General features: G+C 69.3%; 82 protein-coding genes and 7 pseudogenes (1 of these 89 running past the window's edge). 44 read left to right on the top strand and 45 right to left on the bottom strand.

The genetic code is table 11. From position 1 onward, the window contains the following. A protein-coding gene (locus PV679_RS19405; RefSeq protein WP_319681570.1) for a non-ribosomal peptide synthetase crosses the window boundary here: on the bottom strand, positions 1 to 18,316 show its 5' portion. The gene continues 716 nt to the left of window position 1, outside the view; only the first 18,316 of its 19,032 coding nucleotides appear in the window; its start codon is at positions 18,314 to 18,316; the stop codon falls past the left edge of the window. Positions 18,317 to 18,489: 173 nt separating this feature from the next. Here PV679_RS19405 and PV679_RS19400 point away from each other — a divergent pair, with 173 nt between their 5' ends. The 3 genes from PV679_RS19400 to PV679_RS19390 are packed head-to-tail and all read left to right on the top strand — an operon-like array spanning position 18,490 to position 21,441. Further along, positions 18,490 to 19,515 (top strand): FecCD family ABC transporter permease, encoded by a 1,026-nt coding sequence (locus tag PV679_RS19400; RefSeq protein WP_319681569.1) that lies wholly within the window; start codon positions 18,490 to 18,492, stop codon positions 19,513 to 19,515. A 2-nt stretch (positions 19,516 to 19,517) separates the two neighbouring features. Then, complete coding sequence (locus tag PV679_RS19395; protein WP_319681568.1) at positions 19,518 to 20,585, top strand: FecCD family ABC transporter permease; 1,068 nt, start codon at positions 19,518 to 19,520, stop codon at positions 20,583 to 20,585. A gap of 4 nt (positions 20,586 to 20,589) precedes the next feature. Continuing rightward, positions 20,590 to 21,441, top strand: coding sequence for an ABC transporter ATP-binding protein (locus PV679_RS19390; protein ID WP_319681567.1), 852 nt, complete (start codon positions 20,590 to 20,592; stop codon positions 21,439 to 21,441). Between the two features lie 144 nt (positions 21,442 to 21,585). Here PV679_RS19390 and PV679_RS19385 read toward each other — a convergent pair whose 3' ends face one another. After that, the gene (locus PV679_RS19385; protein WP_319681566.1) at positions 21,586 to 22,533 is read right to left on the bottom strand and encodes a methionyl-tRNA formyltransferase; all 948 of its coding nucleotides are present in this window, start codon (positions 22,531 to 22,533) and stop codon (positions 21,586 to 21,588) included. A gap of 76 nt (positions 22,534 to 22,609) precedes the next feature. On the opposite strand from PV679_RS19385, the gene PV679_RS19380 reads away from it, so the two are divergent. Then, positions 22,610 to 23,953, top strand: a complete 1,344-nt coding sequence (locus PV679_RS19380) for a lysine N(6)-hydroxylase/L-ornithine N(5)-oxygenase family protein (RefSeq protein WP_319681565.1) — start codon at positions 22,610 to 22,612, stop codon at positions 23,951 to 23,953. A gap of 125 nt (positions 23,954 to 24,078) precedes the next feature. Here the strand turns inward: PV679_RS19380 and PV679_RS19375 are convergent, their stop codons facing one another. Further along, positions 24,079 to 26,418, bottom strand: a complete 2,340-nt coding sequence (locus tag PV679_RS19375) for a M4 family metallopeptidase (RefSeq protein ID WP_319681564.1) — start codon at positions 26,416 to 26,418, stop codon at positions 24,079 to 24,081. A gap of 407 nt (positions 26,419 to 26,825) precedes the next feature. Between PV679_RS19375 and PV679_RS19370 the strand changes: the two genes are divergently transcribed. Next, on the top strand, positions 26,826 to 28,478 hold the full coding sequence (locus tag PV679_RS19370) for an alkaline phosphatase D family protein (protein WP_416069750.1): 1,653 nt from the start codon (positions 26,826 to 26,828) through the stop codon (positions 28,476 to 28,478). Between the two features lie 10 nt (positions 28,479 to 28,488). Further along, the gene (locus PV679_RS19365) at positions 28,489 to 29,376 is read left to right on the top strand and encodes a discoidin domain-containing protein (RefSeq protein ID WP_319681562.1); all 888 of its coding nucleotides are present in this window, start codon (positions 28,489 to 28,491) and stop codon (positions 29,374 to 29,376) included. 42 nt (positions 29,377 to 29,418) lie between these two features. On the opposite strand, the gene trxA is transcribed toward PV679_RS19365, so the two are convergent. The 6 genes from trxA to dnaK are packed head-to-tail and all read right to left on the bottom strand — an operon-like array spanning position 29,419 to position 36,357. After that, entirely contained in the window at positions 29,419 to 29,901 is a 483-nt protein-coding gene (gene trxA, locus PV679_RS19360) for a thioredoxin (RefSeq protein WP_319681561.1), read from the bottom strand. Continuing rightward, on the bottom strand, positions 29,898 to 32,525 hold the full coding sequence (gene clpB / locus PV679_RS19355; RefSeq protein WP_319681560.1) for an ATP-dependent chaperone ClpB: 2,628 nt from the start codon (positions 32,523 to 32,525) through the stop codon (positions 29,898 to 29,900). The genes trxA and clpB overlap by 4 nt, the downstream gene beginning before the upstream one ends. Next, positions 32,516 to 32,902: a chaperone modulator CbpM gene (locus PV679_RS19350; RefSeq protein WP_319681559.1), complete on the bottom strand. Its 387-nt coding sequence runs from the start codon at positions 32,900 to 32,902 to the stop codon at positions 32,516 to 32,518. Before PV679_RS19350 ends, clpB begins: the two co-directional genes overlap by 10 nt. 34 nt (positions 32,903 to 32,936) lie before the next feature. Next, entirely contained in the window at positions 32,937 to 33,905 is a 969-nt protein-coding gene (locus tag PV679_RS19345) for a J domain-containing protein (protein WP_319681558.1), read from the bottom strand. Positions 33,906 to 33,912: 7 nt separating this feature from the next. Then, the gene (locus PV679_RS19340; RefSeq protein WP_319681557.1) at positions 33,913 to 34,443 is read right to left on the bottom strand and encodes a nucleotide exchange factor GrpE; all 531 of its coding nucleotides are present in this window, start codon (positions 34,441 to 34,443) and stop codon (positions 33,913 to 33,915) included. Positions 34,444 to 34,452: 9 nt separating this feature from the next. Continuing rightward, on the bottom strand, positions 34,453 to 36,357 hold the full coding sequence (gene dnaK, locus PV679_RS19335) for a molecular chaperone DnaK (RefSeq protein WP_319681556.1): 1,905 nt from the start codon (positions 36,355 to 36,357) through the stop codon (positions 34,453 to 34,455). A 235-nt stretch (positions 36,358 to 36,592) separates the two neighbouring features. On the opposite strand from dnaK, the gene PV679_RS19330 reads away from it, so the two are divergent. Next, positions 36,593 to 38,311, top strand: coding sequence for a PucR family transcriptional regulator (locus PV679_RS19330; protein WP_319681555.1), 1,719 nt, complete (start codon positions 36,593 to 36,595; stop codon positions 38,309 to 38,311). A gap of 93 nt (positions 38,312 to 38,404) precedes the next feature. On the opposite strand, the gene PV679_RS19325 is transcribed toward PV679_RS19330, so the two are convergent. Beyond that, positions 38,405 to 39,352 carry a M56 family metallopeptidase gene (locus tag PV679_RS19325; protein ID WP_319681554.1) on the bottom strand — a complete coding sequence of 316 codons (948 nt, stop codon included), beginning with the start codon at positions 39,350 to 39,352 and terminating at the stop codon, positions 38,405 to 38,407. Positions 39,353 to 40,208: 856 nt separating this feature from the next. On the opposite strand from PV679_RS19325, the gene PV679_RS19320 reads away from it, so the two are divergent. Continuing rightward, a complete protein-coding gene (locus tag PV679_RS19320; protein ID WP_319681553.1) occupies positions 40,209 to 42,218 on the top strand; it encodes an ABC transporter ATP-binding protein in 2,010 nt (669 codons plus the stop codon). Positions 42,219 to 42,263: 45 nt separating this feature from the next. Here PV679_RS19320 and PV679_RS19315 read toward each other — a convergent pair whose 3' ends face one another. Then, on the bottom strand, positions 42,264 to 42,602 hold the full coding sequence (locus PV679_RS19315; RefSeq protein WP_319681552.1) for a hypothetical protein: 339 nt from the start codon (positions 42,600 to 42,602) through the stop codon (positions 42,264 to 42,266). Here PV679_RS19315 and PV679_RS36205 point away from each other — a divergent pair. Both PV679_RS36205 and PV679_RS19310 read left to right on the top strand, forming a co-directional pair. Next, positions 42,597 to 42,653: pseudogene (locus PV679_RS36205) on the top strand (hypothetical protein); the annotation flags it as partial. The gene PV679_RS19315 and the pseudogene PV679_RS36205 sit on opposite strands and share 6 nt — an antisense overlap. 33 nt (positions 42,654 to 42,686) lie before the next feature. Then, on the top strand, positions 42,687 to 43,439 hold the full coding sequence (locus PV679_RS19310; protein ID WP_319681551.1) for a LysR substrate-binding domain-containing protein: 753 nt from the start codon (positions 42,687 to 42,689) through the stop codon (positions 43,437 to 43,439). Positions 43,440 to 43,463: 24 nt separating this feature from the next. Here PV679_RS19310 and PV679_RS19305 read toward each other — a convergent pair whose 3' ends face one another. Next, on the bottom strand, positions 43,464 to 44,372 hold the full coding sequence (locus PV679_RS19305; RefSeq protein WP_319681550.1) for an alpha/beta hydrolase: 909 nt from the start codon (positions 44,370 to 44,372) through the stop codon (positions 43,464 to 43,466). Positions 44,373 to 44,975: 603 nt separating this feature from the next. Here PV679_RS19305 and PV679_RS19300 point away from each other — a divergent pair. The 3 genes from PV679_RS19300 (at position 44,976) to PV679_RS19290 (ending at position 48,120) form a co-directional block, all read left to right on the top strand. Then, positions 44,976 to 46,637, top strand: a complete 1,662-nt coding sequence (locus tag PV679_RS19300) for an ATP-binding cassette domain-containing protein (RefSeq protein WP_319681549.1) — start codon at positions 44,976 to 44,978, stop codon at positions 46,635 to 46,637. Positions 46,638 to 46,774: 137 nt separating this feature from the next. Further along, positions 46,775 to 47,401 (top strand): hypothetical protein, encoded by a 627-nt coding sequence (locus PV679_RS19295; RefSeq protein WP_319681548.1) that lies wholly within the window; start codon positions 46,775 to 46,777, stop codon positions 47,399 to 47,401. A 29-nt stretch (positions 47,402 to 47,430) separates the two neighbouring features. Next, entirely contained in the window at positions 47,431 to 48,120 is a 690-nt protein-coding gene (locus PV679_RS19290) for an alpha/beta hydrolase (RefSeq protein WP_319681547.1), read from the top strand. A gap of 35 nt (positions 48,121 to 48,155) precedes the next feature. On the opposite strand, the gene PV679_RS19285 is transcribed toward PV679_RS19290, so the two are convergent. Then, entirely contained in the window at positions 48,156 to 48,746 is a 591-nt protein-coding gene (locus PV679_RS19285; RefSeq protein WP_319681546.1) for a TetR/AcrR family transcriptional regulator, read from the bottom strand. A gap of 292 nt (positions 48,747 to 49,038) precedes the next feature. Here PV679_RS19285 and PV679_RS19280 point away from each other — a divergent pair, with 292 nt between their 5' ends. Beyond that, the gene (locus tag PV679_RS19280) at positions 49,039 to 50,076 is read left to right on the top strand and encodes an aldo/keto reductase (protein ID WP_319681545.1); all 1,038 of its coding nucleotides are present in this window, start codon (positions 49,039 to 49,041) and stop codon (positions 50,074 to 50,076) included. 80 nt (positions 50,077 to 50,156) lie between these two features. Here PV679_RS19280 and PV679_RS19275 read toward each other — a convergent pair whose 3' ends face one another. From PV679_RS19275 to PV679_RS19250, 6 genes are all read right to left on the bottom strand, one after another. Beyond that, positions 50,157 to 52,067 carry a DUF305 domain-containing protein gene (locus tag PV679_RS19275; protein WP_319681544.1) on the bottom strand — a complete coding sequence of 637 codons (1,911 nt, stop codon included), beginning with the start codon at positions 52,065 to 52,067 and terminating at the stop codon, positions 50,157 to 50,159. 359 nt (positions 52,068 to 52,426) lie between these two features. Further along, on the bottom strand, positions 52,427 to 53,629 hold the full coding sequence (locus PV679_RS19270) for an MFS transporter (RefSeq protein WP_319681543.1): 1,203 nt from the start codon (positions 53,627 to 53,629) through the stop codon (positions 52,427 to 52,429). 149 nt (positions 53,630 to 53,778) lie between these two features. After that, positions 53,779 to 54,513 carry an SDR family oxidoreductase gene (locus PV679_RS19265; RefSeq protein ID WP_319681542.1) on the bottom strand — a complete coding sequence of 245 codons (735 nt, stop codon included), beginning with the start codon at positions 54,511 to 54,513 and terminating at the stop codon, positions 53,779 to 53,781. Positions 54,514 to 54,854: 341 nt separating this feature from the next. Then, positions 54,855 to 55,484 (bottom strand): TetR/AcrR family transcriptional regulator, encoded by a 630-nt coding sequence (locus PV679_RS19260; protein WP_319681541.1) that lies wholly within the window; start codon positions 55,482 to 55,484, stop codon positions 54,855 to 54,857. 402 nt (positions 55,485 to 55,886) lie between these two features. Then, a complete protein-coding gene (locus PV679_RS19255; RefSeq protein WP_319681540.1) occupies positions 55,887 to 56,168 on the bottom strand; it encodes a hypothetical protein in 282 nt (93 codons plus the stop codon). A gap of 665 nt (positions 56,169 to 56,833) precedes the next feature. Next, complete coding sequence (locus PV679_RS19250; protein WP_319681539.1) at positions 56,834 to 57,298, bottom strand: nuclear transport factor 2 family protein; 465 nt, start codon at positions 57,296 to 57,298, stop codon at positions 56,834 to 56,836. Positions 57,299 to 57,699: 401 nt separating this feature from the next. Between PV679_RS19250 and PV679_RS19245 the strand changes: the two genes are divergently transcribed. Together PV679_RS19245 and PV679_RS19240 are read left to right on the top strand one after the other, a co-directional pair. After that, positions 57,700 to 58,227 (top strand): HAD domain-containing protein, encoded by a 528-nt coding sequence (locus PV679_RS19245; protein ID WP_319681538.1) that lies wholly within the window; start codon positions 57,700 to 57,702, stop codon positions 58,225 to 58,227. A gap of 453 nt (positions 58,228 to 58,680) precedes the next feature. Continuing rightward, the gene (locus PV679_RS19240) at positions 58,681 to 61,938 is read left to right on the top strand and encodes a family 78 glycoside hydrolase catalytic domain (RefSeq protein WP_319681537.1); all 3,258 of its coding nucleotides are present in this window, start codon (positions 58,681 to 58,683) and stop codon (positions 61,936 to 61,938) included. Between the two features lie 25 nt (positions 61,939 to 61,963). Here PV679_RS19240 and PV679_RS19235 read toward each other — a convergent pair whose 3' ends face one another. Continuing rightward, a complete protein-coding gene (locus PV679_RS19235; RefSeq protein ID WP_319681536.1) occupies positions 61,964 to 63,175 on the bottom strand; it encodes an MFS transporter in 1,212 nt (403 codons plus the stop codon). A gap of 73 nt (positions 63,176 to 63,248) precedes the next feature. Here PV679_RS19235 and PV679_RS19230 point away from each other — a divergent pair, with 73 nt between their 5' ends. Further along, the gene (locus PV679_RS19230) at positions 63,249 to 64,007 is read left to right on the top strand and encodes a DeoR/GlpR family DNA-binding transcription regulator (RefSeq protein WP_319681535.1); all 759 of its coding nucleotides are present in this window, start codon (positions 63,249 to 63,251) and stop codon (positions 64,005 to 64,007) included. A gap of 248 nt (positions 64,008 to 64,255) precedes the next feature. Here PV679_RS19230 and PV679_RS19225 read toward each other — a convergent pair whose 3' ends face one another. The 4 genes from PV679_RS19225 to PV679_RS19210 all read right to left on the bottom strand — a co-directional run bounded on the left by PV679_RS19225 (position 64,256) and on the right by PV679_RS19210 (position 66,060). Continuing rightward, on the bottom strand, positions 64,256 to 64,513 hold the full coding sequence (locus tag PV679_RS19225; RefSeq protein ID WP_319681534.1) for a hypothetical protein: 258 nt from the start codon (positions 64,511 to 64,513) through the stop codon (positions 64,256 to 64,258). A gap of 198 nt (positions 64,514 to 64,711) precedes the next feature. Next, positions 64,712 to 64,849: a hypothetical protein gene (locus PV679_RS19220; RefSeq protein WP_319681533.1), complete on the bottom strand. Its 138-nt coding sequence runs from the start codon at positions 64,847 to 64,849 to the stop codon at positions 64,712 to 64,714. A 162-nt stretch (positions 64,850 to 65,011) separates the two neighbouring features. Next, positions 65,012 to 65,473 carry a J domain-containing protein gene (locus PV679_RS19215; protein WP_319681532.1) on the bottom strand — a complete coding sequence of 154 codons (462 nt, stop codon included), beginning with the start codon at positions 65,471 to 65,473 and terminating at the stop codon, positions 65,012 to 65,014. Between the two features lie 164 nt (positions 65,474 to 65,637). Beyond that, the gene (locus PV679_RS19210; RefSeq protein WP_319681531.1) at positions 65,638 to 66,060 is read right to left on the bottom strand and encodes an Hsp20/alpha crystallin family protein; all 423 of its coding nucleotides are present in this window, start codon (positions 66,058 to 66,060) and stop codon (positions 65,638 to 65,640) included. A gap of 418 nt (positions 66,061 to 66,478) precedes the next feature. Between PV679_RS19210 and rpmF the strand changes: the two genes are divergently transcribed. Next, positions 66,479 to 66,649 (top strand): 50S ribosomal protein L32, encoded by a 171-nt coding sequence (rpmF, locus tag PV679_RS19205; protein ID WP_319681530.1) that lies wholly within the window; start codon positions 66,479 to 66,481, stop codon positions 66,647 to 66,649. 704 nt (positions 66,650 to 67,353) lie between these two features. Here the strand turns inward: rpmF and PV679_RS19200 are convergent. The 5 genes from PV679_RS19200 to PV679_RS19180 all read right to left on the bottom strand — a co-directional run bounded on the left by PV679_RS19200 (position 67,354) and on the right by PV679_RS19180 (position 71,636). Continuing rightward, on the bottom strand, positions 67,354 to 67,620 hold the full coding sequence (locus tag PV679_RS19200) for a hypothetical protein (protein ID WP_319681529.1): 267 nt from the start codon (positions 67,618 to 67,620) through the stop codon (positions 67,354 to 67,356). Continuing rightward, on the bottom strand, positions 67,617 to 68,042 hold the full coding sequence (locus PV679_RS19195) for a hypothetical protein (protein ID WP_319681528.1): 426 nt from the start codon (positions 68,040 to 68,042) through the stop codon (positions 67,617 to 67,619). The genes PV679_RS19200 and PV679_RS19195 overlap by 4 nt, the downstream gene beginning before the upstream one ends. After that, on the bottom strand, positions 68,033 to 68,440 hold the full coding sequence (locus PV679_RS19190; RefSeq protein ID WP_319681527.1) for a hypothetical protein: 408 nt from the start codon (positions 68,438 to 68,440) through the stop codon (positions 68,033 to 68,035). Before PV679_RS19190 ends, PV679_RS19195 begins: the two co-directional genes overlap by 10 nt. A gap of 166 nt (positions 68,441 to 68,606) precedes the next feature. Beyond that, complete coding sequence (locus PV679_RS19185; RefSeq protein ID WP_319681526.1) at positions 68,607 to 69,110, bottom strand: hypothetical protein; 504 nt, start codon at positions 69,108 to 69,110, stop codon at positions 68,607 to 68,609. A gap of 180 nt (positions 69,111 to 69,290) precedes the next feature. Continuing rightward, positions 69,291 to 71,636: a tetratricopeptide repeat protein gene (locus tag PV679_RS19180; RefSeq protein ID WP_319681525.1), complete on the bottom strand. Its 2,346-nt coding sequence runs from the start codon at positions 71,634 to 71,636 to the stop codon at positions 69,291 to 69,293. Positions 71,637 to 72,161: 525 nt separating this feature from the next. On the opposite strand from PV679_RS19180, the gene PV679_RS19175 reads away from it, so the two are divergent. From PV679_RS19175 to PV679_RS19125, 11 genes are all read left to right on the top strand, one after another. Next, positions 72,162 to 72,476 carry an MSMEG_0570 family nitrogen starvation response protein gene (locus tag PV679_RS19175; RefSeq protein ID WP_319681524.1) on the top strand — a complete coding sequence of 105 codons (315 nt, stop codon included), beginning with the start codon at positions 72,162 to 72,164 and terminating at the stop codon, positions 72,474 to 72,476. Beyond that, the gene (locus tag PV679_RS19170) at positions 72,473 to 73,789 is read left to right on the top strand and encodes an MSMEG_0569 family flavin-dependent oxidoreductase (protein ID WP_319681523.1); all 1,317 of its coding nucleotides are present in this window, start codon (positions 72,473 to 72,475) and stop codon (positions 73,787 to 73,789) included. The genes PV679_RS19175 and PV679_RS19170 overlap by 4 nt, the downstream gene beginning before the upstream one ends. Before the next feature lie 12 nt (positions 73,790 to 73,801). Beyond that, positions 73,802 to 74,641 carry an amidohydrolase family protein gene (locus tag PV679_RS19165; RefSeq protein WP_319681522.1) on the top strand — a complete coding sequence of 280 codons (840 nt, stop codon included), beginning with the start codon at positions 73,802 to 73,804 and terminating at the stop codon, positions 74,639 to 74,641. A gap of 67 nt (positions 74,642 to 74,708) precedes the next feature. Continuing rightward, positions 74,709 to 75,242, top strand: coding sequence for an MSMEG_0572/Sll0783 family nitrogen starvation response protein (locus PV679_RS19160; RefSeq protein WP_319681521.1), 534 nt, complete (start codon positions 74,709 to 74,711; stop codon positions 75,240 to 75,242). A 10-nt stretch (positions 75,243 to 75,252) separates the two neighbouring features. Then, on the top strand, positions 75,253 to 76,359 hold the full coding sequence (locus PV679_RS19155) for an MSMEG_0568 family radical SAM protein (RefSeq protein WP_319681520.1): 1,107 nt from the start codon (positions 75,253 to 75,255) through the stop codon (positions 76,357 to 76,359). Further along, the gene (locus PV679_RS19150; protein ID WP_319681519.1) at positions 76,329 to 77,828 is read left to right on the top strand and encodes an MSMEG_0567/sll0787 family protein; all 1,500 of its coding nucleotides are present in this window, start codon (positions 76,329 to 76,331) and stop codon (positions 77,826 to 77,828) included. Before PV679_RS19155 ends, PV679_RS19150 begins: the two co-directional genes overlap by 31 nt. Beyond that, positions 77,825 to 78,676 carry a carbon-nitrogen hydrolase family protein gene (locus tag PV679_RS19145; protein WP_319681518.1) on the top strand — a complete coding sequence of 284 codons (852 nt, stop codon included), beginning with the start codon at positions 77,825 to 77,827 and terminating at the stop codon, positions 78,674 to 78,676. The genes PV679_RS19150 and PV679_RS19145 overlap by 4 nt, the downstream gene beginning before the upstream one ends. Then, complete coding sequence (locus PV679_RS19140; protein WP_319681517.1) at positions 78,673 to 79,509, top strand: carbon-nitrogen hydrolase family protein; 837 nt, start codon at positions 78,673 to 78,675, stop codon at positions 79,507 to 79,509. The genes PV679_RS19145 and PV679_RS19140 overlap by 4 nt, the downstream gene beginning before the upstream one ends. Next, a complete protein-coding gene (locus PV679_RS19135) occupies positions 79,506 to 80,582 on the top strand; it encodes an MSMEG_0565 family glycosyltransferase (RefSeq protein WP_319681516.1) in 1,077 nt (358 codons plus the stop codon). Before PV679_RS19140 ends, PV679_RS19135 begins: the two co-directional genes overlap by 4 nt. A gap of 199 nt (positions 80,583 to 80,781) precedes the next feature. Continuing rightward, positions 80,782 to 81,312 carry a GNAT family N-acetyltransferase gene (locus tag PV679_RS19130; protein WP_319681515.1) on the top strand — a complete coding sequence of 177 codons (531 nt, stop codon included), beginning with the start codon at positions 80,782 to 80,784 and terminating at the stop codon, positions 81,310 to 81,312. A gap of 341 nt (positions 81,313 to 81,653) precedes the next feature. Then, positions 81,654 to 83,354 carry a hypothetical protein gene (locus tag PV679_RS19125; RefSeq protein ID WP_319681514.1) on the top strand — a complete coding sequence of 567 codons (1,701 nt, stop codon included), beginning with the start codon at positions 81,654 to 81,656 and terminating at the stop codon, positions 83,352 to 83,354. Positions 83,355 to 83,394: 40 nt separating this feature from the next. On the opposite strand, the gene PV679_RS19120 is transcribed toward PV679_RS19125, so the two are convergent. Together PV679_RS19120 and PV679_RS19115 are read right to left on the bottom strand one after the other, a co-directional pair. Further along, entirely contained in the window at positions 83,395 to 85,557 is a 2,163-nt protein-coding gene (locus tag PV679_RS19120; RefSeq protein WP_319681513.1) for an NB-ARC domain-containing protein, read from the bottom strand. Next, positions 85,557 to 85,685, bottom strand: a complete 129-nt coding sequence (locus PV679_RS19115; RefSeq protein ID WP_319681512.1) for a hypothetical protein — start codon at positions 85,683 to 85,685, stop codon at positions 85,557 to 85,559. Before PV679_RS19115 ends, PV679_RS19120 begins: the two co-directional genes overlap by 1 nt. Positions 85,686 to 86,366: 681 nt before the next feature. Here PV679_RS19115 and PV679_RS19110 point away from each other — a divergent pair. Continuing rightward, positions 86,367 to 87,278 carry a cytochrome P450 gene (locus PV679_RS19110; protein WP_319681584.1) on the top strand — a complete coding sequence of 304 codons (912 nt, stop codon included), beginning with the start codon at positions 86,367 to 86,369 and terminating at the stop codon, positions 87,276 to 87,278. Here PV679_RS19110 and PV679_RS19105 read toward each other — a convergent pair. Together PV679_RS19105 and PV679_RS19100 are read right to left on the bottom strand one after the other, a co-directional pair. Continuing rightward, positions 87,205 to 87,858: an acyltransferase domain-containing protein gene (locus PV679_RS19105; protein WP_319681511.1), complete on the bottom strand. Its 654-nt coding sequence runs from the start codon at positions 87,856 to 87,858 to the stop codon at positions 87,205 to 87,207. The genes PV679_RS19110 and PV679_RS19105 overlap by 74 nt on opposite strands. Beyond that, on the bottom strand, positions 87,809 to 89,038 hold the full coding sequence (locus tag PV679_RS19100) for an acyltransferase domain-containing protein (protein WP_319681510.1): 1,230 nt from the start codon (positions 89,036 to 89,038) through the stop codon (positions 87,809 to 87,811). Before PV679_RS19100 ends, PV679_RS19105 begins: the two co-directional genes overlap by 50 nt. Before the next feature lie 67 nt (positions 89,039 to 89,105). On the opposite strand from PV679_RS19100, the gene PV679_RS19095 reads away from it, so the two are divergent. Beyond that, positions 89,106 to 89,330 (top strand): hypothetical protein, encoded by a 225-nt coding sequence (locus PV679_RS19095; protein WP_319681509.1) that lies wholly within the window; start codon positions 89,106 to 89,108, stop codon positions 89,328 to 89,330. A gap of 169 nt (positions 89,331 to 89,499) precedes the next feature. Beyond that, positions 89,500 to 89,829 carry a cytochrome P450 gene (locus PV679_RS19090; RefSeq protein WP_319681508.1) on the top strand — a complete coding sequence of 110 codons (330 nt, stop codon included), beginning with the start codon at positions 89,500 to 89,502 and terminating at the stop codon, positions 89,827 to 89,829. An 85-nt stretch (positions 89,830 to 89,914) separates the two neighbouring features. Here PV679_RS19090 and PV679_RS19085 read toward each other — a convergent pair. Then, positions 89,915 to 90,342, bottom strand: a pseudogene (locus PV679_RS19085) (thioesterase II family protein); the annotation flags it as partial. 742 nt (positions 90,343 to 91,084) lie between these two features. Here PV679_RS19085 and PV679_RS19080 point away from each other — a divergent pair. The 3 genes and pseudogenes from PV679_RS19080 to PV679_RS19070 all read left to right on the top strand — a co-directional run. Then, positions 91,085 to 92,002, top strand: coding sequence for a metallophosphoesterase (locus PV679_RS19080; RefSeq protein WP_319681507.1), 918 nt, complete (start codon positions 91,085 to 91,087; stop codon positions 92,000 to 92,002). Next, complete coding sequence (locus PV679_RS19075) at positions 91,999 to 92,739, top strand: 4'-phosphopantetheinyl transferase family protein (RefSeq protein ID WP_319681506.1); 741 nt, start codon at positions 91,999 to 92,001, stop codon at positions 92,737 to 92,739. Before PV679_RS19080 ends, PV679_RS19075 begins: the two co-directional genes overlap by 4 nt. A 154-nt stretch (positions 92,740 to 92,893) precedes the next feature. Next, positions 92,894 to 93,970 (top strand): annotated as a pseudogene (locus PV679_RS19070) (flavin monoamine oxidase family protein); the annotation flags it as partial. A gap of 1 nt (position 93,971) precedes the next feature. Here the strand turns inward: PV679_RS19070 and PV679_RS19065 are convergent. Next, positions 93,972 to 94,671 (bottom strand): annotated as a pseudogene (locus PV679_RS19065) (beta-ketoacyl reductase); the annotation flags it as partial. 31 nt (positions 94,672 to 94,702) lie between these two features. Between PV679_RS19065 and PV679_RS19060 the strand changes: the two are divergent. Further along, positions 94,703 to 94,963, top strand: a pseudogene (locus tag PV679_RS19060) (helix-turn-helix domain-containing protein); the annotation flags it as partial. Between the two features lie 42 nt (positions 94,964 to 95,005). Here PV679_RS19060 and PV679_RS19055 read toward each other — a convergent pair. Together PV679_RS19055 and PV679_RS19050 are read right to left on the bottom strand one after the other, a co-directional pair. Continuing rightward, positions 95,006 to 95,710, bottom strand: a complete 705-nt coding sequence (locus tag PV679_RS19055) for an MBL fold metallo-hydrolase (RefSeq protein ID WP_319681505.1) — start codon at positions 95,708 to 95,710, stop codon at positions 95,006 to 95,008. Between the two features lie 495 nt (positions 95,711 to 96,205). After that, positions 96,206 to 96,600, bottom strand: a pseudogene (locus PV679_RS19050) (FAD-dependent oxidoreductase); the annotation flags it as partial. 232 nt (positions 96,601 to 96,832) lie between these two features. On the opposite strand from PV679_RS19050, the gene PV679_RS19045 reads away from it, so the two are divergent. The 4 genes from PV679_RS19045 to PV679_RS19030 all read left to right on the top strand — a co-directional run bounded on the left by PV679_RS19045 (position 96,833) and on the right by PV679_RS19030 (position 102,647). After that, positions 96,833 to 97,816, top strand: a complete 984-nt coding sequence (locus PV679_RS19045; protein ID WP_319681504.1) for an ABC transporter permease — start codon at positions 96,833 to 96,835, stop codon at positions 97,814 to 97,816. Position 97,817: 1 nt separating this feature from the next. Beyond that, entirely contained in the window at positions 97,818 to 98,771 is a 954-nt protein-coding gene (locus PV679_RS19040) for an ABC transporter permease (RefSeq protein ID WP_319681503.1), read from the top strand. Further along, complete coding sequence (locus tag PV679_RS19035) at positions 98,768 to 100,852, top strand: ABC transporter ATP-binding protein (RefSeq protein ID WP_319681502.1); 2,085 nt, start codon at positions 98,768 to 98,770, stop codon at positions 100,850 to 100,852. The genes PV679_RS19040 and PV679_RS19035 overlap by 4 nt, the downstream gene beginning before the upstream one ends. 109 nt (positions 100,853 to 100,961) lie before the next feature. After that, complete coding sequence (locus tag PV679_RS19030; protein ID WP_319681501.1) at positions 100,962 to 102,647, top strand: ABC transporter family substrate-binding protein; 1,686 nt, start codon at positions 100,962 to 100,964, stop codon at positions 102,645 to 102,647. An 84-nt stretch (positions 102,648 to 102,731) separates the two neighbouring features. Here the strand turns inward: PV679_RS19030 and PV679_RS19025 are convergent, their stop codons facing one another. After that, positions 102,732 to 103,274: a YbhB/YbcL family Raf kinase inhibitor-like protein gene (locus PV679_RS19025; protein WP_319681500.1), complete on the bottom strand. Its 543-nt coding sequence runs from the start codon at positions 103,272 to 103,274 to the stop codon at positions 102,732 to 102,734. Between the two features lie 85 nt (positions 103,275 to 103,359). Here PV679_RS19025 and PV679_RS19020 point away from each other — a divergent pair, with 85 nt between their 5' ends. Then, positions 103,360 to 104,013, top strand: coding sequence for a GntR family transcriptional regulator (locus PV679_RS19020; RefSeq protein WP_319681499.1), 654 nt, complete (start codon positions 103,360 to 103,362; stop codon positions 104,011 to 104,013). 35 nt (positions 104,014 to 104,048) lie between these two features. Next, positions 104,049 to 104,903, top strand: a complete 855-nt coding sequence (locus tag PV679_RS19015) for an SCO6745 family protein (RefSeq protein WP_319681498.1) — start codon at positions 104,049 to 104,051, stop codon at positions 104,901 to 104,903. A gap of 121 nt (positions 104,904 to 105,024) precedes the next feature. Here PV679_RS19015 and PV679_RS19010 read toward each other — a convergent pair whose 3' ends face one another. Together PV679_RS19010 and PV679_RS19005 are read right to left on the bottom strand one after the other, a co-directional pair. Further along, entirely contained in the window at positions 105,025 to 105,774 is a 750-nt protein-coding gene (locus PV679_RS19010; protein ID WP_319681583.1) for an alpha/beta hydrolase, read from the bottom strand. A gap of 399 nt (positions 105,775 to 106,173) precedes the next feature. Then, on the bottom strand, positions 106,174 to 107,379 hold the full coding sequence (locus tag PV679_RS19005) for an NAD(P)/FAD-dependent oxidoreductase (protein WP_319681497.1): 1,206 nt from the start codon (positions 107,377 to 107,379) through the stop codon (positions 106,174 to 106,176). 270 nt (positions 107,380 to 107,649) lie between these two features. Here PV679_RS19005 and PV679_RS19000 point away from each other — a divergent pair, with 270 nt between their 5' ends. Continuing rightward, a complete protein-coding gene (locus PV679_RS19000; RefSeq protein ID WP_319681496.1) occupies positions 107,650 to 108,117 on the top strand; it encodes an Rrf2 family transcriptional regulator in 468 nt (155 codons plus the stop codon). Positions 108,118 to 109,337: 1,220 nt separating this feature from the next. Here the strand turns inward: PV679_RS19000 and PV679_RS18995 are convergent. The 5 genes from PV679_RS18995 to PV679_RS18975 all read right to left on the bottom strand — a co-directional run bounded on the left by PV679_RS18995 (position 109,338) and on the right by PV679_RS18975 (position 113,722). Then, positions 109,338 to 109,610, bottom strand: coding sequence for a hypothetical protein (locus PV679_RS18995; protein ID WP_319681495.1), 273 nt, complete (start codon positions 109,608 to 109,610; stop codon positions 109,338 to 109,340). A gap of 243 nt (positions 109,611 to 109,853) precedes the next feature. Then, complete coding sequence (locus tag PV679_RS18990) at positions 109,854 to 110,201, bottom strand: hypothetical protein (RefSeq protein ID WP_319681494.1); 348 nt, start codon at positions 110,199 to 110,201, stop codon at positions 109,854 to 109,856. Positions 110,202 to 110,342: 141 nt separating this feature from the next. Beyond that, a complete protein-coding gene (locus PV679_RS18985) occupies positions 110,343 to 112,379 on the bottom strand; it encodes an alpha/beta hydrolase family protein (protein WP_319681493.1) in 2,037 nt (678 codons plus the stop codon). 363 nt (positions 112,380 to 112,742) lie between these two features. Then, positions 112,743 to 112,931, bottom strand: coding sequence for a hypothetical protein (locus tag PV679_RS18980; protein ID WP_319681492.1), 189 nt, complete (start codon positions 112,929 to 112,931; stop codon positions 112,743 to 112,745). Positions 112,932 to 113,122: 191 nt separating this feature from the next. Further along, positions 113,123 to 113,722 carry a hypothetical protein gene (locus tag PV679_RS18975; RefSeq protein WP_319681491.1) on the bottom strand — a complete coding sequence of 200 codons (600 nt, stop codon included), beginning with the start codon at positions 113,720 to 113,722 and terminating at the stop codon, positions 113,123 to 113,125. A 1,514-nt stretch (positions 113,723 to 115,236) separates the two neighbouring features. On the opposite strand from PV679_RS18975, the pseudogene PV679_RS18970 reads away from it, so the two are divergent. Beyond that, positions 115,237 to 115,343: pseudogene (locus PV679_RS18970) on the top strand (ketol-acid reductoisomerase); the annotation flags it as partial.

Raw genomic sequence — 115,343 nt, 5'->3', positions numbered from 1 at the left:
CCGGCAGCCGCAGGGCCAGTTCCCGCATCGTGCCCGCCGTGTCACGCGCCGGGTCCAGAGGCCGGTCCAGCGGCAGCGGCGCGGCGCCTTCGAGCACCGAGGTCCAGAGGGACAGTTCCGCCTCCCGCGCCGGTTCTCGCGCCAGCTCGGTGAGCAGCCGGGACCAGCGGGCGAACGACGTCTCCACCGGAGCGAGAACAGCGGGCCGTCCGGCCGCCACGTCCTGCCAGGCGGCGGCCAGGTCCGGCAGCAGCACACGCCAGGAGACGCCGTCGGTGACCAGGTGATGGCCCATCAGCAGCAGTCGGCCCGGCAGGCCGCCGGCGTCGAACCACACCGCCCTGACCATGGCGCCGGTGTCCGGGTCCAGCTCGCTCCGGGCGGCGCGCGCCCGTGCCGCGATCGTCTCGCGCAGGGAGTCCTCGTCCAGTCCCGCGACATCGACCCGTTCGATCCAGGCGTCGGTGGCCACCGCACCGGCCGGCGGTACCTCCAGGGTCCAGTCGGCGGGATCCGTCCGGACGAGCCGGGCTCGCAGCATGTCGTGGCGGTCGGCCAGCGCCCGCAGCACGGCGGCCAGTCCGGACCGGTCGAGCGCGGCCGGTGTCTGGACGAGCGCCGCCTGGTGGTAGCCGCCGAACGGGCCGCCGAGTTCGCGCAGCCAGTGCATGACCGGCGTCAGCGGGACGGTGCCGGTGCCGTCGTCCGGTGTACGCGGCGTCACCGGGACGCCGGCCGTTTCCGCCGCGACGGCGCTCAGCCCCGCCACCGTACGGTGCCTGAAGACCATGCGAGGCGTGATCCGTACCTCCGCCGCCCGCGCCCGGCTGACCAGTTGCATCGCCACGATGCTGTCGCCGCCGAGCGTGAAGAAGTCGTCGTCGACGCCGACCCGCTCCAGGCCCAGCACATCGGCGAAGACACCGCAGAGGGTCTTCTCCAGTGGAGTCCGGGGCGCGCGGGCCGACGAGACCGCGGTGAAGTCGGGAGCGGGCAGAGCGTTGCGGTCGAGCTTGCCGTTGGCCAGCTCCGGCAGCCGCTCCAGCAGGACGACCGCCGCGGGCACCATGTAGTCCGGCAGATGCCGGGCCACATGGTCCCGCAGCCGCGCCGCGTCGGGCGAACGGCCGGGAGCCGGCACGACATAGCCCACAAGCTGCTTGCGGGAGCCGTCCTGACGGACCGTCACCACCGCCTGTCCGGCGTCCGGATGGGCGGCCAGTGCCGTCTCGATCTCGGCGAGTTCGATACGGAAGCCACGGATCTTGACCTGGTCGTCGGCCCGGCCCAGATAGTCCAGCCGGCCGTCGGCGGTCCAGCGCGCCAGGTCGCCGGTCCGGTACAGGCGCGAGCCGGGCGCTCCGAACGGGTCGGCGACAAACCGCTCCGCGGTCAGTGCCGGGTGGCCGAGATAGCCGCGGGCCAGTCCGCCGCCCGCCAGATACAGCTCGCCCGTCACCCCGGGCGGCACGGGCCGCAGCCGGTCGTCGAGGACATAGGCCCGGGTGCCCGCCACCGGACGGCCGACCAGCGGGCGTTCGCTGTCCCGTACTCGGGCCACCAGGGCGTCGACGGTCGACTCGGTCGGCCCGTACAGGTTGTACGCCTCGGTGCCGCGCAGCCGGCCGAGCCGCTCCCACAGCGCCTGCGGGACGGCCTCACCTCCGACTCCCACCACCGCCAGCGGGCTGCGGCCGTCCTGGACGAGCCCGGTCTCGGCCATCTGCGCGAAGAACGACGGAGTCACTTCGAGGAAGTCGAAGCCGTGCTCGACGACGGCCGCCGCCAGGAGTTCCGGATCGCGCCTGGTCTCCTCGGACACCACATGCACACAGTGTCCGTCCAGCAGCCACAACTGAGGCTGCCAGGAGGCGTCGAAGGAGAACGACCAGGCGTGTCCGGCGCGCAGATGGCGCCTGCCCGTGGCCGCGACAGCCGGTTCGTACAGCGTCTCGCGGTGGCTGTGGAAGAGATTGCCCACGGTCTCATGGGTGATCACCACACCCTTGGGCCTGCCGGTGGAACCGGAGGTGTAGATCACATAGGCGGGATGGCGCGGCGTCAGCGGGGCCGTCCGGTCGCTGTCGGTGAGGGCGCTCGCGTCCGTCCGGGCGAGCCGGTCCGCCGTCCGCGCGGTGTCCGTCAGCAGGACCGGCACCCCGGAGCCCGGCAGCAGCGGAGCGAGCTCCCGAGTGGTGAGGATCAGTACCGGCCGGGCGTCGTCGAGCATCTCGGTGGTACGCCCCGCCGGTCCCTCGGGATCGATCGGGAGATAGGCGGCGCCCGCCTTCTGCACCGCGAGGATGGCCAGCAGCGTCCGCGCGGTACGCGGCAGCGCGAGGGCGACGATGCGCTCGGGGCCCGCGCCGTGCTCCACCAGCAGCCGGGCCAGCCGGTTGGTCTCCGCGTCGAGTTCGGCGAACGTCAGCTCCAGGGAGTCGGAGGCCACGGCCGGCGCCTCCGGCGACAGCCGTGCCTGGTGCTCGAACAGCGCCGGCACGGTGGTCGGCGCGGCCGTCAGCGGCCGGGAGTTCCACTCGCGCAGGACACGGCGCCGCTCCTCCTCGCCGAGGATCTCGATCCGGCCGATGGGCAGATCCGGATCGGCGGCCACGGCGCGCAGCACTCGCCGCAGACGTCCGGCGATCGCCTCCGCCGTCGCCCGGTCGTACAGATCGGTGCTGTACTCCAGGACGCCGTGCACACCGCCGTTGTCCGGCTCCTCCACGAAGTCGAAGGACAGGTCGAACTTGGCCGTGTCCTGGCCGAGTTCCTCCTGACGAGCCGTCAGTCCGGTCAGTACCGGGCCCGCGGGACCGGCGGCGAGATAGACGACCATCACCTGGAACAGCGGATGCCTGGCGAGCGAGCGCGGTGGGTTCAGCACCTCCACAAGCCGCTCGAAGGGCACGTCCTGGTGATCGTAGGCGGCGAGATCGGTCTCCCTGACCCGGGCCAGCAGCTCGCGGAAGGAGGGATCGCCCGAGGTGTCGGTCCGCAGCACCAGCGTGTTGAGGAAGAAACCGACCATGTCCTCCAGCGCCTCGTCGCCGCGCCCGGCGATGGGACTGCCGATGGGGATGTCGGCGCCGCCGCCCAGCCGGGTCAGCAGCGCCGCCACGGCGGCTTGGACCAGCATGAACATGCTGACCTCACCGCTGCGCGCCAGCTCACGCAGGGACCGTGCCAGCTCCGGGTCCAGGGAGAGGTCGACGGTGCCGCCTCGGTAGCTGCTCTCCATCGGGCGCGGCCGGTCGGCCGGCAGCGCCAGTTCCTCCGGAAGGCCGGCCAGCGCCTGCCGCCAGAAGGCGATCTGCCGGGACACCAGGCTGTCCAGGTCCTTCTCGTCGCCCAGGACGGCCCGCTGCCACAGCGTGTAGTCGGCGTACTGCACCGGCAGCGGCGCCCAGTCCGGCGCGTGGCCCGCCACGCGCGCGGCGTAGGCGGTCGTCAGATCGCGCGTGAGAGGCAGGTCCGACCACTCGTCACCGGCGATGTGGTGCACCAGGACCATCAGTACGTGCTCGTCCTCGGCGAGCCGGAACACGCTGACCCGCAGCGGCGGTTCGCGGTCGAGGGCGAAGCCGTGGGCGGCGGCGCCGGCCAGCAGCCCGGCGAGGCTTTCCTCGTCGGCGGGCACGACCTCGACCGTGAGGTCGTACTCGGCCGGATCGAGCACCTTCTGGTACGCCCGGCCCTCCTCCTCGGGAAAGACCGTGCGCAGCGTCTCGTGCCGCTCCGCCAGATCACGCACGGCGGCGCGCAGCGCCTCCTGGTCGAGAGCGCCGGACAGCCGCCAGACGGACGGGATGTTGTACGTGGCGCTCGGGCCCTCCACCTGGTGGAGCACCCAGAGCCGCTGCTGGGCCGAGGAGAGCGGCAGCCGTCGCGGTCGCGGCCGCGACACCAGCGCGGGCCTCGCTTCTCCGGTCTCCTCCAGCCTGGTCACCAGCCGGGCCACGGTCGGCGCGTCGAACACCGCGCGCAGCGACACCTGCGCGCCGAGCGCGGAGCGGACCTTGGCGACCAGGCGCATGGCCAGCAGCGAGTGGCCGCCGAGCGCGAAGAAGTCGTCGTCGACGCCGACCCGCTCCACGCCGAGCACTTCGGCGAACTGCTCGCAGAGAATCTCCTCACGCGGCGTGCGTGGCCGCCTCCCGGACAGCGCGGCGGAGAAGTCCGGCGCCGGCAGAGCGGCCCGGTCCAGCTTGCCGCTGATGGTGCGCGGCAGCGACTCCACCGTCACAAAGGCCGCCGGGACCATGTGCTCCGGCAGCGCGGCCGCGGCGTGGGCCCGCAGCGCGGCCGGGTCCGGTGTGTGTCCGGGCGCCGGTACCACGTAGGCCACCAGCCGTGGGATTCCCGGTGTGTCCTCCCGTATGACGACGGCGGCGGCCGCCACCTCCGGACGCCCGGCCACCAGTGACTCGATCTCGCCCAGCTCGATACGGAAGCCGCGCAGCTTCACCTGATCGTCCGCCCGGCCCAGGAACCGGAGGGTCCCGTCGGCGTTGCGGCGGGCCAGGTCGCCGGTACGGTACATCCGGCTGCCCGGAGCACCGAACGGGTCCGCGGTGAACCGCTGCGCGGTCAGTCCCGGCCGGTTGAGATAGCCACGGGCGAGGCCCTCGCCCGCGAGGTACAGCTCACCGGCCACGCCCACCGGGACCGGCCGGAGCGAGCCGTCCAGCACATGGGCACGGATATTGCCGACCGGCGCAGCCCACTCGGGGTCACCGCCGTGCCAGCCGTAGGCGTCCACGGCGCACTCGGTCGGTCCGTACAGGTCGTGGACCACCGTGTCCGGCAGGGCGCACAGCCGCTCCCACAGCGGCGCGGGAGTGGCCTCGCCGCCCACGGTGAGTACACCGGGCCGGTGGTGGCCGGGATCCAGGAAGCCGTGGTGGATCAGTTCCCGCAGATAGGTCGGAGTGAGGTCGACGAAGTCGATCCGCTCCTCGCCGAGATAACCGAGCAGCGCCGCCGGGTCGGTCATGGTGGCCTCGTCGACCACATGCAGTTCATGGCCCGCGAGCAGCCACAGCAGCGGGTCCCAGGAGCCGTCGAAGCTGAACGACGCGGCGTGGACGGCGCGCAGTGCGGCGCCTCCCGCCGCCCGCTCGGCCGGTCCGATCAGGTCCTCGCGGTGCGAGGCGAACAGGTTGCTCAGGCCGCGGTGGGTGCCGACCACGCCCTTCGGCAGGCCCGTGGAGCCCGAGGTGAAGATGATGTAAGCGGCCGTGGCGGGACTCGCCGCGGCCGGCGCCACGCGGGCGTGGTCACCGGCCGGCTCCGCGAGGAGTGCCGGATCGTCCAGCAGCAGCGTCTCGTGACCGCCGCTCGGCAGTTTCGCCGCGAGGCCGGTGGTGGTGAGCACGCACAGCGGCGCCGCGTCGGCGAGCATGAACTCCAGCCGGTCCGCCGGGTATTCCGGGTCGAGCGGCAGATAGGCCGCTCCCGAGGCGAGGACGCCGAGGATGGCCGGAACCATCTCGTGGCGGGGCAGCGCCAGGCCGACCACCGTCTCCGGCGCGGCGCCGCGCCGGCGCAGCAGCCCGGCGATGGCGTCCGCGCGCGCCGACAGTTCGGCGAAGGTCAGCCGGGCGCCGCCGGTGACCAGGGCCACCTGGTCGGGCCGGGCACGCGCCGTGTCGGCGAACAGTTCGGGCACGGCGCGCGGTTCGACCGGCCGGTCGGTGTCGTTCCAGGTGGTCACGGCCGCTGTGGCCTCGGCGTCGGTGAGTACGCGCAGGGCTCCCACCGGCTGGTCCGGTGCGGCGGCCACCTGTTCGAGCAGCGCCACCAGACGCTCCGCGAGCAGTCCGGCCGTTTCCGGGTCGGCCAGGTCCCTGGCGTACTCCAGGACCAGGGCGATGGGCCGGCCGGCGCCGTGGTCGACAAAGGTGAAGTCGAGGTCGAACTTGGCCGTGCCGGTGTCCATGTCGAACCACTCGGTCTCCAGCCCCAGCAAGTCGGGATCGCCGTCCGGCCGGTAGTGGTAGCCGAGCATCACCTGGAAGAGCGGGTTGCGGTCCGCCACACGCGCGGGATTGACGGCTTCGACGACATGGTCGAAGGGCAGGTCCTGGTGCTCGAAGGCGGCCAGCGCGGCCTCCCGCACCCGGCCGAGCAGTTCACCGAAGGTCGGATCGCCCGACAGATCGGTGCGCAGCACCAGCGTGTTGACGAAGAAACCGACCAGGTCGTCCGCCGCCGCGTCGGTGCGTCCCGCGATGGGCGCGCCCAGCGGGATGTCGTCACCCGCGCCGAGCCGGTGCAGCAAAGTGGCGGTCGCGGCCTGGAACAGCATGAACATGCTGACGCCGCGCTCGCCGGACAGCTCGCGCAGGGCGCCGCCGGTCTCGGCCGGGAGTTCCACCCGTACCGTGCCGCCCTGGCCGGTGACCCGCGCCGGGCGCGGCCGGTCCAGCGGAAGTGCCAGGTCCTCGGGCAGTCCGGCGAGGGTCTCGGTCCAGTAGGCGGCCTGCCGCTCGCCGACGTCCGCCAGCAGCCTCTCCTGCCAGAGCGTGTAGTCCGCGTACTGCACCGGCAGCGGCGTCCAGTCCGGCGCCCGGCCCGCCGAGCGCGCCGCGTAGGCGGCGTCGAGATCGGCGAGGAAGGGCCGGTCGGACCATTCGTCGGTGGTGATGTGGTGCAGCGTCACGGCCACCACATGGTCGGCCGTGCCGAGCCGCAGCACCTCCGCACGCAGCGGGAGTTCGGCGCTGAGGTCGAACGGGCGGCGCTTGGCGGCCTCGATACGCTCCGGCAGCTCCTGTTCGGAGCAGTCCGCCACGGTGAACTCCGGATCGGCCTGGCCGGCCGGGACGATCCACTGGTACGGCTCGCCGTCGTGCTCCCGGAACCGGGTGCGCAGGGACTCGTGCCGTCCCGCCACATCGCGCAGCGCGGTCCGCAGGGCTTCCAGGTCCAGTTCGCCGCGCAGCCGGAAGACCAGCGGGAAGTTGTAGGCGGCTCCGCCGCCGCTGATCCGCTCGACCAGCCACAGCCGCCGCTGCGCCGCCGAGAGCGGAATCCGCTCGGGACGGACGGCCGCGGTCTCCAGCGCGGGCCGTGCGGTCCTGCCGCTGTCGGCCCTGAGCGCGAGCAGCGCCGGTGTCGGTGCCTCGAACAGATCCCGGATGGCCAGCTCGGCGCCCAGCTCGGTGCGGGCGCGGCTGATCAGCCTGGTGGCGAGCAGCGAGTGCCCGCCGAGGTCGAAGAAGCTGTCCTCGGCCCCGGCCCCGGGCAGCCCGAGCACCTCGGCGAAGAGCCGGCAGAGGGTCTCCTCCGTGGGCGTCTCGGGACCGCGTCCACTGGTGAGGGCGACGGCCGGTTCGGCTTCCGGGAGCGCGCGGACATCGAGCTTGCCGTTGTCGTTCATCGGCAGTCCCGGCAGCACGACGAAGGCGGCGGGCACCATGTAGTCGGGCAGTCGGCGGCCGAGGTCCTCGCGCAGGCGCTGGATCAGCGTCCCGGTGCCGCGTGTCGTCGCCGGCGTGTTGGCGTGGCGGACCGGAGCCGCGCCGGTGTCGCCGGGCAGGTGGAGGCCCGCCGTGACACGGAATCCGGAGCGCGGCGCGTCACCGATGAACACGGCGTCGTAGCGGCCGGGTTCGTCGGACCAGGTGGTGAGTACCCGGTAGCCGAGGCTCTCTCCCAGCTCGCGCAGCGTGTCGGGCTCCACTCCGGAGGGCGCCGCGCCGGGTGCGCGGCCGGTGTCCAGCGCGCGCATGGCGGCCAGTTCGTGCGCCGTACGGGCGTCGGGGACGCGCCGGAGCCGCAGCCGTTCCGTGCGCCGCTCGCGCAGGTGTGCGGCGGCGGTCTCGATCCCGGGCCAGTCGAGCACCGGCACGTCGGCGAGGCGCGGCGCGTCGGCCGGTTCGCGGTAGAGCACGGCGTCGTACCGGTAGCGGGTCAGTTCGTTCTGGTGGCGGCCGGTCTTGGTGCGGAGATCGACGCCGTAGCCGAGGGTGCTGAAGTAGTCCGGGTCGACGAGGAGTTCCTTCTCCAGGGCGAGGCCCCGGTCCACGGCCCGCCGGACGATCTCCGGGTCCGCGCCGTCTCCGGCCCTGGCGAGCTGGATGGCGGCCTGGAAGGGCCTGGCCAGGCGCAGGTTGCGGACGTCTCCGACGAACAGCGCGCCGCCGGGGACAAGCAGGTCCATCGCTCCGTTGATGACGTCGGTCAGATAGCCGGCGCTCGGGAAGTACTGGATGACGGAGTTGATGACGACGGTGTCGAAGAATCCTTCGGGAAGTCCGGCGAGGTCGTGGGCGGGCCGGGCACGCAGCTCGACCTTGGCCGCCAGCTCCGGAGCGCGCCGCAGATCCTCACCGATCTTGCGGATGACGGGCTCCGCGAAGTCGGTGGCCCAGTAGGCCTCGGCGTCCGGGGCCAGTTGGGAGAGCAGCAGGCCGGAGCCGACGCCGATCTCCAGGATGCGGCGCGGCCGCAGCTCGCGGATGCGTTCGACGGTCGCGGCCCGCCACTCGCGCATGTGCTCCAGCGGGATGGGCGTGCCGTCGTACGAGCTGTCCCAGCCCGCGAAGTCCTCGGTGAAGACGGCGGTGCTGATCTCGGTGTACTCGGCGGAGTAGATCTCCTGCCACTCGCCGATCTGGTCGCGCTCGGCCGCCGCCCGCGCGGCGTCGGTGAGTTCGGCCGGGACGACATAACCGATCAGGCGGCGGGTGCCGGGCGCCCTCGGGTCTTCCCGGGCCAGCACGGCGGCCTGGGAGATCTCCGGGTGCTGGACGAGCGCGTTCTCGATCTCGCCGAGTTCGACGCGGTATCCACGCACCTTGACCTGGTCGTCGGTACGGCCGAGGAAGTCGAGGTTGCCGTCCTCGCGCCGCCGTACGAGGTCGCCGGTGCGGTACATGCGCTCGCCGGGCTCTCCGAACGGGTCGGCGACGAACCGCTCGGCGGTGAGGCCGGGCCGGTCGAGATAGCCGCGTGCGAGGCCGGTGCCGGAGATGTAGAGCTCGCCGGGGACGCCGTCGGGGACGGGACGCAGCCACGCGTCCAGGATGTGTGCCCGGGTGGCGCGGATCGGGCGGCCCACGGTCGGTGTCGGGCTGTCGTCCGTGCCGCCGCCGAGGGTGTTGATGGTGTACTCGGTGGGCCCGTAGAGGTTGTAGCCGTAGGTGCCCTCGGTGTCACGCAGCCGGTTCCAGACGGTCTCGGTGACCGCTTCGCCGCCGAGCAGGACCAGTGGCGGACGGTGGCCTTCGAGCAGTCCTTCCTCGATGAGCAGATGGGCGTAGGTCGGCGTGACGTTGACGACGTCGATGCGGTGGTTCTCGCAGTACGCCACCAGCGCTTCGGCGTCCCGGCGCAACTCCTCGTCGCAGATGTGGACTTCATGGCCCTCGACGAGCCAGAGCAGCTCTTCCCAGGACATGTCGAAGGCGAAGGACACGGTGTGCGCGACGCGCAGCCGGCGGCCGCCGGCGGAGGCTATGGCGGGAGCGAAGATCTCCCTCTGGTGGTTGAGCCGCATATTGGTCAGACCGCGGTAGGGAGTGACGACTCCCTTGGGACGGCCGGTGGAACCGGAGGTGTAGATGACATACGCCGGGTGTTCCAGGCTGAACCGGACGTCGACCGGCTCGGCCGGCAGCCCGGCCAGTTCCGCGACGACCTCAGGGTCGTCCAGCAGGACGCGCGGGACCTCGCCGCGCAGAGTCGTCGACACCTCGGCCGTCGACACCAGCAGCAGCGGCCGGGCGTCCGCCAGCATCAGCGCGAGGCGGTCGGCCGGATAGTCCAGCTCCAGTGGCAGATAGGCGGCGCCGGTGCGCAGGACCGCGAAGAGCGCCACGACCATGTCGACGGAGCGCGGCAGCCCGAGCGCCACGACGCGCTCAGGACCCGCGCCGCGCGCCAGCAGCAGCCGGGCCAGACGGTCGCAGCGGGCGTCGAGCTCGGCGTAGGTGAGCGTCTGCGCGCCGAAGACGATCGCGGTCGCGTCCGGCGTACGGGAGGCCTGGGCCGCCAGCATGTCGGCGACGGTCTCGTCGGGCACGGGCTCGCGGCTCGCCGCGTACTCCTGTGCCAGAGCGCCGCGTTCGGCGGGCAGCATCGGATCGAGACCGCCGACGAGGGCGGCCGGGTCGTCGGTCAGCCGGTCCAGCAGCAGAGTGAAGCGGGCCAGCAGTCCTTCGGCGTATTCCCCGGTGATCAGATCGGGACGGTAGGCGAGAGTGACACGCACCTGGCGGCCGGGCGTGACGACCAGGTTGACCGGGTAGTGCGTGGCGTCGACGTTGGCGACGGCCGTGGCGCCGTGCCGGTCGCGCAGCTCGGCGAGCCGGTCCTCGGTGTCGGCGTTGCGCAGCACGAAGAGGGTGTCGAAGAGCCGGCGGTGGCCGGTCTCGGCCTGGAGGACTCCGAGCCCGAGGTATTCGTGCGGCATCAGTTCCAGACGTTCCGCCTGGATCCGGCGGAGCAGGGCCAGGACCGGCTCGGCCGGGTCGAAGTCGATGCGCGCGGGCACGGTGTTGAGGAACATGCCGATGACGTTCTCGACGTCGGGCACCTCGCTCGGCCGTCCTGCCACGGTGGTGCCGAAGACCACGTCGGTGCGGCCGGTCGCGCTCGCCAGGGCCAGCCCCCAGGCGGCGTTGAGCACCGTGTTGAGGGTCAGGCCGTGCCGGCGCGCGGTGTCGCGCAGCCGCTCGCTCGCCGCGGCCGGGAGTGCGATGTCGAGGCTTTCCGGGATGACGGGTTCGAGGCCCCGGTCGGCGGCCGTCGGCACGAGCAGCGTGGGCTCGTCGAGACCGCTGAGCGCGACCCGCCAGGCGCCGGTGGCCTGCTCGGTGTCCTGACGGTCCAGCCAGTCGAGGTAGCCGCGGTACGAGCCGGGACGCGGCAGTCCCGCCGGGTCTCCGCCGCTCTCGTACAGGCCGAAGAGCTGGTCGAGGAAGAGCCAGGCCGACCAGCCGTCCCAGAGGATGAGGTGGCGGCCGATGACCAGCCGGTCGCCCCGCTCCCGGCCGAGGCGGACCAGCAGCATCCGGAAGAGCAGCGGCCGGGCGAGATCGAACCGGCGGGTACGTTCGGCGTCCATCAGCGCCCGCAGCCGGTCGTCCTGTTCGTCGTCCGGCAGGCCGGACAGGTCGACCTCGTCGAGCGGGATCTCCGGGTCGCGGACGATGAACTGGACGGGCCGGTGCAGTCCTTCGCTGGTGAATCCGGCGCGCAGGCTGGGATTGCGGGCGAGCAGCGCCCGCGCGGCGGCGCGCAGCCGGCCGGCGTCGACGCGGGTGGCGAAGTCGAAGGACTCATGGACGGTGTAGACGTCCAGTGCGCTGTCGTCGTACGTGGAGTGGAAGAACAGGCCTTCCTGGAGCGGCGCGAGGGGCCAGATGTCCTCGACCTCGCCGGGGACGAGCCGTTCCACCCGGGCCGTCTCCTCGGCGGTGAGCCGGAAGGAGGAGGTCCCGGCGTCCCCCGGCTCGCGCTCCTGGTGCGTGGTCGCGACGGCGGCGAGCGCGGCGGGGCTGCGGTGCTCGAAGATGTCGCGTGGGCTCAGGCCGAGTCCGGCGCGGCGGGCGCGGCTGGAGACGCCGATGGAGCTGATGCTGTCGCCGCCGAGCAGGAAGAAGTCGTCGTCGACGGAGACGTCCGCCAGCTTCAGCACGGCCGCGAAGATCTCGGTCATCGTCTGTTCGCGTGCGTCGCGCGGGGCCCGGGCGGTGGCGCGTACGGCCTGCGGCGCGGGGAGCGCGTTCCGGTCCAGTTTGCCGCTGGGTGTGAGCGGCAGGGCGTCGAGGACGACATAGGCGGCGGGCACCATGGGCGCGGGCAGGCCCTCGTCGAGCGCGGCCCGGAGCGTGGCGGCGTCGGGCCGCGCGTCCTTCGCGGGCACGACATACGCCACCAGCGCGTTGTCCCGTACCGTGACGGCCGCCTGCGCGACGGACGGTTCACGCACCAGCGCGGCCTCGATCTCGCCGAGTTCGATCCGGTTGCCGCGCAGCTTGATCTGCCGGTCCGTACGGCCCAGGTACTCGATCACGCCGTCGGCGCGGCGCCGCACCAGATCGCCGGTGCGGTACATACGGCTGCCGGCCGGGCCGTACGGGTCGGCAGTGAACCGTTCCGCGGTCAGTGACGGGCGGGCGTGGTATCCACGGGCCAACTGGACGCCGGCCAGGTACAGCTCGCCGGGTGTCCCGGCGGGGACGGGCCGCAGGCAGCCGTCGAGCACGCGGAGTTCCGTGTTCCACACCGGCCGTCCGATGGGCACGGTGGCGCCGGACTCTCCGTCGTACGTGTGGTGCGTGACATCGACCGCGGCCTCGGTGGGACCGTACAGATTGTGCGGCGGCACACCGGTGAGCGCCTGCCAGCGGGCCGCCGCTGAGCCGGTCAGGGCCTCGCCGCTGCTGAAGACGTGGCGCAGGGTCGCGGCCCAGCCCGGATCGGCGGTGACCTCCTCGGCCGCCAGGAAGGCTTCGAGCATGGACGGCACGAAGTGCATGGTGGTGACGCGCTGTTCGCGGACGAGCGCGGCGAGATAGGACGGGTCCCGGTGCCCGTCGGGCTTGGCGAGGACGACGGCGGCGCCCTCGGTGAGCGGCCAGAAGAACTCCCAGACGGATACGTCGAAGCTGGCGGGTGTCTTCTGGAGCACGCGGTCGCCGGCCGTCAGGCCGTACTCGTCCTGCATCCATGCCAGCCTGTTGACGATGGCGCGGTGGGTGACGAGGACACCCTTGGGCAGGCCGGTGGAGCCTGAGGTGTAGATCAGATACGCCGGGTCGTCGGGGTGCGGTGCGCGGCGGGTCCGCGCCTCGGCCCGCTGCCCGGCGGCGGTTGTCTCCTCGGCTGTTTCCCCGGCGCCGAGGACCAGTGTGGTGAGGCCCGCCACGGCGGGCAGTCGCGGGACGGTCTCCGCGGTGGTGACCACGATGGCGGCGCCGGAGTCGGTGAGCATATGGGTCACCCGGTCGGCCGGATAGTCCATGTCGACCGGGAGGTAGGCGGCGCCGGACTTGAGGACGCCGAGCAGTGCGGTCATCAGCTCCGCCGAGCGCGGCACGGCGACCGCGACGATCCGCTCGGGGCCTGCTCCACGGTCGCGCAGCCGCGCGGCCAGGGACTCCGCGCGGGCGTCGAGCTCCGCGTAGGTGAGGCGCTCGTCGCCGAAGACCACGGCCGTGGCGTCCGGCGTACGGGCCACCCGGTCCTCGAACGCGGCGGCGAGCGTGGTCCCGGCGACCTCGCGCACGGAACCGGCGAGCCGGGCCTGCGCCAGCTCCGGCGGCGACAGCAGCTCGATCCGGGCGGCCGGCAGCGCGGGGTCGTCGGCCAGTGCTTCCAGGATCCGGGTGAGACGGTCGGCGACCGCGCGTACGGCCGTGCCGTCCAGCCGGTCGGCGTGGTGCTTCAGACGCAGGTCGAGCCGTCGGCCCGGCTTGACGATCAGGGCCAGCGGATAGTGGACCGCGTCGTGGAATTCATGTCCGGAGATCCGGACCGTGCCAGTGGCGTCGCGCAGGTCCGTGTCCGCCGGGTAGTTCTCGAACACGAGGAGTGTGTCGAAGAGTTCGCCGCTGCCCGCGAGTCCGGCGATCCGCTGGATCTCAGCCAGGCCGAGATGCTGGTGGCTGAGGAGCTGGGCCTGCTCGTCCTGGAGGCGGCCGAGCAGCGCCGAGAGCGGATCGGCCGGGGTCCAGCGGAAACGGGTCGGCAGGGTGTTGATGAACAGGCCGACCATGGACTCGATGCCGTCGACCTCGCTGTCACGCCCGGAGACCGTGGTACCGAACACCACGTCCTCGCGGCCGGTCAGCCGTCCGAGCAGCAGACCCCAGGCGGCCTGGACGACCGTGCCGAGGGTGACACCGTGCTCGCGCGCCCTGGCGCTGAGCCGGGCGGTGGTCCGCTCGGAGAGTTCGACACGGATCTGCTCGGGCACAGGCGCGCCCTCTGACGGCGGCCCGGCCAGCCGGGTCGGTTCGTCGAGACCGGCGAGCGCGGTCCGCCAGGCCGCGCGGGCGGCCTGGCGGTCCAGCCCGGACAGATGCCGCAGATGGGCGCGGTACGGAGCGACCTCCGGCAGCGGCGCGGTCTGTCCTCCGTACAGGGCCATCAGCTCGCGGTGCAGTACGGGCAACGACCAGCCGTCCGCGACGATGTGATGGAACGTCAGCACGAGGACGGCGCGCTCGGATCCGAGCCGTACGAACGCGCAGCGCAGCAGTGGCGGCCTGGCCAGGTCGAAGCGGCGGGCGCGCTCCTCGGCGGCGACGGCCTCGGCCATCGGGCCCCGTGCGGACTCGTCCCGCGCGGACAGGTCGACCTCGCGCCAGGGCAGTGCCGTCGGGCCGGTGATGATCTGCACGGGCCGTCCGTCCGGCCGCTGCCGGAAGGCCGCGCGCAGCGGGGCGTGCCGGTCGAGCAGGGCCTGCGCGGCGCGCCGCAGCGCTTCGCCGTCGACCGGTCCCGTCAGCTCGATGACCTGCTGGACCACATAGGCGTCGCCGTCCTGACCGCCGACGAGGGCATGGAAGAAGAAACCTTCCTGGAGCGGGCTGAGCGGCAGCAGTTCCTCGGCTGTCAGCGGGTCCGTGCCCTGGATCTCGGCGAGTTCGTCCGCCGTGACCTCGACGAGCGGAGTGTCGCCCGTCGTGGTGACGGCCTCGGCGCCGTCCACGGCGACGGACGCGAGCGCGGCGACCGTGCGGTGCCGGAAGACATCGCGCGGAGTGAGCCGGATCCCGGCCCTGCGGGCCCGGACCAGCAGTTGGATCGCGCTGATGCTGTCGCCGCCGAGGGCGAGGAAGTCGTCGTCGATGGTGACGGACCGCAGGCCGAGCACTCCGGCGTACAGGCCGCAGAGCAGTTCCTCACGCCGGTCACGCGGAGCCCGGCCGGAGCTGAGCGCTCCGTAGTCGGGTGCGGGAAGCGCCCTCTCGTCGAGCTTGCCGCTGGGCGTGACCGGCAGCCGGTCCACGGGCACGAAGGCCGACGGCACCATGTATTCCGGCAGCCACTCGTCGGCGTGTGCCCGGAGGGTCTTCATCAGCGTCGTGATGTCACGGAAGGGCGCGGGCCGGTTGGCGTACGGGAACACCCGGCCCGGCCGGTACGGTGCGGCGGCCGGTCCTTCGCCCGCGGAGAACACGACGTCGAGGGCGCCGTCGTCGGCGTGGCCGTTCCAGGTGACGGCGACGCGGTAGCCGTGTTCGGCGCCGAGGCGGTGGAAGTCCTCGGGGTCGACTCCGCCGAGGTCGGGGCTGCTGCTGTCCTCCAGGGCCCGCAGCGCGCCGAGGTCGTCGGTGAGACGGGCGTTGGGCACACCGGTGACCCGCAGCCGTGCGGGCCGTCCGGCGAGCTGGTCCGCCAGCTCGGTGAGTCCGCCGAGGCCGGACCAGCGTGCTTCGCGCTCGTCCGGAGCCGCCGGTGTGTCCCGGCGGCCCGGCGCCGTGGATCCGGCGCCGTCCCGCGGCGTCGGCGTGGTCTCGCGGAGCACCACGTCGTAGCGGTAGCGGCTGAGCTCGTTGTGGTACGTGGCGCGCTTGACGAGCACGTCGGCGTCGAAGTCTCCGAGCGCCGCGAAGAAGTCGGGATCGAGCAGCAGTTCGCCCTCCCAGCTCACGGACCGCTCGACGGCGGCGCGCAGCGCGCTCTTGTCGGCCCTCTCGTGGTCGAGGGCGGCCCGGCCGGTCTCCACGGCGGCGCGCAGACAGCGCAGCAGCCGCAGATTGCGCAGGTCGCCGACGAAGACGCTGCCGCCGGGAGCGAGCAGTCCTGAGACCTTGCGCAGCACATCGGCGAGGTAGTCGGCGCTCGGGAAGTACTGGGCGACGGAGTTGATGACGACGGTGTCGAAGAATCCTTCGGGCAGGCCGTCGATGTCGTGGGCGGGCTGGGCGCGCAGCTCGACACGGCCGGCCAGTCGCGGCACGGCGTCCACCTGCGCGCGCAGCGCCCGTACCGCCTCGTGCGAGACGTCCGTGCCCCAGTAGGCGTCGCTGTCGGGCGCGACCCGGGAGAGGATGAGTCCGCTGCCGACACCGATCTCCAGGACGCGCCGGCCGCCGAGGCCGCGGATGCGGTCGACCGTGGCGTCGCGCCACTCGCGCATCTCCTCGACGGGGATGGGCCGGCCGTCGTACATGCTGTTCCAGCCCGCGAAGTTCTCCTGGAAACCTTCGGATCCGGCGGCGCTGTAGAGCAGTTCGTGCAGGTCCTTCCACTCCTCGACCCGCTCGGTCTCGTCCTGGCCGGGCTCGGTGTCGAGCGAGGGAACGACATACGCGGCGAGCCTGCGGTCGCCGGGCCGGTCCTCGCGCGCGACCACCGCGACCTGCCCGACGGCGGGATGGCGGCGCAGTACGGACTCGATCTCGCCGGGTTCCACCCGGAAGCCGCGGATCTTGATCTGGGTGTCGGCGCGGCCGAGGAACTCCAGCCGCCCGTCGGCCTTCCAGCGCACCAGGTCGCCGGTGCGGTAGAGCCGCTCGCCCGGCGCGCCGAAGGGATCGGCGACAAACCGCTCGGCGGTGAGGCCGGGCCGGCCGAGGTAGCCACGGGCCAGGCCGTCGCCGCCGAGGTACAGCTCACCGGGCACACCGGCGGGCACCGGCTTCAGCCGTGCGTCGAGGACATGGGCGCGGGTGCCGGGGTCGGGAACACCGATGGGGACGATCGCGCCGGCCGGGGTCGCGGGATCGCACAGTCCCAGAGTGGAGTTGGTGGTCGCCTCCGTCGGGCCGTACGCGTTGAACATCATCCGGCCGCGCGCGTAGCGTCCCACCAGCTCGGGCGAGACACGCTCGGTTCCCGCCAGCAAGGTGGCGGTGGGCGGAAGCAGGACATCGTCGGGCATGGCCGCGAGCAGCGCCGGTGGCAGGATCATGAAGGTGATGCCATGGGCGTTGGCGTAGTCCGCGAGCGGCGCGCCGGGCACCCGCAGCTCGGCCGGGACGACGACCAGACGGCCACCGGAGAGCAGACCGAGGCAGAGGTCCCAGAAGGCCACGTCGAAACTGGGCGAGGCGAACTGCAGAACGCGGCTGTGCGGGCCGATACCGAAGCGCTCGCTCTGGGTGGCGACGAGCTTGGCGACGCCGGTGTGGGAGAGGACGACGCCCTTGGGCCGGCCGGTGGAGCCGGATGTGTAGATGACGTACGCGGCGTTCAGGACGGTGAGCGGCGCACCGCGGTCGGCGTCGGTGGGGTCGTGGGCGGGCCGGCCGGCCAGTTCGGCGGCGGTCTCCGGCAGGTCGAGCACGATCCGGGCCATGTCGTCCCGCGACGGAACGCCGTCCGTGGTGTCCGACGTGGTGACGAGGCAGACCGGATCGGCGTCGGCCAGCATGTACGCGATCCGGTCGGCCGGATAGTCGGGGTCGACCGGCAGATAGGCGGCGCCGGACTTCAGCACGGCGACCTCGGCGACGATCATCTCGGCGGAGCGGGGCAGCGCGAGGGCCACCACCCGCTCGGGGCCGGCGCCCCGGGCGATCAGGGTGTGGGCGAGGCGGTTGGCCCGCTCGTCCAGTTCGGCATAGGTGAGTCGCTCGTCTCCGAAGACGAGCGCGACCGCGTCGGGACGCTGTCCGACCCGCTCGGCGAACATGGCGGGCCAGGTGGCGAGCGGCACGGTGTGACCGGTCGCGTTCCATTCGACGAGCAACCGGTGGTTCTCTTCCGGGTCCGTCAGTTCCAGCGCGCCCACCGGCACGCCGGGACGGGCCAGTCCGTCCGCCAGCAGGGTCTCGTAGTGGCCGAGCAGCCGGTCGACGGTCGCTTCCTCGAAGAGGTCCGGGCAGTACGTCGCGCGTATGCCGTCGGACGCCACTTCCAGCGCCAGATCGAGGGAGCCGGTCTCCTGGCCGGCGGCGGAGTCCGGGGCCGTGCCACGGGCCGTGTTGAAGGCCGTGTTGAAGGCCGTGTTGAAGAACAGCCCGCCACCGCGCGTCGGGTCCGGGTTCAGTTCACCGGCCAGGACGGCCGGCGGCAACCGGTGCGCCCGCGCGCCGTCCAGGGCCTCGGTCACCCGCCGCACCAACTCGCCGAAGGACGGCTCGCCGCCGAGATCGACGCGTACCAGCAGCGTGTCACGGCCGACGGTGAGTACGGGTGCGTTGCCGTAGCGGTGCAGCAGCGCGAAGTAGGCGGCGGTCAGCTCCTGGTCCGTCGCGCCTCTGGTGTCCCTGACCGTACGACGGCTCCGGACGGGCCCGCGCCCGGACGGTGCCGGTGGATAGGGGTGGTCGGTCGGCAGCACCGCCTCCGGTGAGAGAGGTGCGAGCAAGTGCCGCCAGTAATCCACAACTTCTTCGATCCCGGACACGGTGGCCGCGCCTCCCCAGCAGTTCGGTCCCGGCTCTGTGGAGCCGGAGTCGCCGACATACTAAGGTAAGGGTTACCTAATCCAATAGAGGCCACCTGTTCGAGACCGCACGCCGGCCCTGGACTACATTTAAGGTCTGCCTAACCTAAGGATATTGACGTGGAGAAAGCTCGGTGACCCGGGCGAGAGCTCCCCGCGCGGTGCTCCTCGTGGTACTGCCCGGCGCCGTTCTTCTCGCTCTGTGCCTGCTGTCGATCGCGCTGGGCGCCGTGCGCATACCGCTCGGCCAGGTCGTCGAGACGCTGTTCGGCCACGCGCCGAACACCAGGATCGAGAACGTGATCTGGTCCGTACGCATACCGAGGACCGCGCTCGGTCTGGCGGCGGGCGCGGCCCTCGGGCTCTCCGGCTCGCTCATGCAGGCCCTGACCCGTAACCCGCTGGCCGATCCCGGCATGCTGGGAGTGAGCGCCGGCGCGGCCTTCGCCATCGCACTGTCCGTAGGAGTCTTCGGACTCGGTTCGCTCTACGGTTACATCTGGTTCGCCTTCGCCGGCGCCCTGGGCGCCAGCGTCCTGGCGTATGTGCTCGGCGGGCTCGGCCGGTCCGGTGTCACACCGGTCAAGCTCGCGCTGGCCGGAGTGGCCATCACCTCGATGCTGACCTCGCTGACCAGCGGTATCGCGCTGACAAACCCGGACGCGCTCAACCGCTACCGCTTCTGGGGCGCCGGATCGCTCTCCGGCCAGGGCCCTGACGCTCTGCTCCAGGTGCTGCCGTTCCTCGCCGTCGGCGCCGTGCTGGCGCTGGCCACCACGCCCGCGCTCAACAGCCTCGCGCTCGGTGACGACGTGGCGTCCTCGCTGGGGCTGCGGCTCGGGCTGATACGCGTCCAGGGCGTCGCGGCCGTGACGCTTCTCACCGGTGGCGCGGTGGCCGTCATCGGACCCGTGGTCTTCGTCGGGCTGGTGGTACCGCACATCGCGCGGATCCTCACCCAGGCCGCCGGTATCGGACCCGACCACCGGTGGCTGCTGCCCCTGTCCGCCGTGCTCGCTCCCGCTCTGCTGCTCATCGCCGATATCGCCGGGCGCCTCATCGCGCCGCCGATCGAGATCCAGGCCGGCGTTCTCGTCGCCTTCGTCGGCGGTCCGTTCTTCATCGCGATGGTCCGCCGCCGCCGACTCGCGGAGTTGTGAACATGACCAGTCCGCTCTCCGCCCGTACCTCCGGCCGGGTCACCTTCCGGCTCGGCGTCCCGCCCGTCTCCGGCGTGCTCAGGCCCCGGCTGCTCGCCATCTGCGTCACGCTGGCCGTCGCGACGCTCCTCGTCTTCTGCCTGGGGATCTCCGTCGGCGACATCCCATTGAGCATCACCGATGTGGTGCGGGCGCTGGCCGGCACCGGCGATCCGGGCACTCTGCTCATCGTCCAGGAACTGCGGCTGCCACGGGCGCTGGCCGGGCTGCTCGTCGGCATCGCCTTCGGCATCTCGGGCGCGCTCTTCCAGACCATGACGCTCAATCCGCTGGCCAGCCCGGACATGATCGGCATCACTCAGGGCGCCGGCGCGGCGGTCGTCGCCGGCATTGTCCTCGGCTGGGACGCCGGTCCCAGCACACAGTTGCTCGGGCTGTCCGGAGCGCTGCTCGCCGCGCTGCTGGTGTACGTGCTGGCGTGGAAACGCGGCACCACCGGCTACCGGATCGTGCTGGTCGGCATCGGCATCTCCTGGATCTGCACCAGCGCCACGGACTATCTCATGGCGCACGGCGGGCAGTTCGAGGCGCAGGCGGCGCTCGGCTGGCTCACCGGCAACCTCAACGGCCGCGGCTGGGGCCAGGTCGGTCCGCTGGCCACGGCGATGGCCGTACTCGTGCCCGCCGCGCTCCTGCTCGGCCGCTGGATCCGCACCTTGCAGCTCGGCGACGATGTCGCGACGAGTCTGGGAACGCCGGTGCAGCGGGTCCGGCTGGCCACTCTGCTCACCGGTGTCGGTCTGGTGGCCTTCGGCACCGCCGCGGCGGGGCCCGTCGCCTTTGTGGCGCTCGCCGCGCCGCAGATCGCCAAGCGGCTGGCCGGTACCGCCTGGCCGCCGCCGGTGGCCTCCGGGCTGACCGGGGCGCTCGCCGTGCTCTCCGCCGATCTGATCGCCCGGAAGCTGATCCCGGGCACGGAGCTTCCGGTGGGTGTCGTCACCGGAGTCCTCGGCGCTCCGGTCCTGCTCTGGCTGCTCGTCCGTGCCAACCGCGTCGGCTCAGGAGGCTGAACACATGTCATCGAACTCCGTGGACCCCGGCTACCCCGACCTGCGGGCCGAGGGCGTGCGGCTGGCGTACGACAACCGCGTCGTCGTCGAGGATCTCGATGTCGCCATCCCTCCGGGACGGATCACCGCGATCGTCGGTGCCAACGCCTGCGGGAAGTCCACACTGCTGCGGGCGCTCGCGCGGCTGCTGACTCCGCGCGCCGGTTCCGTACAGCTCGACGGCCGCTCGCTCCAGTCCGTACCGACCCGGGAACTGGCCCAGCGGCTCGGCATCCTGCCGCAGGCGCCGGTCGCGCCGGAGGGCCTGACCGTCATCGACCTGGTCGGCCGGGGCCGTTCGCCGCATCAGACGTGGTGGCGCCAGTGGTCCAGGAGTGACGAGGAGGCCGTGGAGGACGCGCTGCGCGCCACCTCGATGACGGAGCTGGCCCACCGGCCGGTGGACGAACTCTCCGGCGGCCAGCGACAGCGTGCCTGGATCGCGATGGCCGTGGCCCAGGGGACGCCTGTCCTGCTGCTCGACGAGCCGACGACCTACCTCGACATGGCCCATCAGATCGATGTCCTCGATCTGATCACGGACCTCAACCGGCACGAGAAACGCACCGTCGTCATGGTCCTGCACGATCTCAACCAGGCGTGCCGTTACGCCGATCACGTCATCGCCATGAAGGCCGGCGCGATCGCCGCGCAGGGCCCGCCCGGCGAGGTCATCACGGCCCCGACGGTGGAAGAGGTCTTCGGACTGCGCTGTCAGGTCGCCACCGACCCGGTCAGCGGCACGCCGATGATCATCCCGGTCAGCCGCCATCATCCCGCCGGCGATCCGGTCGCGGTCACCGGGACGGCGACCTGACCAGGGTCCTCCGCCGGTCCCGGTCCGGCCGGGAGGGCGGCCATGTCGCCGCGCTCCCGGCCGGACCGGGACCGGTGCGCCCAACTCCTCGGCCGGCCGCCGTCGTTGGCTACCGCGGCGTGTCCCTCCGGCGGAGGACCGCCTTCATGGACGGTCGGTCAGATAGCCGCCCATGGTGCGGAAGTAGTCCGTGGCGGCGTGCTCGACGCCGTCCTCCGTACGCAGCCGCCTGATCACCAGCCCCCGGCACCGGCCGGAGCGCGCCTCGGCGCCCGCGACGATGACCACACCGTCGTCCTCCCGGATGAAGATCCGTCCGGGAGTGCCGCCGTAACGCGCCTTGGAGACACCGGCGGAGACGATCCGTATGCGCTCGCCGCGGTGGTGGGTGAAGGCATTGGGATACGGGTCGCACTGGGCGCGTACCAGCCGCTCCAGGTCCTCCGCGGGCCAGTTCCAGTCGATCCTGCTGTCCTCGACAGACCGCTTGTGGAAGAAGCTCGCCCGGGAGCGGTCCTGCTTGGTCCACTCGGCCGTGCCCGACGCGATCTTCTCCAGCGCCTCCCGCACGATCGGGCCGATGAGATCGACCGTCTTGTGGAAGAGGTCGGTGGCGGTGTCGGCCGGTCCGACCGGCACGGAACGCTGGAGCACGATGTCACCCATGTCGAGGTCGCCGTCCATGCGGTGCGCGGTGACGCCGACCTCCCGCTCGCCGTTGATCAGCGCCCAGATGAGCGGTGAGAAGCCGGCGTAGGCGGGCAGCAGCGCGTCGTGCACATTGAGCGTGCCGTGCGGCGGGAAGTCGAAGATCTCCGGCGGCAGCCAGGTCCGCCAGTTGTTCGCGACGATGATGTCGGGTGCCGCCTCCCGCAGCGCCTGGAGCAGTTCCTCGTCGCCGGGACGGTTGCGTAGCAGCACCGGCACGCCGTGCTTCTCGGCCAGTTCGGCCACCGAGTCGTCCCAGATCTTCTCGTAGACGTGGTCACTCTTGGGGTGCGTCACCACCAAGACCACTTCGTGCTCGGAGTCCAGCAAAGCCTGCAGCGTGCGATGGCCCCAGGTCTGGTAGCCGAACATGACGACCCGCATGGTGAATCCTCCTCAGACATTGCAAGGTAAGCCTTACCTTATCTAATATGTGCCTGCCGAGGGAGGCGATGACGCGGTGAACACACTGCACAGTGAGCCGGACACCATTTACGACGTCCTGGGGATCGGCTTCGGGCCGTCAAACCTGGCGCTCGCGATAGCGATTCAGGAGCGGAACGAACAAGTACCGCCCGACGAACGGATACAAGCCGGATTCCTTGAGAAGCAACCGCGTTTCGGCTGGCACCGGGGCATGCTCATCGACGATGCCACGATGCAGGTGTCGTTCCTCAAGGACCTTGTCACGATGCGGGATCCGACGAGCGATTTCAGCTTCCTGTGCTACCTGCGGGAGCAGGGCAGGCTGGTGGACTTCCTCAACCAGAAGACGCTGTTCCCGCTGCGCATCGAGTTCCACGACTATTTCGAGTGGGCCGCGGCCCGAGTGGACACTCTCGTGGAGTACTCCGCGGAGGTCGTCTCGGTGGAACCGGTGACGGTGGAAGGCGAGGTGCGGTGGTTCGAGGTGGTCAGCCGCGACCCGGCGGACCGCGAGCGGCTGGTCGTACGCCGCGCTCACAATATCTGTGTGGCCACCGGCATGGAACCCCATCTGCCGCCGGGAACCGTCCTGTCCGACCGGGTCTGGCACAACAGCGAGCTGATTCCCAGAGTGGCGGAGCTGGCCGGCCGGAAGGCCGTGGTGCGCCGGGCCGTCGTACTCGGCGCCGGACAGAGCGCGGCGGAGGCGGTCGACTATCTGCACCGCAGTTTCCCGGACGCCGAGATCTGCTCCGTCTTCTCGAAGTACGGCTACACACCGGCCGACGACAGTCCCTTCGCCAACCGGATCTTCGATCCCGAGGCCGTGGACATCTACTACAACGCGCCGCGTGGCGTGAAGCAGTCGCTCTTCGACTATCACCGCTCCACCAACTACTCGGTGGTGGACATGGATCTGATCGAAGCCCTGTCCAGGACCATGTACCAGGAGAAGGTCCAGGGACAGCAGCGGCTGCGCATGCTGAATGTCTCCCGGATCCGCGAGGTCGAACCGCGCGAGGACGGACTGGACATCACGGTGGAGTTCCTGCCGACCGGCGAACGGGAGGCGCTCAGCGCCGATCTGCTGGTCCACGCGACGGGCTACCGTCCGCAGGACATCGGGGAGCGCCTCGGCGGAGTGGGCAAGCTCTGCCAGCGCGACGAGGAGGACGCGATACTCGTCGGACGCGACCACCGTGTGGTCACGGCTCCGCATGTGGTGTCCGGCATCTATCTGCAGGGCGGCACCGAGCACACCCACGGCATCACCTCGACACTGCTGTCCAATACCGCTGTGCGCGCCGGCGAGATCCATGAGTCGCTCGTCGCGGCACGCGCGGCGAACGCTCTGGCGACGGCGCCGAGCGCCGTGTGAATCCGAGGCCGCCCCCGCACGGGGGCGGCCACTGGGACGTGCCACTCGTCCGGATCGCGAACGGCGCCGCCGCGCCCGGAAGCCGGGCGCGGCGGGTGTTGGCCGGTGTGGTGGACGGAAAGCGATCAGAAGGTCAGTTTCCAACTGTCGATGTAGCCGGTGTCGTAGCTGTAGAGGTCCTGCACGCGAAGCGTCCAGGTGCCGTCGGCGGGGATGTCGGAGGCGTCGACGGTGTATGTCTCGTGCACATCGTCGGCGCTGTCGCTGTTGGAGCTCTTCAGCCGCCGGACGGTGCCGTCGGAGCCGACCAGGTCGATCTGCAGGTCACCGCGCCAGGTGTGCACGATGTCGACCGTGACCTGGAGGTCGCTCGGGGCATTGCCCTCGCGGCCGGTGACGACGAGCGGGGACTCGGCGGGTGCGCCGCCGCCGTCAGGGATCCGTACGTCGAAGGGATTGACGAAGAAGTCGCCTCCGGACGGGATGACGTTCCAGGCGAAGGTCGCCTTGGTCGAGTCACCTTGGGTCGTCTTCACGGTGACGGTCGCCGTGAAGTCGCCGGCCGCGGTCGGGCTGCCGGAGATCCGGCCGGTGGTGGCGTCGACCGACAGGCCGCTGGGCAGGCCGGTGGCGGAGTAGGTCAGGCCGCCAGGACGGCTGGTCGCCGCGTTGACCGTCAGGGCGGCCGGCTGGCCGACGGCACCTTCCTGGTCGGACAGCGAGCTCAGTGCGATGTGGTTGACGAAGCGGTCGCCGACGTTGACGGCGGCCCAGGTGTTGCCGACGGTCTCGTACGCCTCGCTGGACTTGCCGAACAGGTCGGCGGCGGCCTGGAGCGTGGCGGTGCGGGCGTCCGCGTAGTCGGTGTTGGTCGTCATGTAGAGGGTCAGCGCCCGGTACCAGACGTTGAAGGCGTTGTGCAGACCGAGTCCGGGAACCGGCTTGTCGTCGTAGGTGGGGCTGTCGTAGGCCACACCGTTGACGGTCTTCTGTCCGCTGCCCTGGGAGAGCAGGTAGAAGAAGTGGTTCGCCACACCGGAGGAGAAGTGCGGGTCGAGTCCCTCGGTCTCCGTGGACCAGTAGTCCTGGGAGATGCCGTCCTTGGAGGGCTCGTCCATGTAGCGCAGCGGGGTGCCGTCGCCGTTGATGTCGATCAGCTCGCCGACCTCGTAGTCGGGCACGTCGTTCGGGTTGTTGGCGAAGAACTCCACGGCGGCGGCCATGATGTCGCTGGTGGCCTCGTTCAGTCCGCCGGACTCACCGTTGTAGTAGTACAGGTCCGCGGTGGAGAAGGTGACGCCATGGGTCATCTCGTGAGCGGCGACATCGAGAGCGGTCAGCGGGTTGGCGTCGTTCTCGCCGTCACCGTAGGTCATGCAGAAGCACTCGTCGTCCCAGAAGGCGTTGACATATCCGCGGCCGTAGTGGACGCGGGAGTACGCGCCGACGCCGTCGTTGGCTATGCCGTTGCGGCCGAACTGGTCGTGGTAGAAGTCCCACGTCTTCTGCGCGCCGTAGGCGGCGTCCACGGCCGCCGTCTGGCGGTTGGCGTGCGTGCCGTCGCCCCAGACGTCATCGGCGTCGGTGAGGAGTGTTCCGGTGCCGGAACCACCTCCGTTGAGGTCGTACGTCTTGTGACCGCCGCGCTGCGTGTCGGTGAGTTCGTAGACGTCACCGTTGCGGACGGAGCCGAGCTGTACCTCGCCGTTGAACTGGCCCTGGCCGATGCCCGCGTGGGTACGGTCGAACTCCTGGAGCTTCTTGCCGTTCCTGGCGTCCGTGACCACATGCAGCTCGCTGGGAGTGCCGTCCTCGCGCACACCCTCGACGACGGACTCCCAGGCCAGCGTGGACGAGTCGTCGTTCGCCCAGATGACCAACTGCGGCGCGCCGTCCGGCGTGGCCTTGCCGGTCCCTTCCTTCGCGGCGACCGACAGGGCCGACTTCTTCGCGACGGCGGCCGTGACGGTGGCTTTGGTCGTCGGTACGGAGATCGCCGCGTCGGCGGCCTTGGTGACGGTACGGTCACCGGCGCGATCGTGGACCACCAGGTCGCCGCCGAGGACGGGAAGTCCGGCGAAGGTCCGCTCGTACCGGGTGTGCACGGTGCCGTCGGCGTCCTTGACGACGTCCTTCGGGACCAGCTTCTCCTTGTCGCCCAGCTTCAGAAAGCGGGCGGTGGCAGTCCCGGCGTCGGCCGCGGACTTGAGCATCTTCTGCCGTTGTGTGGAGGAGAGCTGGAGGGCCTCGGCACCGGGTCTGAGTGCCGCCACCACCGGCCGGAGCGTCCGATCCGGGTCGGCCGGGCGAGCGACGGCGGCCGAGGCGGGAAGGACCGAGACGAAGAGCGCGGCCACCGTGGCGGCCGCGGTCGCCACCACACGGCCGCGGCCGTTGACGGTGCGTCGGGAGGAATGGGAATCGTGAGGTGAAGTGCCCCTGTTGGTACGGGAAATACTCGTCACGCGTGTACTCCTTCTGTCCGGTCGTGGGTGACGGCCGGCTGGAACGGGGGACCGGAGGCTGGACATGTCCTCCGGCAAGGAGAGGTGCGATACGACGCCCGCGCGGTGTATAGATCGTTTCAGCGGAAGATCTCTTTGTCAGCAAAGTGAGAAGCGTTGTCCGAAACTCGGTCACCGGTTCGAGGTCGACCGGCTCTCCACACCTGAACCACATGGGCCTTTACACAGCGGCAACAAATAGACTTTTCAGTCACATTGGCCGCTTCCCTTACTCAACTCCCGGGGCTCGGCCACGGCACCCGCCTCTCCAGCCGGTCTCCACGAGGTCCCCCGCACAAGCGGTTGACGGGTTGGGTCCACGTGCTGGTCCGAACGCGGTCATTCGGCGGCCATCCAGCGGCCCGTTAATGATTCACGGCTGTGAATCGAGCCCGAGGCCCCTGGAAGGAGCCCTGTACGTGATCGACAACGAAGACCACAGACCGGCGGCGCGCCTGGCCCGGCGACGTTTTCTGACCGTGACAGGCGCCGCGACGGCGCTGGCGTTCGCGACCGGCCTGCCGGGAGGCGCGCACGCCGCTGCCGCCGTCGGCGGCCTCCCTGACGACCCGTTCACGCTCGGTGTCGCCTCGGGTGATCCGCTGCCGCACGCGGTGGTGATCTGGACCAGGCTGGCCCCGCGTCCGTACGAGCCGCTGGGCGGTATGCCGTACCAGACGGTGCCGGTGGAGTGGCAGGTGGCCGCCGACGAGCGGTTCCGGCACGTGGTGCGCTCCGGCAAGGCCGAGGCGCGGCCGGAGTACAGCTACAGCGTGCACGTCGACGTGCGCGGGCTGGAGCCGGGCCGGCACTACTGGTACCGCTTCAAGGCGGACAAGCACCTCAGCCCGGTCGGCCGCACCAGGACGGCGCCGGCGCCGGGCCGGCGGGTCGATCAGCTCACCTTCGCGGTCGCCTCCTGCCAGTCGTGGCCGGACGGCTACTACACGGCGCACTCCCATCTCGCCGACGAGAATGTCGACGCGGTGGTGTTCCTCGGCGACTACATCTACGAGTACGGCATCTCGACCGCCGGCGGACTGCGCGATCTGCCGGACCCGGTGCCCAGTCAATTCCGTACCGAGGCCGACACACTCGACCGTTACCGGCTGCAGTACGCGCTCTACAAGTCGGATCCCGATCTGCGGGCCGCGCACCAGAACGCTCCCTGGATACCGGTCTGGGACGACCACGAGGTCCAGGACAACTACGCGAACCTCATATCCAGGGACAACGCTCCGGCCGAGGACTTCCTGGTCCGGCGGGCGAGCGCCTACCGGGCGTACTGGGAGCACATGCCGCTGCGCTCACCGGCGCCGCAGGGCCCCAACTACATGCTGTACCGCCGGTTCACCTTCGGCCGTCTCGCCGAACTGAACGTGCTGGACACCCGCCAGTACCGGTCCGACCAGGCGTCCGGCGACGGATGGAAAACCGACTCCGAGGCGCGCCGCGATCCCGCGCGCGCCTTCGCGGGCGCCCAGCAGCAGCAGTGGCTGCTGAACGGGATCCGGCGCTCCGCCGCGACCTGGAATCTGCTCGCCAACCAGGTGGTACTGAGCCGGATGGACCAGGATCCGACCGCCGGAGCGCTCTACAACATGGATGCCTGGGACGGCTACGCGGCCGAGCAGAAGCAGACACTCGACGGGCTGGCCGCGCTGCGCGGGCGCAATCCCGTCGTACTCACCGGCGATGTGCACGCCGCGTACGCGATGGACATGAAGCGGGACTTCACCGACCCGGCCTCCGAGACCTTCGGGGTGGAACTGGTCACGACGTCGATCAGCAGCGGCGGGAACGGTACCGATGTCTCCGCCATCGGGCAGAAGTTCTATGACGCCAATCCGCATCTCAAGCTCGTCAACGAACGGCGCGGCTATCTGGTGGTCCGGCTGACCCCGCGCGAACTGCGCGCGGACTACCGGGCGGTGTCGTACGTCGACCGGACCGGAGCGCCGGTCTCCACCATCAAGTCGTTCACTGTCGAGGCCGGCGAACCCGGCCTGAACCCGGTATGAGGGGAACGCCATGCTGAGCACTCTCCGGAGCCGGTGGGCGGAGCCGGCCCGCCGTCGCTCCATCGCCGTCACCGTCGCGGCCGTCGTCCTGGTGGTACTCGGCGGTGCCGTACCGGCGATCGCCGCCAGGCCCGCCGCCTCCCCACTGACTCTCGCCACCGATGTCGGCCAGGTCACGGTGAACCCGGTGCCCTGCGCGAACCAGGGCTTCCAACTGCGATTCGGCAACGCGGGCCGCGAGGACGTCTACGCCGACGCCTTCATCTCGGCACCGGAGCCGCTGCGGCTGTCCCGGTCGCTGGTCTCCAGCTATCTGCCCGCCGGCTACACGCTCAAGGTGGCGATCGCGGTGAGCGCGCCGCGGGACACTCCGCCCGGCCGCTACACGATCACCGTCACCACCGGCGACCAGCGGCTGTCACTGCCGGTCGACGTCGAGCCGGCGCCGGTGGACGACACCGGCGATCTGGCCCGCTACGTGGAGGTCTCGGCGTCCTCGGAGAACCTGCCCAACTATCCGGCCTGCGGGGCCGTCGACGGCGACCGGGACTCCACTCACTGGGGATCGACGACCGGCTGGAACGACTCGACCAAGGGCAGCTTCCCGGACTGGCTGCGGGTGACGTTCGACAAGCCGGAGACGGTCGGCCGGGTGGACCTCTACACACTTGACTCCGCCAAGTACCCGGCGGACCGTTACGGCTTGCGGGACTGGGACGTACAGGCCCTGGTCGGCGACGACTGGAAGACCGTGGCGCGGGTGCGGGGCAATCTGGCGGGCAAGGTCAGCTCGGTCTTCTCACCGCTGACGGCGAGCGCCGTCCGCGTGGTCACTCAGTCCAGCAACGAGGGCGTGACGTACTCCCGGGTCGTGGAGCTGGAGGTCTACGCCTCCTGACTCGACGTGCCCGGCGACGAACGGTGCGGCGCCGAAGCGGCCTCACCGTTCGTCGCCGCGGCCCGCGTGGGCCGCTCGGTCGTCGGCCCGCCGCGCGCTGTCCGTCAGGGCCTTGTCCACCCACTGGCGCAGGGCGGGCGCGGGCGCCGCTCCGGCCTGGCGCGCGACGGTGGAACCGTGGTGCAGGACCACCAGCGTGGGCACGGCCTGGATCTCGAAGCGCTGGGCCAGTGCCGGTGATCTGTCGATGTCGACCTTGACCAGCTTGATCCGGCCGGCCAGTTCGGTGGCGACCTGTTCGAGCGCGGGGCTGACCATCCGGCAGGGACCGCACCAGGTGGCCCAGAAGTCGACCAGGACCGGGAGCCGGGCCTCCTCCGCGACGGTGGCGAAGTCGCTGTCGTCGGCTTCGGCGATCCAGGGCAGCGGAGCCCGGCAGTTACCGCAGGTGGGCCGGCCCTGCGCGGCGGCGGGCACGCGGTTGGCCTTGCCGCACTGGGCGCAGCGGACGGTGGTGGTACTCATATGGATCCCTCCGGTTCGTCCTGGAAGGTGACGACCAGCTCGCCGTCCCGGGCGTCGACCAGGATAGTCACGCCTTCGCGGACCTCGCCGCCGAGCAGCGCACGGCCGATCTTCGTCTCGACCTCGTGCGAGATGAAGCGGCGCAGTGGCCTGGCTCCGTAGACCGGGTCGTAGCCTTCGGCGGCGATCAGGCGGCGGGCCTCCTCGGTGAGCGCGAGGTGGACGCGCTGCTCGGCGAGGCGGCGGCGCAGCTCATCGAGGAGCAGATCGACAATGCGTTCGATCTGTGCGATGCCGAGCGGGTGGAAGAGGACGACGTCGTCGACACGGTTGAGGAACTCGGGCCGGAAGTGGCTGCTGAGTTCACTCATCACAAGGTCGCGCACCTCGGGTTTGATCTCGCCGGCGGCGGTGGCGTCCTGGAGCAGATACGGGGAGCCGAGGTTGGAGGTCATGATGACGACGGTGTTACGGAAGTCGACGGTGCGTCCCTGGGAGTCGGTGATCCGGCCGTCGTCCAGCACCTGCAGCAGTGTGTTGAAGACATCGGCGTGGGCCTTCTCGATCTCGTCGAAGAGGACGACGGAGTAGGGCTTGCGGCGCACGGCCTCGGTGAGCTGGCCGCCCTCCTCGTAGCCGACGTATCCGGGAGGCGCTCCCACCAGACGGCTGACGGTGTGCCTCTCCTGGTACTCGCTCATGTCGAGGCGGATCATGCTGCTCTCGCTGTCGAAGAGCGCGGCGGCGAGGGTTTTGGCGAGTTCTGTCTTTCCGACGCCGGTGGGGCCGAGGAAGATGAAGGAGCCGATCGGCCGACGCGGATCGCGCACTCCGGAACGGGCGCGGATCACCGCGTCGGCGACGAGCTGGACGGCCTCGTCCTGCCCGACGACCCGCTCGCGCAGGATCTCGTCCAGGCGCAGCAGCTTCTGCCGTTCGCCTTCCTGGAGCCGGGAGACGGGAATGCCGGTCCAGGCGGAGACGATCTCGGCGATCTCATCGGCCGTGACGACCTCGCGCAGCAGCCTCGTCTCGCCCTGTTTCCCGGCGAGTTGCTCCTCCTCGGCGGCGAGGCGGCGTTCCAGTTCGCTGATGGTGCCGTAGCGGAGCTGGGCGGCGCGGTTGAGGTCGTAGGCACGTTCGGCCTGCTCAGCCTCCTGCCGGGCGCGTTCCAGTTCCTGGCGCAGTTCCTGGACACGGCGGATGGCCTGGCGTTCGGCCTCCCACTGGGCGTGCTTGGCGTCCACCTCGGAGCGCAGATCGGCGAGTTCGCGGCGCAGGTCCTCCAGCCGGGCCTGGCTGGCCGGGTCCGTCTCCTGGCTGAGGGCCGCCTCCTCGATCTCCAACCGGGTGGCCCGGCGGGTGAGTTCGTCGAGCTCGGCGGGCATGGAGTCGATCTCGGTACGCAACCGTGCGCACGCCTCGTCCACCAGGTCGATGGCCTTGTCGGGAAGGAAACGGTCGCTGATGTAGCGATGGCTGAGGGTGGCGGCGGCGACCAGCGCGCCGTCCTGGATCTTGACGCCGTGGAAGACCTCCAGGCGCTCGCGTATACCCCGCAGGATGGAGATCGCGTCTTCGACGCTCGGCTCCTCCACCAGGACGGTCTGGAACCGGCGTTCGAGCGCGGCGTCGGACTCGATGCGCTTGCGGTACTCCGCCAGTGTGGTGGCACCGATCATGTGCAGCTCGCCACGGGCCAGCATCGGCTTGAGCATATTGCCGGCGTCCATGGCGCCCTCGGCGGCGCCGGCGCCGACGACGGTGTGCAGTTCGTCCACGAAGAGCAGGATCCGGCCCTCGGCTCCCTTGACGTCGGCCAGCACGGCCTTGAGCCGTTCCTCGAACTCGCCGCGGTACTTGGCTCCGGCGACCAGAGAGCCCAGGTCGAGGGAGAACACGGTCTTGTCCCGCAGTCCTTCCGGGACATCACCGCGCACGATCCGCTGGGCGAGACCTTCGACGATGGCGGTCTTGCCGACACCGGGCTCGCCGATCAGCACGGGGTTGTTCTTGGTCTTGCGGCTGAGGATCTGGATGACCCGGCGGATCTCGGAGTCTCTGCCGATCACCGGGTCGAGACGGCCGGTACGGGCCTCCACCACCAGGTCGCGGCCGTACTTCTCCAGCGCCTCGTAGGCGTCCTCCGGATTGGCGGAGGTGACCCGCTGGTTGCCGCGCACCTGGGTGAGCGCGGTCAGGAAGGTGTCCTTGGTGACGCCCTGCTCCGCCAGCCGGCGGCCGGCCGCGGTGGCCGGACCCTCGTCGACCAGCGCGAGTACGAGATGTTCGGTCGAGACGTATTCGTCCTTGAGCCGCTTGGCCTCCTGTTCGGCGGTGTCGAGCAGCCGGGCGAGGCGCTGGGTGACCATCACCTGGCCCGGCGCGGCGGCCGGACCCGTGGTGCGCGGGCCCTTGGCGAGGTCCGTCTCGACGGCGGCGCGCAACGCCGCCGGATCGGCTCCCGCCTGACCGAGCAGCCGGTTCGTCAGACCGTCCTGCTGGTCGAGCAGGGCCAGCAGCAGATGTTCGCCGTCGACCTCGTGCCGGCCCAGCCGTACCGCGACGCTCTGCGCTTCCCGGAGAGCTTCCTGCGATTTCTGAGTAAGGCGGTTCATGTCCATGTGGTGCACTCCTTGGCGGCCCGCTCGCTCTGGCGCAGCGCCTTCTCCAGCCGGTCGATACGGTCCAGCAGGTCGAGGACGAGGCCGATGGCGGCGTAGTTGAGGGGCAGTCCTGTCCGCAGCCGCTGCACGCGTGCGATGGCCGCCGGCGCGCCGGTGCGGAACCACAGCCGTCCGGCGGCGTCCCGCCGGGCGTCCACCAGCCCGAGCGCGACGAAGCGGCGGACCAGCTCCGGCTGGAGGCCGCTGCCGCGCGCGACGCTGTCCAGGGTCAGCGGATAGGGATCGGCCCGGTAGATCAGCGCGAGCGGATACCGGGCACGCGGCTTTTTCTGTCCGACGGCGTCCGCGGGCGGACGCTGATGGGGCGTGCTCATGTCCTGCCTCCTCGGATCGAAAGCCGATGGGCTCTCATGTCTGCTTCCTCGGGTCGAAGGCCGAGACGGCGGCCAGCTCCTCGAACAGCTCGCGTTCGCGCGGGCTGGGCGACGGGGGCACCATCACTCTGATCTCGGCGTAGAGGTCGCCGGGAGAACCTTTGGGATGAGGCATTCCCTCACCGCGCAGCCGCAGCCGGCGGCCGGTGGAGGTGCCCGGCGGCACCCGGACCGTGGCGGTCCCGCCGGGGCCGGTGACCGGGACGGTCGCACCGAGCACGGCCTCCCACGGAGCGACGGGCAGATCGACGTGGATGTCGCGGCCCGAGAGGCGGTAACGGTCGTGCGGCGCGATCCGGACGACCAGATAGAGATCGCCCGGGGCGCCACGGCCGCGGCCCTGGCCGCCCTGCCCGGCCAGCCGGATCCGCTGGCCGTCGATCACACCGGCCGGGATGTTCACGTCGTAGCCGCGTTCGCCGCCCGGTCCGCCGAAGGTGATCTTCCGCCGGCCGCCCCGGTACGCCTCCTCCACGGTGAGCGTGAGTTCCGCCTCCTGGTCGGCGCCGGGCACCGGCCCGCCGCTCCGGCCCGCCCGGCCGCCGAAGAGATCGCCGAAGAGATCCTCGAAGTCGACGCCGGAGGTGTCGAAGTCGCCTTCCGTCCGGACCCGCGGGCCTCCTCGGGCGGCGCTCCGGCGTCCTCGGAAGGGGCCTTCGCCGTACGCACCGCCGCCGCCGAAGCCCTGGTTGGCGGCGACCCGTTCGTCGTAATCCTCCGGGATCTGCCGGAAGTCGGCGCCGAAGCGGTCGTAGCGCTTGCGGGTATCGGGATCGGAGAGCACGCCGTACGCCTCGTTGATCTCCTTGAAGCGGTCCTCGGCGGCCGGGTCGCGGTTCACGTCCGGATGGTGGCGGCGGGCGAGGGTCCGGAATGCCTGCTGGATCTCGGCCGCGTCGGCGGTGCGCGGGACGCCGAGCACCTCGTAGTAGTCGCGTGCCATGGCGGTCTCATTCCTGCTTGCGGCTGACCGCTACGGCCGCCGGCCGTAGCTGGCGGCCGGGCTCGCCGTAGCCGGGACGCACCACCTCGACGACGGTGCCCGGGGCGGTGTCCGGGGCGTCGACCACGGAGATCACGTCATGCAGCGTCGGGTCGAACGGGACGCCGGTCTCCTCGTGCCGCGGGTAGCCGAGGTTTCTCAGTACCTCCACGGCCTGGTCGCGGACCGCCTGGACGCCCTGGACAATCGCGCCGGGATCGGCGCCGGCGTGGGCCAGCGCCAGTTCGAGGTTGTCGAGGACGGGAAGCCAGGCGGCGGCGGCTCTGGCCCGCTCGGCCTCCAGCTCGCGCGGACGGTCGCGGGCGTAGCGCTTGCGGAGGTTGTCCAGGTCCGCGAGGGCACGCCGCCACCGGTCCTCCAACTCCTCGATGTCCGCCGCCGACGCGGGCCGCTCGGTGGCCCGACCGGACGCCTCCTCTCCCGGTGGCTCCGGCAAAGGCGCCTCTTCCGGGGCGCGGGCCTGGTCGTGTTCCGACATGACGCCACCTCAGCCCCGGTCGAATTCGGCGTCGATGACATCGTCGTCGGCGCTCGGAGCCCCGCCCTGGGCACCGGCGCCGGACGCCGGACCCGGCTGCGCGCCGGGCTGCGCCGATTCGGTGGAGCGGGCCGCCAGCGAGGCGAAGACCTGCTGGAGTTCGGAGGTGAGACTACGGGCGCGGTCCACCGGCGCGTCGTCCTTGACGGCGGTGCGCGCCTCCTCGATCAGAAGCTGGGCACGGGCGCGCTCATGTTCTGGTGCGGCGTCGCCGAGCTCCTCAAGCCGGCGTTCGACCTGGTAGGCGACCGCGTCCAGTTCATTGCGGGCGTCGACCGCCTCGCGCAGTGCCTGGTCGGAGCCACGGTTGCGCTCGGCCTCGGCGATCATCCGCTCGACCTCGGCCGGGTCGAGGTTGGAGCCTTCGCTGATGGTGATCGACTGTTCGGCGCCGGTGTCCTTGTCCTTGGCGCCGACCTTGAGAATGCCGTTGGCGTCGATGTCGAAGGTGACCTCGATCCGGGTCTCGCCGCGGCGAGCGGGCCGGATGTTCTCCAGCCGGAAGCGGCCCAGCACCCGGTTGTCGGCGGCCAGTTCGCGTTCGCCCTGGAGCACCACGACGTCCACGGCGTCCTGGTTGTCCTCGGCGGTGGAGAAGATCTCGGAGCGGCGGGCCGGAATGGTGGTGTTCCGTTCGAGGATCTTGGTCATCACGCCACCCGCGGTCTCCACGCCCAGCGACAGCGGTGTGACATCGAGCAGCAGGACATCCTTGACCTCGCCCTTGAGCACTCCGGCCTGGACGGCGGCGCCCAGCGCCACCACCTCGTCCGGGTTGACGCTCATGTTCGGGGCCTTGCCGCCGGTCAGGCGCCGTACCAGCGCCTGCACCGCCGGGATACGGGTCGAGCCGCCGACGAGAATGACCTCGTCGATGTCGTTGTCGGTGATCTTCGCGTCGTCCATCGCCTGCTTCACCGGGTCCAGGCAGCGCTCCACGAGATCGGCTGTGATCTGCTCGAAGGTGGAGCGGCGGACAGTCTCGGTGAGGTGCTTGGGCCCCGAGGCGTCGGCGGTGACGAACGGCAGGCTCACCTGGGTCTGGGTGACCGAGCTCAGCTCGGTCTTGGCCTTCTCCGCCGCCTCGAACAGCCGCTGCAGGGCCTGCGGGTCCTTGCGGAGATCGATGCCCTCGGTCTTCTGGAAGTCGTCGGCGAGGTGGTCCACCAGCCGGCGGTCGAAGTCGTCGCCACCAAGATGGGAGTCGCCGGCCGTGGAGCGGACCTCCACGACGCCGTCGCCGACGTCCAGGATGCTGACGTCGAACGTACCGCCGCCGAGGTCGAAGACCAGGACGGTCTCATGGCCCTTCTTGTCCAGGCCATAGGCCAGAGCCGCCGCCGTCGGCTCGTTGATGATCCGCAGTACCTCAAGGCCGGCGATCTTTCCGGCGTCCTTGGTCGCCTGCCGCTGCGCGTCGTTGAAGTACGCGGGCACGGTGATGACCGCCTCGGTCACCCGCTCACCGAGCGACTTCCCGGCGTCCTCGGCGAGTTTGCGCAGCACCAGCGCGCTGATCTCCTCCGGCGCGTACTGCTTGCCGTGCACCTCGAAGCGGGCCACTCCGCCCGGTCCCTCCACCACGTCGAAGGAGACCGCCTTGGCCTCTTCGGACACTTCGTCGTAGCGACGGCCGATGAACCGCTTGGCCGAGGTGATCGTGCCCTTCGGGTTGAGAATCGACTGCCGCCGCGCGAGCTGCCCGACCAGCCGCTCACCGTTCTCCGAGAAGGCGACCACCGAGGGTGTGGTCCTGGCTCCTTCCGCGTTCGGGATCACGGCGGGCTCTCCGCCCTCCCAGACCGCGATCACCGAGTTGGTGGTGCCGAGGTCGATACCGACTGCCTTCGCCATGACAAGCTCCTCCGTCGCGACACGGACCGGACGGCGCGGCCCCGGCGGTGTCCGCCGGGGCTCGCACCCACACTTCTCCTCAGCCTCGCCCGCTGCCGCCCGCGGCACCTCGCCCTGACAAGACCAACCAGCGGCGGCTCACCGGTCCCCGAGGACGGGCGCCCGCCGGGCGGGCCGGGCCTGGCCGGGTAAAATGATGGTCGGGGCTGCGGTACCGAGCGCCGGAGGGACTCGCATGGATGTTGCTCCCTTCACCGCGCTCATGCCTTTTCCGCTGGCCCCGCCGCGTGACGCCGCTCCGTCCATTCTTCTCCGCCTCACCACGGCGATGCTCGACGGCGCTGATGAGTACGAGGTGCTGCGCGCCGCGACAGCCGCGATCTCCACGGTCGGCCCGTTCACCACCGAAGCGGCCTACTTCGTGGACGATGGCTCGGCGCAGCGCAGGCTCCCGCGGAACGCGGCCGCCTCAGGCGCGGCGCCGTCCGGCATCGCGGCGGCCGCCGACCGTCTGGAGCGGCGGATCAGTGCTCTGGACGGCCGCAGTGGACGCCTGAACGATCACGACGGTTCCTGGATGTGGGCCCTCGCTCTGCGTCATGGAGATCGCTGTCTCGGCTATCTCGTCGTCCGAGCCCGCACCACGCCCTCGGCCGAGGAGGCCGCACTCGCCGACCTGCTGGCCCGGCAGGCCGGTATCGCTCTGGCGAATCTCGCGGGCCGCCGGGCCGGACGCCGCCACACCGAGGAGTACGCGGGCCCGGAGGCCGACAAGGTCCCGGACGACTTCAGCGGTGCCGCCCTCGCCGTTCTGGAGCGCCAGAGCGCCTTCAGCCACGCGCTTTCCCGCGTCGCGGCCTCCGGCAGCGGCGTGGAGGGCATCCTCCGGATTCTGCACGAACATACGGGGCTGCCGGCTCTGACCGAGGACCTCTTCGGCAATCCCCGGGCCTGGGCCGGGCCCGTCCTTTCCGGACCGGTGGCCCGGCGCCGCGACGAGCCGCTTCCGAACGCATGTCGCCTGCCGGGCGTCCTGCGTGACGGGGAGCGGCTGATCGCACCTGTCGAGATGGCCGGCGACCTGCTCGGCCTGGTCGTACTGGTCGACCCGGACCGACGGGCGGCCCAGGCCGACATCTTCGCCCTCGAACAGGCCGGCCTGGTGCTGGCACCGGAGCTCTCCCACGAGCGTGTGCTCATCGAGCTGGAACCACAACTGCGTCATGACCTTGTCGAGAAGCTGATCTCGGGCAGGGCGACCGAGGACGTGTTCGCCCGCGCGGCCGCCTTCGGCCACGATCTGCGCCGGCCAAACCGTGTCGCCCTGCTCCAGTGGCCCGGGTCGGCCGAGCAGGCGACGGTGGGTGAGGCGGTCGGCCGGGCGGCCAGGCGTCTGCGACTGGACGTACTCGTCGGCAGCCAGCGGGAGAGGACGGTCGTCCTGGTGGCCGGGCTGGAGTCCGGCGACGCACTGTACCGAGCGGTCTCCGAGCACCTCGGCACTCCGGACGGAGCCGTCGGAGTCGGTGGCCGCTGCGACGGCCCGGCGGACCTGCCGCACTCCTACGAGGAGGCCGTCCGCGCGCTGACCGTACGGCGCGGCTCCCACGACCCGCGCGGCAGCACCGACTTCGAGGAGCTGGGCCTCTACCGCATGATGGGCACCGGCAACGGCGAGCGGGAAGCGGACCGCTTTGTCCGGGAATGGCTGGGCGCGCTGCTGGACTACGACTCGCGCCACCACACCAATCTGGTCACCACGCTCTCGCGCTATCTGGAGAGCGGCGGCAGCTACGACGCGGCCTCGGATCTCCTCTGCATTCACCGCAGCACACTGCGATACCGGCTCCAGCGGATCCGCGAGATCACCGGGCACGACCTGAGTGTGGTGGAAACCCGGCTCAATCTGCACGTGGCCACCCGCATCCGCAATGTCCTGGCGGAACCTCCGTGAGCGGTCGGGTCACGCCACGGTTCGCTCCACCGATCCTCACGCCGCTCCGGCGAGCACGCGAACCGGCCGGGACCGGCGGTGCCGGTGCGGCAGTCAGTCCCGGGGGCTCTCGCCCTGCGCGACCTCGATGCTCGCGTGCAGATCGCCGGCCGCTTCCAGGGCCGAGCCGGCCGACAGCGCCAGGCACAGCAGCAGACCGGTGGCGAGGACGCGGCTCATCGTGCGGCGTGCGGGCGTACCTCGCGCCTCACGGTCCAGCAGAGCGGCGACGCGACGTGGCACGGGGCCGGCCGTGGCCGCCAGCGCGAAACCGGGACGTCCCGCGCCGGGTGACTGGGCGGCCCTGGTGGCCAGCGCGGCCTTGCCGATCGCCCGGGCCGCGAGATGACGGTCGCCGACGGACTGTGCGGCGGCCTCGTCGGCGCTGCGTTCCAGCGCGTAACTGAGCGGCTCACGCAGGGCACGCAGGCCGGGATGGCACAGGCCGGCCAGTTCGGTCACGGCGAGAAAGAGATGGTGACGGTCCGTCAGATGAGCGCGTTCATGGGCGAAGAGGGCTTCGCGTTCGGCCGGAGAAAGAGCACGCAGCATGCCGGTGGTGGCCACGATCCTGCCGGGGCGGCCGGGCAGCGCGTAAGCGTCCGGGCTGTCGTCCCTCAGCACGATCAACTCGCCGTCCGCGCCCGCCGCCAGCCGCCTCGCCTGGCGCAACTGGGCCGCACGCCGGGTCAGTCGGCGCACCAGCAGCGCGGCGCACCACAGCAGAAGAGCGGAGGCCACCGTCGCCACAGCGACCACCGCGTCGGGTGAGCCGGTCGCGAGCGGTGTCAGCAGGTCGCCGAGCGCCGCGACGGCGTGCACGCGAGTGGCGCCGGGAACGACAAGGAGGGCCAGTGCGGCCGTGCTGCTGATGGCGAGACCCGCCGCCGTGACGGTCAGTACCCACACCGCTCGCCTCGGCGCGAGGTACGAGAGCAGCCGTCGGCCTACCGGGCCCGCGAGGAAGGGCACCAGGAGCGGCACCCAGACGAAATAGATCATGCGACTCTCCGGTGGCGGAGTGTGAACAGCGCCGTCGTGACAGCCGTACCCGCGAGCGAGACGCCCGGCGCGCCCCGTTCCCGTCCCCGGGTGAGCGGATCACCGGCGGTCAACCGAGCCGGCCCGGTGGCTTCCAGTGCTTCGGCCGCCCGCCGCTCCGTATGCGTGTCACTCATGATGCATGTCACTCATGGGGGACGCTCCTCCCACGCTCCTCGTCTCCAGTGAAGCAGACCGTCTACATCACCGTAGACAATCGTGTCGCTCGATCCCACTCACCATTATGGGAGCAGCCCACCCTGCCCGTATCCGTCCTCGCGGCAGCGCCGCGGGCCGTGAACTTCACCGCGGGCCTGCTTGCTCTGCGCGCCCGGCGCTCACGGCCCTGTGCGTCTCTCGCTTTCCCAGGTCCTCACCGCCGCGGCGATCGGGAGCCCTTCCGAGGCCGGTTCGCACTGAGGCCGCCCGCCATGGCCCGGCGGTCCGCACAACCCGCGCACGATGACCCGGCGGACACCGGCGGAGACCGCTGCCATCCGCCACCACCACCGCGCCCGGACGCGTCGTTGTGCGGCGCACCGGCGCGCGCTCGCCGACGACCAGCGCCGGGCGTGCTCCGTTCGCGCCGGGCGTGACGCCGTGAGCGCCCTGTCCTGCGGTATCGAGCACCGCCACATTGAGGCAGTCGAGAAGGCGCACGGCCCGTCGTCCCGTCGCCGGCCCGGTGAATCGAAGCCCGTGTGAACGCCGTCCATGACGGCACCGGGCCGCTGGAGCCGTACGTCACAGATCCTGGCCGCGACCGCCCGCTTGTTCGCCACCGCCTTCGCACCACTCAGCCCCTGACAGGAGTCCCATGGCAAAGCGAGAATCCCCCGCCGGTCAGTCCGAGGCGGGATCGTCCGCGTCCGAGGAGATGCTCTTCGGTGGTCCTCTGCGGTATGACCTGGGCTGGAGCACACATGAGGACGCGTTCCTCGATCTGACCCTGCGGTCCATGCTCACCAGGCTGCCGCGTCTGATCGGTACGACAGCACGGCTGGCCTGGGAGGCGGACAGACGTGCCCTGTGTCTGGTGACGTCCGCCGAGTTAGGCCGCGGCATCAGCCAGGCGGCCGGTCTGATCGCCGTCAACAAGGTCCTGGCCCAGCTTCTGGCCGAGGGAACCACCACCGAGCGGCTGACCGACGCAGGCCCCTCACTGGCCGTCGCCGGAGGAACCGCTCTGGTGGGGGCTGTGCTGCGGGCCCTGTCCACGGCGGGTACCGGCAGGCTGGAGCCGAAAGTCGAGCGTGTGGCCACCGAGCGGTATCTGTCGCACACCGCGAAGGTCGAGTTGGAGGCCGTGGAGGACGACGAGTTCCACAAGCTTCTCGACAGTGCCCAGTACGGTGCCGGCTCGGCCCGGCGCATGGTGAGTTACGGACAGAACGTCGTCAGCGCGCTGCTGTCGCTGATCGCCGCCGCCGGGGTCCTCGCCGTGCTGCATCCGGTGCTGCTGCCGCTGCTTGTCGCGATGACGCTGCCCAGCGCGTGGGCCGCGCTGACGGTGGCCCGCCGCCGGTATCTGTCCTTCCAGGCGTGGGTGCAGCATTCACGGGCCGGCCATCTCATCAGCCAGATGCTGATCTCCACCGATGCCGCCGCGGAGATCCGCGTCCACAACGTCGGGCCGTTCCTGCTGCACCATTTCCGGGCGATGTCGCAGTCGCAGGAGTCGGAGCAAGGAAGGCTGGCCGGGCTCGCGGCCCGCACCGGGCTGATCGCCGCCGGCTGGACCGGGCTCGCGACGGCCGCCGCGTACGCCGCACTCGGCGGGCTGCTGTGGACCGGGGCCATGGCTCTGTCCGTCGGTGGTACCGCCGTACTCGCCATCCGCAGCGGCTCGTCCAGCCTCGACAGCCTGGTTCTCCAGGTGAATCACATGCACGAGGAGGGGCTGTTCGTCGGAGATCTGAACCGGCTGTGCGAGGAGGCCGTCCACCGGGCGATCCCGGTCGGCGGCCTGCCACTGCCCCAGGCACCGACGGCGATCACTTTCGAGGACGTTGTCTTCACCTATCTGGGCAAGGAAGCCAAGCGGGCCCTGGACGGCGTCAGTCTGACCATCCCGACCGGCAAGATCGTCGCGCTCGTCGGTGAGAACGGAAGCGGCAAGAGCACCTTGATCAAGGTCTTGTGCGGGCTCTACCAGCCGGACTCCGGACGCGTCCTGTGGGATGACGTGGACGCCGCCACGGCGGATCGCCAGGATCTGGTCTCGCGCGTGGCGGTGGTGGGCCAGGACTTCTACCGGTGGCCGTTCACCGCGGCCGCGAACATCGGCATCGGCCGGCCTGACGTGCTGGTCAGCCAGGAGCGGCTCGACCAGGCGGTACGGTACGCGGGCGCCGAGGAGCTGATCGCGGAGCTGCCACGAGGCTGGAAGACACTCCTGGCCCGTGGCTACAAAGGTGGCCACCAGCTCTCCGGAGGCCAGTGGCAGCGGCTCGGACTCGGCCGGGCCCATTACCGGGGCGGCGAGATCCTCATCGTCGACGAGCCGACCTCCGCCCTCGACGCCAAAGCGGAACAGCAGCTCTTCGAACAGATCCGCCGCCTCGCCGACGCCGGGCAGACCGTCATCCTGATCACGCACAGGCTCGGAAGTGTGCGGGCGGCGGACCTGATTCACGTCCTCGACCAAGGACGTGTCGTGGAGAGCGGATCCTTCGCGGAGCTTCTGTCCGACGACACCGAAGGTCCGAAAGCCTTCCGCGACCTCTACCGGATCCAGGCAGCCCAGTACGCCGTCGAGGCTCCGGTGGTACCCGCTCAGAACGGCCGCCTGCCCGTATCCGACCACACTGCGGCCGGCCGGCCGTGAGGCGGGCCGATGTCGCCGAGGTGCTCGACGAGCCAGCCGTTTCGGTCAGCGGTTCCTGGTCACGGCGGCGCCGGCGAACGCCGCTCCGACCGACAACACGGCGGCGAATCCGATCATGGTGGTTTCCATGCTGAGCCGCGTGATGAGAACGCTGAAAAGGATGGACGGCAGGCCCATCCCGACATAGCCGACGACAAAGTACACGGCGAGTACGCCGGCCCGGGAGCCAGGCGCGGCGACCGAGGCCGCCCGCACGACGCCGCCCTTGAACAGCGTGCCCGCACCGGCGCCCGCGACGGCGACCGCCACCAGGTAGAGCCACAGGGCCGGGTGGTACAGCGAGAGCGAGACCAGGGCAGACCGACCGGGAAGAGGCGGCTGCATGTCGTTCAGTCCGGTGTTTCGGCCACCATCCGCGCACTGGAGAAGGACCTGCGAGCGCCGCTCTTCGAACGGTCCTCACAGCGTGTGCTGCTGACCGGTGCCGGCCTGGCCCTGCTGCCGAAGGCGTACGCCACCCTGGAGGCGGCCCGGGACGCGGTGCTCGCCAATGAGGGACGGCTCCACGGCACTCTCCACATCGGCGGTATGACCTCGGTCAGCGTCATCGACATCCCCGCGCTGCTGGGCCGCTACCACACGGAGCACCCCAGCGTGTCGCTGCGGCTGCACGCCTCTCCGCACGGGTCGGCGGGGCTGGCCCAGAGCCTGCTCGCGGGGGATCTGGATGTGGCGTTCGTGTCGCTGACCGGCAGGGTGCCGGCCGGGCTGACGACCCGTGGCCTGGCGGCGTTTCCCATGACACTGGTCGCACCTCGTGACCACCGGCTCGCTCGGCGCGGCGAACCGGTGGTCCTGCGGGATCTGGCCGACGAGCAGTTCATCGACTCGCCTGTCGGCTACGGCAATCGGGATCTCGTGGACCGGGCGTTCGCCGCAGCCGGCGTCAGCCGCCGGGTCGCACTGGAAGTCATGGAGATCGCGACGACGGCGGCCTATGTCCGGCAGGGACTGGGCCTCGCGTTCCTGCCGGAGTTCGTGCTGTCGGCCGATTCCCGAGGGCTCGGCGAACTGCCGGTCGACGGGCCGCCATTGATGTGGCTGCTGTCCGTCGCGGTCTCCTCCAAGCGGCAGCCGACCGCCCCGCTGCGGGCCCTGCTCGACTTGATCGACCGGTATCTGTCCGTGGAGTCCGGACCGGACGTCGCCAGGGACCTGTGACACGCCTGCGGCGAGGATGGTGTGCTACGCGCGCAGGAGAGTCCGGTCCAGGAATTCCCGCATCAGGCCGCCGATTTCGGCGCTCTTCTCCTCCAGTGCGAAGTGTCCGGTATTGAGCGCGTGAAACTCGGCGTTCGGCAGGTCGTTCAGAAAGAGCCTCATATTGGCCTCCGGGAACACACTGTCATTGGCGCCTGTCGCGATCAGCGCGGGCGGCTGATCCTTGCGAAGAAATTCCTTCGCCGCCGAGAAGACGGCCTCTTGCAAAGAGATGTCGTACAGAAAATCGAGCATGATCTCGTCCACGCCGGGACGGTCCAGCAGCGCCTGGTCGATCAGCCAGCAGTCCGGGTCGTTCAGTGACGGATCGCTCACTCCGTCGAGGTACTGGTCCCTGGTGCACTCCAGCGTCACATAGGAACGGGCGACATCCCGGTGCTCGGCGGATCCGTCCTCCCAGTAAGGAATGAGGTCCTTCCAGAAACCGTCTTCGCCGCGCTCCGGATACAGCGGCGCGTTCTGGAGGACAACGGCGCTGATGCGCTCCGGATGTCTGACCGCGAGCCGCCAGCCGATCGAACCTCCGAAGTCCATCATGTACACCGCGTAGCGCCGAACACCCAGGAGACCGAGCAGATCGTCGATGACTTCGGCGACATGGTCGAAGTTGTAGGTGAAGTCGGCCCGGTCCGGTGTGTCACTGTGCCCGAATCCCGGATAGTCGGGCGCGATGACGTGATAGGAGTCGGACAGGTGCGGAATCAGATCTCGATACATGCGCGAGGACGTGGGAAAACCGTGAAGCAGGACCACGACAGGCGCGTCTTTGGGACCGGCTTCGCGGTAGAAGACATTCAGACCGTCGACCTTCGCGGTCCGGAAATATGTGGCGGTGTCGGCTGTTCGCCCGCGAGCACCGGTTGCTGTGGACATACGCGTCTCCAATGAAATGGGCTCGGAGCCGGGGCGCGATTTCCCACTCCCGCCGGGCAGCGCCTCAGCGGCCTCGGCCTTCCGACAAGCGCCGTACGGAATTCTCGCGGCCTTGTGCGCTCGCGGACTCGAAGGGCCGTCCCGCTGCGCCGCCGCCGACAAGCTACAACGATATTGCGGAAACCATCGGCGTGCACCTCCGGTCGGGAGCGTCACCTCAATGTCCTCCGACGGGATTCTCAGTCGGGCGGCGCCGCGGTGAGGTCCATCTCAACAAGCTGTCCTGTGAAGCCCAGTTGAGCGATACCCAGCGGCGGCCGGCCGTCGGCGTGAGCCGTTGCGGTACAGTCTGAGGGTCCTGTTGTCTCCGATAGAGGTGGACGTTGCGCATCTGAGGTTCGCGATCATCGCGCGGTACGGCATTCGCCGTAGTCCGTCACGTCGTAAGCCGGCCTCTGGCCGCCCGTGACTCCGCGTGGATGCGACCTCGGTGCATGAGCCGTCCCTCGCTTCCGGAGGGCCGCACCTCTCTCTCGGTGGTCGCCGCGTGGTGCTCGCATACGAAGCCCCCAATCCGCCGCGCATGCGACTGCGAGAATCATCATGGCCCACCCCATCACGCCCAGCGTCTCTCTGACCTGCTCCGCCCTGTCATTCCAGTGGCCGGACGGCACACCGGTCTTCGACGGGCTCTCTCTCAGCATCGGCCGGGGCCGCACCGGCCTCGTCGGCGCCAACGGCACAGGCAAGTCCACCTTGCTGCGACTGCTGGCCGGCCTGCTGCGCCCCTCCCACGGGTCGGTGACCGTTGGCGGCAGCCTCGCCCACCTTCCGCAGAACATCACACTCGACACCACCCTCCGCGTCGACCAGGCTCTGGGCATCGCCGAGCGGCGTACCGCGCTGCGCGCCATCGAGGCCGGAGACGTGAGGGATGAGCACTTCGAGACGGTCGGCGACGACTGGGACGTCGAAGAGCGGGCCCTCGCGACCCTGGGCTCACTCGGACTCGGCGACGTAGAGTTGGATCGCACCGTGGGCCAGATGTCCGGCGGGGAGACCGTGCTGCTGCGCCTGGCCGCGCTGCTGCTGGAGCGTCCCGACATCCTGCTGCTCGACGAACCCACCAACAACCTCGACCTGTTCGCGCGCCGCCGGCTCTATGAGGCCGTCGACTCCTGGCGTTCCGGTGTGCTGGTCGTGGTCAGCCACGACCGTGACCTGCTGGAGCGTGTGGACCGCATCGCCGAGCTGCGATCCGGATCAGTGAGCTGGTACGGCGGTGGCTGGTCCGCCTACGAAGAAGCGCTGGCCACCCAGCAGGAGGCCGCCGGGCGGATGCTTCGGGCCGCCGAGGCGGATGTGCGGCGGCAGAAGCGCGAGCTGGAGGAGACCCAGATCAAACTGGCCCGCCGCCAGCGGCACAACAAGAAGATGGACGCCCAGCGGCGGGCGCCGAGAATCGTCGCGGGCGAACGCAAACGGTCCGCGCAGGAGTCGGCGGACAAGCTCCGCGGTCTGCACGAGGACCGTCTCCATGAGTCGCGCGAGCGGCGCGAGGAGGCCGCCGACGCGATCCACAACGACGCCGAGATCCGCGTGAGCCTCCCCCACACCGCCGTCCCGGCGGGCCGTACGGTCCTGAGCCTGCACGAGCTGCGTCCCCGGTTCGGCACGCTGCGCGAAGGAAATCTCCATGTGCGCGGGCCCGAACGCATCGCGCTGGTCGGGCGCAACGGCGCCGGTAAGACCACACTGCTGCGCACGCTCACCGGCGAGCTCGCACCGCTGTCCGGCGAGGCCAGGACATTCGTGCCGCTGCGGTTCCTGCCACAGCGCCTGGACGTACTGGACGACGAGCTGAGCGTCGCGGCGAACGTGGCCCGTACGGCTCCCGGCCTCACCGACAACCACATCCGCTCACAGCTCGCGCGGTTCCTGTTCAAGGGAGCACGTGCGGAGCAGCCGGCGGGCACTCTCTCCGGCGGAGAACGCTTCCGGGCCGCTCTCGCGGCGACGATGCTCGCCGCACCGGCCCCGCAGCTACTGATGCTGGACGAGCCGACCAACAACCTCGACATGGCCGGCGTCCGGCAGTTGACGAGCGCGCTCGACTCCTACGAAGGTGCGCTCCTGATCGCAGGCCATGACCTGCCTTTCCTCGAATCGGCAGGCATCACCCGCTGGCTGCTCCTCGCGGAGGAGCTCCAGGAGACCAGCGCCGAGGAGGTCCGCGACCTGCTCGAAGCGTCAGAAGCCGGCTGAGAGTCCGGCGGTCCCTCCGCTCTTCGAACGCCGCGCCGCGCGGGACAACGGCTCGTCGCGGATCTTGAGGGAACCGGACGACGGCAGCGCGACGTCCCATGCCGTGCTGTCGTCGTCCGCCGCTGGAGGTGCACCGTATGCTGACCGCTCTGGGCCTGCTCTTCGCCGCCGTACCGCTGATCGCCTGGGGCATGGTGGCGCGGACCCGGGTGATCGGCTCGGTATTCGGCGCCGTACTACTGGCCTGTGCCGGTCTGCTGATCGCCGTACAACACGGCTGGGTGCCGGCGCACAGGGTCGACGCGCACGCGCTCTACGCGCTCGGCACGGCGCTGCTTGTCGCTTTCGGCGGAAGCCTGGAGCGGCGGCTGGAGGGTCGCGCGCCCGCTGAGTGGGTTCACCGGCGGAACGGGGCCGTCGGCCTTCTGGGGACGCAGATCGCACTCACTCTCTGCGGCTGTCTGCTGTACGTGGCGGTCGCCGGCGCGTCGGTGCCGTCCGCCCGCGCCGTCCCGCCGCTGCCGCCCGGCCTCACGGTGCTCGCGCGGCACAGCGGCTGCGGCTCGGGCAACTGTTATCGCCTGCTGGAGATCGGCAGTACCAGCCGGCTCTCCCGGGAGGAGATCGTCCGGAAGCTCGACCGTCCGCACGAGACCTGCCGTCCCAACGGCTGGCTGCTGGACCGGCGGGACCTGTGTGTCGGAGTCGACGACTCCGGTGACCAGATCCGGCTCTATGTCACCCTCAGCGATCTGATGGACTGACCCGACCGGCGAGTGAAGGATTCCGTGCCATGGCGACGTACGTATTGATCCATGCGGCGGCGGTCGATTCCTGGTACTGGGGGCCGCTGTCCGCCGAGTTGCGCGGCCGGGGCCATGACGTGGTCGCACCGGATCTACCGTGTGACAACGCGTCGGCCGGGCTGGCGGAATACACCGACACCGTCGTCGAGGCGATCGGCGAGCACACCGATCTCGTCGTCGTCGCCCACTCGTTGGGCGGTTTCACCGGCCCGCTGGTGTGCGACCGAGTGCCGGCGGATCTGCTGGTGATGCTCCAGGCCCAGGTGCCGGCGCCGGGCGAGTCACCGGGTCAGTGGTGGGACAACTCCGGTTACGGCCCGGCGCGGCTGGAGGCCGACCGCCACAGGGGTGTCGCGGACGGCTCGGAGGAAGACACACTCTCCCTCGTCCTGCACGACACTCCGGCCGACCTGGCCGCCGAGTTCATGGCGGAACACCAGCGGCACCAGGCGCCGACACCATTCGGCGAGCCGTGGCCGCTGGACGCGTGGCCGGATGTACCGACCAAGTTCCTGCTGTCGTCCGGCGACCGCTTTCTCCCGCCCGAGTTCATGCGGAAGATGGTCGCCGAGCGCCTTGGTTTCCGGCCGGACGAGATGCCCGGCGATCACTGCCCCATGCTCGGCCGTCCGAAGGAACTGGCCGACCGCCTGGAGGCGTACCGCGCCGAACTGTGAGCGGGCCCGCACAGTTCGACCGACGAGGGCTCGACTCAACGAGCGTGCGAAGGTGCGGCCCCTGGCGCACCGGCGCGCAGACCGTCCATGACCAGGTCGAGCATCCGGCCGGCCCGTGCTTCCCAGTCGTCGCCGGAGTCGATCCGCCAGAGAAAGCCCATGACGAGCAGCACATCGTCGGGGTCGTGGCCAGGCCGGATACTGCCTGCCTTCTCACATGCCTGGAGGAGCAGGGTGACGGCGCCGATGACCGGTCCGTAGGTCTCACCGGCGAGACCGTCGCTCGTGGCGGCATGCAGCACATCCGCCAGGCCGTGCTTGATCCTGCCGTAGTACGCGAGCCGGTCGAACCACAGCCGCAACGCGTCCAGCGGAGGGTGTTCCTCAAGCAGCACCGGCGCGGAGTCCGCGAGTTGCTGGACGTCGTAACGGTAGACCGCGAGCACCAGCGCCTCGCGGTTGGGGAAGTGCCGGTAAAGAGTGCCGGGGCCCACACCGGCCTTCTTCGCGATCGAGTTCAGCGAGGCGTCGCTGGAGGCCGCGAGAGCGTCGCGCGCGACGTCGAGGATGCGGTCGCGGTTGTGCCGCGCGTCCGCACGCACGGGTTCGTGCTGTCGCCGGGTCATGACACCTCCGTCTTTCCATGGTGGCACGGCATTGCCAAACGGAGAGGTCTCCGGTAGCGTCCGCATCAACCGGAGAGATCTCCGGTTCAGTGGAGCACAGAGGGAGTGTGGCCGGCACCGGACGGCCATTCGCCCCGCACCGCACACCCTCCGGGCGCGAGCCAGCATACGGCCACGGGTCCAGAGCGGCCCGTGGCGAGCACCGACGACGGTGTTCGCCCTCCGTGTCCGCCCGCCGGAGAGCGGCCAGCCCACGCAGAACAACGCCGGACACCGCGACCAGGAGAGCATCATGCGCTACATCAAGCTCGGCAACACCGGCCTCGACGTGTCACCGATCGCCCTCGGATGCATGACCTACGGCGAGCCGGAGCGCGGCCATCCCACGTGGTCGCTGACCGAAGAAAAGAGCCGTCCTCTCATCAGGCGGGCCGTCGAGGCGGGTATCAACTTCTTCGACACCGCGAACATGTACTCGCAGGGTTCCAGCGAGGAGATCGTCGGCCGGGCGCTCAAGGACTTCGCCGACCGCGACGAGGTCGTCATAGCCACCAAGGTCCGGCATCCCATGCGGCCGGGCCCGAACGGTTCCGGGCTGTCACGCAAGGCGATCTTCACCGAGATCGACCACAGCCTGCGCCGGCTCGGCACCGACTACGTCGACCTCTACCAGATCCACCGCATGGACAACTCCACTCCGATCGAGGAAACGCTGGAGGCCCTGCACGACGTTGTGAAGGCCGGCAAGGTCCGGTACATCGGTGCCTCGTCCATGCACGCCTGGGAGTTCAGCAAGGCTCTGCGTCTTCAACGACAGCACGGCTGGACGCGGTTCGTCTCGATGCAGGACCACTACAACCTGCTCGCCCGTGAGGAGGAGCGGGAGATGCTGCCGCTGTGCGCCGACGAAGGCGTCGGCACCATCGTCTGGAGCCCGCTCGCCCGCGGCCGCCTCGCCCGTGAGAGCGAGGCGCCGACCGGCCGGTCGGGAAACGACCCTTTCGCCGACATGCTCTACACGCAGGAGTCGAGTGACCGCGCCATCATCGACGCCGTCGCGATGATCGCCCGAGCCCGCGGCGTCAGCCGGGCGCAGATCGCGCTGGCCTGGTTGCGGCACAACCCCGTCGTCGTCGCTCCACTCGTGGGCGCGAGCAAGCCCGCGCACCTGGACGACGCGGTGGCCTCGCTCGCCATCGAACTGACTGATGACGAGGTGGCCGCGCTCGAAGCGCCGTACACACCGCGCGCCGATTTCCAGGGCATCTCCGACGACACCGAACTGGCCCGCATCTCGGCCAGGCTCGGGATCACACCGGCTCGTTCCTGACCGCGGGAGCCATCACCGGTGGCGACTTCACCGCCGGACACCGGTGATGGCTCTCCGCGCCGGCCTTGGCCGACGGCATGTCACCGCGTTCCGGTGCCCGCCGCGGGTGCCGGTTCCGGCGACGGTCCCGGCGGGAGCGGCATGGGGCTGTAGCGCTCCTGGACGGCCACAGGGTCGTCGCTGTCCGCAGACGTGATGATCAGGAAGCGTTCGCGAGCGCGGGACTTCGCCGCCTCCGTCGGCGTCAGCACCTCGCGCAACAGGCCGATCGCCTGGCTGACCTGCGCGCCCGCCACATTCGTGGTGAACATGGTGAGCACCTCCTTGCGGCCGAACGGCGCTGCCCGGTTCTGTGTGAGCCAGAGCTTGTAGTTCTTGCCCGGTTCCAGTCCGGTCGCGGCGACTTGCAGCAGGTCCAGTGCACCGAGTGCGTTCACGGAGACGGTCGCGTGCGCCCGTCCGCCACTGCCCTTCGGCGCGCTCAGCGTGAGATGACCGGCATGACCCGCGACTCCGAGAGGCTGGAGGTTGGCCGTACCACTGCCGGACGGGACGGCGCGCGGGACGTAGAGCAGTTGCTGTGGCTGCTGGCCGACGGGAATGGTGGCGATCACCTGGTTCCTCAGTGTGTCGACGGCGATGACGGCGTCCTGGTTCTCCAGCCCGACATAGACCCGCGTGCCATCGCCGGACACCCAGATACCGTGTGGCAGATCGCCGGTCGGGATGGTGGCCATCAGGGTCGGCACCTTGCCGCGCCGGTAGACCTTCACCTTGTTCTCTCCGCCCACCGTCACATAACCGAACTTGCCCTTGGCGTTGTCGACGAGTGTGACGTGATTGGTGATCGGTCCGCTGTTGATCGTCGAGAGGATGCGGAACGGCGGGCGGGCGCTCATCACCTGCGTCTTGCCGGAGTCCTTCAGCGTGAACCAGACCTCGGTGCCGTCCCGGCTCACGGCCAGGTTGGGCGAGAAGGGACTGGCCTGGGGAACGCGGGCCACGACGCGGTACGTCCGGGTGTCCACCACATTCACTTCCGGAGTGAAGCTGGAAGGTATGAAGGCGTACCTGCCGTCCGGCCGGAACAGCACCATTCCCGGTCCGTTCGCCGTCTTCACCCGGCGCTTCTCCGTCATCTTCACGGGATCGATCACCGAGACGTATGCCTCGCCGCGTACGGTCGCCCAGAGTTCCTTGCCGTCGGGCGTGAAGAACGTCTCGTGCGGCGAGCGCCCTACGTACACGACGCCTTTGACCTTGTTCGTCGCCGTGTCGATCAGTGTGACCGAGTTGGACCCGATGGAGACGACGGCGAGGGTCTTGTGGTCCGGCGAGAAACCGCCTCCGTGGACGAGCAGTTGGTTCTTGTACAGCGGACTGAGCGCGCCCGGAACGGGGTCACCGAGGCGGATCGTACCGAGGAGCCGGTTGGCGGCGGGATCGATCACGGAGACGGTGTTCGACGTCTGGTCCGAGGTGTACACCCGGTCCTGGCCGGATATCGGAATCACCGCTTCCGAACCCGTCCCGGCCTTCCGGTCGGAGAATTCCTCGCGCGGCCGTATCGGCTCGCGCGGCGCGGGGTGCCGGACGTGTGACGGCTTCGCGGGCATCCGGCTCCTCAGCACGCCGATCTCCTGCTGCTGCGTGACGATGATCTCGTGAGCCAGCCGCCGCAGCACAGGGTCCTTGCCGTGCTCCAGGACCGCCTTGGCCATATCGACGGCTGCCTGGTGGTGCGGCATCATCATGGCCGCGAAGTCATGATCGGCGTTGCCGGTCATGGACTGCTTCGCCATGGCTTCCATCATGGCCTTCATGCTCTTGTCCATCTTGCGCGCGAATGCTCCGTGGGCGCTCGCGTGGGACGGGTGGTCATGCCTCGACGCCGCCGTCCGCTGCCCTTCGGACAGACACGCGACCAGGCTCAGAGCGAGGCATCCGGCTGTTCCTGTGACGCCCAGCCGACGAAGTGCACTGGCTTTCATCCGGTCTCTCTCTTCCCACCCGGCATGACCGGGTCGACATGGCTGACGTCCCCGGACCGTGGCTCCGCCTCGGCGGCTGCCCGTCACGGATGGCTCCCGGCATCGGATTCGTACGTGGTCCACGTCGGAGCACGACCGAATCCCCACTGGGTGGTGGGCCCCAGTCTTCTCAGCCGACGGACGGATGTCGTCTCCAGCCATGCAGTCGAGTGAATCGGCAAGTCCCGCTGAGCCAGGCCCTCTTCGCCTCGGCCTCGTCCCGCGAGCGACCATGGTGACGGTCGCTCGCGGGACGAGGCCGACGCCGGTGGGGTCGGACTGTGCCGTACGGGAAATCGCGCCGGGCGCGTGTCAGCCGTTCACCGGTGGGCGAGAGAGGTGCCGGCCGCCTCGCTCGGTTCAAGGACGATCCGGCTCTTGTCGCCGCGGTCGAGACAGCCCGCCACCAGCGCGACAACCAGGCCGACGACGGCAAGACCGGCGCCGATCACGGCACAGGACATCCATCCCCACCCGGAGGCGATCGCCGCGCCGCCGAGCCATACGCCACCGGCGTTGGCCAGGTTGAACGCCGAGTGGTTGGAGGCCGCGGAGAGCGTGGGCGCGTCGGAGGCGGAACGGATGACCATCATCTGCAGCGGTGCGGTCATCAGGAAGCCGACGGCGCCGAGCAGCACCACCATGATCAGGGCCAGCCAGACAATGTGGGCGGTGAAGTAGAACGCGACCAGGACGATGGCCAGTCCGCCCAGGCTCGCGTAGACGGTGGGCCGGGCCGCGCGGTCGGTCAGCGGACCGGCTGCCGCCACTCCGATCGTCATGCCGACACCGCACAGCGCCAGCACCCACATCACCGAGGACTCTCCCAGCCCCATCACATGGGTGGTGATGGAGGCCAGGTAGGCATAGGTGGCGAAGACTCCGGCGAAGCCGAAAATGGCGGTGGCCAGTCCCAGCAGGACCTGCCGGTTACGGAAGGCCCGCAGCTCGCGGCGCAGACTCTGCTGCGGCTGAACCGGCTCGTAGGGAATGAGCGCGGTCAGCGCGGCGACGGCCACCACACCGATGCCGGTGACCACCAGGAAGGTGGCGCGCCAGCCGAGATCCTGGCCGAGCAGGGTGGCGGCGGGGACACCGACGATGTTGGCGAAGGTCAGGCCGAGGAGAATGGTGGCGACCGCTCGTCCCTCACGGCCCTTTCGGACGAGACGCGTGGCGACGACCGATCCGGCACCGAAGAAGGCACCGTGGGGCAGTCCGGAAATGAAGCGTCCGGCCATCAGCCAGCCGAAGTCCGGGGCGAGCGCGGAGAGCAGGTTGCCCGCTACGAAAATGCCCATCAGCATCACCAGCAGCCATTTGCGCGGCATGCGGACGCCGATGACAGCCAGGAGCGGGGCCCCGATCACCACGCCGAGCGCATAGGAGGAGACCAGATTGCCGGCGGTGGGCACCGTGATGTGCAGATCCGCCGCGACGTTGGGCAACAGGCCCATGATGACGAACTCGGTGGTGCCGATCCCAAAAGCGCTGATGGCCAGTGCGAGGAGTGCCAGAGGCATGGAGAGAAGCCATTCGGTGAGCGTGACTGCGGCGGGAGGAAACGACGGTCGAGACCGGTAGCGGCTGCCTGCCCGGGACTGGTCGAGGGCGCGTCCGTCGGCGGCTCGGCGCTCCCTCTCCGGTCCGCGGCAGGCTCGGCCGGGGCGGGTCAGCCGATGCTGAGGCGTCCGCCGGCTACTTCCAGGACCACTCCGGTGATGTAGCTGGAGCGGCGGGATGCGAGGAAGACGACCGCCTCGGCCACCTCCTCGGGCTCGGCGATGCGGCGCATGGCCGTGGTCTCGGCGATTTTCCTGAGGGTGGCGGCGTCCATCTCATCGGTGCCCGGGGTCCGGGTGGGACCGGGCGCGACCGCGTTCACTCGTACGCCCTTGTCCGCGTACTCAGCGGCCCAGACCTCGGTGAGCTGTTCCAGCGCCGCCTTGGAGGCGGAGTACATGCCGGTGCCCGTGGTCGCGACCGCGGCGGCCAGGGTGCTGATGTTCACGACGGATCCGTGGCCGCGCTCGACCATGCCGGGAGCCAGGGAACGGACCAGCAGATAGGGAGCCTTGGTGTTGAGGTCCATGTGCAGGTCGAACAGTTCGTCCGTCATCCCGGAGGTGGGCAGGAACTTGTAGACGCCCGCGTTGTTGATCAGGATGTCGACCGCACCTGCCTCCTCGGCCAGGCGCAGTACGTCTTCGGTCTTGCTGAGATCGGCCTGGACGAAGCGAGCCGCGCCGCCAGTGGCTTCGATCTCGGCGACGACCTCCAGGCCTCGTTGGGCGTCGCGGCCATGCACCACGACCTCGGCTCCCTCCTGTGCGAGCTGTACGGCTACGGCTCGGCCGATGCCGGCCGTAGCTCCGGTGACAAGAGCGGTCAGTCCGGACAGTGCCATGTCGTTCCCATCGGGTAGTGAGCCGAGTGCGGCCCGGCTCAAACGTGGATCCTTCTCGGTCCAGCCGGAGGCGGCCGGGCTCGGGAGGCCAGTGAGCTCTGAGGAACTGGTCTCCCCGTCAGCCAGTCCGGCGACTACCTCGGTGAAGTAGCCGTCCTCAATGAATGGCCCTTCAATGAGCAAGGAGCCTGGCTAGACGATGGAAGGGTCGTTCTCCCGTCGCTGGAATGTCAATTCCAGCCGCTGAACAGCACTTACGCACTTCGGCCAAGCGGTCAGGGAGGGCCCTGGCCCGGCCAGGATGCGGCGGCTGCGCTCCAGACGTAAGGTGCGCCGGACCGTCAGACGGCGAAACTGCGGATGTGCTCAAGGACGGCGTCCAGAGCGGCGGCGAGCTGCTCGGGATCGCGGTGGATCTGCGTCAGCAGCACGCCGCCCTGCAGCGCCGCGAGCAACGCGGCGGACAGCTTGTCGGGATCGGCCTCCGCACGCATTTCACCGCGCTCACGCATCCTGTGCAGGCCGGAGCGAATGGGCTCCTGCCAGCGGGTGAAGGCAGCCGCCAGATAGGCGCGGGCCTCGGGGCTGGACTCGACCAGCTCGCTCGCCAGCGCGCCGAGTTCGCAGCCCCCGGCGCAGCCGTTCTCGATCTGCAGACTGACCCTCTGGTCACGCCATGCCTTCAGGTCGTCGAAGGAGTCAAGGTGGTCGAGGAAGGGCTGCTGACGCTCGAAAGCCGCGTCCGCCTGGAAGGCGACGACGGCACGGACCAGGCCGCCTTTGTCTCCGAAGTAGTGGTAGAGCTGGGAGGCGCTGACGCCGGCGGTCTCCAGCACGTCCTCGACGGTGGTGCGCGCGGCGCCGCGCTCCGCCATCAGGTCGGCGGCCGCCCGGACGATGCGGTCCTTGGTGGCCTGTCCCTGCGAGGTCAGACGAGGTGCCGACACCGGCTTGCGAGCAGTCCTGGACATGGTGCTCAGGCTACGCGCTGCCGAGCGCGGCCAGATCCTGTCCCGACAGCGACCGGACCGGCCCGTACGAGACCGGGCCGCCGCGTCGCACGAGACGGTCCGGTTCAGCCGTCCGGAGAGCGGCCCCGCTATTACCGCCATGCCGACCCGGATGACCAGCCGGCCGCGAGCGTCCGCGCGGCATGCCCGGAATCCGACAGCACCGCGCGGTCCGCCGGGCTCACACCCGTGGTCCTGTCGGCCGCTCTTCCGGACCGGAGAATGGGCCTACGCCATACGGGGCATTCGTACGAGGAATACGACGGCGGGTGGCACAGAATCTTTCTGTGCCACCCGACGCTTTTGCGCTGTGTGCTCGTCCTACGAATACGGCGTGGCCGTCAGAGTCACGGCCGCCGCCCGTCAGGTCTTCGCGAGCGAGCAGGCGTTCTGCGCGAGGGCAGGCGGGACGGACGAGACGTTGCTGAGCAGAAGACGACACAGCAGGGAGTCCAGCGGCAGACCGGTGCCGCCGACGGCGCAGGCCAGATTGGTGTCGGTGCTCGAATAGCCGAGATCGGCGAGGTAGGACGTGCAGTCACTGGGTGCCGCCTGCGCGGTCGGCGCGGCGAGCACCAGTCCGCCGAGAGCGGCCGCGACGGTGACCACCACAGCGACGACGCGGGAACGTACGGTACGGATCATGATTCCTCCTGAGGGTGAGCGCTCATTCCCTCTCCGCGGTCCGTGCGAAAAGGGATTCCAAGGCGCATTGCATTGAATTCCCTTCATTCCCGACCGGGCAATCAGTTCTTAACTGTTCTAAATCGCGATGCGAATTTAATGAGACACCGACATCCACTTATTCCAGTCATATCGGTTGTTTTCTTGAGGTCACTTGGGCCACAAAGACACCTTCAGCCTCAGAGGCCCCGCGGCCGGAAGTCCTTCCGATGAAAAGAGAAACCAAACGCATACGCGTCTGGCATATTCGGGCACCGGTTTACGCGAGGCGGTTGCGCAGAGATGGCCTGAAAGCGCCGTGGCATCAACGGACCAGACGAGGCGTTCAATCCGCCCAGCCGACTCGATCCTGGACCGGCAGCCGCGAGGAGGGCTCGCCAAACCGCCGCGCAGGACTGTCCCGTCACTCCGGCTGGATCAGCGCGCGGCGTCGGACGGGACAGCCCTGAGGTCGGCACCGCAGGCATGAGGTCGTTCTGGCCGAGGCCCATAGCAACGGCCACGGCGCCCCTCATCGGCGAACGCGCTGCCGATCCGGTGGCCGCCGACCGGCACGGGAGCCGGCACCGTCCGCGAGCGAGCCGTACGACGGCGCCTCGACGCTTCGATACCGGCCGACGTCGGCGTCAGAGACCCAGATCGCTCAGCCCCGGGTGGTCGTCGGGACGGCGACCCAGCGGCCAGTGGTATTTGCGTTCTGATTCCTTGATGGGCAGGTCGTTGATGCACGCGAAACGCGCCCGCATGAGTCCGTTCTCGTCGAACTCCCAGTTCTCGTTCCCGTAGGAGCGGAACCAGTTCCCGGAGTCGTCGTGACACTCATAGGCGAACCGAACCGCGATTCGATTTCCGTCGAACGCCCAGAGTTCCTTGATCAGCCGGTACTCCAGTTCCCGTTGCCACTTGCGTGTGAGAAACGCGATGATGTCCTCTCGCCCATTGATGAACTCGACACGGTTACGCCAGCGGGAGTCCGGCGAATAGGCCAGGGAAACCTGCTCGGGATTACGGCTGTTCCAGCCGTCTTCGGCGCCGCGAACCTTCTCAAGGGCGCTCTCGCGGGTGAACGGCGGGAGTGGCGGTTTGGTCATGTTCGTCTCCTGAATCGTGCCCGCCGGGAGCGAAAAAGGCTTCCCTGCTCAGCGTACGGAACGTGTTGATCACTTGACCCGGACGCATGCTATATCCGCTCCACGCCGTTTCAACGGTTCCCGACACGGGCCGGGTCGCCGGGCCGGACACGCACGCCGCGGCCCTGGGAGCCGAAGCTTGAGGAAGCGCCGCTGGGGCGTGTTTCGAAGTAGCGCCGTCCGCCCGGAGGGCGGGGCCCGCGGCGTCCGGTGCGTGCGATCGCAAGGCGGAGGAGCAGTCTCGTACGGGATGTACGTGGCTGACTCCGACAACGCCGCGAGCGTGCGTGCCGGACCCCGGGGGCCAGGCGGGATGTGTCAGACAGGGCCTAAGACCTGGCGGGAGCCGCTATCGTGCGGCCATGACCGGTCACGAGCAGCGTCCGCTGCTCTTTCTCGACGTCGACGGAACTCTCCTTCCTTACGGTGGAGCGCCGCTCCCGTCAACCGTCGAAGAATGGGACGGCTGGCAGGACCTCTCGAATCCGCAGCTCGCAAAGCTCAACCCCACGCACGGCCCGCGACTGTTGGCACTGCCCTGTGCTCTGATGTGGGCCACCGCGTGGATGGACGACGCCAACGAGGTGATAGCTCCCCTACTGGGCCTGCCCGAGCTCCCAGTGGCCGACCTGCCGGACACACCGGAGCAGGACGAAGACGACGTACTGCACTGGAAGACCCGGGCCCTCGTCGAAGCGGCCGCCGGACGCCCGTTCGTCTGGGTCGACGACGAGATCACCGAAGTCGATCGGGCCTGGGTAGCGACACATCATCGAGGACAAGCCCTCCTCCATCGTGTCCATTCCGAGAGGGGCCTCACCGACATGGACTTCGCCGTACTCGATGACTGGCTGGGCAACGTGACAAGCCCTGAGGCAGTGATCGACTAAGAGCTTTCCCGCAATCCCTGGTGGATCAGCGCGCGGCGTCAGACGCGATACACCGCAAGGCGGAGGATCAGCCTCATACCGAGACGTATTCAGGCGCTTGAACAACGCGGCGAGGCACTGTAGTGGCGAATACTGACCGCCGATCAGCGATCAGCGGCGCGAGCGTCTTCAGCCGTCCGGCGATCATGTGCGAGTCAGCCGAATATGAATCGATTCACCACGGATGGTCAGCGTCCCCACCATGAGGCGTCAAGGGTCCAAATCAGGCATTTTCAGGGGCCCTTGACATCCTGGTCGGACAAAAATTCAGATGCGCGGACCCATTGACGGCGCCTCGTCGGCCCGTCTAGCTTCCGGGCAACCGACTTGAAACCTTTCACAACGCCAGGGGCCATGATCCACGGACACTGAGGAGTACCCCATGGACAACTCCCGTACGGGCGGCGAGGAGTCATGAGCAAGGGCTGGAACCGCCGGGTCTTTCTGCGTACCGCCGTGGTGACGGCTGCCGCCGGAGCCCCGGCACTGGCCACCGGCAGCGCCACGGCCGCTCCCCACCGGCCGCCGGGCCCCGGGGCGGGCCGGCTGCGCGTGGAACGGACCACGGTGGAGTACGCGGAGAACCTCCTCGGCACCGACTCGGCCGCGCCGCACCTGAGTTGGGAGCTCGGCGCCGACGGCCACGGGGCGCGGCAGAGCGCGTACCGGATCAGAGTCGCCACCGGCCCGGAAGGCCTGAGCCGTCGGCCACTCTGGGACTCCGGTCGCGTCGTGTCCGACCGTACCGTCAACGTCCCCTACGCCGGACCGAAGCTGCGCGACCGCACCCGCTACCACTGGCAGGTCCGTGTCTGGGACGAGCGGGGCCGCGGCTCCTCGTGGAGTGCCGTGCGCTGGTGGGAGACCGCACTGCCCGCCGACGGCTGGCGGGCCCGCTGGATCGGCGCGGACGCGCCGCCCGCTCCGCCCGGCTTCGACGGCGCGTCCTGGATCTGGTCGCCCGGCGCGACCACATCGAGCGCTCCGGTCGGACCCCGCTGGTTCCGGGCTGTACTCGACCTGCCCGCCGGGGCCGACATCGTCGAAGCGACGGTGACAGCCACGGCCGACGACGACTTCACGCTCCACCTCGACGGACAGCGGGTGCTGCATCAGCCAGAGAGCACGGACAGTTGGCGCGTCGGACTGTCGGCCGATGTCACGGCGCAGGTCCGCGCGGCGGCCGGACGAATCGTGCTGGCCGTTGTCGCCACCAACCGTGGCAACGATGTCAACCCCGCCGGACTTCTCGCCCGGCTCGACGTGCGTACCGGCGACGGACACCACCAACTCGTCACCGGCGACGGTTGGCGGGTGACCGACACCGAACACGAAGGCTGGCAGCGGCCCGACCACGACGACAGCTCCTGGCCCGCGGCCACGGTCCTCGCCCCGTACGGCCAGGGTCCCTGGGGCAAGGGCGTCAGCCTTGACCTGCCGGAACTTCCCGCGCCGCTGCTGCGCCGGGAGTTCACCGTAGCCAAGCCGGTCGCGCGCGCTCGCCTCTATATCTCCGGACTCGCCTACTACGACGCGGAGATCAACGGCAAGCGCGTCGGCAGGCAGGTCCTCGACCCCGGCTTCACCGACTACGACGAGACCGTCCTCTACGCCGTCCACGATGTCACCGAACGGCTCAGGCGCGGGGCCAACGCCATCGGCGTCACGCTCGGTCGCGGATTCTTCGGCATGACCACTCCGAACGTCTGGAACTGGCACACTCCGCCCTGGCACGGCGAGCCCCGCCTTCTCGCGCAGTTGGAGATCGACCATCCCGACGGCACACGTACGACCGTCGCCACCGGCTCCGACTGGCGCATCACCGAAGGGCCCACCCTCACCAACTCGCTCTACGCCGGGGAGACCTACGACGCGCGCCGCGCGCCGCGCTCGTGGACCAAACCCGGTTTCAAGGACGGCGCCTGGCGGGCGGCGACCGAGCAGAGCGCTCCCCAAGGCGCGGTGCGTGCGCAGCCGCACGATCCCATTCAGATCATCGAGACGGTCAGGCCCACCGGTATCAGCGAGTTGAGCCCCGGCGTGTACGTCGTCGACATGGGCCGTACGTTCGCCGGCTGGAGCCGTCTCACCGTCACCGCCGAAGCCGGGACCACTGTTCGCCTGGTGCACGGCGAGAAGCTCAAGGACGACGGAAGCGTGCATGCCGCGACCGATCATGTGCCGGGCCGCTTCCAGACCGACGAGTATGTGTGCGGCGGGGACGGGGAGGAGATCTGGGAGCCCAAATTCTCGTACAAGGGCTTCCGTTACGTCCAGATCAGCGGACTGCCTCGGCGCCCCGCACCGGAGCATGTGCTCGGCCGCGTCGTACACACCAGGGTCGACGAGGTCAGTGAGTTCCGCTGCTCCGAGCCCTTCTACGAACGGCTCGACAAGGCGATGCGCCGCACCCTGCTCAACAATCTGCACGGCATCCCGACCGACACACCGATGTACGAGAAGAACGGCTGGACCGGTGACGCCCAGCTCGGCACGCCCGTCATGGCGTACGCGTTCGGAGTCCACCGCTTTCTCTCGAAGTGGCTGGGAGACCTCGCGGACAGCCAGCTCACCAACGGCCACCTGCCGGTCATCGTGCCCAGCGGCGGCTGGGGCTACAACGAACTGGGCCCGTCTCCCGAGTGGACGACCGTGTATCCCTTCCTGATACGGGAGATGTACCGCGTCTACGGTGACGACCGGGTCGCCCGTGACCACTGGCCCGCGCTCACCCGCTACCTGGACTGGGAGATCTCCCGACTGGAGAACGGTCTCGCCGTCACGGCTCTGGGCGACTATCTGTCGCCCGGCTACGGCGGCAACCCTCCCGAGGACACCCGGCTCACCGCTACCGCCTATCTGCACCGCGCGCTGGTACACACCGCGGAGATGGCCGAGATCCTCGGTGAGAACGCGACCGGCGACCGCTACCGCGGGACCGCCGAGCAACTCATGGCAGCCCTCAACACGGCCTTCCTCTCGGCCGAGGGGCACTACCGCACCGCCAAGGATCCGGGCTACCGGCAGACCAGCAACGCGATACCGCTCGCCTTCGGGCTCGTGCCCGCCGCCGCCCGCCCAACTGTCATCAAGAGTCTCCTCGACGACATCGCGGCGCGCGGCAACCACCTCAACACCGGTGCGCTGGGCACCAGTGTTCTGTTCGCCGCGCTGACCGCCGAGGGACATCCCGACATCGCCCATGCCATCGCCACCCAACGGACCTATCCGAGCTACGGCTACTGGTTCGACCAGGGAGCCGACACCATGTGGGAGATGTGGCCGCTCGACTCACGCTCGCGCGACCACTACTTCCAGGGAACGGTCGTGCAGTGGCTGTACGAGAACGTGGCCGGCCTGCGCCCCGGTGACGCCGGATACCGCACTTTCACCGTGCGGCCGGACGCGCGCACGGGTGTCGACTGGGCGCGCACCTCGATCCGTACGGTCCGGGGCCGGGCCTCCGTGGACTGGGCGCGCTCCGGGAATGGTCTGCGCCTCACGGTCGAGGTCCCGGTGGGCGCTGAAGCGGAGGTCCATGTGCCCGCGGCCCGCCGGTCCGACGTCGACGCGCCGAGCGGTGCGGGATTCGTACGGTCCGGGCCCGGCCATGTCATCTACCGTGCCCCGCACGGCAGTTGGGAGTTCACGGCGAAGGCCGTGGCCGGCTGAGCGAACTCGGGCCGCCTTCGGGTTTTCAGTGTCCGGCCGGCAGATCGAGGGGAGCGATCTCCACGGCCGCCCGCGGTTCGGGACGGATGATCCCGGCCGCGCAGGCGGCGACCACGCAGAAGGCGACCGGCAGGAAGAACGCGACGTTGAGCGGGACGAAGTGCGTGAGCGGTCCGATGACGCCGGGCCCGGCGAGCATGCCGAGGTAGCCGAGCCCGGCCACCCGGGAGACATTGGCTCCCGCGTTGTCCTGGTCCGCGTGGCCCGCGGCGCTGAAGAGCTGAGGGATACAGCCGGAGAGTCCGATGCCGAAGACGGTCCAGCCGATCAGTGCCAGCGGGATCCACGGAGCGAGCGCGACCGCCGTGAGGCCGAGCGCGGCCAGTGCGGCGCCATGGCGAACGACGGCCACCGGACCGAAGCGCGCGGTCAGACGGTCGGTGAGCAGCCGGCCGATCGTCATGGCGGTGGCGAAGGCACCGTAGGCGAGCGCCGCGGTGGCGGCCGAGGCGTCGAGAATGTCTCGCAGCCCGAGCACGCTCCAGTCGTTGGCGACCCCTTCGCAGAGCATCAGCATCAGGGCCAGCGCGGCCAGCGCCCAGATACGCGCCGGTGTCCTCCGCCGCGTCCCGCCGGACGGGACCGCTTCGGGCCCTTGGCTCGTCCCGCCGCCGGTGCGCTCCGGCCGCAGCAGTGCCGGAGCGGCGAGCGCGGTGACGGCGAGGCCGAGGACGCTCACCCCGGCGAGTGTCGCCGCCGGACTCCAGTCCCAGCTCAGCGTGCGCGCGGCGACCAGCGCCGCCAGCACTCCACCGACCGAGAACAGCGCGTGGAAGGCCGACATCACGGGTCGCGCGTACCCGCGCTCGACCTGCACGGCATGGGTGTTCATGCTGACGTCCAGACAGCCGTTGCCGAAGCCGAGCACCAGCAGAGCGGCGCCCAGCGTCACCGGGCCTCCCGCCAGACCCGGGAGCACCACCGCGGCGCTGCAGAGAACCGCGCTCGCGGGCACCACCTTGCGGGCGCCGTAGCGGTCGGCGAGCGGTCCGACCACCTGCATGCCGGCGAAGGCACCGGCGCCGAGCAGCAGGAGCAGCCAGCCGAGCACGGCGTGACCGATGCCCGCGCGCTGCTCCACGGCCGGGATGTGGACGATCCACATCCCCAGGACAAAGCCGTTGAGGGTGAAGAAGGCGAAGGTGGCCTGCCGTGCGGCCCGTAGGGGGTTCTTCATGACTTCGAACATATCAAACACAATTCATGTTCGATAGATTGCTTATTGCGCACCGTTCCTGTTCACTTCTGGTATGGCGAGCACAGACCGACTGAGGCAGATCACCGAATCCGTCCGCGAGCGCGGGCAGTTGAGCGTGGCGGAGCTGGCGGAGCGCACCGGCGCCTCCGAGATGACCATCCGACGCGACCTGGAGACGCTGTCCGACCAGGGCGTACTGGAGCGCTACCGGGGCGGCGCCCGGAGCCTGCTGCTGCGCGGCGAGGAGCCTCCGTTCGCACTCCGCGCGCGGGAAGGGCTCGACGCCAAGCGACGTATCGCCGCCGAAGTCGCCGAACTGATCAGCGACGGCGAGTCGGTCGTCCTCGACAGCGGCACCACCTGCCTTGAAGTGGCCCGCGCCCTCAAACACCGGCGCCTGACCGTCATGCCGCTGTCCCTGCACGCCGCCAACGCTCTCACCGGCGGAGAGCGGCTGAGACTGCTGCTGCCCGGCGGCGAGCCGCGTCCGGGCGAACTGGCCCTGACCGGTCCGCTGACCGAGGCGTCACTGGCCGCGCTGCGCTTCGACACCGCCGTGGTCGGCTGCTGCGGGCTGACCGCCGCGGACGGCCTGACCGCTTACGACCTGGCCGACGCGGCGATCAAGCGCGCCGCCATCGCCTCGGCCCGCCGTGTCATCGCCGTCGCGGAGACGGCCAAATTCTCCCGTACGGCGCTTGCCTTCGTCGCACCGGCCTCCGCCCTCGATGCCGTCGTGACCGAGGAAGACGCGCCGCGCGACGAGCTGGACGCGATGGCGGCGTCGGGCGTGGCCGTTCGGAGGGTGTGAGCGCCGCCGGCTTCCCCGCTCAGGCCCTGTCTGACACATCCCGCCTGGCCCACGACGCCCGGCACGCGTGTATTCGCGCTGCTCGGAAAGCGCCGGCACGGTCCGATCATGGCCGTCCTGCTCCAGCGCGAGCCTGTGCACTTCTCCATCCTGCGCCGGGCCATTCCCGGCATCACCAGGGATGACGGGACGGCCCTCAGGTGAATCCGTGACGACCGGCTGATCCGGACGAGAGCGCGTAGCCGTTGTCAGCCGTCTTCGGGTTCCAGCTCGAACGTGAAATAGATACTCAGTGTGTAAGGCCGGTCTTCGTCGTGCGCGAAATCCCAAGAGACATCCACCAGGAAGACTCTGTGTTCCCTCACCCACTCATAGGCTTTCCTGAAGGCTTCCGCGGCAGTTGTGGCGGGGAACAGCTTCCTGGCCATGGGATGCACCTGGTTCTCAGCATCCGCGTCGTCGAAACCCTCCGGGACGTCCAGGCAGAGGCCGGGGTCGAGCTCCATGGACCGCGCCCTTTCCAGTCGGTTACCGGTACGCGCCGGCAGAGGCTGATCCTCTGAACACGGCACCCGGTAGGACCGCCGCACGCCTGGAAGGGTTGCCTCGGGCGACCACGCGGCGAGATGTCGCGCACCTCGGAGATCGGCCCGGACACGTCCCGGGAGCCGGCCGCGGGCCGTCATCGGTCCGAGTGAGCTACCTCATTCGGATTCCAGGCTGTCCGTCTCGTACGTCCTGGTCCATGTCGCTCCGCACAGGCAGCGGGAATGCTCGACCAGCTCTCCCGCTTCGGACACACCCAAGCCGTGATTCAGGCGGACGTGTACGTGCTCACTCATGGGGACTACTTTCGACTCTCGGGCAGATCGTCACCGATCGTGACTCAATGCCCTTGATGGGCGCAATGACCCGGGTCACACCCGTAACGGCGGCGCGATGGATATCGGGTCGCTCGGCGCCACATCTCCGGCAGCGAGGCGCTCAGCCGGCCGTACGCCGCTTCATTGCCCAGCGGTCCACTTCCACACCAGAACCCATCCTCTGAGCAGTGGTGGCCGGGAATCGCATGACTCGTCGGCGGACGGTCCCATCCTGGTGGGACCTGCCCGCAGAAACGCGGCGCCACCGGAGGTGAGCGGACGTACCGTCATATCCGTCGCCCTCGACGGCCGCGCCTCTCCAACTCTGACCGGAACAGCGCGCGCTGGTCGCGTGGCCGGATCCCGCCCGGCTCGCTGGGCGTCGTAGGCGGCACGCAGGACAGGATCGCGCAACGTCTCGTAGGCGGCCGACGCAGCCGCGAACCGATCATCGGACTCGGACCGGTCCGGGCTGACGTCGGGATGGAATGCCCGCACCAGTCTGCGATAGGCGGAGGTGATCTCCGCGGCCGACGCGGTGGGCCGCACACCGAGCACCGCGTAGTGATCGCACCCACCGCCGGGATCCGGCCGCCTTGCCATCTCCGCTCACCTCACAGGTGATCGAACTCTCACATATGCAGTGATACATCTCAAACATACTCACGCCAAGGCTCGACAGTCATCGGCGAGCAGAACGCAGCCAAGCGAAAGGCTCGACAGGACCCGGCGCCTGATTTCTCGCGCCGGGTCCCGATACGCGGGCGTCAGCCGTGAATCTCCTTGGGAGCGTTCTCGCCACTGACAGAGATCTTGCGAGGCTTGGCCTGTTCGGCGATCGGAATGCGCAGCCTGAGGACGCCGGCATCGTAGGACGCCTCAATGCGCTCGGTGTCCAGGGTGTCACTGAGGAAGAGCTGGCGGCTGAACGATCCAACCGGCCGCTCCGCGATCAGGATCTCCGCGTTCTCGTTGGCGCTCGGAGTGCGCTCGGCCTTGACCGTCAGCACGTTCTGCTCGACACCGAGGTCGATGGATTCCGGGGTCACGCCGGGCAGGTCCAGTTCAACGACGAAGGTCTCGCCGTCCCGGAAGGCGTCCATGGGCATGGCCGTCGGCCTCGCGGCGGTGCCCAGGACCTGCTGCGTCAGCCGGTCCAGCTCGCGGAAGGGATCGGTTCGCATGAGCATCTTTGATCACTCCTTTTCCGGAATTTCCCTGGACATAAAACACATATTGCGCAAATCCATTATATGGCCCGACGCCGGAATCTTGACAATCGCGCATTCAACTTCCCTCTCGTACATGGAAGGCGCGGCGCACTGACGCGGCACCCGAAGCCGCGGACTCCCACTCTCACCAGCTCACCGCCGAACCACGCTCCGCGCCACCCGAGCGACCGCCGCGGACCGGCCGGCCTTCCGGCTCCGCGACCTCACTCACCGTCAGACGCGAGAGGACCAGGGCCTATCACCCTCCGGCGACCACGCCCGCACCGACCCGGCCGGACAATGAGTCGCCCAGCCGTCTCGCTCCAGTCCAATCATTCCGCTTGGTAACGACCATCATTTTCATATAGCGTTGCCGACGACGACCGAGGAGGTCCCCATGGCAGTCCCGAAGCGGAAGATGTCCCGCAGCAACACCCGTCACCGTCGCGCGCAGTGGAAGGCCACGACGCCCCAGCTCGTACCGGTCACGGTCGACGGCGCTGTCCACCAGGTGCCGCAGCGGCTGGTGAAGGCTTACGAGCGCGGTCTCCTGCGTCCCGAGGGCTGAGCGGCTTGTGACGCAGGCCTGCCGCCCGGCACCGTTCTCCACGGCGGTGTCGACCTGCTCCGCATCGACGAACGAGGCCGGGACCCACTCCACCCGCCTCGCCTCCACCCGGCCCCGGACCGAAGGGCCCGCCGAGGCCGGCCGAGTGAGTGTCTGGGAGTACGGAGCCGTCAATTCGGACTGACCCGGTGCGGGCGTCGTAGCGGAGTCCGTCGACAAGCAGGGCGATCGCCCGCCGAGTGGAGCCGTGGTCGTCTGGTGCGCCGATGTCGCTCGTGGCAGGCAGCAGGTCGTACGGGACGACGTCGGAGCGGATGTCGCCGGATGCGGCGGCGTCCAGCAGCGACGTCGACATCACCGGGAAGACCGTCGCGATCACCCTTGGGAACCTCGCCCGTCACGCTTCCGATGCCGCTTGGCGCCCTGGTCCGCGAGCTCATCGCGACCCGACGCGGCAAGGCCAAGATCGGCACTCGGACGACGCTTCCTGGCTCTTCCCCGGAGGACGACCAGGGCGTCCGCTCAGCGACAGTCAGGCCGGTCTGCGGCCGCACAAGATCGGCATTCGACCCCCAACAGGACCGCTCCACAGCGTTGTTCACCCTCGCCGCCGAACTACCCGCCGCCATCCTCGCGCGGATGCTCGGCGTCCATATCCAAGTGGCCGTTCATTGACAGAAGGCATCCGCCGGCGACTGGGCCGCCTACGCCGCCGATGTCAGCCGACGCGCATCCCCTTCTCGCAGGACGACTCTGAGGTTTGTTCCCGGTATGTCGTAGGTGGCGGTGCCCGACGAGCGCGCGGTGAGGACCTCCCACCCGTTCGCTGACCTGGACTCGTTCCACGAGGCGTCGGCGGCCTGGGCGGTGCCGGGAGCGAGCAGGCCCTCCCCCGTGGCGAGCAGTGTGGCTCCGGCGGCGACACCGGTGAATCCTCTGAGCAGGGTGCGGCGCGAGAAATCGGTGTTCATGAGATCACTCCAGAAGGGTTTCTGACTCGCTTGCGCAGGTATACGGAGGTGCCGGCCGAGACGAGGGCGGCACCCACCAATAGGCATACGAACACGGTGACCGACATCGAGACGTACTCCACGGTCGACCCGTCGGAATACACGCAGGCGTTCCGAAGGGGCCAGTACTGTTGCTTGATGGCCGCCAAGTCGGCGCCAGCGTCGTTCCGGCTCGTGCACAGTTCGGGAAAAGGGCCCCCCGTGCTGACGGAGAACCAGCCGTAGCAGTACACCGCCACCGCCGAGGAAGCCAGGATCAGGGCGACAAGCGCGTAGGTCCTGGGCACAGGCAGCGGCGGGTGGCTCAGCAGGATAAGAACCACCAGGATGCCCACCGCTGCAGTGGCCAGACTTGCAGCCAGCAACGCGCCCATCAGGAACATGCGGCACCTACCTCTTCTCTGCCTTTTGCGCGGCAAGGAACAAGGCCGATGTCCCGCATCATCGTGTCGATGCCTGCCCGAGTTGCCTCGGACATCTCCCCGTCGATGGCGCCCGCACTGTAGCCCTTGCAATACATCCCGCACTGGATGATTTTGACGATGTTCTTGTTGGACTCGCCGACCTTGATGGCACCCCTGGCCTGCAGCCTCGACAATGTCGTCGGGCCAAAAGCGTTGGAAAGTGCCGTGATACCGAGTTCGTGCTGTAGCGCGCGGGTCAGGGAATACATGGCGTTCCACCCGGTTTTGCCGTCTTCTGTGACTGGGTTGTAGCCGGAAACGTTCCTGTAGGTGGAGTTGACCCACTTCTGGGCCTGGAGCACCATTTCGTCAGCCATTACGGCAAGCAACCTTTCGCTGGTAAAAACGCCGATTGTTTTCTGGACGAGATCGACGCCACCCGACCTCACAAGAAGGGGCCACCTGGAGTATTAGGCGGTCACCGTCCGAGTTGAGTGCCGAAAATAAGTACCGCGAGTGAGGAATGCTCTCGGGCGGCGCACATCACTCGGTGCCGTACGCTCGTTTGTCGATCTTCACGACGGTGATGGCCGGCTTGGCAGGAACGGGCTTGCCAGGGTCGGTTGCGGTGAGTTCGGTGGGCCAAGTCGCATTGGGGTCGAGTCCGGCGCCCCTGATACGGATACGCAGAGCGGCGTCGAACCCGCCGGGCCCGGTGACCTCCAACGCAACGTCATAGAAGGCAGTTTCCTTGCCTCGGTTGCGAACGGTGACCGGGACGATCAGGCCCGAGTCGGTGGCCGTGGGGCGATAGACGGTCACGTCGCCCTTCGTCACGATCGGGTCCTGGAAGTCCTCGTCGGCCGGGTCGTACGGCTGGGGCGATGCCGGGTCTCCGCTCGCCGCGCCCGCCGCCCGCTCACGGATCGCCTCTTTCTGGGCGGCCTCGTTTTCGCCGCCCGGACCGACGGACGCCGTGGGGCCGGAGGGCGATTGTTGGGGCGGTGTCTGCTCTGCGGTACGGGCGACCTCGATGGCGGGAGTCAAGTCGGCGCTCGCCGAGTGGGGGCTGGTGCCAAAGCGGACACAAGACGTCGCGATGCCTCCCTCAACCCGAGCGAAACCATGCCTGACCAGCAGGAAACAAGGGATCACGTTCGGTTGGGATACGGCTTCTGACGGTCACGCGGCACGGCCCCGCACAATCGTTCCCGAGGAGCCGACGCACTATCTTTCAGGAGGATCGGTGAACGCCTCCAACTTGGCTCTCACCTGTTCCGCCTCCGGCCGTTCCACTTGCCCGAGCAGGTCGGCCGCGCGATGCCACGAGGCGCGGGCCGCGTTCTGGTCGCCGACGGCGGCGTACGCGTCACCGAGCCGTTCCCGGATCATTGCCTCGTTGTACACATCGCCTCCCTCCGGCAGCATGTCAAGAGCCCGGCGGGCGCAGCGGATCGCTGCCTCGAATTCGCCCAGCCCGTAGTGCGCGTTCGCGAGAGTGTCCCAGGCGACGGCCTCGTGAGCCGAGTCGCCGATCTCTCGGGTCAGGCAAACCGCCTCTTTGGCATGGGCGGCGGCCTCCTCGTAATTTCCGAGTCTGGTGTGCAGCCAGCCAAGGGTGTTCAGTTGCATGGCCTCGAAGGAACGGAGGCCGATGCTGCGGAAAAGGCGCAACGCTTCAGAGACGTGGTCCAGTGCTTCACCGTATCTCCCCTGTTGATGCAGGAGCCAGCTCATGATCGAATGCGTGTAAGCCTTTTCCGCGGGATCGCCGAGTTCGGCAGCTATCTCGAAAGCACGCCTGATGTGGCTGCCGGCCGCCTCGTACTGGTTCAGATCAGTCAGCGCCCGAGCCAGTTTACGGAGAGTGGTGATTTCTCCGAGCAGGTCTCCGTCCTGCCGTGCGGCATCCACACCAGTGCGCTGGGATGCCGCGATGTCCTGCCAGTGTCCCTGCCGGTCGAGGAAAATATGCATGCAGCAGGGAAGTTGCCATGCGTGAGTGAGGAACGTCGTCCTCTTGGCCTCGGTGACGGCTGCCATCAGCGCGCCCCGTTCCGCGGTGAACCAGGCCAGGGCCCCGCTGTGGGTGGTGAACGTTTCCGGAAGTGCGTCAGGCTGGGCCGGAGCGAGCCGCAGGGGATTCATGTTCGAGGTCAGCACTTGATCCGCGGCATACGCGCTGTGCAGATAGTGGTCGAACATCCTGTGCTGAGCGGCACGGCGTTCGGCCGGGGAGTCGTGGATCTCGGTGAGCTCGGTGGCGAAGAGGCGCAACAGGTCGTGCAGCCCGTAGCGGCCCGGTACGCGTTCCACGACAAGGTTCGCGTTGGCGAGTTCGCCCAGTGCCGTGCGCGCTGTCCGCATCGGGGAGGCGGCGAGAGCGGCGGCTGTCGACACCGCGATGTCGGGCCCCGGATGCAGCGACAGGAGCCGGAAGACCCGGGCGCCGTCGGGCGAGAGGAGCCGGTAGGAACAGGCGAAGGCGGCGCGGGCGTCGGTGGCTCCGCCGTCGCCGGAGAAGGCGTCCAGATTGTCCTGGGACGAGCGGAGTTCGGCGGCGACGGCCGACAGAGCGAAATCCCCGTTGTACTGGATACGGGCGGCCACAAGAGCCAGAGCCAGAGGAAGACGTCCGCACTGCTCGATGATGTCGTCGGCGGCCTCCGGTTCGGCGGACAGGCGCTCGGTGCCTGTCCGCCGGGCCAGCACCGCGTGGGCGTCCGTGCGGGTGGGCGGCTCCAGGCGCAGCGGGCGGGTCCCGGTGGCGATCAGGCCGGGCAGGGTGTTGCGGCTGGTGACCAGGGTCAGGGAGCCGGGTGAGGAGGGCATCAGCGGGCGTACCTGCTCGGTGGCGCCCGCATTCTCCAGGAGTACCAGGACCCGTCGGCCGACCAGCAGACTGCGGTACAGACCCACGAGTGCGTCCATGCCGGTCGGTATGCGGTGCGGTGGCAGTCCCCATGCCTCCAGCATGCCGCTGAGCGCCTCGGCGGGGTTCATGGCCGTCCTCGCGGTATCGAACCCGCGCAGGTCCACATAGAACTGGCCGTCCGGGAACCGGTCGGCCACCGTGTGGGCCCAGTGCACCGCCAGCGTGGTCTTTCCCACCCCCGCCATGCCACTGAGCAGCACAGTCGTGGAGGCTGCGGGCGTCGTGAAGGCTGCGGCCGTCGTGGAGGCTCCGGGCGTCGTGGACGTCACCTCGCCGGCGATGTCCCGCAGCCGGATGAGTTCGGCCTGCCTGCCGGCGAAGACCGCCAGACCGGCGGGCAGCTGGGCGGGCCGGACGAGGGTTTCCTGGACCTCCGGCGCTGTCTCCTGACGCTCCGGCGACGCGCCGCCGGTGCGGGAAGATCCCGCGTCCGGACGCGCGGCACGTGCGACCGCCAGCAGTTCGGCATGCGCCGCCTCGTCCAACCGCAGACCCTGCGCGAGCGCGGCGACCGTCCCACGATGCGGACGGAGACTACGCCCCCGCTCCATATCACCTATCGCGCGCCCCGACACACCCGACGCCTCGGCCAGCTCCTCAAGCGTCAGACCCCGACCCCGCCGCAACTCACGCAACATCCGCCCGAACCGCGTGCCGCTCCCGCCTTCCACCGCACTCCCCTATCCGCACAGCCCACCATATTAGTGGACATTCACGCCCCACTGAACACTCGCTCCGGCAGGACCACCGCCGGCAGGACCGGCCCGTCACACCGGGCCTCACCTTACGATCGCGTCCATGGCCGCCGCCCCTTGAGACAGCTACCGACGCCGCCTCACGCGGTGATCCTGAGCCCGTCGGGCAGGTGGTCAAGGGCGACGCCGGCCGCGCCGGGTCCACAGCGAACGACTCATCGCCGAAAGCAGGAACCCGACACCGCCAGCGGCAGAGCAAACCCCCCAGCGAATCAGCCGCGCACGAAATGCACCCATCCGGAATTTGCCTCTGAGGCAACCCAGCGCACACGGAATCTCACCTGCCGTGAGGATCCTGTAACTCCGCTTTATTCCGGATGACTCGGTTCGGTAATCGCGACTGACTGAAGTTGTCCTCATAAGCAGCGGCGAGGTGTCCCGGCCTCGGCGCCTCGCATGGAGGACTTCATGCCTGAGATCTATTTCCATGTGCGCTGGCCCGATGGTGCGACCCAGCGCTGCTACTCGCCGTCCACCGTAGTCGAGGACTACCTCGCGGTCGGTGTCGAGTACGAACTCTCCGACTTCGTGGAGCGTAGCCGCACGGCACTCGGTATCGCGGGTGAACGAGTGCGGGAGAAGTTCGGCTTCTTCTGCACCGGCGCGTCCGACCAGCTCGCGCACATCGAGCGGACCGCCGCCGCCTACGCTTCCGCCGACGGAGGCGTGGCCGCCAAGGTCACCGTCGAGTCCCTCGTCAACGCCGACGGGAGCAGGCGATGAGCCCGGCGGTACGCCTCGCCGGGGCCCACTACCCGGTGGCCGTGATCGGCGGCGGACAGGCCGGCCTGTCGGTCAGCTACCACCTGCGCCAACGCGGCATCGACCATGTCGTGGTCGAGGCGGAGCGGGTCGGTCACGAGTGGCGTGAGCGACGCTGGGACTCCTTCTGCCTGGTGACCCCGAACTGGCAGTGCAGGCTGCCCGGCTTCCCGTACCGGGGCGACGACCCGGACGGGTTCATGGTCCGTGACGAGATAGTCCAGTACCTGCTGGACTATGTGGCCTTCTTCCGGCCCCCGCTGGTGGAGGGCGTGCCGGTGACCGGGCTGCGACGCGCCATCGACGGCCGCTTCGAACTGACCACCACGGAAGGCACGTTCACCGCCGATCAGGTGGTGGTGGCCACCGGTCCGTACCACACTCCGTCCGTCCCACGGATGGCCGAGCGCCTGCCCGCAGGCGTCACACAGATCCACTCCTCCCGTTACCGCAACGCCGACCAGCTTCCCGACGGCGGTGTCCTGGTCGTCGGTACCGGCCAGTCCGGATGCCAGATCGCCGAGGACCTGCATCTCGCCGGACGGCAGGTGCATCTGGCCGTCGGCGGCGCGCCCCGGGTCGCCCGCTTCTACCGGGGCCGGGACTGTGTGGCCTGGCTGGACGACATGGGTCACTACGCGAAGGGCATCGACGCCTTCGACGATGCCGCCGCCGTCCGGATGCGGGTCAACCACTACGTCACCGGGCGCGACGGCGGCCGCGACATCGACCTGCGGGCCTTCGCCCGGGACGGCATGCGGCTGTACGGGCGGCTGACCGGCATCGACGGTACGGCGCTGGAGTTCGCCGACGATCTGAAGGTCAACCTGGACCGGGCGGACGCGGTGGCCGAGAGCATCAAGGACGCCATCGACGCCCATATCTCCGCACACGGCGTCCAGGCACCCCACGAGGCACGGTACACACCGGTGTGGGAGCCGTCCGGGCACGCGGCCGGACTCGATCTGGCGCAGGCCGGGATCACCTCCGTCGTCTGGTCCACCGGTTTCACCCGCGACCACCGGTGGATCGAGATACCCGCCTTCGACGGCCGTGGCTACCCGATGCACTGGCGCGGCGCCACCAGCACGCCCGGCCTGTACTTCCTGGGCCTGCCCTGGCAGTACTCGTGGGGCTCCGGACGTTTTGAAGCCGTCGGCCGGGACGCCGAGTTCCTCGCGGACCACATCGACGCCGGCCGCCGCCTCGCCGACGTGTGCGGCACGCTCACCGGCGCGCCGGACTTCGTCGCCTCCGCCCTTCCACTGGGCTGACAGGAGCCCCGCATGGTCTTCGACACACGCCGCCGGATGGTCTTCGACGCACACCGCCACATTGGCGTCCTGCCCGCGTATCCCTTCTACGGCGGCCCTCCGGTCAACCCGGACACCACCGCCCGGGCCACCGTCAAGCAGTTCCTCGCCGACCTCGACGCCGAAGGCACCGAACGCGCTCTGGTGATCCCCAACTACGGCGTTCCGGATCCCGCCGTCGCCTTCTCCTTCAACGAGTTGGCGATCGAGGCGGCCCAGAGCGACGACCGGGTCCGCGCCGGGCTGTGGGTCTCGCCGCGCCCGGAGGACAGCGACCGCACCGAGCGGGCCCTCGCCCTGGCGGGAGAGGACGGCGTACGAGCTCTCAAGCTCAGCTTCCTGCTCGGCGGCCGCCCCACCGACCCGGCCTGCCGCCCGCACCTGGACCGTATCTTCCGGACGGCGGAGCGGCACGGACTGGTCGTCCATGTGCACACCTCACCGGGCGCCGCCTCGGACATCGACGAAGTCGGCCACCTGGTGGACTGGTACGCCGGTCACGTCCCCGTCCATCTCGTGCACTTCGGCGGCGGGATGAGCGGCCACATCAAGCTCGTCGGCTCGCGGTTCTTCGACTGGATCGAGTCCGGCAAGCGCGTCTACACCGACCTCTCCTGGGCCATCGGCTTCACACCGCGCTGGCTGGCCCAGGAGATCGAGCGCCGAGGCATCGGCCACGACCGGGTGCTCTTCGCCAGCGACCAGCCGTGGGGCGACTTCACCGGCGAGTACGCCCGGCTCGCCGAAGCGACCGGCGGCGGCGAACTCGGCGAACTCGTCTTCCGCGACACCTTCGCCGCGCTCTACGACTGACCGCCGCCTCGTCACATCCCATACCGAACCCCGTACCGAAACTCCCGACTCACCCAGGAGACAGCCCATGTCCGACACCGCCACCACCACCACGGAACTCACCGAGGTCGAGCAGAAGTCCCTCGGCGAGATCGCCCACCCCTCGCTCCCGGAGGGCTCCAGCATCTACGGCTCCACCAAGGTCTTCCCCGACTACCAGGCCGAGGACGGCGAGACCTACTTCACCCTCGTCCATGGCATCGCCCATGAGTCCTCGGTGTCCTTCGTCGCCGTGCTCCAGGCCACCCGCGCGCTGCGCAAGGGCTTCGAGGCGGCCATCTACTTCTACGGCCCGGGATCGCTCAACTGCCTTGCCACGCGAGGCTTCCCGACCGTGGGCAACTCCGCCTTCCCCGGCGAGCACAACATCAACAACCAGCTCAAGACATTCATCGCAGAAGGCGGCAAGGTCTACTGCTGCCGCTTCGGCCTCTCGCTGCACGGCGCCCGCGAGGAGGACCTGATCGAAGGCGTCATCCCCACCCACCCGCTCGACGTCCAGGACGCGATCATCCACTACGCCCGCAAGGGCGCCATCATCAACTCCACCTACCAGCTCTAAGGGGTACGTCGTGAGCGTTGGCACCGATACGACGAGTACGGCGGTGGACGTGCGGATCATGACCCGCGCCGAGCTCGCTCTGCGCGGCATCCGTCAGGGCGTCGAGGTCGAACGGCCGGACGGCGCGGGCCCCAGCGACGACGGCCATGTCCTCGTCGACGGTGCCAACGCCGCGCTGCCCCGCAACCCCGACAGCCCCTACACGGTCCGCGACGGCAAGGTCTGGCTCGGCGACGAGACCGGGACTCTCACGGACACCGGGCTCTCCCTCACCGCCGTACGACGGCCCAAGTTCTACGACCTGACGACGGCCGACGGCATCCCGTACGAGGAGATAGCCCGTCTGCACGGCTCCGACGTACTCGCCACGACCGTCGTCCAGACCTGCGTCCGCTACGCCGAATCCGACCGCTGCCGGTTCTGCACCATCGAGGAATCCCTGCGCTCCGGTGCGACGGTCGCCGCCAAGACCCCGGCGCAGCTCGCCGAGGTCGCCGAGGCGGCGGTACGGCTGGACGGCGTCAAGCAGATGGTCATGACCACCGGCACCACCGCCGGTCCCGACCGTGGCGCCCGCAACCTGGCGCGGTCGGTCCGGGCGGTGCTGCGGGCGGTGCCGGGCCTGCCCGTCCAGGTGCAGTGCGAACCGCCCGGCGATCTCGCGTGGATCAGCGCGCTGCACGACGCCGGAGCGACGGCCATCGGCATTCACGTCGAGTCCCTCGACGACGAGGTGCGGCGCCGCTGGATGCCCGGCAAGTCGAGCGTGCCGATGGCCGAGTACGAGGCCGCGTGGGACGAGGCGGTGCGGGTCTTCGGGCCCAACCGAGTCTCCACCTATCTGCTCGTGGGCCTCGGCGAGGACCCGGACGAGCTGATCGCGGGCGCCGGAAGGCTGATCGGCCGAGGTGTCTATCCCTTTGTCGTCCCGTTCCGCCCGATGAGCGGCACACTCGCGGCCCGCGACGGAATCAGGGCCCCGAGCGCGGAGGTGCTGCGGTACGTCACCGAAGGCGTCGCGCTGAAGCTGCGCGCGGCCGGGATGAGCGGCGCCGATCAGAAGGCCGGCTGCGCGGCCTGCGGGGCGTGCAGCGTGCTGCGGACGGCGGGCGGGTGAGCTGCGTGTATCTCGACGGATCCGCCGCACAGCCGACGGCCGAGAGCCCGGCCGACATCCTGGCGCTGCTCGGCGACCGCAGCACCCTGGCGCGGCGGCCCGACTTCCGCGTCCAACAGGCCACCTCCACAGGCGAGTTGTCCGACTATCGCCGGCTGCGCCGGGACGCCTTCGTCCATGAGCAGGGACTCTTCGCCGGCCATGACCTGGACGACCGGGACGCCGACGCCCGTACCGTCGTCCTGGTCGCCAAGGACCGGGACGGCACCGTGGTCGGCGGCGTACGCCTCGGACCGGTCGACGACGGTCCCGACCTCGGCTGGTGGCAAGGTGGCCGGCTCGTCGTGGCCCGCCGGGCCGGCCGGCACGGTATCGGCGCGGCGCTGGTACGGGCGGCCTGCGCCCGTGCGGAGGCCGAAGGCGTCCTGCGGTTCGACGCGACCGTCCAGGTCCGTGGCGAGGTGCTCTTCACACGGCTCGGCTGGCGCTCCGTACGCGAGATCACGGTCGCGGACATGCCGCATGTGCTGATGCGATGGCCGATCGGGCGGATCGCGGCGCAGGTGGCGGCCACCAAGTCCGCGCTCGGGCCGCTCCTCGCGGCCTTCCACGGAGCGGCGGGCCTCGTCGACGGCCGGGCCGCGCTCGGCGGCGCCGGGTTCGTCGGCGACGACGGAGCGTCCGTCCCCGGCACGGATGTGATCGCCGCGTGCGACGCGATCGTGCCGTCCATGGTCGAACGCGACCCCGAGTGGGCGGGCTGGTGCTCGGTCCTCGTCAATGTCAATGACCTCGCGGCGATGGGAGCCTCGCCGATCGGTCTGCTCGACGCCGTGGGCGCGAAGGACGCGGCGCACATCCGGCGGATCCTCGCCGGACTCGGCCGGGCCTCGGAGGCATACGGCGTGCCGGTCCTCGGCGGGCACACCCAGCTCGGCGTACCGGCCGCCCTGTCCGTGACGGCGCTGGGCCGCACGGACCGTCCGGTGCCGGGCGGCGGCGGACGGCCCGGACATACGGTACGGCTCACCGCGGACCTCGGCGGCGGCTGGCGCACGGGCTACCGGGGCCGCCAGTGGGACTCGTCCAGCCACCGCCGTACGGACGAACTCCGCGCGATGACCGGAGCGGTGGCCGCCGTCCGGCCCGCCGCGGCGAAGGACGTGTCGATGGCCGGGATCGCCGGGACCCTGGGCATGCTCGCCGAGGCGAGCGGCTGCGGCGCCGTCCTCGACATGGCAGCCGTACCTCGCCCGCGCGGTACGGCGATGGGCGACTGGCTCACGTGCTTCCCCGGCTTCGCGATGCTCACCACGGACGGACCGGGCGCCGCACCGCTGCCCGCCGGGCCCGCCACGGATGCCGTGTGCGGAGAGCTGACCACAGGACAGGGCGTCGGGCTGCGCTGGCCCGACGGAGAGATCACAGAGGCGGTCGCCGGCCCGGTGACCGGAATGGGGACCGCATGAGCACGCTCCGTATGGCGGCCGTCGCGGCCGAGTTCGGCCGGGACCTCGAAGAGGACTTCGCCGTCGCCGAACGACTGATCAAGGAGGCCCGGGCCGAGGGCGTACGGCTGCTCGCCCTGCCGGAGGCCTGCCTGGGCGGCTATCTGCTCAGCCTCGACAACGACACCGAGCTGGACGAGGGCCCGCCGGCGCTCGCGCTCGACGGCCCCGAGGTGCGCCGGCTGGCCGCGCTGGCGGGCGAGTTGACCGTCGTCGCCGGTTACTGCGAGGCGGGCACGGACGGGCAGCGCTACAACAGCGTGGTCTGCGTCAGTGGAGACGGCGTGCTGGGCAATCATCGCAAGGTCCACCAGCCACTGGGCGAGGACGCCAGCTACGCGTCCGGCGACCGCTTCCACGCCTTCGACACTCCGGTCGGCCGGATCGGCATGATGATCTGCTACGACAAGGCATTCCCGGAGTCCGCCCGCGCGCTGGCCCTCGACGGCGCCGAGATCGGCGTGGTCGTCTCCGCCTGGCCGGGCGCGCGCACCCATGCCGCCACCGATCTCGTCAACGACCGCTGGAAGCGCCGCTTCGACCTCTTCGACCGGGCCCGCGCCCTGGAAAACCAGATCGTGTGGGTCTCCGCGAACCAGACAGGTGTCTTCGGGTCGCTACGCTTCGTCGGCAGTGCCAAGGTCGTCGACCCCGGCGGCGAGATCCTCGCCGACACCGGAGTCGGCGCCGGCCTGGCAATCGCCGAACTCGACGTCGCCCAGGCGCTGGAGACCGCTCGCCGCGCCATGGGGCACCTGCGGGACCGGCGTCCGGAGACCTACACGTACGCGGGAGCAGTCAGCAGATGAGAACTGTCCGGATCGCGGCCGCCGCCGCACACTTCGGCCGCGACCTGGAGTTCGACCTCGCCCGTGTCGCCAAACTCATCGACGACGCGCGCCGCTCCGGCGCCGGGCTGCTCGTCCTGCCCGACGCCGCGCTCGGCGGCTATCTGGCGGATCTGCGCCATCCCGACCCCGCGGCCCTCCCTCCGGCCCTGAAGCCGGACGATCCGTTGATCCACCAGGTCGCCCGGCTCGCCGCCGAGATGGTCGTGTGCGTGGGCTACTGCGAGGACGGCGGCGACGAGCGCTACAACGCCGCCGTGTGCGTCAGCGGCGACGGCGTCCTCGGCCGCCACCGCAAGGTGCATCTGCCGGCCGGCGAGGTCGCCGTCTACACGCCCGGCGACGGCTTCGCGGCCTTCGACACCCCGGTCGGCCGGGTCGGCATGCTCATCGACTACGACAAGACGTTCCCCGAGTCCGCCCGCTCCCTGGCCCTGGACGGCGCCGAGATCCTCGCCTGCCTCTCCGCCTGGCCCACCAGCATCACCAACCGCGCTCCGCGCATGGCCCAGGACCGGCAGGCCAAGCTCTTCGACCTGTACGACCAGGCGCGCGCCGCCGAGAACCAGGTCGTCCTCGCCTCCTCCAACCAGACCGGCGCCATGGGCGGCATGCGGTTCCTCGGCCAGTCCAAGGTCGTCGGTCCGGGCGGCGACATCCTCGCCCGGACCTGGGCCAAGGCGGGCCTGGCCGTCGCCGAGGTCGATGTCGCCGCCGAGATAGACCGCGCCCGCCGCGTCCTGCGCCACCTCGACGAGCGCCGTCCCTCCGCGTACCGGGAGATTCCCTCATGAAGATCGCTCTGCTCAGCTACTCCACCAAGCCGCGCGGCGGTGTCGTGCACACGCTCGCGCTCGCGGAAGCGCTGGCCGCGACCGGAGAGGACGTCACCGTCTGGTCGCTGGGACGAGGCGGCGACTCCGGCTTCTTCCGTGAGGTCGCTCCGGACGTGCGCGTACGGATCGTGCCGTTCCCGGAAGGACCCGTGGACGAGACCGTCGGCGAGCGTATCCTCCGCTCCATCTCCATCCTGCGCGACGCCTTCGATCCGTCCCCGTACGACATCGTCCATGCTCAGGACTGCATCAGCGCCAACGCGGTGGGTCGCTGTATCCGCACCGTCCACCACCTCGACCACTTCACCACGCCCGAACTCGCCGCCTGCCACGAACGGGCCATCGTCGAGCCGTACGCCCATATCTGCGTCTCCCGGTCGGTCGCGGACGAACTCGCCGAGGGCTGGGGCCTGGCGGCCGAGGTGATTCCCAATGGCGTGGCCTACGACCGCTTCGCCTCCACCGGTCCGGCGGCCCGGGACGCCTGGCGCTCCCGTCTCGGCCGCTATGTGCTCACCGTCGGCGGAATCGAACCCCGGAAGGGCTCCCTGGACCTCCTGGAGGCCTACGCGCTCCTGCGCGCCGACCATCCCGGTGTACGGCTGGTGATCGCGGGCGGCGAGACCCTCTTCGACTACCGCGACTACCGCGCCCGCTGGGAAAGCCGCGCCGCGGAACTCGGCGTCGCACCGGACGTCCTCGGCCAGGTCGCCGACGACGATCTTCCGCCGCTCGTCGCCGCCGCGGACGCCTTCGTGTTCCCTTCCGTCAAGGAGGGCTTCGGCCTCGCCGCGATGGAGGCTCTCGCCGCCGGAGTGCCGCTGGTCGTCCGCGACCTGCCCGTCCTGCGCGAGGTGTTCGGCCCCGCCGCCCGCTTCGGCGCCGACCCACGGACCCTGGCCGCCCACCTCGCCGCGGCGCTCACGGACGACGACCCCGATCGCCGTACGGCGGGCCGGGAACTCGCCGCCCGCCATACCTGGGACAGCGCGGCACAGCGCCATCTGGATTTCTACCGCTCATCGCGCTGAACGGCCCGGCGGCCGGAGAGCCGGCGCCTTCCGCACGCTCGCGCCGTGGCAGGCCCTTCCGACCAGTGGGTTTGTCGAGTCGGGCCGAGGCTCAGCCACACTGTGTCGCGACGAGGCAGCACAATCCGGCGTCCTCGTCGCTTTCGGTGAGACGAAAACCGCCTCACCACCGTAACCGCATAGAAGTACGATGGACTGAATGAATATTCACACTGCCTCCTTCGACCACCCCGACGCCGTCCAGCTCAACGGTCGCGTGCAGCTCGAATACGCCGAGCGATACGGGGACGAAGGGGATGTCACTCCACTCGACCCGGTCATGTTCGAGCCGCCGCACGGCCTGTATCTGATCGTCTACGACGACCAGGGCATCCCGGTCGCCACCGGCGGATGGCGCGGCCAGGAAGAGAACGACCACGGGTACGAAGACGGTGACGCCGAGATCAAGCGCATGTACGTCATCCCGGAGGCGCGCGGCCGCGGTCTGTCCCGGCTGATACTGGCCGCTCTGGAGGACGACGCGCGCGCCGCGGGCCGCACCCGGATGGTCCTGGAGACCGGCACCAAACAGCCGGAGGCCATCTCGCTCTACACATCCAGCGGCTATGAGCCCTGCGCCAAGTTCGGCCACTACCGCTTCCATGAGCTCAGCCGCTGCTACGCCAAGCCGCTGACAGCCGCCGCGCCCGGTGCGACACCGAGCGGTCGGCGTCGTACGCGCGTCGGCTGAGGACCGCGCGGTCGACTCGCTCAACTCACCTGTGGAGAGGTGTGGTTGCCTGGAGGAGCCGCCGAAGCTTGGCGATGCCTGGGTCTCGTGTGTGCCTCACCGGTACCGTGGATCGTGTTCAGCACACCCGATTCACCAGGAAGGTTGATGTGCGGCTTGAGCTCTGATAATGCCGCGAGCCGCGAGCCGCGAGCCGCGAGCCGCGAGCCGCGAGCCGCGAGCCGCGAGCCGCGAGCCGCGAGCCGCGAGCCGCGAGCCGCGAGCCGCGAGCCGCGAGCCGCGAGCCGCGAGCCGCTTATCGCGCTGTTGTCGCCGCGCCGGCCGCGGCCTTCGGTGTGACCATGCCTGCTAGCGTCGGCCGGCTTCGCGTGCCTGTCGGGCACGACGCCCAGCGCTGGAGCACATTTCCCGGCGTGAGAACACTCGTCGTGGCCGCACGAACCGTCACGTCCACCGTGCGGGTCCTGGAGACACTGCCCGCTCTCCTGCGTGGCGACAACCGAGTGAACGTCATTTTCGCCCACGACCCCACCTCCGCCTTCAATGACGGCGTACTCGATCTGCTCCGCGACGCCGGGTGCCGGGTCATGCCCTGGTCGCAGTTGGCCGACATCGCGCCCGATCTCATCCTCTCCGCCAGCGAGAACATCGATGTGCCGGAAGGCGACTGCCCGGTGCTCGTACTGCCGCACGGAGTGGGCTTCCAGAAACGGGTACCGGACTCCCGGGCGAACCGGACGCGTCTGTCCGGAGTGGTACCGGACGCATTGCTGGAGTCCGGCCGCGCATGGCTGGCCATTTCGCACCCGGACCAGGAAGAGCAGCTTGTCGCCGCGCATCCCAAGTCCGACGGCCACACGCTGCTGGTGGGAGACCCCGTCTACGACCAGTTGCGTGCCAGTCTGCCGCGAGCCGGCTCCTACCGGCGCGCTCTGTCGGTCCCGGACCGTCAGCGCCTTGTGGTGGTGAGCTCCACCTGGGGACCCACCTCGTTGATGGGCCGGGATCCACAGCTTCCCGCCCGTATCCTCGCCGCCCTGCCCTACGACGAGTACCGTGTGGCCGCGATCATCCATCCCAATGTGTGGTCGGGCCACGGCGCCTGGCAGATCCGCACGCTCCAGGCCGCCGCTCTCGATGCCGGCATGCTGCTGATGCCACCGGTTCACGCCTGGCGGACGGCCCTCGTCGCGGCCGATGTCGTCATCGGCGACCACGGTTCCGTGACACTGTACGGCGCCGCTCTGGGCAAGCCCCTGCTGCTCGCCGCGTTCGGAGATGACGCGGTGGCCGGAACAGCGATCACTCGCCTCAGACGGGCCGCACCGTCCCTCGATCCGTGCGAGGACTTGCGTCAGCAGATCGACTCCACGGCCCGGGAACACACTCCCGAGCGCTACGCGGAGGTCTCAGCCGCCGCCTTCGCCGACCCGGGGCACGCGCTCGCGCGGCTGCGCACCGCCGTGTACGGCCTGATGCGGCTCACTGAGCCGGGCTCTCCTCCGCCGCCCGTACTGGCCCTCGCGCCCGCCGAAGTGTCGTCCACCGCCGTCACCGCCTGGATCGTGGCCACCACCGTGTCCTCCGTCGCCGGACGGCACTCGATCACCGTATGTCGTTATCCGGCTGCCACGTCCGGCGAGGTCGACGAGGGGTCCGGGCCGTTCCTCCATCTCGCGTGTGACGAGGAAGAAAGGGACCAACAGCTCACCGAGAGCGCCTCCGTGCTGCTTCGACGCACTCCTTCTCCCACCACGGTCGCCGCCGGACGGTGGATCCGCGCCACGCTGGGCCGTTTTCCCGGGAGCCGCCTCGCCGCGGCGCCCCTGACCGGTGGCGGCTTCCTTGTGGGGCTGCGCGACGGACGGATCCTGGAAGCGGTGACGACCGAGGACATCGACGATCCAGGCCTGCCTGCGGCGGTGGTCTACGCCTGCCTGCGGTCAGGACTGTCACCTGACGACATCACCGTGACACTCCGGGCCGGCGAACTGCGGGAGGAGGTCGCTCTCCGCCTCCTGCCTCCGGCCCCGCTCGGCTGAAACCAACGCCACCATTCATCGCTGACGCCCGTCACCCGTGTCAGGCAATCGCGTCCAACCGCTTCCGGATCGTCCCCGCCCTCGGGCTGCCGGCCGCCTCGTAGATCTCGAAGGCTCTCCGCAGAGACGTCCGCACGACATCGGCGTCGCCGCCCGTCCGCTCGGTGATGTCGGCCAGGTATTCGAGGACCTGGGCTTCGTAGTGACTCGCGTTCTGTGCGCGCAGTGTGCCGGCCGCCTCTCTCAGCGTACGAATCGCCGCCTCGGCGTCGTCCAGGTGATCGTGGACGACGCCCATGGCGGCCATGGCCCGAGCCGCCATGCGCAGGTCCGCGCGGCCCAGCAGATCCTCGTGCGCTCCGCGCAGGGTCGCCAGTGCCTGGACGTGATCACCGTTGGCGTCCAGAGCGCACCCGAGGAAGTACGCGGCGATGGCCGCCCCGCGCCACTCCTCCGCCTCGGCGTTGAGCTCGATGGACCGCCGGTACGTCTCCACCGCCCGCGCGGTGTCGAAACGGTCCCAGTACCGTCCGAAGAACTCCTGCACGGAAGCGCGCAGCGCCGGATGCCCGGCATGCTCGGCGCGGACGACGGCGGTCTCCAACTCCGCGCGGGCCCGGTCGTATTCGCCGAGGTCCATCAGCGGGCGCGACAGCAGGCTCCGCAGTCGCGCCTCTCCGGCCGGCACACCGGCCTCGGCGGCGGAAGCCGCTCCCAGTTCCAGCGATTCCTTCCAGTCTCCGAGGTATCTGCGATGCAGGAACAGCACCGTGAAACCCTCCGCCAAGGGCCACACGAGTGCGTGGAGTTCCTGGCGGGCGGCCTCGCGCAGCACGGCGAGGATATTGGCGCGTTCAGCCTCCAGCCAGTCCAGCGGTGCCGGGCCGTCGTCGGCGGCGAACGGGTCGGGCGCGTCACTCAACAGGCCCGCCAGATCCGCGATTCGGAGCCGGTCCCCGCGCACCGCCCGGTCCGCGAGCGCGGTAAGGGCCAGATAGTGCGTCGTCACCCGCTCGACCAGAGCACGTTGTCCGATGCCGGGCTCTTCCGCCGCTGCCCGTTCACGGGCGTGCAGACGTACGAGATCGTGGAACCGGAACCGGTCGTCCTGGGTGACGTCGAGGAGGCTCGCCTCCACCAGCGTGTCCACGAGCGGCTCGGCGGCCGAGACATCGATCCCGGCGGCCACGGCCGCGATACTCAGGTCGAACGACCGCCCGGGCAGCCATCCCAGCAGCCGGTAGAGCCGGGCAACGTCAGGCGCCAGATCGCGGTACGCGAGACCAAGTGCGGCAGACATCGAGCGCTCCTCTCCGATGGCCATTCCCGCCAGCCGGCGGGTCTCGTCGGCCAGTTCCGCGGTGAGCTTCTTCATGGTCAGCCGACGAGCGGCAGGAGCTGTCAGCAGACGGGCGGCGACCAGGTGCAGTGCTTTCGGCAGCCCGGCGCACAGGTCGACGAGCTGCTCGGCGGCCTCCCGCTCCGCGGCCACGGCGGCCTCACCACACCGGTCGGCCAGCACCTGTAATCCGGCCTCACGGTCCAGCGGTTCGAGCGGCAGCAGCAGCGCACCGTCCACCGCCAGCTCACGCAGCGTTCTGTTGCTGGTGACCAGCACGGCGCTGCCGGCTCCCTTGGGCACCAAGGACAACGCCTGCGCGGGCTGGTTCACATCATCCAGAACGACGAGGATCCGACGATCGGCGGTTTTGGACAGAAACATGGCGACGCGGTCCGCGAAGGAGGGCGGGATGAAGTCCTCGCTCACTCCAAGTTGTCTCAGGCACACGCGCACAGCCGCCGAGACGTCGCCGCCCGCACCACGTCTGAGGGCCGCGAAATCGACGTAAATCTGACCGTCGGGAAAGCGTCCACGCGCCTGATGAGCCCATTGGCATGCCAGCGCCGTCTTGCCGATGCCGGGAATACCGCTCAGCACGCCAATCCCGACACGCGATCCGCTCCCTGGCACTCCCAGAGTGCTGTCCAGCGACGCGCTGCACGTATCGCGGTCGAAGAACCGCACGGTCAGTGGCGGCACCTGGTCCGGCTTGACCTCAGGACCGCACGACGGTGGAGCCTGGACCTGGAATGTGATGCCACCGTGAACCTCGCCGGCCTGCACGACCGGCCCGTAGACGCTCCCGGACAGATCGTTTCTCATGTGCCGCTCACCGGCCCGGTCGCCAAAGACGTCCGCCATCACGCCACCACCGCGTCCCGCTCGGCCGAAACCGTCTTGTTCACCGCGAGAGCAGCGGCTTCCGGGGACCGCTCACCTCGGTGCACTGCCCCATCGTGTCCGCCGACACCGATCACGTTGCCTGCCATGATCAACTCAATCCGCCCCGCAGCGGACGGCCTCCGGCAGAGAGCACCATCCCCTCACAGCCGGAATCGGCCGGCATTCCCGCCCTCACCGGATGCCACACCGCCGCCAACTCACCTTCCATGGCTTTCCCTTCACCCTGCGTTTCGTTGCGGGCAGTCAATCCCACCGTAGAGAGATCACCCAAGCTTGGACAGTCCATCCCGGGCGACGCGCGCCGCACCCGGCCCATCCTCGCCCGGCCGGGCTCCGATCGCACCCTCATCGGAGAACACAGCCGCGCCGCCGTGCGGCTCTTCGCGGAGTGGCTCGTGAGACACGCTCTCGCCGCAGGCCCGACCCCGGCCGTACATGGAGGTGGGATACGCTCAGCAAAGTGACCATGGCACGTCCCGTGCGGCGGCTTTCTGATACCGAGCCGGCCGGGACACCCACCCGTCGAACACCTCCCTCCACACAGGTCCGGGACGCCGTCGAATCACTCAGACGACCACCACCCGGGGTTTTACGTCCGATCGGACGGTCGAACGGACGCGGAGCGACGGCCGTGTACAAGACGAGCATGTTTCCCGAGAAGGTGGCGATATGACCGGACTATGCCCTTTTCCCTTCGCTGTCGGTGCTGAGACACAACCTCCTCCGGAGTACGCGGAGACCCAGGCCGAGCCGGGCCTGCGCCGGGCCTGCGCCGGGTAAAGATCGCCGGAGGACGGGAAGCCCTTCTGGTCACCCGTTACAGCGACGTCAAGTTCGTCCTCGCCGACCAGCGTTTCAGCCGGCTCGCCTACAGCAAGATCGCCATGGCGGGCGTCCCCAGAGAGTCACTGCCGCTGGTGACCACCGACCCTCCCGACCACACCCGGCGCCGGTCCGCCGTCGCGCACGCCTTCACAGCGCACCGCGTGCGGTCGATGCGGGCACTGGTCGAGGAGGTGGTCGCCGAGGCCGTCAGCGATCTGGCCGCCGGGCCCAAGCCGGTGGACCTCGTCGAGCGTTTCGCCCGGCCGATCACCATGGTGATCATGTGCCGGGTGCTCGGCCTGCCGGAGAAGGACCAGGATCGCTTCGAACACTGGGGCAATCTCACCGTCTCCGCCGGCCGTTATCCGATGGGCGAGATGATCAAGGCTCATCAGGAGATGCACGAGTACTTCGACCGCCTCGTGACCGAGCGGCAGGAGGCTATCGACCGCGGTCGTCCCACGGACGACGTACTGAGCCAGATGCTGGTCAGCACCCATCCGGACCGGCAGGTGAGCCGGGCCGAGACGGTGTCGCAGATCTCCGGAATCTTCTACGCCGGTTACGAGAGCACCAGCAGTCAGATGGGCTCGGCCGTCTTCGAACTGCCGCGCAGGCCCGAAGTCGCCAACGAGTTGCGCACTCGGCCGGACCGCGCGGTACCGATCGTGGAGGAGCTGCTGCGCTATCTCACCATCGCGGAGAACGGCGGCATGCACCATGTGGCGACCGAGGACATCACACTGCCTGACGGCTCCCTCGTACGGAGCGGCGAGATCGTCATCCCGATCCCGGACGCAACGGCACCCGCGTTGCCGGGACTCCGTCGAAGAGGACGCTCCAGCGAGGACTGACTCCGTTGACATGCAGCAGGGCCAACGCGGTGAGCAGCGTGCTTTCCTCGTCCCGGTCACCGCGCAGCACGGGCACCGTCACGATCTCGTCGCCCAGGTTGTTCTGTGCGAGCGCCGAGAGCGTGCTGTCCGGGCCCAGCTCCACGAACAGGCTCGCTCCGGAGTCATGGAGAGCATGGAGAGCGTCGGCGAACCGTACCGCTTCGCGTGCGTGCCGCACCCAGTACTCGGGAGTCCGCCAGCTCTCGCCCACCGGCCCGCCGGTCAGGGCCGACACCATGGGTATCGAGGCCTGGCCGAACCGGAGTCCGGCGACGACCTGCCGGAAGCGGTCCAGGATCGGGTCCATCAGTGGTGAATGGAAGGCGTGGCTGACCCGCAGCCGGTGTGTCCTGCGGCCCTGGGCGGCCAGGACGGCCGCCACTCGCTCGACCTCGTCCTCGGTTCCCGCGAGGACCACCGGCGAGGGACCGTTGACCGCCGCGAGCGATACATTCTCCAGGTCCTCGACGAGTGGACCGGCCTCGGCTTCACCGGCTTCGACCGCGACCATCGCACCGCCGGCGGGAAGGGACTGCATCAGACGGCCCCGTGCCGCCACGAGCGCGCACGCGTCGTCGAGCGAGAAACACGCCTGAGACATGGGCGGCGGCGATCTCACCGATGGAATGGCCCGCCACGAAGTCCGGAGTGATTCCCCAGGACTCGACGAGGCGGAAGAGGGACACTTCGAGGGCGAACAGCGCGGGCTGCGCGAACCGGGTCCGGTTCAGCTTCTCGGCCGGTCCGGTGAACATCAGGTCACGCAGCGCCGAAAGTTCGGTGTCACAGCTCGCGAGGGCGGCGAGAACGTCGTCCAGTGCGGCGGCGAACGCCGGGTGGCGGGTGTAGAGCTCCTGTCCCATGCCGACTCGCTGGCTGCCCTGACCGGCGAACAGGAAGGCGCTGGTGGCGGTGGCCGATTCGGCGGTGGTGCCTTCGGCCACTCCGGGCGCGTACCCGCTGTCGGCGAAGGCGCGCAGCCGGCCGACGAGTTCGTCGCGGTCCCTGCCCACGACCGTCAGGCGGTGGTCGAAGTGGGTGCGTGACCGGGCCAGTGAGACAGCGATGTCGGTGTGCCGGACGTCAGGGTGGGTGTCGGCGTACGCGAGGAGCGCGGCGGCCTGGGCACGGGCGGCGGCCTGGGTTTTTCCGGAGATCGTCCAGAGTGCGGGGACGGTCCGCTCGGGGATGGCTGTGTCGGGTGTGCTTTCCGGTGCCGTGCTTTCCGCTGCGCCGGACACGACGACATGGCAGTTGGTGCCGCCCATGCCGAAGGAGGACACTCCGGCCAGTAAGGGCCGGTCCGGCTCCGGCCAGGGCTGTGCGGCCGTGACGACCCGGAGGTTCCAGTCGTCGAACCGGATCCGTGGGTTGGGCTGCTCGAAGTTGAGGCTGGGCGGCAGCTTCCGGTGTTTGACGGCGAGAGCTGTTTTGACCAGCCCCACGATGCCGGCGGCACCTTCCAGATGGCCGACGTTCGTCTTCGCCGAGCCGACCAGAAGCGGGGCTCCGGCCGCCCGTCCGGTGCCGGGTACGGCTCCGAGCGCCGAAGCCTCGATCGGGTCACCCACCGCGGTGCCCGTGCCGTGCAGTTCGATGTACTGCACGTCCACGGGGTCGATGTCCGCGTTCCGGTAGGCGGCGGCCAGTACGGCTTGCTGAGCCCGCGCGTTCCGGAACTCCCGGCGCCGAGACTGAGCAAGGCGTAGTCGTCCCACATCGCGCCGACGAAGACACCGGCCAGCTCACCGCGTCACGGAGCTGGCGAAGCGTTACGTCGACCGCATGCTGAGCTTCGACGGCGAGTGTGACTTCGTCACGGACATCGCTTTCCATTTCCCGCTTTACGTCATCCTGTCCCTGCTCGGTCTGCCCGAATCCGACTTCCCGCGCCTCCTCTCACTGACCCAGGAACTGTTCGGAAACGCCGACGCGGAGTCGGGCCGTGGCCGCGATCCCAGGACTTCATCGCCGTACAACAGGACCTGTTCGCCTACTTCGACCAACTGACGGCGGATCGGCGTGCCACACCCACCGAGGACTTGGCGTCGGCCATCGCCAACGCCCGTGTCAATGGAGAGCATCTGTCCGACTTCGACGCGGGCTCGTACTACATCCTCATCGCCACGGCCGGCCCGACGCGACCAGCGCCACCATCGCGGGCGGACTCCAGGCGCTCATGGAGAATCCCGGACAACTGGCGCGTCTGAAGGACGATCTCGGTCTGCTGCCGTCCGCGGTCGACGAGATGGTCCGCTGGGTCACACCGATCAAGTGCTTCCTGTGTACGGCCGTCAAGGACTACGAACTGCGAGGCGTCACCATCCGCAAGGGCGACGCCCTGCTCCTGTCCTATCCTTCGGCCAACAGGGACGAGGACCTCTTCGAGGATCCTTTCCTTTTCGCTGTGGCCCGCACTCCCAACCGGCATCTGGCCTTCGGATTCGGTGTGCACTACTGCCTGGGCGCCGCCCTCGCCAAGATGAAGACCAACGCGTTCTTCGCCTAGTTGCTTCCCCGGCTGGACTCCATCGAGGCCGCGGGCGCACCGGAACTCTCCGCCACGAACTTCATCGGCGGCCTCAAGCACCTTCCATGCCGTCGTCGTCCCGCTTGTGCACATTTTCGTCGCGGTAACTCGACGGGGCCCTGCGGCCGGACGCGAATATACGGACCGGAGAGTATCCCGCGTCCTTTCAAGGCGCCGAGTGACCTCGAACGCAAGCACCGCGCCCATGCTGTGACCGAAGAATGCCGTCGGCAGATCGAGCCATGGCTTCAGCTCCTCGGCGATGACGTCGGCGTACTCGGCGATAGTGTCGATGCGCCTGTCCTGACGGCGGTCCTGGCGGCCCGGATACTGCAACGAAAGGACATCGACGCCCGGCGAGAGCTTTTGGGACATCGGGAAATAGAAGGGAGCCGAACCACCGGCGTGCGGAAAGCAGACGAGACGCACTCGGGCTTCTTCCGACGGATGGAACCGACGTATCCAGTTGCCGTTTTCGCGCTGTTCACCCACTGGTTGAATTTCTTTCCCTTGAGGCCCCGTACAACTGCCCGTCCGCATCCGGTCGTCCATGATCGCTGTTGACCGCGTCATGTTTAGCACAGCGGATGAACCAGGGGGCACCCCTAATTCCACCAGGTCCAGGCACCGCAGGGCGTTTCGACGAATTCACACCCATGAAGCAACGGAACGGTTTATCCAGGCGCGAAAAACCTTTACACTGCTTTTACCTGAGGCTCTTGCCGGCGTGCGTACCGCCAAACTCAAGGTGTACAAGAAGAAGCGACAGCGGTCACACCGCGTTCTACGCGCGATGCGTACCGGATCCGCCCCGATTGCCACCCAACAGATGACCGACCAGTAAATTTCCCGAGCCCGGAGAATTTACAAACCGGAAATCAGTACGCCAGGAGCACATTGCGAAAGACCCAGGAAAGACAGTTCACCGGCCACCCTCCCGTGCGGCCGACGCGACAGACACCCCTATTGCCGCAGTCCGTGCAATTACCGTCCCGTTGGCTGGATTCCTCCTGATCGTCCGCCAGATCCGCCCGGCGGACCGCTTCCGAGACACCGCCGCAGGGCGGTCCGGGCCGGCGGCACCGACCGGGAGGTGGCCGCCGACTCGTTCAGCGGGGTCAGTACCGTGAAACAGCACGTCATGCCCGTCCGCTCATGCTCACCATCCGCCAGCGCCAGGACCTGCCGGTCAGTTGGGACTCCGATGCCCCCCGTACCACCCGAACAGCCGCCCATGTCCGCCACGCCAGGAACAACTGGCGGTCGTCTGCTCGCCGTCAGCGACCTGCATGTCGGCATGGCCGACAACCGGCCGATCACCGAATCCCTGCGCCCCGGCGCCGACGAGGACTGGCTGATTGTCGCGGGCGACGTCGGTGAACTGACGGCCGACATCGAGTGGGCACTGCGCCTGCTCAGGGAGCGGTTCGCGAAGGTCGTGTGGGCCCCGGGCAATCACGAGTTGTGGTCGCCCCGTGAGGACACGGTCCAGTTCCGGGGCGAGCGGCGCTACCGGCACCTCGTCGAGCTGTGCCGTGGCCTGGGCGTCGTCACACCGGAGGACCCGTACCCCGTGTGGCAAGGTCCCGGCGGACCGGTCGCGGTCGCGCCGCTGTTCATCGGATACGACTACAGCTTCCTCACGCCCGGCACAACGACGAAGGAGGAGTCGCTCGCCAAGGCACACGAGGCGGGTGTCGTCTGCACCGACGAGTATCTGCTGCACCCCGACCCGTATCCGACACGGGACGCCTGGTGCCGGGCACGGGTCGCCGAGACCGAGCGCCGGCTCGCGGCACACGATCCCGCCGTCCCGCTGGTACTGGTCAACCACTATCCGCTGGTACGTACTCCCATGGACGTCCTGTGGCATCCGGAGTTCGCGCAGTGGTGCGGCACCGAACTGACCGCGGACTGGCATCTGCGCTTCAACACCGCGGCGATGGTCTACGGACATCTGCACATCCCCAGGACCACCTGGTACGACGGCATCCGCTTCGAGGAGGTGTCGGTCGGCTATCCGCGCGAATGGCGCCGCCGGGGCCATCCGCGCGGTCTGCTGCGGCAGATCCTGCCGTATGTGCCGGAGACGGGACGGACCGCGTCGGCCACGCCCGCCGGCTCCCGCGCCGGAAAGGCGGACCGGGCATGATCGCGGATCTGATGCCGTCGACGGCCGCCTGCGCCGAGGCGTTCGAGGACAGCGGTGAGGAAGACGCTCTCTTTCCCGAGGAGCGGGCACTGCTCGGCAGGTCGGTGGAGAAGCGGCGGCGCGAGTTCGCCACCGTACGGGCCTGCGCGCGCCGGGCGCTGGCCGACCTCGGACTGCCGCCCGCGCCGGTGCTGCCCGGCGTGCGCAACGCGCCGCGGTGGCCCGACGGAGTGGTCGGCAGCATGACGCACTGCGACGGCTACCGCGCGGCGGTGCTGGCACGCTCGGCGGATCTGCTCGCCATAGGCATCGACGCCGAGCCCGACCTGCCGCTGCCCGGCGGAGTGCGGGACAGCATCGCGCTGCCGGCAGAGCAGGCATGGCTGCGGCGTGCCGACGCGCGCCGGCAGCCCGGCCCCGCGCACTGGGACCGGCTGTTGTTCAGCGCCAAGGAAGCCGTATACAAGACGTGGTATCCGATGATGCGCACGGAACTGGATTTCGGTGATGCCGAGATCACCTTCGGAGTGGACGAGTTCCCGGCGTCGGCGGAGAGCACCACCGGCACCTTCGACGCCAGACTCCTGCGTCCGGCGCGCGGACCGCACGGCAGGGACGTCACCGCGTTCACCGGTCGCTGGGCGGCCGGGCGCGGCCTTCTCGTCACCGCGATCGCGTACACCGCCTTCTCGCCCTCCGTACCGCCAGTCGCCTCCGGACGTTCCCACCCCGTCTGACCGGAGACCGGTTGTCCAGGGTGGATAGGGGTTGTCCGGGCGATCCTCGAAAAATAGCGTGATCCGGGCGTCGGCACGAGGAGCCTGGCTCCGCCTCGCCGGGAACCCCCGATGTCGCGACACCGCTGCCGACTCGGCCCGAGAGGTTCCCCTCATGACGTCAGCCACCCTGCCTCCGATAACGATGCTCGTGCCTGACTTCCCGTTCTCCTACGAGAGATGGCTGCGTCATCCGGCCGGACTCGGCACGCTGCCGCCGCACAGGGCCGGTACCCCTGTCGCGGTGGTCGGCGGCGGAATCGCGGGGCTCACCGCCGCGTACGAACTGATGCGGCTGGGACTGCGGCCCGTCGTCTACGAGGCGGAGCAGCTCGGCGGCCGGATGCGGTCCATTCCTTTTCCCGGCAATCCCGAATATGTGGCGGAGATGGGAGCCATGCGCTTTCCCGTCTCCGCCCGCGCGCTGTTCCACTACATCGACACACTCGGTCTGCCCACCCGTCCCTTTCCCAACCCGCTGGCGCCGAGCACCCCGAGCACCCTCATCGACCTGGGCGGCACCGAGGTCCGGGGACGCACACCGGACGATCTGCCCGGTGTCTACCAGGAGGTCGCCGACGCCTGGGACAAGGCGTTGCAGGAACGCGCCGAGCTGTCGACCATGAAGGACGCCATCCGGCAACGTGACGTCGAGACCCTCAAGTCCGTCTGGAACCGGCTGGTCCGGGAGTACGACGACCAGTCCTTCTACGGATTCCTCGCCACCACACCCGCCTTCCGGTCGTTCCGCCAGCGCGAGATCTTCGGCCAGGTCGGTTTCGGCACCGGCGGCTGGGACACCGACTTTCCCAACTCGGTCCTGGAGATCCTGCGCGTCGTCTGCACCGAGGCCGACGACAACCACGTCAGCATTGTCGGCGGCTCGCAGCAGGTGCCGCGCGGGCTGTGGAAGCACGCACCCGAGACGCTCGCGCACTGGCCGGCCGGCACGTCTCTCGCCTCGCTGCACGGCGGGACCGCCCGGCCCGCCGTGACCCGGCTGCGGCGTACCGCCGGCGGTATCCGTGTCGAGGACGGGGACGGCGCGAGCGAGGAGTTTCCCGCGGTCGTCTTCAGCCCGCACGTGTGGACGCTGCTGAGCCGGATCGACTGCGATCCGGCGCTGCTGCCCTCGTCACACTGGACCGCGGTCGAACGGACCCACTACATGGGCGCTTCGAAGCTGTTCGTGGTCCGTCGGCACGCCGGCGCTCGGCGAGCGCGTCGAGATACGCGTTGGCCGCGGCGTAGTTGGCCTGTCCCGCCGCGCCCAGTGTGCCGGCGACGGACGAGAAGAGGACGAACGCCGAGAGGTCCAGGCCGCGTTCACGCGTGAGTTGGTCGAGGACGGCGGCCGTGCCCGCTTTGGCGCGCAGTGTGGTTTCGATCCGTTCCGGCGTCATGGCGTCGAGGACGCCGTCGTCCAGTACGCCGGCGGCATGGACGACGGCCGTCAGTGGATGCTCGTCCGGCAGCGAGTCCAGCAGACCGGCCAACGCCTCCCGATCAGCCACATCACACGCCGCGACCGTCACCTCCACACCCAGACCCCTCAGCTCCTCCCGCAACACCACCGCACCCGGAGCCTCCAGCCCACGACGACTCACCAACACCAGACGCTCCGCACCACAACCCGCCAACCACCGAGCCACCCAACGCACCCGTACCACCCGTAACCAACACACTCCCCCGCACACACCAACCACCCGCACGGCCCTCACCACCCACCGCCCGCACCAGCCGCCGAACGAAGACACCGGAGGCCCGGACGGCGATCTGGTCCTCGCCGCCCGTGCCCGACAGCGCCGAGGCGAGACGGTCGGCGGTCGGCCCGTCGAAAGTCTCCGGCAGATCGATCAGACCGCCCCAGCGCTCCGGGTGCTCCAGGGCCACCGTGCGTCCGAGGCCCCAGAGCTGCGCCTGGTCCGGGTCGACCGTGCTGACTCCCTCGCTCGCGGGCAAACTGTTCCGCGCGCGGACGCCGGAACCCGCTCCGCTGACGGGACGGGAGTGTGAGGTGCTGCGCCTGGTCAGCCGCGGACACACCAACGCCGAGATCGGCAGGGAGCTGTTCATCGGCGAGGCCACGGTCAAGACGCATCTGCTTCGGACGTTCAAGAAACTCGGCGTCTCCGACCGTACGTCCGCCGTGATGACGGCGCTGGAACGCGGCCTGCTGAGCTGAGCGGACGCGGCCCATGCGCCGTTGTCTCACGGTGACGGTGTCTTACGCGGCGCCGCGTGGCACCGCGGCGCGCAGAGCTGCCGAAGCGGCTCCGACGATCGCGTCGCCATGCCCAAAACATGCCACCTCCGCGTCGAGGCGGCTCAGGACCCGCAGCGACTCCAGCGCGCGGGATCGGTCCATGTTGAACACTCCGAGCATGGTCCTGCCTTCCACGTTCGCCACGGCATCGCCCAGGAAGAGCACTCCGAACACGGGCAAATGCACCGCGGAGCTGCCCGGAGTGTGACCGGGGGCCGCGACCACACGTGCTCCGCCGCCGAACGGAAGCACGTCCGCGTCCTCGAACTCGTGGTCCACCCGCACCGGTGGCGCCGCAGGCAACTGCGGCTTGCCTTCGAACAGCGCACGCTCCCACTCGGGCGCGTCTGTGAACACCGGCGGAGGAGCCGGTGCCTCGCCTCGGATGACCGCGGCGTCCGCCTGATGCGCGAACACCTCGATCCCGCCCCACGCGGCGATCTCGGCGGCGCCGCCGACGTGGTCCTCGTGGAAGTGTGTGAGCACAACTCGTCGCAGATCACCGGGTTTCGCGCCGATTCCGCGCAGGGCGTCGGCGACTGCAGGACCGGCTCCCGCGATCCCGGAGTCGATCAATGTGAACCCGTCGTCGTCGCGCCACAGATACGCCTGCCCGACCTCGAAACGAAGCAGATGCAGTCGCGGCAACAGCTCAACAATCTCCATATGTCGAATCTAAAGGCTGTCCCGTAATCCCGGGTGGGTCACGCGGTGTCAGATGCGGTGGATCGCAAGGCGGAGAGGCGTCGCCATACTGGGCGTATGAGGACGTTCCGACAACGCGGCGAGGTGCCGTAGCCGTCGTCGCGCGCCTGCCTGTGCTTACGGGACAGCCCCGAGGCGCCGTCAACATCGCTCACGCACTGGTTCGCCGTCAGCACAAACACCGCGCGGCACAGTGTGGGATCACACCGGAGGTGCCCTGACAACTCCGGCGAGATCCACACCGCCAAGACGGTCCGGCGGGACTCGTTCAGGCTCAGTGGTTCCTGGTAACTGACTGCCGGGAACGGGAAGTTGCCGGAGTACAGACTGCCGAGGACGAAGACCGTGTCGCCATCGCTGCCGGGCGTCCCGGCAGCCCGCAGTCGGGGTTGAAGTGGACGACGATGTCCGAGCCGGACAGATTGGTCGCGGAACGCGCCGCTTGCGGGACGGCCCTCAGGCCTGCTCGGCAGCGGCGAAGAATTCGACCATGCTGTGCGGGGCGTTGTCGCCGAAGCGGATCTTCAGGATTTCGGTGGCCTCCGCGGCGGCTTGGGCACTGCGCGGGAACAGCGCCGTCTCGTAGGCGGTCAGGGCGGCCTCGGTGTCGTCGGGGTGGGCGGCGATGGCCTGGGCGAGTTCGACGCCGTCGAACATGGCGACGTTGGCGCCTTCGCCGGAGGGTGGCATCAGGTGGGCGGCGTCGCCGAGGAGGGTCACGCCGGGCACGCGGTCCCACCGGTGGTCGATGGGCAGGGTATTGAGGGTCCGCAGGACCGGCGGGTCTCGCCATCCGTGATCAGCACCGTAAGCTCCGGGGCCCAGGAGGAGGTGCGGACCGCCGGCCGGGCGGTGTGTCGAGATCGTGGACGATGTGCCCGCTCAGGGTTGTTTGCTACAGCGCTATTTCGGCCTTGTGGCAGGAGTGGCCGATTGCTGGTGCCGAGGCCGATTCACTGATCAAACTGAGGCCCGTACGTCTGTGCGTACGCTCCGTCACCCCAGAAAGCTCTCCTGCGCCATGAGCACGTCCCTCAGAACCAGCACTCCCGGCCTCTCTCCCGAGGAGAGGAGGGAGCGCTCATGGTCCGCTATGTGATGCGCAAGTCGGCCGGCTGGTTGCTGATGATCGTGGTCGCGACCAACGCCACGTACTTCCTTGCCAGTTGGTTTCTGGACCCTCGGTCGAACTTCAAGGAGCTGCGGCCCGTCCGCACCGAGATCCAGATCGACCGCGCCCTCGCGCCGTACAACCTGGACCCGCGGGTGCCACTGGCCCATCGGTGGTGGGACTGGTTCACCTCGGTGACCCTCCACTTCGACTGGGGCAGGTCTCCCACGGGCGTCTCTGTCAACGGCGAGGTCGGCTACCGGTCACTCGTCAGCGCGGAACTGGTCGTCATCGCAACGGTTCTGTCGGTCGTGATCGGCGTCATGGTGGGCGTGTACACCGCGTCTCGACAGTACGGCTGGGCCGACCGGATCTCACAGGCCGTGTCCGTCGCACTGTTCAACATCCCGACGTCCGTCGCCGCGCTCGCCGTGGTCTTCGTCGCCGTCTGGCTGAACCAGCACGCCGGGCTGCACTTCCTCTACGTCGCCGGGGAGAACTCACCGAATGTCGAAGGACTGCTCCCGACGATCGGTGACCGTCTCCTTCATCTGATCCTGCCCACTCTGACCCTGACTCTGATGGGTTACGTCGGCTATCACCTGACGCAGCGCTCATTGCTGCTCGACACCATCAACGCCGACTTCGTGCGTACTGCCCAGGCCACCGGCCTCACCCGGACCAAGGCGGTCCGTCGGCACGCACTGCGGGCCGCGCTGATCCCGACGGCGACCTCCGTGGCGTTCAGTGTGCCGGCCCTCTTCACCGGCGCCGTCATCACCGAGACCATCTTCGGCTGGAACGGCATGGGCCGCTACTTCGTGCAGACCATCAGCAAGAACGATGTGCACGGCACGGTCGCGACGGCTGCCTTCGCCGCCGCCCTCACCGCGGTCGGCGCGATCCTCGCGGACATCGCCACGGTCTTCCTCGACCCGAGAGTGAGGGTGAGCTGACATGACCTCGGATCTGACGACAGGCCTGACGACAGACGTGACCGCGGCCCAGGCGCCTGACGCGAAGCTCCCACTGCCGAAGGACCGGCAGCACATCGGCCTCGGCCGGCTCTACCTGCGGCGTTTCCTGCGCAACCGCCTCGCCGTCGTCGGTGTCGTGATCTTCGTGCTGCTGGTGCTGTTCAGTGTGTTCGGCGGCCGGTTCACGTCCTACGCGTACTCCGACGCCGACTTCGCCGCACTCACCCAGCCGCCGAGCGGCGCCCACTGGTTCGGCACGAACCAGGGTGGCAACGACATCTACGCCTCCGTCGTGCACGGACTCCAGCGCTCGCTGATGATCGCGGTGAGCGTCTCGGTCCTCACCGTCGTCGTCGCCGCGGTCATCGGCTCCAGCGCGGCGTACTTCGGTGGCCGGGTCGAGAAGCTGACGCTCGCCGTCATCCACTTCCTGCTGATCGTCCCCTCGTTCCTCATCCTCGCCCTGGTCTCCCACCGCCTCGCCGGCGACTGGCGGGTCCTCATCGTCGTGCTGACGGTGTTCGGCTGGATGCAGACCGCCCGGGTCATCTGGTCGGTCTCGACCTCACTGCGTGAACGGGACTATGTGGCGGCGGCCGAGTTCATGGGAGTGAGCCCGCAGCGCATCATCATGCGTCACATCATCCCCAACCTCGGCTCACTGCTGATCGTCAACCTGACACTCGGAGTCGTCGCGACCGTGCTCAGCGAGACCGCTCTGTCCTTCCTCGGGTTCGGCGTCCAGCCCCCGGATGTCTCCCTCGGCACCATGCTCGCGGACGGCGCGAGCACCATCACCAGCGCTCCCTGGCTCTTCGCCTTCCCAGCGGGCCTGGTCGTCCTGCTCACCGTGTCGATGACCTTTGTCGGTGACGGGCTGCGCGACGCCCTCGACCCGACATCCGTGACCGGCGCGGCCGGAGGCCGACGATGACACTCACCACGACTCTGCCGGGCCCCGCCCTGTCCACCGGTGACACTCCCGTGCTGTCCGTACGGGACCTGCGGATCTCCTTCCCCTCCGAGGCCGGACCTGTCGACGCGGTACGCGGCGTGAGCTTCGACCTCCTGCCCGGCCGGACCCTCGGCATCGTCGGTGAGTCCGGCTCGGGCAAGTCGGCCACCGCGATGGGCCTCATGGGCCTGCTGCCGCCGTCCGCCGTCCTGTCGGGGCAGGTGCTGGTCGGCGGGCACGATCTGGTCGGCCTCGGCGACAAGGAACTCTCGCGGGTACGGGGCAACACCATCGGCATGGTCTTCCAGGACCCGCTGTCCGCGCTCACTCCCATCTTCTCGGTGGGAAGGCTGCTGTCCGACGCCCTGCGGGTCCACCAGGACCTCACGAGGCGGGCGGCCTGGGAGCAGGCAGTCGAACTGCTGGATCTCGTCGGCATATCCGACCCACGCGACCGCGCCAAGTCCTTCCCGCACGAGTTCTCCGGCGGCATGCGCCAGCGCGTCGTCATCGCCATGGCGATCGCCAACAAGCCGTCCGTCCTCGTCGCCGACGAACCCACGACCGCGCTCGATGTCACCGTGCAGGCCCAGATCCTCGACGTCCTGCGCGTGGCGCAGACCGAGACCGGCGCCGGCCTGGTCCTCATCACGCACGACCTCGGGGTCGTCGCGGGACACGCGGACGAGATCGCCGTCATGTACGCGGGCCGGTTCGTGGAGCGGGCGGGCGTCGAGGAGCTGTTCCGTCGGCCGACGATGCCCTACACCGCGCGACTGCTCGCCGCCGTGCCGTCCGTGGACAGCGGGGTCCACCGGCCCCTCGTCCCGATCGGCGGCGAACCGCCCTCCCTCGTGACTCTCCCGGCCGGCTGCCCGTTCGCGAACCGCTGCGCCGTCGCCCTCGACGCCTGCCGCGCCGCCGAACCCGAGCTGCGCGAGATCACCGGGCACGGGCATGTGGCCTGCCTGCGCGCCGAGGAGGTGGCCGACGGATCACTCGACCCCGCAGGCGACGCCGTGCCCGCCGACCGGCGGACCGGAACGGCCCGCGCCGAGGCCGGCGACATCGTGCTGCGAGTCGAGGACCTCGTCAAGACGTTCCCGGTCACCAAGGGCGTCCTCCTCAAACGCCGGGTCGGCACGCTGCACGCCGTGAATCGGGTCAGCTTCGAGCTGCGCGCCGGAGAGACTCTCGGCCTGGTGGGCGAATCCGGCAGCGGCAAGACCACGACCCTGCTGGAGATCCTCCGGCTCAAGCGGCCCGAAGGCGGACGGATCGAGATCGCCGGCACCGACGTCGGCACGGTCGGCTCCGCCGCACGGGCAGGAGAGTTGCGGCGCGACGTACAGATCGTCATGCAGGACCCGTTGGGCGCCCTGGACCCGCGGCTGCCCGTCTTCCAGCTCATCGCCGAACCGCTCCAGGCCATCGGGCGAGGCCGCGAGGAGATCCGCTCCCGCATCAGCGAACTGCTCGCACTGGTCGGCCTGGACGCCTCGTTGAGCGACCGGTTCCCGGCCGCACTGTCCGGCGGCCAACGCCAGCGCGTCGGTATCGCCCGCGCCCTCGCGACCGCGCCCAAGCTCCTCGCCCTCGACGAACCGCTCTCGGCCCTCGACATGTCGGTGCAGGCCGGAGTCATCAATCTGCTCGCGCGGCTCCAGCGCGAACTCGGCCTCGCCTACCTCGTCGTCGCCCACGACCTGGCCGTCGTCCGGTACATCTCCGACCGGATCGCGGTGATGTATCTGGGCCACGTCGTCGAGACCGGGAACACCGAGACGATCTTCTCCGACCCCAGACATCCGTACACCAAAGCGCTGCTGTCGGCGATTCCTGTACCCGACCCGGAACGGGAGCGCACCCGCGAACGCGTCGTCCTGGAGGGCGAGCAGCCGAGCGCCGCGCGGCTGCCCCAGGGCTGTGTCTTCGTCGACCGCTGTCCTCTGTACCGAGCCGTCGGCGAGGACGTGCGCCGGCGCTGTCGTACGGAACGTCCCCTACCGGCCCAGGTGACCGGTCGTCCCGATCATCTGTTCGCCTGTCACGCCGGCTGAGCCGGCCGCGCCCCCCGAGGCCCGCCGGCCTGTCCGGCCCTCTCCCGGTCCATCACCGGGCTTCCATCTGTCCGCGTTGCTCCACTGAACCAGAAGGAACCACTCCGCCATGCGCGCAAGACTGGCCCTCCCTGTCGCCCTCGTCGCCGCCGTCGCTGTCGCCGCCACCGCGTGCGACTCCTCCTCCGGGAAGAACGCGGCCACCGGCCCGGACAAGAAGGACGTGCCCAAGGCCGCCTCGGCCGCCGCCGACTACGACCCCCAGCCGTACGACAAGCTCAAGGACGGTGGCACGTACACCACCGCGGGCACCTTCGACGACCAGGGCAACCCGTTCAACGTGAACGCCACGCTCACCGCGGCCCGTGTCTGGGCCTGGTACAACGCCGACGCGATCACGTTCTCGCCCACCGGCGAGGTGCAGTACAACCCGGACTATTACAGCGACGTGAAGGTCACCGTCGAGGGCGGCAACCAGAAGGTCACGCTGACAATCAACCCGAAGGCCACCTTCAACGACGGAACGCCCATCGACTGGACCGCGATCAAGGCCACTTGGACGGCCAACAACGGTTCGAACAAGGCATACGACGCCTCATCCACGGACGGCTACGGTCAGATCGCCTCGGTCGAGCAGGGCGAGAACGCCAAGCAGGCCGTCATCAACTTCAAGGGCGTTGACGCCTCGTGGTCGTCCTTGTTCAGCACCTTCCTGCATCCGAAGGCCGCCACCGTCGACAACTTCAACAAGGCGTACGTCAAGAAGGCCCACCCGGAGTGGGGCGCCGGTCCGTATACGGTCGGCAAGTGGGACAGCCACTCGGGTGACATCACCTTCGTCCGCAACCCGAAGTGGTGGGGCAAGAAGGGCAGGCTCGACAAGCGCATCTACGTCAACCTGGAGTCGACGGCCGCGGTCAACGCCTTCAAGAACGGTCAGCTCGACTACACCTCCGCCGTCGACGCCGAGAGTCTCAAGCAGGTCAAGGGGCTCAAGGACACCGAGATCCGCAGCGGTGGCAGCCCGTTCGAGTATTCGCTCTACCTCAACACGAAGTCGCCGGTCCTCTCGGACCAGGCCGTCCGCAAGGCTGTCCTGGAGAGCATCGACCGCCCGCAGATCGCGAAGATCCAGTTCCAGGGGCTCGACTACCAGGAACCGCTGCCCGGCTCGGCGGTGCTGTACAGCTTCCAGAAGGGGTACGAGGACAACGTCTCGGCCGTGCTGAAGTACGCGCCGGACGACGCCGGGAAGACACTCGACGCCGCCGGTTGGAAGCCCGGTGCCGATGGCATCCGCGTCAAGGACGGCAAGAAGCTCGAAGTCGGCTACACCCTCCTTGGCGACGCCCCACTCGACAAGGCGACCGCCGGCGCCTTCGCCGCGATGCTGAAGCCCGCCGGTATCCGTCTCGTCATCAAGAAGGCCGACGAGGCGGACTTCTCCAAGATCCTCAGTGAGCGCAGGTTCGACCTCTTCTTGTCGGGCAATCGCTCCATGGACCCGTTCGGTGCCCGCTACCTGTGCGACTTCTACTGCTCCGACCACGACTCGAACTTGACAGGCGCGGGCACGGCGGCCCTGGACAAGGAGATCCGCGCGACCACTGAGATCGCCGACCTCGCCAAGCAGGCCGCCGAGGCCAACAAGGTCGAGCGACAGGCGTTGCGCCAGTATGCCTTCCTGCCGCTGTTCAGCGGCCCGTCGACCTACGCGGTGAAGAAGGGCCTCGCCAACGTCGGTGCGACCATCTTCTACAACCCGCTCCCGGAAACAGTCGGCTGGGAGAAGTAACGCCCACCCGCCGCAGGCAGTTGCTCCACAGATGGCCCGTGGGACGGGTGCGGTGGTCTCACCCGTCCCACGAAGCCTCCGGGATCAGACCGCAGGGGTCTCCGCCGTGGCAACGATCGTCGCCCGGCCCAGGATGTGCGACGCGATATTGAAACCGAGGAACGCCGGCGTGCCTTCGGCGGGGACGCCGATGTCCGCCACATCCAGGGCGTGCACGGTGATGAAATAGCGGTGCGGGCCATGACCGGCCGGCGGCGCGCCACCGACGAAGCGAGCCAGTCGTGCGTCGTTCGGTATCTGGAAAGCACCGGCCGGCAGGCCCGAACCGCTGTCGTCCCCGGCTCCTTCGGCGAGATCGGTGACATCGGCCGGGATATTCGCGACGGCCCAGTGCCAGAAGCCGGACTGCGTTGGCGCATCCGGGTCGTACACGGTCACCGCGTAGCTCTGCGTGCCCGCGGGCGCGCCGGACCAACTCAGCTGCGGCGAGCGGTCCTCACCTCCCACAACTCCGAACAAGCCGGACATCTGCGCGGCCGGCAACGCCTCGCCCGGCCGCACGCTGGTGCTGGTCACGGTGAAGGCAGGCGCCGACGGCAGCCCGGCGAAGGGATCGTTCCCGTTCATTCTCTTGCGTTCCTCTCCTTGGAAACCCTGGAAGCCAACAATCGATTATTACACGGATAATCGATTAGCTGCTAGAGTCGACCTCATGCTGGAACGCGGATCACCTTCGGAGCGGCTCTACACCACGCTGCGCGCGGCCATCCTGCACGGGATGTTCGCGCCGGAGCAGGCACTCAAGCCGCAGGAACTGGCAACCGCCGAGAAGGTCAGCCTCGCCGTCGCACGCGAGACACTGCTCCGTCTGGTGGGCGAGGGCTTGGCGACCCGGCTGCCGAACCGTGGATTCGCGGTCCCTGCGGTGAACGCCGAGCGCTGGCAACAGATCGCGGAGGCGCGCGCCGTTACCGAGCCGATGATGCTTCGGCTGTCGATCGAGCGGGGCGGCGTCGACTGGGAGGTACGAGTCCGAGCCGCCCACCACCACCTCGCCCGCACGCCGCTTCAGGCACCGGGCGATACGTTCGTCTCCGACGAGTGGTCCGAGGCGCACCGCCAGTTCCACCGCGCGCTGCTTGAGGGCTGCGGCAACCCGGTACTTCTGGACAGCTTCGATCGCATGTGGACAGCGAGCGAGCTGGCCCGGCGCTGGTCCGGCGCCATCGTCCCGGAGCGGGACGGCACGAAGGAGCACAGCGCTCTGGAGGAGGCAGCCCTGAGCCGGGACGCCGAACGTGCGGCCGACCTGCTCAGCCGACACGTCCTGCGTACCGCCCGGAGCTTGACCGTACGCAAAGACTGACCTTGCGGCAGCTCGGACACATTCAGGAGACAAACATGGATATGACCGCCGGCCGCCGCTGCCACAACGTCGTCAATCCCCTGCACGTGGCCATGTACTTCGCACCGGAGCCGGCGGACGAACTCGCGGGGCTCGGGCTGGGGCGAGGGGCCATGGCCTACCTCGCGGGCCGCGCGGCCCCGCTCGGGACGGTCGGCGCGGGCACGGTCACGGCAACGTTCTACAACTTCAACCACGAGCACGTGGCCCGGTACATCCCCGCGGCATGGACGGTCACCACGCCGGAGGCGGTGCTCGCCGCGCGACTGCCCGGCGCGGACGGGACGCTGCGGCGGCTGCTCGGGGAGGAGGCTCTCGCGTCGAAGGAGATGGCCGAGGCTGCCGAACTGGCGCTGCGCGCCACCGAGGCGTGCCGCCGCGAGGCGCGGCCGTTGTACGCCGCGAACGCCGCTCTTCCCGTGCCCGAGGAACCGCACCTGGCCTTGTGGCACGCCGCGACACTCCTGCGCGAACACCGAGGCGACGGTCACCTTGCCGCTCTGGCGGTGGCCGGCCTCTCCGGGATCGAGGCGCTGGTCCTGCACAACGCCACCGGCAAGACGGTGACGTCGACCGTGCTCAAGCACACCCGCGGATGGTCCGCGGAGCAATGGACCGACGCCCGGGTCCGGTTGCGCGGACGCGGTCTGCTGGACGAGGCGGGAGATCTCACAGAGGCGGGGGTGGCCCTGCGCGGTGAGGCCGAGGCGCTTACCGACCGCCTCGACGCCGCCCCGTACGACCACCTCGGCCCGGCCGCCACCGCGCGGCTCACCGAGTTGGCCGACGGTTTCACCCGGACCGCGACGGCCGCAGGCGCCTTCCCGACGCGGTTCTTCGGCAAGGGCTGAGGCACCGGGCCGCGCCACCCAGGACGGCCGCCGGTGAGGCCGCTGGAATACGGTTTCCGCTCAGCCATGACCAGCTCAACCGCGTTCCGGCCGGCCATCCAGCCATCCGAACAGCTTGCGGCTACGCCCGACTGTTGTCAGAGTTCTGTACCGCATTTTTCCAGAATCTTTCGAGCTCTGAAGCAACCTCGGCAGGCCGCTGGAGGATTGGCCAGTGGTTTGAATCCACCCGCACCACGTGCGCGCGCATCCTTTCGCCCATGCTGTAGGCGAACTCAACCTGACACGCGGGGTCGAGCGCGCCCCAAAAGATGAGACTCGGCGCCGTGGATTTCGAAAGGTCCGGCTCCCACTCCACGCCAACCGTAACGGCAGACCGATAGAGATCGAGGATACTTTCCTTCATCACCGCATCCACATGGCGAACCATGTCGTGGGCCGAATCCTGCGGAACATCGAATCCCGCGATGAGGTCATTGGCAAATGATTCCGCTTTGAGTTCGGCCATGTACCGGTCGCCGTCGGTTGAACTCTGCCAAGTTTTGGCAAGCGGATGCCATACATAGCGAGAACTGATGGGACCGTTACCGCCGGCCCACGTACGGACCAGGTCAGGACGGAGAGAGGCGACTCTAGCGGTGAGGATACATCCCCAGTCATGACCGACGAGGTCGACCGGCTCCCCGACGCCTTCAAGCTTCGCGATGAGCCAGTCGACGTACGCCTCCTTCGTGGCCTTGAAACCAGACGGCCTTTCAGCTCCGAATCCGGGCAGGTCCCACGCCTCTACATCCGTACGGACCAGATTCTGGCGAAGCCCGTCCCACACTCGATGTGTATCCGGCACACCATGGACAAGAACGGCAGGCACGATCTTCACAACCTCACTTGATGGGAAATTTACACAAAAAGAAATGTGATGCGCACTGACTCATGATGCGGGTCGGACCACGAAGGCTCTGTTCGCCACCGCCGGAAGCGCACCTTTTTCCGTCAACCTTCTCGTACGCGTCGCGGCGCCCGGATTTGTTCCCGAGAGAGGAGACCCTCGCCGCCCGCCGAAAAAGAAATGGGGGCGACGAGGGCGTCCTGCGGACCCGGTCAGCGCACGAAGGACGTTGTCAGGTTGCTGTCCACCATGCGCGTCCGATATACGCAGGCGCACGACCGGAAGCCGTACAGCTCGGCCTCCGGCCGGACGTTGGCAGTGTGACAACAGGCCCTGCCGCAGTGGCGGATACCACGCCGGGCCGCGACCGCGGCCTGTCTGTCAGAGGTTGGAGAAACGGCCGGCCTGGGCGAGGATCTGCTCCGGGTCGTCGACCGGCGGGTAGATCCACAGTGTGTTGATGTTCTGCTTGAGGGTCTTGGCCTCCGGGCCGGTCATCTGGACCGTGCGGTCCCAGCCTTCCGTGGCGATGGCGCCGGCCGGCCCGAGGTCCAGACAGTTGGTGTAAGGGTCCGGAGTGAACGGCAGAGGGTCGGTTCCGAGGAGGTCGGCCGCCACGTTGTGTCCGGCGTACTTTCCCATCGGCTGGGCGTGCTGACAGCTCTGCACTGTGGAGTGCCCGTCCTCCGCGGGTGCGACGGCGGTGTCGCCGGCCGCGTACACATCTGGCACACCGGTCACCTGAAGGTACTGGTCCACAACCAGCCGTCCCAGCCGGTCACGCTCTCCGGGGATCTGCGACGTCAGCGGACTGGCGACCATGCCGGCCGTCCACACAACGGTCGCCGTGGGGATCACCTCACCGTCCGAGAGGGTGACCTCCTCGGGAGTCACCGATGCCACGGTGCATCCCAGACGCCGCTCTATCTTCAGCGCGTCAACCGCACTGTCGATGTGCGGGCGGGGACCGGCGCCGAGCTCCGGGCCGAGAACATCGGCACGGTCGACCAGGACGACGCGCACATCCTCGCCCGCGCCCTGTGCGTCGGCGATCGCGCGCAGCCGCTCGCCCAGGACAGTGGCGATCTCCAGGCCGGTGAAACCGGCGCCCACCACGACGGCCGTGTACAGACCGACGGACGGCGCCCGCTGAGGCAGCCGCCGCAGGTGGTGGTCGAGCGCGGCAGCCGCGGGCAGGGTGTCGATGTCAAAGACATCCTGTGCGCCCGGGAAGCTGGGACGTACCAATCGGCTGCCAACGGCCAGCACGAGTTTGTCGTAGGACAGGGTCAGTTCCTCGCCGTCCCGTCCGATGGCCCGGACACTCCGGGCCTCGGTGTCGATATCGGTCACGGTCGCGGAGTGCCGGTGTACGCCGATCGGGCCGAGGACGCGGTCCAGCGGCACCCGCATGCTCTCCGGGGCCTCCTCGTACAGCCGCGGGCGCACAACCAGGTCGTCGCCTCCGCTGACCAGGGTTACTCGCAGTTCTTCACCGGCGCTCCCGGCCTCGCGCGCGGCCCGTACGGCACCGGCCGCGCTCCACACACCAGCGAAGCCTCCACCGACAACCAGGACGTTCTTCATCGTTTCTCCCTCAGAAAGGCAGGTGCGGCTGTTCGCCGCCGGGGCGAGGCGGGCGCCCTCCCGGGGCCCGGCCTGCCGCGGCCCGCCGGGATCGACATCCGGCTCATGAACCGCGGTTCGCACACCACATCCTGGACTCTATATATCCTGGATATTGTGTGTCAAGATTCTTCTGAGCTGCGGTTTGACACTGGTGTCATCGATGGCCGGTCGAGGCGAGGGCTTCGACCAACCCCATGAACTTGTTCCAGGACATACAATGTCCGCATTATGCGAATGAGTAAGGGCGTCGAGTGGGCCATCCACACACTGCTCAACCTGGACATGATCGGGGGTGGCCCCGTGGGCAGCGGTCAGCTCGCCGAGGCCCATGGGCTGCCGGCCCCCTATCTGAACAAGCAGTTGCAGCAGCTCGCGAGAGCCGATCTCCTGGCCTCCGCGCCCGGTCCGCGCGGCGGCTTCCGGCTGACCCGGCCCCTCGAAGACATCACACTCCTGGATGTGGTGCAGGCCATCGAGGGCGACGCGCAGCTCTTCCATTGCACCGAGATCCGTTGCTGCGGCAAGATCGGCGAGCTTTCTCCGCCGCCCACCGGCGCATGCGCCGTCAAGATGGCCATGCAGCGCGCCGACGAGGCATGGCGCCAGGCCCTGGCCGCGCAGAGTCTCGCGGACATCCGGCTGGAGCTCGACCGCACTCCCACGATCAGGAGCGTTGTACGGTCCGCCCTCAACTGAGCGTCGGCGAGCCGCTACCCGTCCGTTCGACACACATTGGGCCGTATCGGGCTGCCAGTTCATGGGCTCTTGGAGCGACAGCGGCGTGCGGATGACAAACGCGTGGTCGAGGTCATACCGACCGCCGAGAGAGCGGACATGCACCGCAGGAATCGGCCTGTCCATCGCCACACTCCTCCGCTCATCGGTACGGGCCGCACCAGCCTGGTGCGTTGCCGTGCGGCTGCCCCAAGTCCCGGGGCTCCGCCCCTTCGCAAGCGGTGCCACACTCGCAACGGCCCTCTCTCACAGATAGGACCGAGTAGCGGGTGAATGTGTGACACGCGTCCGGGAAAGTGTTCCGCTCCTGTCCGGTCAGCGCGTTTCGCACCCGCGTGCCCGCCCGCACAACAGGTTGGCCGTCATGATGAGGTCCGTGACTCCGGTGTCCCGGGTCGGTCGCACGGACCGCCTGCTCGATCAGGTGCGTGACGGCTCCCGGCTGGGACACGGTGAGGCGGCTCCAGCGGGAACCGAATCGATCATTCTTTGGTCCCTGTGAGTGAAGCGGCTCGGTTCGCCGCGCGGGATGTCAGCCAGTCCGCTTGCTCGGCCAACCGGCGGCGCGGTCGTTCGGAGGAGGCACAGGGATGCACGTCGTGAGGGCGCAAGGTGAGTCGCTCACTTCCTCGCCGGGGTGCGGCTGGTACGTGCCGGCCCCAGTCCTCTCCGCCTTCGGTGTGTACGGCGGCACAGTGTGGACCATTCGGTCGTGGGCGAGTTGCCCGCTCGGGAACAACGTCAGCAACAGCACAGGGCTGCGGATGATGATGCCTGTCCTGTGGCTTTGCATGACTCTCTTGCTGCTTCTGCTCCAACTCGCACTGCGACGGCGGCCGCTTCGGGGCGGACGGGCAGTCATGTGGCTCGCACCGCTCGTGGTTGTCATCGCGCTGACTTTGCTGTACCGGTTTGGGATGGGTTGGCCATACCACCCGCCCGGCGGCCCGTGTGTGGAGGGCTATCCACTTTTCCCGTTCACGGGCAAAACGGGCCCACACACCGCCGAGTAGGCGCGCTGCCGGGTCGTCATGTGCGGAGCTGGACATCAGCACCGAGTTCACGGCCCGGTGGAGCGCGCGTCCCGTCGTCGGTCCCTACCGCGCGCCCAAGCGGGTGGAACGTCCTCAAGTCGGTTCCCTGGAGCCGCGTGGAGAGAAACGGAGGCCTTCGCGTCCGAGTCAGCAGCAGCGCACCAGTCGGAGGCGTCCTGACGCGTCCAGGTATATGCGCTGCACCTCGAATCGTTCGGGCCGGACGACCGTGCCTCCCCGGTCCCTCCGCTCCTGGGTACTGTTGGCACGCCGCAACGCCAGACGAATCGCGTCGATGGCATCGGAAGCCTGATCCACAACGTAGTAGAGCCACACTGCCTGGGAATCGGGCCCATGGACCTCCAGGCCCACCAGCCACTTGTCATCGAGGCTGAACCCGGCGCGGGCGGTGGCCGTCACGTCGGCCTGCTCTGAGGAGGACCGGAGCCGTCGCACGCGCGTCCCGGAGTTCTCACGCCGGGAGGAAGACTGATCGTGCAGGCGCCACAGCAGCTATCTCTGTCCGTTTGAAGGAGCATGATGTTCCTCTCTGTCTCAGCCGGTGATCACGTCGGGCATCGCGGTGCCTCGGTCGGTAGCGGCGAATTCTGGTTTTGCAATCAACTACCTGACCGGACAGCACTCCCCTATGTGACACGGATCTCAGCCTGAGGCTGAGACCGGTATCCCGACCAGGACCAGCGTGGGTGCTGCGACGGCGGACAGCTTTTCGCGGACGTCGAAGGGCGGCCCTTCGCCGCGAGAGGGATCCGCGTACCTCCGCAGGAACCGGCGTGCGGCCTCGAACTCGTTCTCACGTCCCCAGTGGTCGAAGAAGTACGCCGGCCTGATCGTAAGCCGCACCTTGGTGACGCCATCGTCATCGAGCTGGTCGAGGCGTGCGGTGAGGCCGTCGACGTAGGTGACCGCCTCGGGATGCCGGCTCGCACGCCGGTGTGCGCACCGGTCCATGTTCGCGACCGCGGTCGACCAGAAACTCTCGTCCGTCACCGGCGAGGTGTCGTACAGAACCAGGGACGCGACACGGTCGGGGTGAGCGAGAGCGTACCGCTGGGCGACGAAACCACCATGAGAATGTTCATGCCGTGCGGCGACAGGTCCCGGCCTCCTCTGGTGGAGGCGACGCGGGCATCAGCGCTGCTGCTGCCCGAGGCGGCCACCTTCCTCATCCATCGTCCGTCCCAGGCGAGTTGGCGGGCCGGCCGGCGGGAATCCGAAGACATCGGCGTAGAAACGGAGTTCCGCCTCCAGGCATGCCATCAGCGTCGGCTGCCGGCGGAAACCGTGCCCTTCACCGTCAAAGACGTGATGATCGTGCCGCACCGAATGCCGTTCCAGAGTCCGAACGAAGTCCTCCAGCAGCAGTGGCGGGCAGACCACGTCATCGGCGCCTTGAAACAGCAGCAGAGGTGTCGCGACGCGGTCCGCGTGGTGGACCGGTGAACGGTCACGGTAAAGGTCCGCGGACTGATGGACCGGGCCGACGAGCGTCTCCAAATAGTGTGACTCGAAGTCGTGTGTTCCTCCTTCGGCGACCGAGAGGAGATCCAGCAAAGGATAGAAAAGAGTGGCACAGGCGTAAAGATCGTCCTTGGTGACCGAGACCGCGGCGGTGAATCCCCCGGCGCTGCCGCCCCGGATCGCTATCCTTCCGGGCGCCGCCGAGCCCTCGTTGATCAGGCCTCGCGCGACCGCGGCGCAGTCTTCGACGTCGACAACCCCCCACTGCCCGCGCAGCCGCTCCCGGTAGTCCCGTCCGTATCCTGGCGTGCCGCCGTAGTTGACATCCGCGACCGCGATGCCACGCGAGGTGAAATACGCGATCTCCGGATTGAGCGCGAGTGGAGCTCTGAGACCGGGACCGCCGTGGGCCCAGATCACGAGCGGCGGCAACTCACCACGTGGCCCTGAGAAGTCGGGGTTGCGTGGGAAGTTGATATGCGCCTGGACCTCGCGGCCCTGTGGCCCGGCGAACACCCGAGCGACTGGTGCGGGAAGATACTCGGTGGCCACCGTGTGCCGGCGCGTACGGCCCACGACTGTGGCCGCAAGGGACACTGTGCTCACCTCCATGACCTCGTACGAGGTGAAGCGGCCGGCCGCGACACCGACGACCCGGTCCACCGCGGCGTCGAGATGAGGCAGCCACTCGGTCTTCTCACCAGGTACGTCGACGAGTTCGCGGCGAGCCGGGTCAAGGACGGCCAGCCGCTGCGCTCCCACACCGTGCAGAACAGCGATGCGGCCGTCGGAGAGCGGCTGGAACCAGCGATGCCCCAGACGCTGAAGGCCGGCGAACTCCTCGTCGGCCTGGTGCAGCGGTCGTGTGTCGCCGGTGTCCGGATCGACCGCGTACAGGTTCCACCACCCGGTGCGTTCGCAGGCCGCCACCAGCCCGCCGTCCACGGACCACTCGGCTTGGGCCACCGGATCGCCAGGCCCGCCCAGCAGCGTACGAGCCCCGCGCAGGAAGCCGTCCTGGGTGACGTCGGCGATCCGCAGCTCGGCCGCGTCCCAGGGCATGTGCGGGTGATCCCAGGCCAGCCAGACGGCGCGCCCGCCGTCGGGAGCGTACTGCGCCTGGGAGACGAAGCGGTGCGCCGAAGGCGACAGTTCCCGGACGCCGGAGCGGTCCGTGGCCGCCGATCCGTCGAGCGGCACCGCGGCGTGCAGCCGGCGGACATCGCCGGCGCCGTCTCCGGTGAACTCCTCCAGCACACAACGGACCTCGCCCCTCGCGAGATCGAGTACCGGTTCGGCCCACCGAAGACCGCCGCCCACAGCCGATACGGGCGTCAACGGGTACGGCGAGACGCTGCCGGGGCCGTCGGTCCGGAAGGCGTACAGTCGCTGATCCGCACAGTGTGTGAAGACGACGAGCGTGCTCCGGCCGTCCCTGGCGGCGGCCCAGGGCCGGCCACCATATTCGATGACCCGGCTGCGTACGTCCCAGGGCGCGGGCAGAAGAGACCGTGTGACACCGTCGGCCCGTCCGCGCATCAGAGCCGTTCGCCCGCCTTCGTCGGGCCGTGGTTCGACCCACCACACCTCGTCGCCGACCACACCGACGTACGAGGGCGCCGCGATCTGCCCGGCGGCCAGGCCCGCTGTGGCCGTCCGGCTGTCGACCGGTGAATGCCAGGAGCCGTAGGGAGCCACCGTACTCACAGCTCGGCCTCCCAGCGTGGTACGGAGACGCGGATGGGCCGCGCGGATGGGCACGGGCCGCCCGCGGTTCCTCGGTGCGTGCGGGCGGACATGTTGCTCATAGGAACCTCTGGGCTTGGTGGTGGTTGTCGATCGATCCCGTCGATCGAGCAGAGACCGCGTCTCGCGCGAGAGGCGAGGACAGCGGGACGGGCTGGACGCAAAGCCGGTGGTGACTGGCCGGGAGCGGTGTCCGCGCGCGGGACTCGGCGGCGACAGACTTCTTCCGAAGGTCTCTTCCACGGACGAGACCGGGTGGCGCGTGCGGAAGCCGCAGGGCCCCGCACGCGCTGACCGAGCCCGGCCCATCACGCCCTCACGGGCTCAGGCACAGGTGCGGATGAGCCAATCGGTCTCCGGGTTGCGGCCGAATGCCGGGTCGGCGGGCCGGTTGGCAGCATGGGATTCCACCATCTCGTCGAGTGGTATGCGCCGAGGCAGGAGGCTGAAGCGAGAAGCCTCTTGCGGCGCATGAACGGAATCGCGTGCCGGGACTGCTGGTCGTTCGCTCATGAGCGGTCTCCTCCAGTAGTGACGTCATCGTTCTCAGCGACGGACCGCGGAATGTTGTTCCCGTCCTGGGGCGGCTCGCTCCACCGCATCGCGACTCTGCCGCGAGGAATATCCCGGAGCCCGTCCGGAGCGTTCATGTCGATGGGAAGTACGTCATCATCGGAGGCCAGGCGGGATGCGTCAGACCGAGGCTAAGGATTGGCGCGGTAGAGGCCCCGGCCTGTTCGCCGGATACGAGAGGCACCGACGAGGCGGTCGAGTGTGGACCGGACCGCGTTGATGCTTCCCGCGTCGGTGTCGCGTCTGAGCGCCGCAGCGACATCACGGGCGCGCACATCGATGTCACCGGCGCGTGCGAAATAATCCATGATCTGTCCGGTGAGCCTGCCGTACTTCCCGTCTGTGTGGACGTCGGCCTGGAGGCCACGCGGATCGGGCTGCTCCGCGTCCCATGAGCCTACGGACTGTGGTGGCGCGGACTCGGCCTCCGGCTGTGCGGCAGCGGACACGGAAGGAGCGGTGTCACTCTCCTCTGCCCGGGGCACCACGGCAGCGACGGGCGGCTCGGCCTTTGGCGAGGCCGGCTGTGCGCCGGACGTCGTGATATACGTCGTGGCGCTTATCAGGTCCTGGAGGGCATGAAGAGCTGCCTCCACCGAGCCGAGATGGGCCACGACCGCCGTCAGTTCCCTCTCCAGTGCCTGCTTCTGGGCCGCCAGGCGAATCAGCTCATCCTTGAGCCGCTCCGCGGTGTTCTCGATATTCTGCGCCGTATGGGCTCCGGAGACCATGTGTTCCTCTCATCCTCAAACCCATCCTGCCGCACCGCGCACGCCCCGACTTCGGTGTTCCCTCGCCAGTGGTGTGACGCACATGAAGCGCGGCAGCCCGTCCGGGTTACAGGTTAGTACGGCGCGGCGGTGCGTCACCCATGAGTGGCGGGACACCATGCCCGCGGCGCCGAACGGTGAGACGTGGATGGATACATATTGGTTCTGAGCTGCCGAGGCGGCAGGCCGGACGTCTTGGTGGAGGAGCGGCGCGGCTGACGATCTTCTGGCACACGGTGCGATAACCGTTCGGTGTCCGCTGCCGGAATGGACAGTGGGTCCGCGCGCGGGCACTCCTCGCGTGTCAGTGCCGACGGGGCACGGAACGGTGAGATCGCTTCAGACATCCGCCTTCCAGACGGTTCGAGGCGGCACTTCGGGCGTGCTCGCCACAGCCGTCTTCGCCGGTTTCCGCATCGGTGAGACCCGCCGGACGGGGCAGCCAGTGCAGTGAGTCGGATATGTCGTCCATCCGAGTACTGACGGCGGCGAGCTGTTCTCGAAGCAGGCGGACGCGAGTGTCGAGCCGAGCGGCTTCGGCGGTCAGCGACTCGATGGCTGCCGCGAGATCAGGGCGGTGGTCGGGCTCTCGGAACATCATGCGTCTTTCTTTGTCACGGGCTTTGTCACGGGGTTTGTCACAGGGTTTGTCACAGGGTTTGTCACAGGGTTTGTCACGGGGTTTGTCACGGGGTTTGTCACGGGCCGGAAGCTTCGCGTTACAGGAATGCAGGCAGGCGGACGGGACGCGCCCGCGCGGGAGGCATGGTTCGGCCACCGTGCGCTGCGGGCAGCGCCGCGGCTGATCTTCGGGGCTCCGACTCGTAACACCATGTTCCGGTCCCTTCTTCACTGCACGGACTTGTGCGAACGCTGCTCAAGCCGTTCATCCACATTGACCGGACGGGAGCGACGGCTGTGACAGTTCCACTCACGAAGGAGCAGACCATCGGGTAATCGATCGCACGGTGAGTGCCTGACCGGTTCATGCGTACAAAACGAACGGCCGGCGCGCTCTTGGGCTTACACACCGTGTGTTTCCCGTCTGGACCGAGCGGCCGGCGACTCCGCCCGGACCCTTGAGTCGTGTCCGGTCGTCCTGCGTGGATCAGGCGTCTGGTGCGGTGCATCGCAAAAGGCGGAGGATCGTCCTCGTACCGGAATTCCCTCCCGGTTTGCCCGGGTCGCACGGATAGACAGTGTCGAACACTGCCCACAGACTGTGAGACAGTGTGATCGGATTCGGCTGATCACCGGGCACACCTGGTGTCGGTCCCATGCGGGCGCTCGGCTGGCGGTGACAAGCAGCAACCAGGCGTCGGCACCGCTTGAAATTCCACACACTGTCCCGCGTCGGCGAGACCCCGAAGACGTATCGACGATCCCTCGGCCACTCTTCCTCAGCCGCGGCTCCTCCCGCTGTTCCGGCTGCGGTCTCTCTCAGACGTCTCCCCTGTGCACGAAAGGCAATATCCATGGCTGCGCTGTTCTACGACGACGATGCCGACCTGTCCATCATCCAGAACCGCAAGGTCGCGGTCATCGGTTACGGCAGTCAGGGCCATGCCCACGCGCTGTCGCT

It is taken from the genome of Streptomyces sp. AK02-01A (genome assembly GCF_033795305.1).
GTDB lineage: Bacteria > Actinomycetota > Actinomycetes > Streptomycetales > Streptomycetaceae > Streptomyces.
This window is presented reverse-complemented; position numbering and strand designations above follow the sequence as displayed.

Excerpts from the sequence above, each read along its gene's own strand:
- PV679_RS19025 (WP_319681500.1), bottom strand. The coding sequence starts at position 103,274 with ATGAACGGGAACGATCCCTTCGCCGGGCTGCCGTCGGCGCCTGCCTTC.
- PV679_RS19055 (WP_319681505.1), bottom strand. The coding sequence starts at position 95,710 with ATGGAGATTGTTGAGCTGTTGCCGCGACTGCATCTGCTTCGTTTCGAG.
- PV679_RS19350 (WP_319681559.1), bottom strand. The coding sequence starts at position 32,902 with ATGAGCACGCCCCATCAGCGTCCGCCCGCGGACGCCGTCGGACAGAAA.
- PV679_RS19075 (WP_319681506.1), top strand. The coding sequence starts at position 91,999 with ATGATCGCGGATCTGATGCCGTCGACGGCCGCCTGCGCCGAGGCGTTC.
- PV679_RS19045 (WP_319681504.1), top strand. The coding sequence starts at position 96,833 with ATGGTCCGCTATGTGATGCGCAAGTCGGCCGGCTGGTTGCTGATGATC.
- PV679_RS19020 (WP_319681499.1), top strand. The coding sequence starts at position 103,360 with ATGCTGGAACGCGGATCACCTTCGGAGCGGCTCTACACCACGCTGCGC.
- PV679_RS19210 (WP_319681531.1), bottom strand. The coding sequence starts at position 66,060 with ATGCTCATGCGAACCGATCCCTTCCGCGAGCTGGACCGGCTGACGCAG.
- PV679_RS19240 (WP_319681537.1), top strand. The coding sequence starts at position 58,681 with ATGAGCAAGGGCTGGAACCGCCGGGTCTTTCTGCGTACCGCCGTGGTG.
- PV679_RS19180 (WP_319681525.1), bottom strand. The coding sequence starts at position 71,636 with ATGTTGCGTGAGTTGCGGCGGGGTCGGGGTCTGACGCTTGAGGAGCTG.
- trxA (WP_319681561.1), bottom strand. The coding sequence starts at position 29,901 with ATGAGTACCACCACCGTCCGCTGCGCCCAGTGCGGCAAGGCCAACCGC.
- PV679_RS19165 (WP_319681522.1), top strand. The coding sequence starts at position 73,802 with ATGGTCTTCGACACACGCCGCCGGATGGTCTTCGACGCACACCGCCAC.
- PV679_RS19005 (WP_319681497.1), bottom strand. The coding sequence starts at position 107,379 with ATGAAGAACGTCCTGGTTGTCGGTGGAGGCTTCGCTGGTGTGTGGAGC.
- PV679_RS19265 (WP_319681542.1), bottom strand. The coding sequence starts at position 54,513 with ATGGCACTGTCCGGACTGACCGCTCTTGTCACCGGAGCTACGGCCGGC.
- PV679_RS19105 (WP_319681511.1), bottom strand. The coding sequence starts at position 87,858 with ATGCAGTCCCTTCCCGCCGGCGGTGCGATGGTCGCGGTCGAAGCCGGT.
- PV679_RS19300 (WP_319681549.1), top strand. The coding sequence starts at position 44,976 with ATGGCCCACCCCATCACGCCCAGCGTCTCTCTGACCTGCTCCGCCCTG.
- PV679_RS19160 (WP_319681521.1), top strand. The coding sequence starts at position 74,709 with ATGTCCGACACCGCCACCACCACCACGGAACTCACCGAGGTCGAGCAG.
- PV679_RS19195 (WP_319681528.1), bottom strand. The coding sequence starts at position 68,042 with ATGTTCCTGATGGGCGCGTTGCTGGCTGCAAGTCTGGCCACTGCAGCG.
- PV679_RS19190 (WP_319681527.1), bottom strand. The coding sequence starts at position 68,440 with ATGGCTGACGAAATGGTGCTCCAGGCCCAGAAGTGGGTCAACTCCACC.
- PV679_RS19095 (WP_319681509.1), top strand. The coding sequence starts at position 89,106 with ATGCTGAGCTTCGACGGCGAGTGTGACTTCGTCACGGACATCGCTTTC.
- PV679_RS19390 (WP_319681567.1), top strand. The coding sequence starts at position 20,590 with ATGTCATCGAACTCCGTGGACCCCGGCTACCCCGACCTGCGGGCCGAG.
- PV679_RS19225 (WP_319681534.1), bottom strand. The coding sequence starts at position 64,513 with ATGGAGCTCGACCCCGGCCTCTGCCTGGACGTCCCGGAGGGTTTCGAC.
- PV679_RS19145 (WP_319681518.1), top strand. The coding sequence starts at position 77,825 with ATGAGCACGCTCCGTATGGCGGCCGTCGCGGCCGAGTTCGGCCGGGAC.
- PV679_RS19230 (WP_319681535.1), top strand. The coding sequence starts at position 63,249 with ATGGCGAGCACAGACCGACTGAGGCAGATCACCGAATCCGTCCGCGAG.
- PV679_RS19170 (WP_319681523.1), top strand. The coding sequence starts at position 72,473 with ATGAGCCCGGCGGTACGCCTCGCCGGGGCCCACTACCCGGTGGCCGTG.
- PV679_RS19370 (WP_416069750.1), top strand. The coding sequence starts at position 26,826 with ATGATTCACGGCTGTGAATCGAGCCCGAGGCCCCTGGAAGGAGCCCTG.
- clpB (WP_319681560.1), bottom strand. The coding sequence starts at position 32,525 with ATGGACATGAACCGCCTTACTCAGAAATCGCAGGAAGCTCTCCGGGAA.
- PV679_RS19035 (WP_319681502.1), top strand. The coding sequence starts at position 98,768 with ATGACACTCACCACGACTCTGCCGGGCCCCGCCCTGTCCACCGGTGAC.
- PV679_RS19395 (WP_319681568.1), top strand. The coding sequence starts at position 19,518 with ATGACCAGTCCGCTCTCCGCCCGTACCTCCGGCCGGGTCACCTTCCGG.
- PV679_RS18980 (WP_319681492.1), bottom strand. The coding sequence starts at position 112,931 with ATGAGCGAACGACCAGCAGTCCCGGCACGCGATTCCGTTCATGCGCCG.
- PV679_RS19285 (WP_319681546.1), bottom strand. The coding sequence starts at position 48,746 with ATGACCCGGCGACAGCACGAACCCGTGCGTGCGGACGCGCGGCACAAC.
- PV679_RS19260 (WP_319681541.1), bottom strand. The coding sequence starts at position 55,484 with ATGTCCAGGACTGCTCGCAAGCCGGTGTCGGCACCTCGTCTGACCTCG.
- PV679_RS19000 (WP_319681496.1), top strand. The coding sequence starts at position 107,650 with ATGCGAATGAGTAAGGGCGTCGAGTGGGCCATCCACACACTGCTCAAC.
- PV679_RS19315 (WP_319681552.1), bottom strand. The coding sequence starts at position 42,602 with ATGCAGCCGCCTCTTCCCGGTCGGTCTGCCCTGGTCTCGCTCTCGCTG.
- PV679_RS19290 (WP_319681547.1), top strand. The coding sequence starts at position 47,431 with ATGGCGACGTACGTATTGATCCATGCGGCGGCGGTCGATTCCTGGTAC.
- PV679_RS19365 (WP_319681562.1), top strand. The coding sequence starts at position 28,489 with ATGCTGAGCACTCTCCGGAGCCGGTGGGCGGAGCCGGCCCGCCGTCGC.
- dnaK (WP_319681556.1), bottom strand. The coding sequence starts at position 36,357 with ATGGCGAAGGCAGTCGGTATCGACCTCGGCACCACCAACTCGGTGATC.
- PV679_RS19385 (WP_319681566.1), bottom strand. The coding sequence starts at position 22,533 with ATGCGGGTCGTCATGTTCGGCTACCAGACCTGGGGCCATCGCACGCTG.
- PV679_RS19250 (WP_319681539.1), bottom strand. The coding sequence starts at position 57,298 with ATGACCAAACCGCCACTCCCGCCGTTCACCCGCGAGAGCGCCCTTGAG.
- PV679_RS19245 (WP_319681538.1), top strand. The coding sequence starts at position 57,700 with ATGACCGGTCACGAGCAGCGTCCGCTGCTCTTTCTCGACGTCGACGGA.
- PV679_RS19220 (WP_319681533.1), bottom strand. The coding sequence starts at position 64,849 with ATGAGTGAGCACGTACACGTCCGCCTGAATCACGGCTTGGGTGTGTCC.
- PV679_RS19325 (WP_319681554.1), bottom strand. The coding sequence starts at position 39,352 with ATGATCTATTTCGTCTGGGTGCCGCTCCTGGTGCCCTTCCTCGCGGGC.
- PV679_RS19175 (WP_319681524.1), top strand. The coding sequence starts at position 72,162 with ATGCCTGAGATCTATTTCCATGTGCGCTGGCCCGATGGTGCGACCCAG.
- PV679_RS19295 (WP_319681548.1), top strand. The coding sequence starts at position 46,775 with ATGCTGACCGCTCTGGGCCTGCTCTTCGCCGCCGTACCGCTGATCGCC.
- rpmF (WP_319681530.1), top strand. The coding sequence starts at position 66,479 with ATGGCAGTCCCGAAGCGGAAGATGTCCCGCAGCAACACCCGTCACCGT.
- PV679_RS19305 (WP_319681550.1), bottom strand. The coding sequence starts at position 44,372 with ATGTCCACAGCAACCGGTGCTCGCGGGCGAACAGCCGACACCGCCACA.
- PV679_RS19140 (WP_319681517.1), top strand. The coding sequence starts at position 78,673 with ATGAGAACTGTCCGGATCGCGGCCGCCGCCGCACACTTCGGCCGCGAC.
- PV679_RS19330 (WP_319681555.1), top strand. The coding sequence starts at position 36,593 with ATGGATGTTGCTCCCTTCACCGCGCTCATGCCTTTTCCGCTGGCCCCG.
- PV679_RS19115 (WP_319681512.1), bottom strand. The coding sequence starts at position 85,685 with ATGGCAGGCAACGTGATCGGTGTCGGCGGACACGATGGGGCAGTGCAC.
- PV679_RS19280 (WP_319681545.1), top strand. The coding sequence starts at position 49,039 with ATGCGCTACATCAAGCTCGGCAACACCGGCCTCGACGTGTCACCGATC.
- PV679_RS19215 (WP_319681532.1), bottom strand. The coding sequence starts at position 65,473 with ATGGCAAGGCGGCCGGATCCCGGCGGTGGGTGCGATCACTACGCGGTG.
- PV679_RS19130 (WP_319681515.1), top strand. The coding sequence starts at position 80,782 with ATGAATATTCACACTGCCTCCTTCGACCACCCCGACGCCGTCCAGCTC.
- PV679_RS19320 (WP_319681553.1), top strand. The coding sequence starts at position 40,209 with ATGGCAAAGCGAGAATCCCCCGCCGGTCAGTCCGAGGCGGGATCGTCC.
- PV679_RS19235 (WP_319681536.1), bottom strand. The coding sequence starts at position 63,175 with ATGAAGAACCCCCTACGGGCCGCACGGCAGGCCACCTTCGCCTTCTTC.
- PV679_RS19125 (WP_319681514.1), top strand. The coding sequence starts at position 81,654 with ATGCCTGCTAGCGTCGGCCGGCTTCGCGTGCCTGTCGGGCACGACGCC.
- PV679_RS19015 (WP_319681498.1), top strand. The coding sequence starts at position 104,049 with ATGGATATGACCGCCGGCCGCCGCTGCCACAACGTCGTCAATCCCCTG.
- PV679_RS19200 (WP_319681529.1), bottom strand. The coding sequence starts at position 67,620 with ATGAACACCGATTTCTCGCGCCGCACCCTGCTCAGAGGATTCACCGGT.
- PV679_RS19135 (WP_319681516.1), top strand. The coding sequence starts at position 79,506 with ATGAAGATCGCTCTGCTCAGCTACTCCACCAAGCCGCGCGGCGGTGTC.
- PV679_RS19120 (WP_319681513.1), bottom strand. The coding sequence starts at position 85,557 with ATGGCGGACGTCTTTGGCGACCGGGCCGGTGAGCGGCACATGAGAAAC.
- PV679_RS18975 (WP_319681491.1), bottom strand. The coding sequence starts at position 113,722 with ATGGTCTCCGGAGCCCATACGGCGCAGAATATCGAGAACACCGCGGAG.
- PV679_RS19255 (WP_319681540.1), bottom strand. The coding sequence starts at position 56,168 with ATGATCCGTACCGTACGTTCCCGCGTCGTCGCTGTGGTGGTCACCGTC.
- PV679_RS19345 (WP_319681558.1), bottom strand. The coding sequence starts at position 33,905 with ATGGCACGCGACTACTACGAGGTGCTCGGCGTCCCGCGCACCGCCGAC.
- PV679_RS19080 (WP_319681507.1), top strand. The coding sequence starts at position 91,085 with ATGTCCGCCACGCCAGGAACAACTGGCGGTCGTCTGCTCGCCGTCAGC.
- PV679_RS19090 (WP_319681508.1), top strand. The coding sequence starts at position 89,500 with ATGGAGAATCCCGGACAACTGGCGCGTCTGAAGGACGATCTCGGTCTG.
- PV679_RS19030 (WP_319681501.1), top strand. The coding sequence starts at position 100,962 with ATGCGCGCAAGACTGGCCCTCCCTGTCGCCCTCGTCGCCGCCGTCGCT.
- PV679_RS19275 (WP_319681544.1), bottom strand. The coding sequence starts at position 52,067 with ATGAAAGCCAGTGCACTTCGTCGGCTGGGCGTCACAGGAACAGCCGGA.
- PV679_RS19270 (WP_319681543.1), bottom strand. The coding sequence starts at position 53,629 with ATGCCTCTGGCACTCCTCGCACTGGCCATCAGCGCTTTTGGGATCGGC.
- PV679_RS19040 (WP_319681503.1), top strand. The coding sequence starts at position 97,818 with ATGACCTCGGATCTGACGACAGGCCTGACGACAGACGTGACCGCGGCC.
- PV679_RS19340 (WP_319681557.1), bottom strand. The coding sequence starts at position 34,443 with ATGTCGGAACACGACCAGGCCCGCGCCCCGGAAGAGGCGCCTTTGCCG.